This window comes from Lamprobacter sp., assembly GCF_034860625.1.
Classification (GTDB): domain Bacteria; phylum Pseudomonadota; class Gammaproteobacteria; order Chromatiales; family Chromatiaceae; genus Lamprobacter.
Window position 1 is genome coordinate 1 of sequence record NZ_JAYESN010000008.1, and the last position, 85,674, is coordinate 85,674.

At 62.3% G+C, this 85,674-nt stretch carries 82 protein-coding genes and 1 pseudogene; 37 read left to right on the plus strand and 46 right to left on the minus strand.

Annotated elements, in window-relative coordinates; all coding sequences use genetic code 11:
• The coding region (locus VBE63_RS03520; RefSeq protein ID WP_323681610.1) for a Txe/YoeB family addiction module toxin at positions 1-255 on the plus strand (255 nt) is incomplete at its 5' end.
• A gap of 294 nt (positions 256-549) precedes the next feature.
• On the opposite strand, the gene VBE63_RS03525 is transcribed toward VBE63_RS03520, so the two are convergent.
• The 3 genes and pseudogenes from VBE63_RS03525 to VBE63_RS03535 all read right to left on the minus strand — a co-directional run bounded on the left by VBE63_RS03525 (position 550) and on the right by VBE63_RS03535 (position 2,834).
• On the minus strand, positions 550-1,305 hold the full coding sequence (locus tag VBE63_RS03525) for an RES family NAD+ phosphorylase (RefSeq protein WP_323681611.1): 756 nt from the start codon (positions 1,303-1,305) through the stop codon (positions 550-552).
• Between the two features lie 36 nt (positions 1,306-1,341).
• Positions 1,342-1,698 (minus strand): MbcA/ParS/Xre antitoxin family protein, encoded by a 357-nt coding sequence (locus VBE63_RS03530; protein ID WP_323681612.1) that lies wholly within the window; start codon positions 1,696-1,698, stop codon positions 1,342-1,344.
• Between the two features lie 236 nt (positions 1,699-1,934).
• A pseudogene (locus tag VBE63_RS03535) lies at positions 1,935-2,834 on the minus strand (MnmA/TRMU family protein).
• A gap of 172 nt (positions 2,835-3,006) precedes the next feature.
• Here VBE63_RS03535 and VBE63_RS03540 point away from each other — a divergent pair.
• From VBE63_RS03540 to VBE63_RS03555, 4 genes are all read left to right on the plus strand, one after another.
• Entirely contained in the window at positions 3,007-3,306 is a 300-nt protein-coding gene (locus VBE63_RS03540; protein WP_323681613.1) for a nucleotidyltransferase domain-containing protein, read from the plus strand.
• A complete protein-coding gene (locus VBE63_RS03545; protein ID WP_323681614.1) occupies positions 3,303-3,815 on the plus strand; it encodes a hypothetical protein in 513 nt (170 codons plus the stop codon). Before VBE63_RS03540 ends, VBE63_RS03545 begins: the two co-directional genes overlap by 4 nt.
• Positions 3,816-3,828: 13 nt before the next feature.
• Positions 3,829-6,666: a DEAD/DEAH box helicase gene (locus tag VBE63_RS03550; protein WP_323681686.1), complete on the plus strand. Its 2,838-nt coding sequence runs from the start codon at positions 3,829-3,831 to the stop codon at positions 6,664-6,666.
• 79 nt (positions 6,667-6,745) lie between these two features.
• Positions 6,746-8,095 (plus strand): ribonuclease H-like domain-containing protein, encoded by a 1,350-nt coding sequence (locus VBE63_RS03555; RefSeq protein ID WP_323681615.1) that lies wholly within the window; start codon positions 6,746-6,748, stop codon positions 8,093-8,095.
• Here VBE63_RS03555 and VBE63_RS03560 read toward each other — a convergent pair.
• Together VBE63_RS03560 and lipA are read right to left on the minus strand one after the other, a co-directional pair.
• Positions 8,080-8,736, minus strand: a complete 657-nt coding sequence (locus VBE63_RS03560) for a riboflavin synthase (protein WP_323681616.1) — start codon at positions 8,734-8,736, stop codon at positions 8,080-8,082. The two genes, VBE63_RS03555 and VBE63_RS03560, sit on opposite strands and share 16 nt — an antisense overlap.
• 436 nt (positions 8,737-9,172) lie before the next feature.
• Entirely contained in the window at positions 9,173-10,168 is a 996-nt protein-coding gene (lipA, locus tag VBE63_RS03565) for a lipoyl synthase (protein ID WP_323681617.1), read from the minus strand.
• Between the two features lie 148 nt (positions 10,169-10,316).
• Between lipA and ribBA the strand changes: the two genes are divergently transcribed.
• The 6 genes from ribBA (at position 10,317) to parC (ending at position 16,566) form a co-directional block, all read left to right on the plus strand.
• On the plus strand, positions 10,317-11,462 hold the full coding sequence (ribBA, locus tag VBE63_RS03570; RefSeq protein ID WP_323681618.1) for a bifunctional 3,4-dihydroxy-2-butanone-4-phosphate synthase/GTP cyclohydrolase II: 1,146 nt from the start codon (positions 10,317-10,319) through the stop codon (positions 11,460-11,462).
• Between the two features lie 15 nt (positions 11,463-11,477).
• The gene (ribE, locus tag VBE63_RS03575) at positions 11,478-11,948 is read left to right on the plus strand and encodes a 6,7-dimethyl-8-ribityllumazine synthase (RefSeq protein ID WP_323681619.1); all 471 of its coding nucleotides are present in this window, start codon (positions 11,478-11,480) and stop codon (positions 11,946-11,948) included.
• Between the two features lies 1 nt (position 11,949).
• On the plus strand, positions 11,950-12,486 hold the full coding sequence (nusB, locus tag VBE63_RS03580; protein ID WP_323681620.1) for a transcription antitermination factor NusB: 537 nt from the start codon (positions 11,950-11,952) through the stop codon (positions 12,484-12,486).
• Between the two features lie 116 nt (positions 12,487-12,602).
• Positions 12,603-13,556, plus strand: coding sequence for a thiamine-phosphate kinase (thiL, locus tag VBE63_RS03585; RefSeq protein ID WP_323681621.1), 954 nt, complete (start codon positions 12,603-12,605; stop codon positions 13,554-13,556).
• Positions 13,557-13,661: 105 nt separating this feature from the next.
• Positions 13,662-14,201 (plus strand): phosphatidylglycerophosphatase A, encoded by a 540-nt coding sequence (locus tag VBE63_RS03590; protein ID WP_323681622.1) that lies wholly within the window; start codon positions 13,662-13,664, stop codon positions 14,199-14,201.
• Between the two features lie 115 nt (positions 14,202-14,316).
• Positions 14,317-16,566 (plus strand): DNA topoisomerase IV subunit A, encoded by a 2,250-nt coding sequence (gene parC / locus VBE63_RS03595; protein ID WP_323681623.1) that lies wholly within the window; start codon positions 14,317-14,319, stop codon positions 16,564-16,566.
• Between the two features lie 84 nt (positions 16,567-16,650).
• Here parC and VBE63_RS03600 read toward each other — a convergent pair whose 3' ends face one another.
• The gene (locus tag VBE63_RS03600; RefSeq protein WP_323681624.1) at positions 16,651-17,049 is read right to left on the minus strand and encodes a VanZ family protein; all 399 of its coding nucleotides are present in this window, start codon (positions 17,047-17,049) and stop codon (positions 16,651-16,653) included.
• Between VBE63_RS03600 and VBE63_RS03605 the strand changes: the two genes are divergently transcribed.
• On the plus strand, positions 17,048-18,508 hold the full coding sequence (locus tag VBE63_RS03605; protein WP_323681625.1) for a carotenoid oxygenase family protein: 1,461 nt from the start codon (positions 17,048-17,050) through the stop codon (positions 18,506-18,508). The genes VBE63_RS03600 and VBE63_RS03605 overlap by 2 nt on opposite strands.
• On the opposite strand, the gene VBE63_RS03610 is transcribed toward VBE63_RS03605, so the two are convergent.
• From VBE63_RS03610 to gatC, 5 genes are all read right to left on the minus strand, one after another.
• Positions 18,497-19,573, minus strand: coding sequence for a hypothetical protein (locus VBE63_RS03610; RefSeq protein WP_323681626.1), 1,077 nt, complete (start codon positions 19,571-19,573; stop codon positions 18,497-18,499). The genes VBE63_RS03605 and VBE63_RS03610 overlap by 12 nt on opposite strands.
• A gap of 1 nt (position 19,574) precedes the next feature.
• A complete protein-coding gene (locus VBE63_RS03615) occupies positions 19,575-19,928 on the minus strand; it encodes a cupin domain-containing protein (protein ID WP_323681687.1) in 354 nt (117 codons plus the stop codon).
• Positions 19,925-20,191, minus strand: coding sequence for a 30S ribosomal protein S20 (rpsT, locus tag VBE63_RS03620; RefSeq protein WP_323681627.1), 267 nt, complete (start codon positions 20,189-20,191; stop codon positions 19,925-19,927). The genes VBE63_RS03615 and rpsT overlap by 4 nt, the downstream gene beginning before the upstream one ends.
• Before the next feature lie 109 nt (positions 20,192-20,300).
• Positions 20,301-21,761, minus strand: coding sequence for an Asp-tRNA(Asn)/Glu-tRNA(Gln) amidotransferase subunit GatA (gene gatA / locus VBE63_RS03625; protein WP_323681628.1), 1,461 nt, complete (start codon positions 21,759-21,761; stop codon positions 20,301-20,303).
• Positions 21,762-21,766: 5 nt separating this feature from the next.
• Positions 21,767-22,054: an Asp-tRNA(Asn)/Glu-tRNA(Gln) amidotransferase subunit GatC gene (gatC, locus tag VBE63_RS03630; RefSeq protein WP_323681629.1), complete on the minus strand. Its 288-nt coding sequence runs from the start codon at positions 22,052-22,054 to the stop codon at positions 21,767-21,769.
• A gap of 507 nt (positions 22,055-22,561) precedes the next feature.
• On the opposite strand from gatC, the gene VBE63_RS03635 reads away from it, so the two are divergent.
• The 11 genes from VBE63_RS03635 (at position 22,562) to lipB (ending at position 33,512) form a co-directional block, all read left to right on the plus strand.
• Positions 22,562-23,608: a rod shape-determining protein gene (locus VBE63_RS03635; RefSeq protein ID WP_323681630.1), complete on the plus strand. Its 1,047-nt coding sequence runs from the start codon at positions 22,562-22,564 to the stop codon at positions 23,606-23,608.
• A 57-nt stretch (positions 23,609-23,665) separates the two neighbouring features.
• Positions 23,666-24,574 carry a rod shape-determining protein MreC gene (gene mreC / locus VBE63_RS03640; RefSeq protein WP_323681688.1) on the plus strand — a complete coding sequence of 303 codons (909 nt, stop codon included), beginning with the start codon at positions 23,666-23,668 and terminating at the stop codon, positions 24,572-24,574.
• Positions 24,571-25,062: a rod shape-determining protein MreD gene (gene mreD, locus VBE63_RS03645; RefSeq protein WP_323681631.1), complete on the plus strand. Its 492-nt coding sequence runs from the start codon at positions 24,571-24,573 to the stop codon at positions 25,060-25,062. Before mreC ends, mreD begins: the two co-directional genes overlap by 4 nt.
• A 105-nt stretch (positions 25,063-25,167) precedes the next feature.
• Positions 25,168-27,045, plus strand: coding sequence for a penicillin-binding protein 2 (gene mrdA / locus VBE63_RS03650; protein WP_323681632.1), 1,878 nt, complete (start codon positions 25,168-25,170; stop codon positions 27,043-27,045).
• Positions 27,046-27,060: 15 nt separating this feature from the next.
• Positions 27,061-28,197 carry a rod shape-determining protein RodA gene (gene rodA / locus VBE63_RS03655; RefSeq protein ID WP_323681633.1) on the plus strand — a complete coding sequence of 379 codons (1,137 nt, stop codon included), beginning with the start codon at positions 27,061-27,063 and terminating at the stop codon, positions 28,195-28,197.
• Positions 28,198-28,230: 33 nt separating this feature from the next.
• Positions 28,231-29,268: a lytic murein transglycosylase B gene (gene mltB / locus VBE63_RS03660; RefSeq protein ID WP_323681634.1), complete on the plus strand. Its 1,038-nt coding sequence runs from the start codon at positions 28,231-28,233 to the stop codon at positions 29,266-29,268.
• Between the two features lies 1 nt (position 29,269).
• Positions 29,270-30,271 (plus strand): septal ring lytic transglycosylase RlpA family protein, encoded by a 1,002-nt coding sequence (locus tag VBE63_RS03665; protein WP_323681635.1) that lies wholly within the window; start codon positions 29,270-29,272, stop codon positions 30,269-30,271.
• Positions 30,272-30,333: 62 nt separating this feature from the next.
• A complete protein-coding gene (locus VBE63_RS03670; RefSeq protein WP_323681636.1) occupies positions 30,334-31,455 on the plus strand; it encodes a D-alanyl-D-alanine carboxypeptidase family protein in 1,122 nt (373 codons plus the stop codon).
• Positions 31,455-32,315, plus strand: coding sequence for an aminotransferase class IV (locus VBE63_RS03675; RefSeq protein ID WP_323681637.1), 861 nt, complete (start codon positions 31,455-31,457; stop codon positions 32,313-32,315). Before VBE63_RS03670 ends, VBE63_RS03675 begins: the two co-directional genes overlap by 1 nt.
• A 22-nt stretch (positions 32,316-32,337) precedes the next feature.
• The gene (locus VBE63_RS03680; protein WP_323681638.1) at positions 32,338-32,619 is read left to right on the plus strand and encodes a DUF493 domain-containing protein; all 282 of its coding nucleotides are present in this window, start codon (positions 32,338-32,340) and stop codon (positions 32,617-32,619) included.
• A 245-nt stretch (positions 32,620-32,864) separates the two neighbouring features.
• A complete protein-coding gene (lipB, locus tag VBE63_RS03685) occupies positions 32,865-33,512 on the plus strand; it encodes a lipoyl(octanoyl) transferase LipB (protein ID WP_323681639.1) in 648 nt (215 codons plus the stop codon).
• Between the two features lie 69 nt (positions 33,513-33,581).
• On the opposite strand, the gene VBE63_RS03690 is transcribed toward lipB, so the two are convergent.
• Positions 33,582-34,169 carry a chorismate--pyruvate lyase family protein gene (locus VBE63_RS03690; protein WP_323681640.1) on the minus strand — a complete coding sequence of 196 codons (588 nt, stop codon included), beginning with the start codon at positions 34,167-34,169 and terminating at the stop codon, positions 33,582-33,584.
• A gap of 271 nt (positions 34,170-34,440) precedes the next feature.
• Here VBE63_RS03690 and VBE63_RS03695 point away from each other — a divergent pair, with 271 nt between their 5' ends.
• A complete protein-coding gene (locus tag VBE63_RS03695; protein ID WP_323681641.1) occupies positions 34,441-34,638 on the plus strand; it encodes an alanine-zipper protein in 198 nt (65 codons plus the stop codon).
• Here VBE63_RS03695 and VBE63_RS03700 read toward each other — a convergent pair.
• A complete protein-coding gene (locus tag VBE63_RS03700; protein ID WP_323681642.1) occupies positions 34,617-35,615 on the minus strand; it encodes a L,D-transpeptidase family protein in 999 nt (332 codons plus the stop codon). The two genes, VBE63_RS03695 and VBE63_RS03700, sit on opposite strands and share 22 nt — an antisense overlap.
• Before the next feature lie 96 nt (positions 35,616-35,711).
• Between VBE63_RS03700 and VBE63_RS03705 the strand changes: the two genes are divergently transcribed.
• Complete coding sequence (locus VBE63_RS03705) at positions 35,712-37,814, plus strand: elongation factor G (protein WP_323681643.1); 2,103 nt, start codon at positions 35,712-35,714, stop codon at positions 37,812-37,814.
• 172 nt (positions 37,815-37,986) lie between these two features.
• On the opposite strand, the gene VBE63_RS03710 is transcribed toward VBE63_RS03705, so the two are convergent.
• The 4 genes from VBE63_RS03710 to VBE63_RS03725 form a co-directional block, all read right to left on the minus strand.
• On the minus strand, positions 37,987-38,721 hold the full coding sequence (locus VBE63_RS03710; RefSeq protein WP_323681644.1) for a YceI family protein: 735 nt from the start codon (positions 38,719-38,721) through the stop codon (positions 37,987-37,989).
• A 183-nt stretch (positions 38,722-38,904) separates the two neighbouring features.
• Positions 38,905-40,452, minus strand: a complete 1,548-nt coding sequence (locus VBE63_RS03715; RefSeq protein WP_323681645.1) for a HAMP domain-containing sensor histidine kinase — start codon at positions 40,450-40,452, stop codon at positions 38,905-38,907.
• Between the two features lie 83 nt (positions 40,453-40,535).
• Entirely contained in the window at positions 40,536-41,213 is a 678-nt protein-coding gene (locus VBE63_RS03720; protein ID WP_323681646.1) for a response regulator transcription factor, read from the minus strand.
• A gap of 9 nt (positions 41,214-41,222) precedes the next feature.
• A complete protein-coding gene (locus VBE63_RS03725; RefSeq protein ID WP_323681647.1) occupies positions 41,223-42,791 on the minus strand; it encodes a Do family serine endopeptidase in 1,569 nt (522 codons plus the stop codon).
• A gap of 210 nt (positions 42,792-43,001) precedes the next feature.
• Here VBE63_RS03725 and VBE63_RS03730 point away from each other — a divergent pair, with 210 nt between their 5' ends.
• Positions 43,002-43,190, plus strand: coding sequence for a hypothetical protein (locus VBE63_RS03730; RefSeq protein ID WP_323681648.1), 189 nt, complete (start codon positions 43,002-43,004; stop codon positions 43,188-43,190).
• A gap of 32 nt (positions 43,191-43,222) precedes the next feature.
• Here VBE63_RS03730 and VBE63_RS03735 read toward each other — a convergent pair whose 3' ends face one another.
• Genes VBE63_RS03735 through VBE63_RS03750 form a run of 4 tightly spaced genes read right to left on the minus strand, consistent with a single transcriptional unit; the run spans position 43,223 to position 47,150 of the window.
• Positions 43,223-44,251, minus strand: coding sequence for an MlaD family protein (locus VBE63_RS03735; protein ID WP_323681649.1), 1,029 nt, complete (start codon positions 44,249-44,251; stop codon positions 43,223-43,225).
• A complete protein-coding gene (locus VBE63_RS03740) occupies positions 44,248-45,144 on the minus strand; it encodes an ABC transporter ATP-binding protein (protein ID WP_323681650.1) in 897 nt (298 codons plus the stop codon). The genes VBE63_RS03735 and VBE63_RS03740 overlap by 4 nt, the downstream gene beginning before the upstream one ends.
• Positions 45,141-46,328 (minus strand): ABC transporter permease, encoded by a 1,188-nt coding sequence (locus VBE63_RS03745; protein ID WP_323681651.1) that lies wholly within the window; start codon positions 46,326-46,328, stop codon positions 45,141-45,143. The genes VBE63_RS03740 and VBE63_RS03745 overlap by 4 nt, the downstream gene beginning before the upstream one ends.
• 3 nt (positions 46,329-46,331) lie before the next feature.
• Positions 46,332-47,150, minus strand: coding sequence for an alpha/beta fold hydrolase (locus VBE63_RS03750; RefSeq protein WP_323681652.1), 819 nt, complete (start codon positions 47,148-47,150; stop codon positions 46,332-46,334).
• Positions 47,151-47,482: 332 nt separating this feature from the next.
• Between VBE63_RS03750 and VBE63_RS03755 the strand changes: the two genes are divergently transcribed.
• The 4 genes from VBE63_RS03755 to VBE63_RS03770 all read left to right on the plus strand — a co-directional run bounded on the left by VBE63_RS03755 (position 47,483) and on the right by VBE63_RS03770 (position 51,178).
• Positions 47,483-48,379, plus strand: coding sequence for an ATPase (locus tag VBE63_RS03755; RefSeq protein WP_323681653.1), 897 nt, complete (start codon positions 47,483-47,485; stop codon positions 48,377-48,379).
• A gap of 10 nt (positions 48,380-48,389) precedes the next feature.
• Entirely contained in the window at positions 48,390-49,466 is a 1,077-nt protein-coding gene (metA, locus tag VBE63_RS03760) for a homoserine O-succinyltransferase MetA (protein WP_323681654.1), read from the plus strand.
• Positions 49,467-49,762: 296 nt separating this feature from the next.
• Positions 49,763-50,017, plus strand: a complete 255-nt coding sequence (locus tag VBE63_RS03765) for a hypothetical protein (RefSeq protein WP_323681655.1) — start codon at positions 49,763-49,765, stop codon at positions 50,015-50,017.
• 288 nt (positions 50,018-50,305) lie between these two features.
• Positions 50,306-51,178: an HDOD domain-containing protein gene (locus VBE63_RS03770; protein WP_323681656.1), complete on the plus strand. Its 873-nt coding sequence runs from the start codon at positions 50,306-50,308 to the stop codon at positions 51,176-51,178.
• An 8-nt stretch (positions 51,179-51,186) separates the two neighbouring features.
• On the opposite strand, the gene serB is transcribed toward VBE63_RS03770, so the two are convergent.
• From serB to hslO, 9 genes are all read right to left on the minus strand, one after another.
• Positions 51,187-52,416 carry a phosphoserine phosphatase SerB gene (gene serB / locus VBE63_RS03775; RefSeq protein WP_323681657.1) on the minus strand — a complete coding sequence of 410 codons (1,230 nt, stop codon included), beginning with the start codon at positions 52,414-52,416 and terminating at the stop codon, positions 51,187-51,189.
• 131 nt (positions 52,417-52,547) lie between these two features.
• Positions 52,548-53,099, minus strand: a complete 552-nt coding sequence (locus VBE63_RS03780) for a hydrogenase maturation protease (RefSeq protein ID WP_323681689.1) — start codon at positions 53,097-53,099, stop codon at positions 52,548-52,550.
• Positions 53,100-53,101: 2 nt separating this feature from the next.
• Positions 53,102-54,535 carry a Ni/Fe hydrogenase subunit alpha gene (locus VBE63_RS03785; protein WP_323681658.1) on the minus strand — a complete coding sequence of 478 codons (1,434 nt, stop codon included), beginning with the start codon at positions 54,533-54,535 and terminating at the stop codon, positions 53,102-53,104.
• Between the two features lie 106 nt (positions 54,536-54,641).
• Complete coding sequence (locus VBE63_RS03790; protein ID WP_323681659.1) at positions 54,642-55,280, minus strand: NADP oxidoreductase; 639 nt, start codon at positions 55,278-55,280, stop codon at positions 54,642-54,644.
• Entirely contained in the window at positions 55,277-56,008 is a 732-nt protein-coding gene (hoxU, locus tag VBE63_RS03795; protein WP_323681660.1) for a bidirectional hydrogenase complex protein HoxU, read from the minus strand. Before hoxU ends, VBE63_RS03790 begins: the two co-directional genes overlap by 4 nt.
• Positions 56,009-56,231: 223 nt before the next feature.
• Entirely contained in the window at positions 56,232-56,666 is a 435-nt protein-coding gene (locus VBE63_RS03800; RefSeq protein ID WP_323681661.1) for a zinc ribbon domain-containing protein, read from the minus strand.
• Positions 56,667-56,913: 247 nt separating this feature from the next.
• Positions 56,914-57,711 carry a DnaA regulatory inactivator Hda gene (gene hda, locus VBE63_RS03805; protein WP_323681662.1) on the minus strand — a complete coding sequence of 266 codons (798 nt, stop codon included), beginning with the start codon at positions 57,709-57,711 and terminating at the stop codon, positions 56,914-56,916.
• 7 nt (positions 57,712-57,718) lie between these two features.
• Positions 57,719-58,309, minus strand: a complete 591-nt coding sequence (wrbA, locus tag VBE63_RS03810; protein ID WP_323681663.1) for an NAD(P)H:quinone oxidoreductase — start codon at positions 58,307-58,309, stop codon at positions 57,719-57,721.
• Between the two features lie 98 nt (positions 58,310-58,407).
• Positions 58,408-59,277 (minus strand): Hsp33 family molecular chaperone HslO, encoded by an 870-nt coding sequence (gene hslO / locus VBE63_RS03815; RefSeq protein WP_323681690.1) that lies wholly within the window; start codon positions 59,275-59,277, stop codon positions 58,408-58,410.
• Between the two features lie 397 nt (positions 59,278-59,674).
• Between hslO and VBE63_RS03820 the strand changes: the two genes are divergently transcribed.
• A complete protein-coding gene (locus tag VBE63_RS03820; protein ID WP_323681664.1) occupies positions 59,675-59,857 on the plus strand; it encodes a hypothetical protein in 183 nt (60 codons plus the stop codon).
• Between the two features lie 128 nt (positions 59,858-59,985).
• Here VBE63_RS03820 and VBE63_RS03825 read toward each other — a convergent pair whose 3' ends face one another.
• The 4 genes from VBE63_RS03825 to VBE63_RS03840 all read right to left on the minus strand — a co-directional run bounded on the left by VBE63_RS03825 (position 59,986) and on the right by VBE63_RS03840 (position 65,233).
• The gene (locus tag VBE63_RS03825) at positions 59,986-60,150 is read right to left on the minus strand and encodes a hypothetical protein (protein ID WP_323681665.1); all 165 of its coding nucleotides are present in this window, start codon (positions 60,148-60,150) and stop codon (positions 59,986-59,988) included.
• Positions 60,151-60,252: 102 nt separating this feature from the next.
• Positions 60,253-63,705 (minus strand): AAA family ATPase, encoded by a 3,453-nt coding sequence (locus VBE63_RS03830; protein WP_323681666.1) that lies wholly within the window; start codon positions 63,703-63,705, stop codon positions 60,253-60,255.
• Positions 63,706-63,713: 8 nt separating this feature from the next.
• Complete coding sequence (locus VBE63_RS03835; protein ID WP_323681667.1) at positions 63,714-64,967, minus strand: DNA repair exonuclease; 1,254 nt, start codon at positions 64,965-64,967, stop codon at positions 63,714-63,716.
• Entirely contained in the window at positions 64,964-65,233 is a 270-nt protein-coding gene (locus tag VBE63_RS03840) for a putative transposase (protein WP_323681668.1), read from the minus strand. Before VBE63_RS03840 ends, VBE63_RS03835 begins: the two co-directional genes overlap by 4 nt.
• Before the next feature lie 77 nt (positions 65,234-65,310).
• Between VBE63_RS03840 and VBE63_RS03845 the strand changes: the two genes are divergently transcribed.
• On the plus strand, positions 65,311-65,826 hold the full coding sequence (locus VBE63_RS03845; protein ID WP_323681669.1) for a hypothetical protein: 516 nt from the start codon (positions 65,311-65,313) through the stop codon (positions 65,824-65,826).
• Here VBE63_RS03845 and VBE63_RS31300 read toward each other — a convergent pair.
• The 4 genes from VBE63_RS31300 to VBE63_RS03865 form a co-directional block, all read right to left on the minus strand.
• Positions 65,823-66,176: an MGH1-like glycoside hydrolase domain-containing protein gene (locus tag VBE63_RS31300; protein ID WP_416274501.1), complete on the minus strand. Its 354-nt coding sequence runs from the start codon at positions 66,174-66,176 to the stop codon at positions 65,823-65,825. The two genes, VBE63_RS03845 and VBE63_RS31300, sit on opposite strands and share 4 nt — an antisense overlap.
• 66 nt (positions 66,177-66,242) lie before the next feature.
• Complete coding sequence (locus VBE63_RS03855; RefSeq protein ID WP_323681671.1) at positions 66,243-66,398, minus strand: MBL fold metallo-hydrolase; 156 nt, start codon at positions 66,396-66,398, stop codon at positions 66,243-66,245.
• A 92-nt stretch (positions 66,399-66,490) separates the two neighbouring features.
• The gene (locus VBE63_RS03860) at positions 66,491-66,802 is read right to left on the minus strand and encodes a TraR/DksA C4-type zinc finger protein (RefSeq protein WP_323681672.1); all 312 of its coding nucleotides are present in this window, start codon (positions 66,800-66,802) and stop codon (positions 66,491-66,493) included.
• A 108-nt stretch (positions 66,803-66,910) separates the two neighbouring features.
• Positions 66,911-68,461 carry a hypothetical protein gene (locus VBE63_RS03865; RefSeq protein ID WP_323681673.1) on the minus strand — a complete coding sequence of 517 codons (1,551 nt, stop codon included), beginning with the start codon at positions 68,459-68,461 and terminating at the stop codon, positions 66,911-66,913.
• A 243-nt stretch (positions 68,462-68,704) separates the two neighbouring features.
• On the opposite strand from VBE63_RS03865, the gene VBE63_RS03870 reads away from it, so the two are divergent.
• Positions 68,705-70,540 carry an EAL domain-containing protein gene (locus VBE63_RS03870; protein ID WP_323681674.1) on the plus strand — a complete coding sequence of 612 codons (1,836 nt, stop codon included), beginning with the start codon at positions 68,705-68,707 and terminating at the stop codon, positions 70,538-70,540.
• A gap of 30 nt (positions 70,541-70,570) precedes the next feature.
• On the opposite strand, the gene VBE63_RS03875 is transcribed toward VBE63_RS03870, so the two are convergent.
• The gene (locus tag VBE63_RS03875; RefSeq protein WP_323681675.1) at positions 70,571-71,296 is read right to left on the minus strand and encodes an esterase family protein; all 726 of its coding nucleotides are present in this window, start codon (positions 71,294-71,296) and stop codon (positions 70,571-70,573) included.
• Positions 71,268-72,239 (minus strand): acetylxylan esterase, encoded by a 972-nt coding sequence (locus VBE63_RS03880; RefSeq protein ID WP_323681676.1) that lies wholly within the window; start codon positions 72,237-72,239, stop codon positions 71,268-71,270. Before VBE63_RS03880 ends, VBE63_RS03875 begins: the two co-directional genes overlap by 29 nt.
• 179 nt (positions 72,240-72,418) lie before the next feature.
• On the opposite strand from VBE63_RS03880, the gene pgi reads away from it, so the two are divergent.
• Positions 72,419-74,059, plus strand: coding sequence for a glucose-6-phosphate isomerase (pgi, locus tag VBE63_RS03885; protein ID WP_323681677.1), 1,641 nt, complete (start codon positions 72,419-72,421; stop codon positions 74,057-74,059).
• 50 nt (positions 74,060-74,109) lie between these two features.
• Positions 74,110-74,595 carry a cyclic nucleotide-binding domain-containing protein gene (locus VBE63_RS03890; protein ID WP_323681678.1) on the plus strand — a complete coding sequence of 162 codons (486 nt, stop codon included), beginning with the start codon at positions 74,110-74,112 and terminating at the stop codon, positions 74,593-74,595.
• 164 nt (positions 74,596-74,759) lie between these two features.
• Here VBE63_RS03890 and VBE63_RS03895 read toward each other — a convergent pair whose 3' ends face one another.
• Complete coding sequence (locus tag VBE63_RS03895) at positions 74,760-76,310, minus strand: formylglycine-generating enzyme family protein (RefSeq protein WP_323681679.1); 1,551 nt, start codon at positions 76,308-76,310, stop codon at positions 74,760-74,762.
• A 28-nt stretch (positions 76,311-76,338) separates the two neighbouring features.
• On the minus strand, positions 76,339-77,700 hold the full coding sequence (locus tag VBE63_RS03900; protein ID WP_323681680.1) for an MFS transporter: 1,362 nt from the start codon (positions 77,698-77,700) through the stop codon (positions 76,339-76,341).
• Positions 77,701-77,878: 178 nt separating this feature from the next.
• On the opposite strand from VBE63_RS03900, the gene VBE63_RS03905 reads away from it, so the two are divergent.
• Entirely contained in the window at positions 77,879-78,337 is a 459-nt protein-coding gene (locus VBE63_RS03905) for an SRPBCC family protein (RefSeq protein WP_323681681.1), read from the plus strand.
• Positions 78,338-78,409: 72 nt separating this feature from the next.
• Here the strand turns inward: VBE63_RS03905 and VBE63_RS03910 are convergent, their stop codons facing one another.
• The 3 genes from VBE63_RS03910 to VBE63_RS03920 all read right to left on the minus strand — a co-directional run bounded on the left by VBE63_RS03910 (position 78,410) and on the right by VBE63_RS03920 (position 83,048).
• On the minus strand, positions 78,410-80,365 hold the full coding sequence (locus VBE63_RS03910; RefSeq protein WP_323681682.1) for a diguanylate cyclase: 1,956 nt from the start codon (positions 80,363-80,365) through the stop codon (positions 78,410-78,412).
• 152 nt (positions 80,366-80,517) lie between these two features.
• The gene (locus VBE63_RS03915) at positions 80,518-81,705 is read right to left on the minus strand and encodes a BatD family protein (RefSeq protein WP_323681683.1); all 1,188 of its coding nucleotides are present in this window, start codon (positions 81,703-81,705) and stop codon (positions 80,518-80,520) included.
• 8 nt (positions 81,706-81,713) lie between these two features.
• Positions 81,714-83,048: a Coenzyme F420 hydrogenase/dehydrogenase, beta subunit C-terminal domain gene (locus tag VBE63_RS03920; RefSeq protein WP_323681684.1), complete on the minus strand. Its 1,335-nt coding sequence runs from the start codon at positions 83,046-83,048 to the stop codon at positions 81,714-81,716.
• 259 nt (positions 83,049-83,307) lie between these two features.
• Between VBE63_RS03920 and VBE63_RS03925 the strand changes: the two genes are divergently transcribed.
• Positions 83,308-83,715, plus strand: coding sequence for a phosphate-starvation-inducible PsiE family protein (locus VBE63_RS03925; RefSeq protein ID WP_323681691.1), 408 nt, complete (start codon positions 83,308-83,310; stop codon positions 83,713-83,715).
• Positions 83,716-83,734: 19 nt separating this feature from the next.
• On the opposite strand, the gene recJ is transcribed toward VBE63_RS03925, so the two are convergent.
• Positions 83,735-85,543 carry a single-stranded-DNA-specific exonuclease RecJ gene (gene recJ, locus VBE63_RS03930; protein ID WP_416274500.1) on the minus strand — a complete coding sequence of 603 codons (1,809 nt, stop codon included), beginning with the start codon at positions 85,541-85,543 and terminating at the stop codon, positions 83,735-83,737.
• Positions 85,544-85,674 lie beyond the last annotated feature (131 nt).

Sequence of the window (85,674 nt, forward strand, 5' to 3'; positions counted from 1 at the left end):
CAGCGCGACAAACGAATGCACAAGAATCTTTGCGCAATCTTGAAAGAAATGTTGCGCGGCGATCCCGGCGCGGGGTTGGGAAAACCCGAAGCCCTTCGACACAATCTTTCCGGCTTTTGGTCGAGGCGACTTAGCCGGAAGGATCGGCTTGTGTATAAATTTGACGACACGCATATCTATATCTTTGCCATAGGCGGCCACTATGACTCTTTTGAGACCAAACAATTAGCTAATATGTTGATGCGATTGCCCTGACCAACCTCATTGCAATTGGACGCCAGCGCTTCGCAAGACCTGAAGTCCTCTTGAGCTCTCTTCTCGTGAGCCGCCTAGTACGGACCCGCATACTGGGTGTTGCGGGGAGGGCGGGCTAAACACACGCCCTAAGAGGCCGACGATGACACGCTGCGCGTCGGGATCAGACATGCCATCCCTCACTGGCCAAGATGCTCGCCAAGACTTAGCCCGTCTCAAGAGCAGTTGCTCGGGTCCGTCGGCTGACTCCATCCGTCAGGTTGCGCGCATCACCGATCAGCACAAACAGCGTCATCATGTCGCTGCCCTCGGCAACGAGCCATCGACGAGAAACTGCTGCAACGGGAATCGATGCAGCTCGAGCGCGGCTTCGGGCGCAAAGACGACTTCGCCGGTCGTGGTTTCGCACAACCAGTGGGTCAGGCCGACTGGTGCCCGACTGACCAGCGCATCAGGCCGGAACAGCGCCACATTGATTCCCTGTTCTGAATCGCGTGCCGAGATGAACTCGAACAAGTCGATACCGGCAGCTCGCAACGCACTGCCCAACGCCTGGGTCGCACGGTAATCGCGAGGATCGCGCAGCAGGGATCGATGTTCATCGCAAGGCGCGCTCTGGAGACGTAGGCCTCGCTGACCATGGAAGCGAGCCCGGAAGACGCTATGCTGAGTCAGGAGTTGGCCGGACGGTGGCGGTGTGGTCATCCCGGTCCAGAACAGGAAGCGATAATAAGCAGCCTCAGCAAGCAAGGTCGGCAACCCTCGAGCACCATAAAAGAGACTTGGCTCGGCGCGGCTGCCGAAGCGTGAGCCATGGCGCAGCGGTGGGTAGCGAAACGGCGTCGACAGCAGATAATGGAGCCCTTTGCATCCTGCTGGCAAGCGAGGCTTGGAACGCTCCAGCAGCCCTTCAAGTAGGTTTTGCTCGGCCAGATCGTCGACCAAGGACAGCGTGGCAATCTGCTGTTGACTCTCGACGATACGCCACAGCGCTCCACCCAGAGGCGCGATCTGAAGCCGCTGCTCGCAGGCGGACCAAAGATCGCTCATGGCCCCAAGCGCAGCAGCGTCGGCAGGTGCACCCGCTCAGCCGTGACCGCGCAACGCGTCAAGGTACTCGACGACCTGAACCAGCCCCTGCACCGAACGCATCTGCTCCGCCGGAACGCCGCCCGTATCCAGGTTCGGCGTGTGCACCCAATGCTGCATCGCCGCCTGCTCGCCACCGACCAGCGCATAGAGGCTGCGGTAGCAGCGGATCAACAGCAGAGCAAGCTCGCCGGCTTTGCTGGCTGGATCAAGTCCGCGGCTGAAAGCGGTGCGATCCCGCCCGATGATCTCACCGAGCCGTTCTTGGGACAGCCCGAGGGCCTTGCCGGCATTGACGACAGCCTTGGCCAGCACAGCTCGGGCATCGGGAACGCTCTGCTGAGCGGCCTGCATGACGAAGAACCCTCCTGTCTCATCTGTTGCATGCGCAACGTATAGAAGAAAAAACCGCCGTTTGCAACATGACCCAGTGTGCACCCTCTTGGAGGCGCGGCCTCGCCGCACGCCCCCTGCTACTCGCACTTGGTTTCCAATGACAAACTTTTCTGAGCAGCAAGCCGCAGAACCTGCAGTTCATTGACCCTGAGGACCTCATCAGTTAAAGCTATGAGCCATACCAGCTCAAAGTGTCATGAGCCTGCGTGCTTCACGACACAGCCTCCAAGACAGTCATTGTCGAGGTAAAACACCGCCGACTGCCCCGGCGTGATCGCGCGCTGTGGCGCGTCGAATCGAACCTGGCAGGTCTGGCTATCGTAACCGACGATGGTACAGCGTTGCAGCGGCTGCCGGTGCCGCAGTCGGCATAAACACGGGCGCCTCCGAGGGTGGCTGGCCGCTGATCCAATGCAGCTGCTCACCGGTCAGCCGCGAGGCATGGAGCAGTAGATGATCACCGCCCTGCACAACGATCAGCGCGTTGCGCTCAATATCCTTGCAGGCGACGAACCAGGGCGCCTCCGCATGCGCGGCGACCCCGCCGATAGCGAGCCCCTGACGCTGCCTGATGGTGTACCAAGCGAGCCCGCGATGCTCGCCGATGACCTCGCCCTCCGGGGTCATGATCGGCCCCGGATTGCGCGGCAGGTAGCGATCGAGAAAATCGGTGAAGCGGCGCTCGCCGAGCGTCATGCTCGACGCGCGCATAATGGCCGGTTGCGATCGCATCGGCGCCAAGCGTCAAGGCATGGTCCAGAAACGCCTTGAACTTGACCTCCTTGTTGCAGAGCACGTCCGGGTTCGGTGTCCGTAGCGCACGGTACTCGGCCAGGAAGTGCTCGAAGACGCGATCCCAATACTCGGTCGCGAAGTTGACCCGATGCAGTCGGATGCCGAGCCGCTCGGCGACCCGCCTCGGCATCGGCCAGATCCTTGGCCGCCGCGCAGTAACCGGGCTCGTCCTCCTCCCAGTTCTTCATGAACAGGGCCTCGACCTGGTAGCCCTGCTCCAACAGGATCTGCGCAGCGACCGCCGAGTCGACGCCGCCGGAGAGGCCGACGATGATGCGTTCAGCATTGGTTTTAGTCATGACCTCAGCGTAACTCACGACCTAGCCTCTCTGGTCACTGACGCTCACTGACGGGCACCGCCACCGCCGCGCTGCAAGCCATCCTTGCCTGCGTATCAAGCCGGCACTGGCTCGATCTGCGATGGCAAGATAAGCTCAGCATCTGTTTCACCGGAGGATCGGCGCTTTGCGCTTGAACGACCAGCAACGTCAGGCGATCAAGAAGACGGCGCAGCGCTGCTTTGGCTCCGACGCGCAGGTCAGCCTGTTTGGATCGCGGACCGATGATCGCAAGCGCGGCGGCGATATCGACCTGCTCATCCGCACATCGCTCGCCGAGCCCGATGCGATCGCGCGCGCCGAGATCGCCTTTCAGGTCGAGGTGCAGCAGGCGCTCGGCGAGCAACGCATCGATGTGCTGGTGGACTCTCCTCATCGGCGAGTCCACCCCCCGATCTTTTCCATCGCTAAGCAAACCAGTATCCCGTTATGACTGTCGACATCCCCTGTTTGCGCCTACAACAGGCCTGGCGGGAATGCCAGCAGCATGCCCACTACATGGACTACGCGCTGACCGCCCTCGCGCCAAAGCGACCGTTGACAGGGGCGAGTCTGGAATCGATTGACGCCGAAACCGTGCAGGATCTGGATCAATTCGTACTGCGCTTTGGCAAGCTGCAGGATGCCATTGGCAGCCGCCTACTCCCGGCCGTGCTGAGCTGTTTGCAAGAACCTTACGAGCACCGGCCCATGCTGGACAAGCTCAACCGCTTGGAGCAACTGGGCTATCTGGAGCACGCCGAGGACTGGCCACGGTTACGCGCCATCCGCAATCAGTTCGCACACGAGTACCCTGACGAGCCAGAACGCAATGCCAGTCTGCTCAACCTGGCGATTGAGGCCGCCGACAACTTGCGGGCAATCCTGAATCACCTTGAGCAGCGCTTGCCCGTTGAACTGATCGATCAGCAGCAGCAAGACGCTGTTGAAGGTCAGGGATAAGCCCATCGAAGCAATGACGCCGATCGTCACAGAGGCTGAGAATGCCAACGTCCAGCGACTGCTGGGGCGACTGCAACGCAAGTACAGTACGCGCATCACCGGCGAGCTGTGCATGCCAGCGATGGCGGCGCGCCTAGCGCCGATCCCGGAGTCCATGCATCCCGCGCTACGCGAGGCCTTGGCGGCGCGAGGCTTAACCAATCTCTACAGCCATCAGCGCGCGGCCTGGGATCTGGCGCAACAAGGCCAGCATCTGGTGGTCGCGACGCCAACCGCCTCCGGCAAGACGCTCTGCTACAACCTGCCAGTGCTGGATGCAGTGCTGAGCCGCGGCGCCAAGGCGCTGTATCTGTTCCCGACCAAGGCGCTGGCGCAGGATCAGGTTGCGGAGCTGATGGAGCTGAACCGGGCGGCCGGCGCGACAGCCGACGCTGCGCATGAGCCCGCCGACGCCTTCCGCACCGAAGCGGTGCCCAGTGTCGATAGAGCCGGCATCGACGGGCAGCGCATCGCGGATCAGGTCGCGAAAAGCGCGTCCTCAAGCACCGTCCAAGCCAGGACTTCTGCTAGGGTGGAGGGCTCTACAGGCACCCTCGGCATCAAGGCCTTCACCTTCGACGGCGACACCCCCGGCGATGCGCGCAAGGCAGTGCGCACGCGCGGCGACATCGTCGTCTCCAACCCAGACATGCTGCATCAGGCGATCCTGCCGCATCACACCAAATGGGCGCAGTTCTTCGAGTCGCTGGCGTTCATCGTTGTCGATGAGCTACACAGCTACCGTGGGGTATTCGGCTCCCATGTCGCCAACGTCTTCCGCCGATTGCAGCGGATCTGCCAATTCTATGGGGTCAGGCCACAGTTCATCTTCGCCTCGGCGACCATCGCCAATCCGGCCGAGCTGGCCGAGCGCTTGATCGGCGCGCCGGTGGTGCCGATCACCGACAGCGGGGCGCCGCAAGGTGAGCGCCATCTGCTGCTGTGGAATCCGCCAGTGATCAATCCGGACCTCGGCATCCGCGCCTCGGCGCGCTCGCAAACCACGCGTATCGCGCGCATGGCGACCAAGACCGGGCTGAAGAACATCGTCTTTGCGCGCTCGCGGCTGATGGTCGAGGTGATCACCAAGTACCTCAAAGACGTGTTCGATCGCGACCCGCGCCGGCCGCCGCGGGTTCTGGCCTATCGCGGCGGCTATCTGCCGAGCGAGCGACGCGCGGCCGAGCAGGCTTTGCGTGCCGGGCGGGTCGATACCGTGGTCAGCACCTCGGCGCTGGAGCTCGGCGTCGATATCGGCGCGCTCGATGTGGCGGTGCTGAACGGCTATCCGGGCACTATCGCCGCGACCTGGCAGCGCCTTGGACGGGCCGGCCGGCGCAACCGTCCTTGCCTCGGCGTGCTGGTGGCGACCAGCGATCCGCTCGATCAGTACATGGTGCAGCATCCGGAGTTCTTCCTCGGCGCCTCGCCCGAGCACGCCCGCATCCATCCGAACCAGCTGCTGATCCTGATGGACCATGTGCGCTGCGCCGCCTTTGAGCTGCCGTTTCAGGACGGCGATCATTTCGGCGGCCCCGGCTGCGACGAGGATCTCAATGAGATGCTCAGCTATCTGCGCGACGAGGGCGTGTTGCAGCGCCAAGCCGGCCCCAACGGCGGGCGCTGGTACTGGATTGCCGATAGCTATCCGGCCAATGCCGTCTCCCTGCGCTCGGTGGCCGAGGGCAACTTCGTCGTCATCGATATCACTGACGGCAAGCAGACCATCATCGCCGAGGTCGATTACAGCAGCGCGCACGGCACCGTTTATGAGGGTGCGATCTACATGGTGCAGTCGCAGCCCTATCAGGTCGAGCGGCTCGACTGGGTCGGGCGCAAGGCCTTCGTGCGCCAGACCCGCGCCGACTACTACACCGATGCGATCGACTACACGCGGCTGAAGATCCTCGATCGGTTCGATAGCCGCGTGCTGGGTCGGCCAACCGCAGCAACGCCGACCACTGCGGGCACAACGGACAGGGCCGCAACCGCTGCGACCTTAGCACCCTCGGTACCAGGCGCCGCACCTGGCGCATCGACCGAGCTCGCCGCACCAAGAGCCGCACCCCCGCCCAAGATCCTGGCACAGCCTGCTGCTGCGACAGCCAAGTTTTCACAGACCGTCGCGCCGATGTCAACGTCAGCCTTCACCAGTACGGCCGCTGAACGCCCTAGCGCAGCGGCCTCTCACGGCGAGGTCCACATCGTCCGCCGCTATCCCGGCTACAAGAAGATCCGCTATTACAGCCACGACAATATCGGCTACGGCCATATCGATCTGCCCGACCAAGAGATGCACACTACCGCGGTCTGGTGGCAGGCCGAGCCCGCGGCGCTCGAGCAGGCGCTACCGGCACGCGAGCAGGCGATCGAGGGCTTCCTCGGCGCCGCCTATGCGCTGCATCACGTCGCCGCGCTGCGGGCAATGGCGGAGGTGAGGGATCTCGGGCGCGCGGTTGGCGACGGCCAAGGCAGCTGGTCCGCAGTGCTCAGTAGCGACGGCCGCGGACAGTTGCGCGGACCGAGCAACGAACCGCTAGAGCAGCCGCCCGGCGACCGCTTTGAACCGACCCTGTTCCTCTATGACAACTTTCCCGGCGGGGTTGGGCTCTCGGCACCGCTGTTCGATGACGCCGCGGTACTGGTGCAGGATGCGCTCGGCCTCGTGAGCGGCTGCGCCTGTCTCGCCGGCTGCCCAGGCTGCGTGGGGCCGGTCCTAGCCGGCGACGAAGCGCGCAGCCTGACGCCGAAGCGGGCTGCGCTTGCCGTGCTAGCCTTGCTTCGCGGCAACATCACTTGGCTACACCCATGACAGCCTGATGCCGAGTCTCCAAGAACGCCTTCGCCGCCTCCGCGCAGGAACTGGCTCACAGCAGCCTCCCGCTCCGCCCATGAGGTCAGCGGCAACGCAGACGCTCGACAGCAGCGTCCTGTCGGCGGAATCCGATACAGATTCCGCGACAGACTCCAATTCAGCCCGGCAAGTTCAGTCCGCAGCCGACACGGCCGTAACGGGGCAGCTCGGCGCCGAACCGTCCGGGCCTTGCACGCCTAGGCGCAGCCTCGCTGAACGCATCCGCCGTCTTTCGGTTGCTGGTCCAACCCGCAGTCAGCCGCGCCCCACGCCGGAGGCGCTCGCAGATAGCCTCGGCGCCGAGCTCATCGCGCCCGGTCTGCTGCAGCTCGAGCGCCAGCGGCCGCTCAGCCAACGGCACGGTCGCTTTCAGTTGGCCAAGGGGCTCAGCTGCTGCACCCGCGGTGAGCCCGACCTCAGCAGGCTCTCACTGCCCGACGCCGAGGGCTGGCGTTTTCTGGATACCGAGACCAGCGGCCTCGCCGGCGGCACCGGCACCTGGGCATTCGTGGTCGGCATCGGGCGCATCCAAGGCGCCGAACTCTGCCTGCGCCAATATCTGCTGCTCGAGCTGGACGCGGAGGCCGCCATGATGGCACGGGTCCAATCGGAGCTCGCTGCAGCCAATCTGCTGATCAGCTACAACGGCAAGCGCTTTGACCTACCGCTGCTCGAGACACGCCTGCGGCTCAATGGCCTGAGCGGGCTGTCGGATACGCTCGACCATCTCGACCTGCTCTATCCAGTGCGACGCGCCTTCGCACGTCGCTGGCCAGACTGCTGCCTGGCCCGCTGCGAGCAGCGCTTGCTCAACGTCGAGCGTGACGATGATCTGCCTGGCGCCGAGGCACCAGCCGCCTGGCTGGATTGGCTGCGCGCGGGCAGTCCGGCGCGGCTCGGCGCGGTTCTGCGGCATAACCGGCTCGATCTGCTCTCGCTCGCGGTCCTGCTCCCAGCGCTGGCCGAGGTCCAGAGTCAGCCGCAGGCCTTCGGCGCTGATCTCTTGTCTTTGGCTCGCCATTTACTGCGCAGCGGCCAGGCGCAAGAGGCTGAGCGGCTGCTAGAGAGCCATCTGCTCAGCCTAGAGCCTGCGGCGGCCTTGGTGCTCGCGCAGCTACAGCGGCGACGCGGTGCCTGGTCTGAGGCCGTCAGCATTTGGCAGCGACTCGCCGCCGATGCGATGGCCGATGCGGCCGTCGCCGCCCTGGTCGAGTTGGCGAAATACCAAGAGCACGTCAAGGGTGATCTTGCGCAGGCCTTGGCCTATGCCGAACAGTTGCCAGACGGAGAGGCGCATCGGCATCGTCGAGCCCGGCTGAGGCGTCGCCTCATGCAGCGCAATCTTCAGCCGCGCGGTGCCGAAGCGACCCCTCAAGCGAACCCGTGACGACGCAAAAACTCTTCGGTCAAACCCGACTCACTGTGCTCTGCGGCCTGCTCACCGAGCAGTAGTCGCTCAAGATAGCGTGCAATCAGATCGACCTCCAGATTCACGAGACTGCCGACGCGATACTCGTCGATGATGGTGGTTGCGAGGGTATGCGGGACGATATTCAGCTCAAAGACTGCGCCCTTGACCTTGTTGATGGTCAAACTGGTGCCGTCGATGCAGATCGAGCCCTTGACGGCGACGTAGCGCGCGAGTTCGCCAGGCGCGTGGATCTGCAGGCGCCAAGAGCGGGCATCCTCGCGGACCTCGAGCAGGGTGCCGACACCGTCGACATGGCCGCTGACCAGGTGCCCGCCGAGTGGGGTCGATAAACGCAGCGCTTGCTCCAAGTTCACGCGGGCACCGACTTTGAGCTTGCCCAGGGTGGTGAGCGACAGGCTCTCGCGCGAGATATCGGCGGCGAATCCGCGTGGCGTCAGCTCGACCGCGGTCAGGCAGACGCCGTTGACGGCGACGCTATCGCCAATCGAGACCTGACTCAGGTCGAGTGCACCGGCGTCGATCCGGATGCGCTGGTCACCCCCGCGATCCTCGAGCGCCTCGACACGACCAACCGCTTCAATGATACCGGTAAACATGCGCTCCTCCATACCGAGCGTCTGACAGCAAGACAGCGGGTGTAATCATCACAGGGGTGCAGATCAGACTTGCATCGCAAAGCTCGCAGCGGACGTCGGAATCAAGTCCAAGTCGTTCCTTTGCAACCTGTTTCAGCAGTGATCCACAGCGGCTGTGGATAAGTTAGTGGATAAATTGACTGACCCCCTGCTAAGTGTCTGACTTGTTAACACCCAGGTTAAGATGAGCAGAGATTGCCCATCAATGGATTTATTTATTAAACAATCATTTAGACGACGCCGGGCGGGTGTGAGCGCAACCGTAGTGACTGCCACTGGAGCCTGAGAGCGCAGCACGCGGGCTGTGGGCAACTCTTCGCTGGTGGGGTGGACATCACCTCGTGGGTCTGCTGGATACCCGTGATAGGCACTGAAAAAAGACAGCTCACAAGGCGGCTCAGCCTTGACGGATTGCCGCCACCGCCTGCTGATCCGCGTGATACGAGGAGCGCACCATCGGACCACTGGCGACATTGGTAAAACCCATCCTCTCGCCAGCATCGCGCAGCATGTCGAATTCGGCCGGCTCCCAGTAACGGCGCACTGGCAGATGATCCCTGCTCGGCTGCAAGTACTGACCCAGCGTTAGCATGTCGCAGCCCTGCGCACGCAGATCGGCCATCACCGCCAATACCTGCTCTGAGGTCTCGCCGAGGCCGAGCATCAGTCCGGACTTGGTCGGGATCTGCGGATGCAGCGTCTTGAAGCGCTGCAGCAGCGCGAGCGAACCGGCATAATCAGCGCCCGGTCGCGCTTCCCGATAGAGCGCTGGCACGGTCTCGAGATTGTGGTTGAACACATCTGGCGTCGCATTGCCGGTGAACGCGGCCAAGGCCCGCTCCTCGCGACCCCGAAAGTCTGGCACCAAGACCTCGAGCTTGATTTGCGGACAGCGCCCACGCACGGCGCGCAGACAAGTGGCAAAGTGCTCTGCTCCGCCATCGCGCAGATCGTCGCGATCCACCGAAGTGATCACCACATAGCCAAGGCCCATCCGCTCGATCGACTCGGCCAACAGCTCAGGCTCAGCCTCGTCGATCGGCTGCGGGCGGCCGTGAGCCACATCGCAGAACGGACAGCGCCGGGTGCAGACATCACCAAGGATCATGAAGGTTGCGGTGCCATGATTGAAGCATTCGCCCAGATTCGGGCATTGCGCCTCCTCGCAGACGGTCGCGAGTCGGTTCTCACGCAGCAGTCGCTTGATGCGGGCAACCCCAGGGCCGGTCGGTGCCTTGGCGCGAATCCAGGCCGGCTTGCGGGGGACCTCGTTGAGCCGCTCGACCTTGACCGGGATACGCGAGACCTTATCGAGTCCGCGCTGATGACTGTGCGGACTCAGCCGAGAGGGGGCGGTGAGGGGAGCATGGGCGAAGGGAGTATGATCGGACATGAGTGAAAAGCGCTGTGATGGAAACCGAATGCGGTCCAGTCTAACATCCAGGTAACGGCCAACACGGGCCGCGCAGAGTGACGCTTAGCGGAGCCTGCGTTATGCTAGTCGGCTTGACCTCGCGCCGCTCGCCCTGACGTTTCTTAACATGACCCTCAACTCGACCGAAGAGATCATCGACGAGCTCCGTGCGGGGCGTATGGTCGTCATCATGGATGACGAGGATCGCGAGAACGAGGGCGATCTGCTGCTTGCCGCCGATAGCGTGACGCCGGAGGCCATCAATTTCATGGCCAAATATGGCCGCGGACTGATCTGCCTCACCCTCACCAAGGAGCGCTGCGAGCGGCTGCGGCTGCCATTGATGGTCAACGCCAACAATGCCCCGCATTCTACGGCCTTCACTGTCTCGATCGAGGCGGCGCGCGGGGTGACCACCGGTATCTCGGCGGCCGATCGCGCCCGCACTGTTGCCGCCGCGGTCGCCGCTGACGCCAAGCCGAGCGATCTGGTCCAACCTGGGCATGTTTTCCCGCTGATGGCACAGCCCGGCGGGGTCTTGGTGCGCGCAGGACATACTGAGGCCGGCTGTGATCTGGCCCGGCTCGCCGGTTTTGAGCCCGCTGCGGTCATTGTTGAGATTCTGAACGAAGACGGCACCATGGCGCGTCGACCAGACCTCGAGACCTTCGCCGCGACCCATGGTTTGAAGATCGGTACCATCGCAGACCTGATCCACTATCGGGTCGCGAACGAGAAGGCGGTTATTCGCGAAGCGCGCGGCAGCCTGCCAACGGCGTTCGGTACCTTTGAGGTCACCGCCTACCGCGATACCATCGATAACGATATCCATCTGGCGCTGGTGATGGGTGAGATCAATGCCGAGCGACCAACCTTGGTGCGCGTGCATCTGCAGAATAGCCTCTGCGATCTATTCGGCACCCAACACCCCGCCTGTGGCTGGCCGCTTGATGATGTGATGCGTCAGATCGCCGAGGCGGGCGAGGGGGTGATCGTCGTGCTGCGCAACCGAGATCAGGGGGATGACGTCCTGGCCAAGCTGGTCGCCATCACCGAGAACCCAACCCCTTTAACGGCAAAAGAAGCGGCACGGCAGACAGCCATGCCCGCGACAGCAACCCAGAGTGCGCGCAACGAGCTGCGCACCTATGGCATCGGCGCCCAGATCCTGGCTGATGCCGGCGTGCACAAGATGCGCGTCATGAGCGCCCCCAAGGCCATGCACGGCATCTCCGGATTCGACCTTGAGGTCGTCGAGTACCTCGGTGGCTAGCGTTTTAGAGAACTGATGATGATCAAGACCTACGAAGGCGTGCTCCACGCCGGCAACGCCCGTTATTGCCTAGTCGTCTCGCGTTGGAACAGCTTTGTCGTCGAGAGCCTTGAGAAAGGGGCTATCGATACCCTCAAACGCCATGGCGCCGAGGAGGCTGACCTGAGCATCGTGCGGGTACCAGGCGCCTTTGAGATGCCGGTCGTCATCGAGCACATCGCGGCCAAGGGCGATGTCGACGCGATAATTGCCCTTGGCGCCGTGATCCGTGGCGGCACACCGCACTTTGAGTATGTCGCTGGCGAATGTGTCAAGGGCATGGCCCAGGTCAGCCTGAAACATGGGCTCCCGGTCACCTTTGGCGTGCTCACTGTGGATACCATCGAGCAGGCCATCGAGCGCGCCGGCACCAAGGCGGGCAACAAGGGCGCTGAGGCCGCGCTCTCGGCCATCGAGATGGTCAACCTGCTGCGCGGACTCGCCTGAGATGGCTGGACGCCGCAGCGAGGCGCGTCGCTATGCCGTGCTCGCGCTCTACCAATGGCAAGTGAGCGGGCAGTCACCCGCCGAGATCGCCAGCCATTTCTTCGATGATCCCTCCTGGATGGAGGCGATTGCTGAGGGCATGGCCGAAGCGCGCGCCGAGGCTCAGGCAGCCGCCTCCAGCGGACAGGCCGGCAAGGCCAGCCAGCAAGCGTTGAAGCCGCGCCCTTACGACCATCAGCTGTTTAGCAACCTGCTACGCGAGATTCCAGAGCAGGCCGATGAGATCGACGACGCCTTACGCGGCAACCTCGACCGCTCGCTGCAAAGCCTCGACCCGGTCGAGCGCAGCATCTTGCGCATCGGCACCTACGAACTGCTGTTCAGTGTTGAGCTGCCGGTGCGTGTGGTGATCAACGAGGCCGTGGAGCTCGCCAAGGCCTTTGGCGCCGAGCAAGGCCATCGCTACGTCAATGCAGTGCTGGACCGGGTCGCGCGCTCGGCCCGTGCCGATGAGTTCGCCCGTAAGACCACCGCTTAGAACCCTGTATCCACAACGACTTGCCCACTTGAACGCCACTGCCCGGCAACCATCGGCGCGTCCATCATGGGCGGTGACTGAGCCGATAACAGCCGCACCCGTTGAGAGCCATCGCGATGTCTGAATTCGATCTGATCCAGCGACACCTCACCGGCCTTGGGAGCAAGCGCGATGACGTGTTGCTCGATCTCGGCGATGACTGCGCCCTGCTCCAGATTCCGATCGATCGCGAGCTTGCCGTCAGTATCGACACCCTGGTCTCCGGCGTCCACTTCCTGCCGGATACCAACCCCGAAGGTCTGGGACATAAGTCGCTCGCGGTGGGCCTCAGTGACCTGGCGGCGGTCGGCGCCGAGCCGGCTTGGGCGACCCTGGCGCTGACCTTGCCCGAGCCGGACGAGCCTTGGCTACAGGCCTTCGCGCGCGGCTTTGCGGAGCTGGCACGCCATGAGGATCTGCGCCTCGTTGGCGGCGATCTGACTCGAGGCCCGCTGTGCATCTCGGTGCAGGTGCATGGCCTTGTGCCCAAGGGCCATGCATTGCGCCGTTCCGGCGCGCGCACCGGCGATCTCGTCTGCGTCAGCGGCGCGCTCGGCGATGCTGGGCTCGCCCTGCAGCATCTGCAGCGCGGTGAGCCGCTTGGCGAGTATCTGCGCCAGCGCCTAGAGCGGCCGACGCCGCGGGTGGCCCTGGGCGAGGTGCTGCGCGGGGTTGCGACCGCAGCGATTGACCTATCAGACGGCCTCGCCTCAGACCTGGGTCATCTCCTCAGCGCCTCCGCCTGCGGCGCCCGTATCGAGCTCGACCGCCTGCCGCTCGCCGATCAGGTCGCGGGCGAGGTTGCAGCCAGTGGCGACTGGTCGCTACCGCTGATGGCCGGCGATGACTATGAGCTCTGCTTTACCATACCCAAGTCGCATCTTGCTGAACTGAAGGTCCTTGCGGCCGCTGCCGGCTGTCCGCTGACGCAGATCGGCGAGATCGAAACCCGACCAGGCCTGCGCTGGATGACTGCCGATGGCCATCAATGGCACAGCGAGCGCAGTGGCTACGATCATTTTGCCGTTTGATCGGCGACGATCAGGGCAACAACGCCCCGTTAAGGATGGGCTTCCCCAACATCTTCACCCTCTCAATCTAACCGCCTCGATATCTTAAGCCTAAGGAGACCACTGATGAGCACGACCCCAACTTCCAACGCTGTCGTCAGTCCGACGTTCCAACCCAGCCGTCCCGACCACCTCATCGCCTATGGCTTTGGTGCCGGCCTCTCGCCGATAGCGCCTGGCACCATGGGCACCCTAGTCGCGATCCCGATCTATCTGGTACTCGCCCATCTGCCAGGCTTATCCTACTTGGTCGCCCTTGCGGTGCTGATCGGCGTCGGACTCTGGGCCTGTGACAAGGTCGCCGCCGAGATGGGCGAAGATGATCCAGCGTCCATCGTCTGGGACGAGGTCGTCGGCTTCCTGGTCGCAATGGCTGCCGCCCCCGTGGTCAGTCTGGCCTGGATTCTCATGGGCTTTCTGCTGTTCCGCCTGTTTGACATCTATAAGCCTTGGCCGGTGAGCTGGGCCGAGGAGCGCTTTAAGGGTGGGCTCGGCATCATTGCCGATGATCTGATCGCCGGCGCCATGACCTGGGTCGTCTTGACCTTCATGGCGATGATCGTCAGCGCCTCGCTCGGCCATGGTGTCGCGACCATTGCGCACTGAGATAGCGACCCTTTACTGAAAGTAAACGACCATCCTGCACCAGTCGGTACGAGATGGTCGGCCAATCGCCTGACAGGCTCTAACCGCAGACTCGCCCCGCGCCGACCGGCCTTGCATGACCGAAACTACCATCTATAGCCCCGAAGGCCTCGAGCGCCTGCCGCTACACCTGTTCAGTGAGAAGGCCTACCTGGATTACTCAATGTACGTGATCCTGGACCGGGCCTTGCCGCATATCGGCGATGGGCTCAAGCCCGTGCAGCGTCGCATCCTCTATGCGATGTCCGATCTCGGTCTAACGGCCACGGCCAAGTTCAAGAAGTCGGCGCGTACCGTTGGCGACGTGCTTGGCAAGTTCCATCCGCATGGCGACAGCGCCTGCTACGAGGCGATGGTGCTGATGGCCCAATCGTTCAGCTATCGCTATCCGCTGATCGATGGCCAGGGCAACTGGGGCTCGCCGGATGACCCCAAGTCGTTCGCGGCAATGCGCTACACCGAGTCGCGTCTCACGCCCTATGCCGATGTGCTGCTCGCCGAGGTCGCCCAGGGCACGGTCGACTGGCAACCGAACTTCGATGGCACCCTAGAAGAGCCAAAGACGCTGCCGGCCCGGCTGCCGAACCTGTTGCTGAATGGCGCCAGCGGCATCGCCGTCGGCATGGCCACCGACATCCCATCGCACAATCTGCGCGAGGTCGCCAAGGCCTGCATCCACCTGCTCAAGCATCCGGATGCCGAGCTGGATGCCTTGATGCGCTATATCCCCGGGCCGGACTTTCCCACCGCGGCCGAGATCATCACGCCGCCGGCGGAGCTGCGGCGGATGTACGAGACCGGGCATGGCTCGATCAAGCAGCGCGCCTGCTACGAGCTGGAGCAGGGCGACATCATCATCACGGCGCTGCCCTATCAGGTCTCCGGCAGTCGCATCATGGAGCAGATCGCCGCGCAGATGCAGGCGAAAAAGCTGCCGATGCTCGAGGATCTGCGCGACGAGTCGGACCACGAATGCCCGACCCGGCTGGTGCTGGTGCCGCGCTCGAATCGCATCGATGTCGACCGGTTGATGTCGCACCTGTTCGCGACGACTGATCTCGAGCGCGGCTATCGGGTCAACATGAACCTGATCGCGCTCAATGGCCGACCACGGGTGATGAGCCTGCGCAGGATCCTGACCGAATGGCTGAGCTATCGGCGCAGCACGGTGCGCCGCCGGCTGCAGTATCGGCTCGACAAGGTGCTCGAGCGGCTGCACCTGTTGGACGGCCTGCTGATTGCCTTTCTGAATATCGACGAGGTGATTCGCATCATTCGTACCGAGGACGAGCCCAAGCCGGTGCTGATGGCGCGCTTCGCACTCACCGAGGTACAGGCCGACTATGTGCTCAACACCCGGCTGCGCCAGCTCGCACGGCTCGAGGAGATGAAGATCCGCGGCGAGCAGGATGCACTGGCCAAGGAGCGCGATGGCATCCAGGCCATCCTTGGCGAAGAGACCCAACTGCGCGACCTGATCATCGACGAGATCAAGCAAGATGCCAAGCAGTTCGGCGATGAGCGCCGCTCGCCGCTGGCCGAGCGACCGCTAGCGGCAGCGCTGAACGAGACCGAGCTGGCGCCGAGCGAGCCGGTGACCCTGGTGCTGTCGGAGAAGGGCTGGGTGCGCCAAGGCAAAGGCCACGAGATCGATGGCGCCAGCCTATCGTACAAGGCCGGCGACCGCTTCTTGTCTTCGGCGCGGCTGCGCAGCAATCAGCTTGCGGTCTTTCTGGACAGCACCGGACGAAGTTATTCGCTGCCGGCGCACTCGCTGCCCTCGGCGCGGGGTCAGGGTGAACCGCTGACGGGGCGGCTCGATCCGCCCAAGGGCGCGAGTTTCATCAGGGTGCTCGGCGGCGATCCGACCCAGCGCCTCGTGCTGGCCTCGGACGCAGGCTATGGCTTTATCTGCGCGCTCGAGGCCTTGATCGCCAAGCCGCGAGGAGGCAAGGCGGTATTGATGTTGCCCGAGGGTGCTCGAGTCCTGCCGCCGGCGCTGTTGGTGAGCGAACCGGATGCGCTGGTCGCGATCGCGACGACGGCGGGCCATCTGCTGGTCTTCCCTGCAGCGGAGCTGCCAGAGCTGACGCGCGGCAAGGGCAATAAGCTGATCGGCATCCCAAGCGCCCGCTTGAAGGCGCGCGAGGAGGTGGTCGCGGCGATCTGCACCTTGCCGACAGGAGCCAGTCTGAGCGTCTTCAGCGGCAAGCGTCAACTGACGCTGAAGCCGGCTGATATCGCGCGTTATCAGGCTGAGCGTGGGCGACGAGGCGCCTTATTGCCGCGCGGATTCCAGCGGGTCGAGGGAATCGAGGCTGGATAGTAAAGGCTGGACAGCAAGGACCGGATAGGACGCAGCGAGGAAGGCCAGCTCGATCGGCTGACGGAGCCTGCTAACCCGAGCTGTTCAGTGTTTCAATGCGCTCGAACGCTGGTAACCTTGCCAACGGGCCTTTAGGCCAAGGTAGATCAGGATCCCTATTCCGTCAGCAACCCAGTCAAGCAGCGAGAAGTGTCGCAGCGGGATGAAGTGCTGTACCGTCTCGATCAGTAAACCATAGCCAAGCAGCAGCCCCCAGCGGAGACTGGCTTGCCGCCTCGCTGGCCAGCCGAGATCGGCCAGCCAAGCCATCACCGCGAAGGCCAGCAGGTGATTGGCCTTATCCCAGGAGGCGCCGATCGGGTCCGCGCTTGGCAGAAAGGCCAAGTAGGCAACGACCAAGACGCAGCTCCAGAGTGCCGCCTGTGATAGCCGCTGGATGACCTCTTGTGCTCGCGCTGTTTTCAAGAACTCGAGATCCCTCATGACCATCCATCGCGCTGAGATGTTGAAGATACTGGCGGAAGCAATGACGCCGGTGGAGCGCGAGTATACCGATCTCGAGCTGAGCGTCTCGGGTCAGCTGCCCCCTGCATTGAATGGCGTGCTCTATCGCAATGGACCGGGACGCTTCGAGCGCGGCGGAGTGCCCTATGGTCATAACTTCGATGGCGATGGTCACCTCTGTCGCTTCGAGTTCACGCCAGGTCGGGTACGCTATACCAATCGCTTCGTTCGCACCCGGGCTTTTTGCGCGGAAGAGGCTGCTGGGCGCATGCTCTGGCGTGGCTTCGGCACGCAGAAACCGGGTGGTCTCTTGGCCAATGGTTTCCGGCTGCGTTTCAAGAATGCTGCCAATACCAATGTGGTCTGGCATGGCAAGCGGCTGCTGGCACTCTGGGAAGGTGGCGCCCCGCATCGCTTGGACCCAGTGACGCTAGCGACCCAGGGCGAAGAGGAGTTTGCCGGCCAACTCTGCAATCGGTTCGATCCACTGTCCCGTTGGAGCACGCCGCTGCTGCCATTCTCCGCGCATCCGCAGCAAGATGCGGAAACGGGCGAGCTGATCAATTTCGGATTGGTGCTCGGGCGTCCGAGCCGGTTGCTACTGTATCGGGTCGATGCCCAGGGAGTGATGACAACCCCCGAGGTTCATCAGCTTGATCGCTTCAGCTTCGTGCACGATATCGCCGTGACCGCGCACTGGATCTGCGTCTTGCTGCCTTTCGCCGATTTCGATATCCCGCGCGCATTGCTCGGGCTCAAGAGCCCGGCGGCCTCGCTGAAGCTGAAGACAGAGCGGCCGATGCAGGCCTTGCTGGTACCGCGTGAAGGCGGACCGACGCAACTGATCGATGCGGTGCCGGGCTTCGTCTTCCACATCGCCGCGGCCTGTGACCGCGACGACGGCGGCCTCGATCTGCGCGTGATCCGTTATCCTCGGTTTCCGGCCTTGGGTGATGTCGAGGGCTTTTTTCGCGAGGTCGAGCAGAGCGATGGGCTGCCTCGGCTGGAACGGCTTCAGATCGATCCCGCAGCCAATCGTTGCTCGCTCAGTCCTTGCAGCGAGGAGGTCGGCTTCGAGCTGCCAACTGTCAGCCCGGGCCGACTCGGCGCCGAGCGGCAGCAGATCTATGGCATCGGCACGCCAGTCGGTCGCAGGCTTCCGTTCTTCAGCGCGGTACAGCGTTTCGATACCCAGACCGGCGAGTTGACCCAGCAAGATCTTGGCGCCGACCTACCGGGAGAGCCCATTCCAACCGCAACGCAACCGGATCAGGAGGACTGGCTACTGAGCCTGGTCTATCGCGGTGCCGAGCGACGCTCGGATCTGCTGGTGCTGCGCGCGGCGGATCTGGCGATCCAAGCGACGATTGAGCTGCCGCACGCCATCCCGCCCGGGTTTCATGGCTGTTGGGTTTCGGCAGACTCTCTAGCTCAGTAGGTCGATAAGCAGATCGGCAGCCTCGGCGACCCCCGTCGGCGCAACTGGCTCAGCGATGCCCTCAGCGAGCAATTCACCCAGCGGCTCGCGAATCTGGCCGGCAGCAAAGTCGCTTGCGCTGATCTCGCGCAGTGGCACCTGATCGGCGAGCCAGTCGACTAGCCAGCGGCTTTCCGGCCAATCCTGACGTTCGACTGACAGTACCGGGATGCCGTTGCAGGCAGCCTCGGCAAAGGTGCCGTAGCCAGGCTTGGTGATCAGGGCATCGCAGCTTGCGAGCACCTTGAGGACGTTGTTGCCATCGGCGCCGATCAGGGTCAGGTCATCACGTCCAAGCCCCGCGTCTGCATCGGGACTCAGCAGGCGCACGCCCTCGATCAATGTCGGGCCGCCGCCGAGCTGTAAGCGTCCGGTCCCACCGAACTGCATCAGCACCAGTTGTTCAATGGCGGGTCGCCCGAGACGCTGACGTAAACCAACCGGATCGCGCCGGTATGGCTGCGCGATCGGCCCGATATCGCGCCCGTTCGGCAGCCAGCCCATCGGCATCGAGGGTGCGGGCCGCAGGAAGAGGTCGGCACCACCATAGGCGCCTTGCATCCGCTGCGCCAATGCTGCAGGCAGTTGCGAGCCAACCGGGCTTTCGATAAGGATGTCGTACCAGCTCAGCGAGCAGAGTCCAGCGCAGGGAATGCCCATCGAACGGGCGACATCCAGCGGTAGCCAGGGGATGTCCGCAAGCACCAGATCGGGGCGCGCCTGCTCGAACAATTGGCGCTGTCGCGCCTGATGCGCTGGGTAGTCCAGGTCGAACGCCACATAGTCCGCCAGTCCCTCGACCCACCGCGTCGTCAAGGGGCCCTGCATCGGCAGCGGCACGTCGGCCGCGGATGGGATGTGATGATAGCCCGCTGGCAGCCGAGCGTTAGCGAAGGCCGGGGCAATGTTGCCCTGCAGACTGATCTCGAGATTCGGGAGGCGGCGCTTTAGCTCGCTGACGACCGGCGCGACCTGTGCAAGATGGCCATAGCCATGCGCAGTGACGGCGACGAAGAGGTGCGGCACCTTAGGCCTCGAGGTGGATCGCCAGCCAGGTACAGCCTGGATCAGCCGAGGTCGGCTCGACAGAGGTCTGTGCGGTCTGCAAGACGCGGTGCGGGGTGTGAGCCGGGATGAAGATGTAATCACCGCGGCTCAGCGTGATCGCCTCACCCGCGATCTCAAGCCGTGCTTCACCGCTCAGCAGCAGGACCCATTCGTCGTGGGCCTGATCGTAGAGGACAGGCTCAGGCTTGCCGCTACTGGTGATACGCTCGATGCGCAGGTTGCGACACCGCAGCAGCTCTTCGAAGACCTCGCCGGTCGCTGGCGATGGCAGCCCAGCGAACAGGTGACCGCGTTGAATCAGGCCAGGAATCAGGAAGCCAGCGCCTTGACGCGGGCATTCAGCCTGGACTTATGACGCGCGGCCTTATGGGCATGGATCAGACCCTTGCCGGCAGCACGATCGATCACCGGAACGGCCTTTTGGTAGGCAGCAGTCGCAGTGGCGTGATCGCCAGCAGCAGCAGCCTTCAAGACCTTCTTCATCGCGGTACGCAAGGTACTGCGCTGCGCGGCATTGCGTTGGCGATGGTTTTCCGCCTGACGGGCGCGCTTGCGAGCTTGTGCGGTATTGGCCAAGAGTGATCTCCTAAGCTTGGCGGATCAAATGTTCGGTGGCGCTCAAACGCCTAGCCGCTCAGTATGTCGCGTATGGCCTGTAGTGTCAATCTTAAGAAGCCCGCAGGCTTTAGCGGTTGGCCGCGAGGCCGGGCGTTAGCCGATGCCAGTCGGTGGCCTGCTGCAACCGATGGGCGATGTTGAGCAGACGCCCTTCCTGAAAGACGTCTCCAATCAGCTGCAGGCCGACTGGCATGCCATCAACGGGCGCAACTGGGATTGACAAACCTGGCAGGCCGGCTAGGTTAGTGGCGATGGTGTAGATGTCGTTCAGGTACATCGCGACTGGGTCATTGGACTTAGCGCCCAACGCGAACGCGGTGCTCGGCGTGGTTGGCCCCATGATCACGTCGACCTGCTCGAAGGCGCGGCGGAAATCGTCACTGATCAGGTGCCGGAGCTGCTGGGCCTTGAGGTAGTAGGCGTCGTAGTAGCCAGCGGAGAGGACATAGGTGCCGATCATGATGCGGCGCTTGACCTCGGGGCCGAAGCCTTCGGCGCGGCTGCGCTTATACAGGTCTTCGAGATCCTCTGGGGCATCGCAGCGGTGGCCATAGCGTACGCCGTCGAAGCGGGCGAGGTTGGATGAGCATTCGGCTGGAGCAACGACGTAGTAGACCGGCACCGACAGGGGCACATTCGGTAGGCTGATCTCGCGGACGCTAGCGCCGAGGGCCTCGTATTCCTTGATCGCAGCCTCGACCGAGGCGGCGACGTCGGGATCGAGCCCCTCGCCGAAGTATTCTTTTGGCAGGCCAATCTTGAGCCCATCGATGCGCTCTTCGAGCTGCGCAGCATAGTCTGGCACTGGCGCATGGGCGCTGGTCGAGTCGTGTTCGTCGAAGCCGGCCATCGCCTGCAGCACCAGCGCGGCGTCGGCGGCGCTGCGGGCAAAGACCCCGGCCTGATCCAGGCTCGAGGCGAAGGCGATCATGCCCCAGCGCGAGCAACGGCCATAGGTCGGTTTGATGCCGGTGACGCCGCAGAAGGCTGCGGGCTGACGGATCGAGCCACCGGTATCTGTGCCGGTGGCGGCAACACAGAGTCCAGCGGCAACTGCCGCTGCCGAGCCGCCGGAAGAACCACCCGGAACCCGCTCGTGGCTCCAAGGGTTACGCACCGGACCATAGAAGCTGGTCTCGTTCGATGAGCCCATCGCGAATTCGTCCATGTTGGTCTTGCCCAGCATGGGCATGCCTGCGGCCTGCAGACGTTGGACGACGGTGGCATCGTAGGGCGCGATGAAGCTGTCGAGCATGCGCGAGCCGCAGCTCGTCTTGACCCCATGGGTGCAGAAGATGTCTTTGTGGGCGATCGGGATGCCGGTCAGCGGCCCTGCGGCGCCTGCAGCAAGTTGTTGATCGGCCTGCTCGGCTGCGGCGAGCGCCTGCTCCGCGGTGACCGTGATGTAGGCGTTGATCTGATCGTCGAGCCGCTCGATGCGCGCGAGATACTCCTCGGTTAGTTCACGCGCCGAGAACTCGCGAGCGCGAAGGGCGGCACTGAGCGCTGGAATCGATGGTTCAGTCATCAGGCTCACTCGATCACCTTTGGGACCAGGTAGAGACCATCCTCGGTCTGGGGTGCAATCTGTTGGAATGAGTCGCGGTTGTTCGCCTCGGTGACCCGATCTGGCCGCAATCGTTGCGCCATGCGCAGCGGATGGGCCATTGGCTCGACGCCAGTGGTGTCGATAGCGCTCATCTGCTCGACCAGGTCGAGGATGCTGCTGAGCTCGGTACTGAAGTGATCGAGCTCGCCGTCGCTGACGGCGAGCCGGGCGAGGTGCGCGATCTTGGCAACGTCGCTGGTGTCAAGGGCCATGGTAAAAAGGTGCTGGGTTGAGGTCTGCAGGGATGCTTAGGGCTGCTGTCCGACCTGGGTGGAAGTCGGTGGTCAACATCAAATTACCACAAGCAGCCGGGGCCGGGCAGGCGAGAGCAGCCGAATCCGCTGGCCCTGGTCGGTTGGTTTAGGCTTGCTCGCTCGAGGTCGCTCGACCGAGCGGCCGATGATCTGCTTGCTCGGCGAAAGCTCCGTTGCTAGATTAGGCAGTGTTTCATTCGGGAGATCATCGACGAGAAGCGACGTTGTCTATCCCGACCATCGCGCTGCTTCGGCTAGGCTGTGCTGTTCAGCGTCGCCGAGCTAACTGACGCCGCCTGCGCCGAGTCCGAACCCTGCGGCTCGATCAGCGTACCGTCGGCGCTGAGATATCCCTTATTTACGGCATAATGCTTAAAGATTCGGCGCCGCCTTTTCCAGCGGCGCCTCAGTTTCACGCGTCATCGTCGGGCGCGATGCGGCTGATAACGCTGGAGTGAGCTATCGATGTTCCTGAGACGTATTCGAGGGCTGTTCTCGAACGATCTATCGATCGACCTCGGAACCGCTAACACGCTGATCTACACGCGCGGACAGGGTATCGTGCTGGATGAGCCGTCAGTGGTTGCGATTCGCCAAGATCAGGACGGGGGCCGTAAGTCGGTTGCCGCGGTTGGCGAAGAGGCCAAGCAGATGCGGGGGCGGACGCCGCAGAACATCGTTGCCATTCGGCCCCTGAAAGACGGCGTCATCGCTGACTTCACTGTCACCGAGAAGATGCTGCAGTATTTTATTCATAAGGTCCATGAATCTCGGTTGATCCGACCGAGCCCGCGTGTCCTGATCTGTGTGCCTTGCGGATCGACCCAGGTCGAGCGGCGCGCGATCAAGGAGTCGGCCTATGGCGCCGGTGCGCGCGAGGTCTATCTGATCGAAGAGCCCATGGCGGCCGCGATTGGCGCCGGGCTGCCCGTCGATGAGCCACAGGGCTCGATGGTGCTCGATATCGGTGGCGGGACCTCGGAGGTGGCGGTGATCTCTCTGAACGGCATCGTGTTTTCGAGTTCGGCGCGGATCGGCGGCGATACCTTCGATGACAGCATCATCAACTACGTCCGGCGCAATTACGGAACCTTTATTGGTGAGGCGACAGCCGAGCGCATCAAACACTCGATTGGCACGGCCTTTCCTGGCGAGGAGGTGCTCGAGATCGAGGTGCGGGGCCGCAATCTCGCAGAAGGGATGCCTCGCAGCTTTAGCCTGAACAGCAACGAGATCCTCGAGGCCCTACAAGAGCCGTTGCATAGTATCGTCAGCGCGGTGAAAAACGCGCTTGAGCAAACGCCACCAGAGCTAGGGGCGGATGTCGCTGAGCGAGGCATCGTCCTGACCGGCGGGGGCGCCTTGCTGCGCGATCTGGATCGGCTGATCTCAGAGGAGACCGGGCTGCCGGTGGTGGTGGCTGAAAACCCGCTGACCTGCGTGGCGCGCGGAGGCGGCAAGGCGCTGGAGATGATGGATCGGCGCGGGCTAGAGGTCTTTTCGGTCGAGTAATGATGCTCCATTGCCGGTGAGTCTTGAGTCAACGCGGAGAGACGTCCTATCAACGCGCTGTTCCATCATGGCCCCTCACCGCTATGGCGGTTATTGATCGCGGTGTTGTTTGCGCTCGCCCTAATGATCGTTGACGCCCAAGAGCGCTACCTGGGATGGCTGCGTTCGACGCTCGCCGTGGCGGTCTACCCCGTGCAATGGCTTGCAGCGCAGCCTAGCCGGCTTGCGCGCGACTTCGATTCCCAATTCGCCACAGGGGCCGATCTGCGCGAGCGCAACAGTTTGTTGGAGAGCGAAAACCTCGTGTTGCGAGGCCAGATGCAGCGGTTTATGGCGCTGCAGGCGGAAAATAGCCGACTACGGGATCTGCTCGGCTCCTCCTTCAAGGTCAGCGATCGGGTGTTGGTTGCTGAACTGCTGCAAGTCGAGCTTGATCCCTATCGACAGCAGGTCTTGGTCGACAAGGGCACGGTCTCTGGCGTCTATGTGGGCCAGCCAGTGCTCGATGCGAATGCGGTGATGGGGCAGGTGGTGGTCGCCAATCCGCTGACGGCGACGGTCCTGCTCATCACCGATGCCGACCATGCGCTACCGGTGCAGATTAACCGCAACGGGCTGCGCACCATCGCCACCGGCACCGGCCGGGTCAACCGGCTACGCTTGCACCACTTGCCGAAGAACGCTGACGTTCGCGTGGGTGATCTTCTGGTGACGTCGGGCATGGGTGGGGTTTTTCCGCCTGGCTATCCGGTCGCGCGCATCGTCGAGGTGGCTGATGATCCAAATAGCTCCTTCGCGACCGTCCATGCCGTGCCCACGGCACGTTTGGATCGCAGCCACGAGGTGCTGCTGGTCTGGACCCTCGATCCCGTTTTTGGCCCGGATGAGCCTGTCCAAGGGTTTGGGCGCAATCACCAGCCAGCCGACGCCGCGGATGCCGCTGAGCCCTCGGATAACCGCTCATGAGCGGTTTGTCACGGGGTTCACTGGTCGTCTTTTTGACGCTGGTTGCGGCATTGACGCTCACCATTCTTCCCATGCCGAGCTGGACGAGCGATTTCCGTCCTCAGTGGGTTGTCCTGATCTTGATCTACTGGTGCCTGGTGTTATCGCCCCGGTTTGGTGTCTTTTCTGGCTTCACACTCGGCATCGTGCAAGATGTGGTCTCCGGTGCGCTGCTTGGCGAGCATGCGCTGTCACTCTCGGTGGTGGCCTATTTGGCTGGCGAGCTGCATCGACGTATTCGCGCCTTTCCGCTTTCGCAGCAAGCGGTCGCGGTCTGGCTGTTGCTGTTGATCGAACGCTTGCTCTCACTCTGGATCTTGGGCGCGATGGGGCAGCCGACGCCGACCCTGGCCTATTGGCTGCCGACATTTGTCGGTCTGCTGATGTGGCCCTGGTTAAGCCTTTTGCTTGACCGGCTGCGCCTCGCAGCTGGATTGCCTGAAGTCTAGTGAGCCTGAAACAAGCGCGTGCCCGATCGCTGCGACCCGATCAGAGCGACCCGGTCAGAGCGACAACGCGCGCTGAATAGCACCCTTACCTGCTGAGTCGAGACGATGCTGGGAACCCTATTTGAAGACCGTCGCGGGGAAAAACGCCTGTTCCGGGCGCGCGCTATCCTGCTGGCCGTCTTGGTGGCGCTCAGTTTGTCGCTGATCGCGGCACGGCTGTTTCAGCTGCAGGTGGTTCAGCATGACCACTTTACGACGCTTTCTAACGATAATCGCATCAAGATTCAACCGATGCCACCGACGCGGGGCCTAATCTACGATCGCAATGGTGTGTTGTTGGCAGATAATGTGCCATCTTACTCGCTCACGATCGAGCCAGAGAAGGTGGGGGATGTCGAGGCAACCATTGCCGCCCTATCGAGACTGGTGCCGATCTCGGACGTCGACCTTGAGCGTTTCGAGCGACTTCTGCCGCAGCGCCGGCGATTCGAGGGCGTCCCCATCAGACTCGACCTCAACCAAACCGAGCGTGCCAGGTTTGCAGTGCAGGGGCATCGCTTTCCTGGCGTCGAGATTACAGCTGAGCTGTCGCGCTATTATCCGGCTGGCCCGTATACCGGTCATCTCGTCGGCTATGTCGGGCGCATCAACGAGCAGGAACTTGAAGAGATCGACCGCTCGGACTACGCCGGCAGCACCCATATCGGCAAGGTGGGAGTGGAGAAGTATCATGAGCAATGGCTGCATGGCCACGTCGGTTATCAACAGGCCGTGGTCAATGCGCGGGGGCGCGTGCTCGAGCAACGCGAGCAGAAGACGCCAGTGCCAGGGCGTGACCTGCACCTGTTCCTGGACATGGATCTGCAACGGGATGCCGCGGCTGCACTGGGTGACTACCGGGGGGCCGTCGTTGCGATCGAGCCAGAGACCGGTGGCGTGTTAGCGATGGTCAGTTCGCCGCGCTACGATCCCAATCCGTTTGTCGGTGGCATTGGGTATCAGGCCTATGCGACCTTGCGCGACGACATCGATCGTCCGCTCTACGATCGCGCCGTTCGTGGTCAGTATCCGCCGGGGTCGACCGTTAAGCCCTTCATCGCGCTCGCCGGGCTCGCGACGGGCGTTACGACGGCTAACCAAGGCAAGTACTGCGGTGGCTACTTTCAATTGCCCGGACATACCCACCGCTACCGCTGCTGGCGGCGTGGTGGCCATGGCACCCTGGCGATGGAGGATGCGATCGTTCAGTCCTGCGATGTGTATTTCTATCGGCTTGCGCATGACATGGGGATCGATCGGCTTGATGATCTTTTGGCCGAATTCAACTTCGGCCGTCCAACCGGGGCCGATATTGCTGGTGAACTGGGTGGATTGCTGCCTTCTCCAGAGTGGAAGAGGCGCGTGCGCAATCGGCCCTGGTTTCCCGGTGAGACGCTCATCGTCGGCATTGGCCAAGGCGCCTTTCTGGCGACGCCCTTGCAGCTTGCGGCAGCGACGGCAACCCTTGCCAACGGCGGCACCTTTATCCAACCACGCTTGGTGCGCGCGACGCGTGCTAGCCTCGGGGCTCCCTTGGAGACCACCGAGATCAAGCGTAGGCCCATCTCGGATCAGGACCCCTCGCATTGGCAAACCATCATGGACGCGATGGCTAATGTGGTCGAGGGGCGGCGCGGTACGGCAGGCCGCATTCGCACGGATGCCTATCGCATCGCTGGCAAAACCGGGACCTCGCAGGTCTTTACGGTTGGTCAGAACGAGACCTATAACGAGGCCGAGGTCGCGGAGCGCATGCGCGATCATGCCTTGTTCGTTGGTTTTGCGCCAATTGAGGAGCCGCGTATTGCGGTTGCGGTCATTGTCGAGAATGGCGGGCATGGCGGAGCAACGGCGGCGCCGATCGCCCGTGCGGTGATGGATAGCTGGCTGCTCGATCAACGTGTGACGGTTCCGGCGGATGCGGATGATGGCAGTGGCCGTTGACGACGACCTTCACCGATGGCTAAACATCGCAATGTTGATCTCGATGTCGGTCATGATTCGCTCGACCGAGGCTGGATGAGCAGGCTGCATATCGACCTGCCGTTGCTGTTGCTGGTGTTGCTGCTCTCAGCCTTCGGTTTGCTGATGCTCTTCAGCGCGACCGGTCAGTCAGCGGGGCAGGTTGAGCGACAAGCCCTCCGGCTCGGTCTCGCCCTGCTGCTGATGCTCGGCGTCGCGCAGCTGTCGCCCGCCTTGCTACGCCAGTGGTCGGCGCCCCTGTATCTCTTCGGCTTAGGCTTGCTGATGCTGGTGTTGCTAATTGGAGAACAGAGCAAAGGGGCTCAGCGCTGGCTCGATCTGGGGGTGTTCAGATTTCAGCCGTCCGAGATCCTCAAGCTTGCCCTACCGATGATGGTGGCCTGGTATCTGTCTTTGCGCCCGCTCCCGCCGCGGCTGCTGGATATCCTGGTGGTGGCCTTATTGATTGGGTTGCCTGTGCTGCTGATCGCCAAGCAGCCAGACCTAGGCACGGCCTTGCTAGTCGCAAGCAGCGGGGTGGCAACCTTGTTCCTATCCGGTTTGCGCTGGCGGCTCATCATCAGCTTTGCCGTGCTTGCGGCCGTGGCGGCGCCGGTGTTTTGGTCTTTGATGCAAGACTACCAGCGTCGGCGCGTGCTGAACTTTCTCGACCCTGGCTCCGACCCCTTGGGAGCGGGCTATCACATCATTCAATCGCAGATTGCGATTGGCTCTGGCGGGATTTACGGCAAGGGTTGGCTGCAAGGCACCCAGTCACAGCTGGAGTTCTTGCCGGAGCGCTCGACCGATTTCATTTTTGCCGTGATCGGCGAGGAGCTCGGCCTCTCTGGCATCTTGATCCTGATGTTTCTCTACCTCGCCGTGATCCTGCGCGGACTGACCATCGCGGCCCAGGCGCAGGATGCCTTTAGCCGGCTCTTGGCCGGTTCCATCACCATGGTGTTTTTTGTTTATCTCTTTGTGAACATGGGGATGGTAACCGGGTTACTGCCGGTGGTTGGGGTGCCATTGCCGTTGATCAGCTATGGTGGCACCTCATTGGTCACCCTGATGCTGGGGTTCGGCGTCTTGATGGCGGTGCATACAAGGCGGAAACTGATTCAAACAGAGTGAGTTCCGGCCTATACTCAAGTGCGTTTCGATCTTATGAAGACTGTTCCTCAGATGCCGATTCACCCGCGCACCCGATGGCCTTGGGCCAGGCCAGTCATCCTGATGGCCTTGCTGCTCACCTCTGTCGCCGCGGCTGCCGAGCCGGAGAGTTTTGGCAGCGAGCGCGACCGCTTCGTTGCAGAGATGGTCGAGAAGCATGGCTTCGACCGGGCTGAGCTGTCGGCATTGATGGCCGAGGCGCGCTATCAGCAGGCGATCATCGATGCGATGAATCGGCCCTACGAGGCTAAGCCCTGGGGGGAGTACCGGGCCTTGTTCGTCACTCCCGAGCGCATTGCGGGTGGGCGGCGTTTCCTTGCTGAGCATCAGACCCTGCTGGCTCAGGCCGAGGCAGCCTATGGTGTGCCGCCGGAGGTCGTGGCAGCGATCATCGGCATCGAGACCAATTATGGCGGCACCCTTGGCAGCCATCGCGTGCTCGATGCCTTGAGTACCCTTGGTTTCGCCTATCCGCGACGGGCCGCATTCTTTCGCAAAGAGCTGGAGGCCTTTCTGCTGCTCGCCGGTGAGGAGGCCATTGATCCAGTCAGTGTCCGTGGCTCCTATGCCGGCGCGGTTGGCAAACCGCAATTCATCCCCTCCAGCTACCGGGCCTATGCGGTTGATTTCGATGGCGACGGCCAACGCAATCTTTGGGAAAGCGATGCCGACGTGATTGGCAGCGTCGGCGCCTATCTCGCCCAGCATGGCTGGCAACGAGGACAGCCGATCGCCTCAGCCGCTACCTTGCCGAGCGCGCTCAAGTCCGGGATTGAGGTTGGCGGCAAGCGGCCATTGGTGCCGGGCCTGAGCGTCGCGCAGCTTGAAGCCGCTGGGGTTGAGCCGTTGGAAAGGCTCGATCCAAGCGCCCGAGCCGCACTGATCGAGCTCGATCGCGATGGACCGGAGTACTGGGTCACGCTTGACAATTTCTATGCCATCACCCGCTATAACCACAGCAATCTCTATGCGCTTGCCGTCGTGGAACTGAGTCGGGCGATTGCGTCAGCGGAGACATCAGCGGAGGACTAAGATGTCGATGATCGCCCTTCTGAACGGACTTGGCCCATCGCCGGCGCTACCGAGGCTGGTACTGGTGACTGGGCTGATGATCGCCTTGGCTGGCTGCAGCAGTGCGCCGAATACTCTGGAGACCTCTGGATCGGCATGGACGGATCTAGCGCCAGACGCCTTGCCGAAGGTGGAGCCTAAATCACGCTACGGAAACATGCGCACCTATGTGGTCTTGGGTAAGCGTTACTACACCAAAGATAGCAGTCGCAACCATCTCGAGCGCGGGCAGGCCTCCTGGTATGGCAAGAAGTTTCATGGCCGCAAGACCTCAAGCGGTGAGCGCTACGACATGCACCAAATGACCGCGGCGCATAAAAGCCTGCCACTGCCAACCTATGCCTTGGTCACCAATCTCGAGAATGGCCGCAGCGCGGTGGTCAAGGTGAATGATCGCGGTCCATTCGTCGGCAATCGCATCATCGACCTCTCCTATGCGGCAGCAAAGCGTCTCGATATGGTCAATGCGGGCACCGCGCAGGTGGAGGTGCGCTCGATTGATCCGCGCGATCATGGCAAGGATGCAAAAGAGCTTTTGCGGCTCGCCTCTGCCGAGGCTGGCAGGAGAGGCTCGCCAACCCCAGCAACGCCGGCTGGGGGTTTGTCGAGGTCACAGCAAGCGACCGTCTCCACGCGCTCGTCGACGACAGCGGTGAGCCCTTTTTTGGAGAGCGATCGGACGAGGGTTTCCGTCGGCCGCGAGGCGGCTTCGGCGACGGATGGAGCCCCGATCTTTCTGCAGGTCGGTGCCTTTGGCAGTCGCGGCAATGCCGAACAGTTGAAGCGACAATTAGCCCGCAGCGTCAAAGAGCCCATCTTGGTGCGCGCTGCAGCCTCGGGTTATGCGCCGACGCCGCTCTATAAAGTGCAGGTCGGCCCGGTGCGCTCGCGAAGGGACGCTGATGCGCTTGGCCGGCGACTGGCCAGGCTGGGGGTCGAAAAACCCCTGGTCGTCGTTCCCTAGGCCGCAACCAAGGCTGCCGTTGCGCGTGAGCAGGTACACTCAGCACCATTAAACTCAGCATCATGCATTACTTCATCTCTATTTTTTTTGCCAGCCTGTTTGCCACTGCAGTGCAGGCCGAGACTCCGCCTGCCCCTGAGGTTGGTGCCCAAGGCTATCTGCTGCTCGATTACGACAGCGGGGCTCTGTTGGCGGCAGCGAATGCCGAGAGCCGACTTGAGCCTGCGAGCTTGACCAAGATTATGACGGCTTACGCTGTCTTCTCGGAATTGGCGGCAGGCAATATTGCGCTGGATGACCAGGTGTTGATCAGCGAGAAGGCCTGGCGAACCGGCGGCTCGAAGATGTTCATCGAGGTTGGCAATCTGATCTCGGTTGAGGATCTGCTCAAGGGCATGATCATCCAGTCCGGCAACGACGCCAGTGTCGCCTTGGCCGAGCATGTTGCTGGCAGTGAGGAGAGCTTTGCCGGTCTGATGAACCAACACGCGGAGCGTCTCGGGATGAGCCAGAGCAACTTTACCAATGCCACCGGCTTACCCGACCCGGACCATTACACGACGCCGAGCGATATTGCCCGCGTGACCGCGGCCATGATCCGCGAATTTCCAGCGTATTATCGCTGGTACTCGCAACCCGAGTTCAGTTGGCACGGCATCAATCAGTTCAATCGCAACAAGCTGCTCGGCAGAGGTGTTGGCGTTGATGGCGTGAAGACCGGCCACACCCAGGCGGCAGGTTACTGCCTCGTCTCGTCTGCTAAACGCGATGGTCAGCGGTTGATCGCGGTGGTGATGGGCACCAAGAGTGATGCGGCCCGGGTGGCCGATAGCTTGGCGCTCCTGAACTATGGTTTCCGATTCTTCGAGACTCATCACCTCTATCCTGGAGGAGAGCCTCTTGAATGGCTGCGGGTCTGGTCTGGCGATCCGCCGACGGTTGCGGTTGGACCGGCAACCAATGTGGCAGCCACCATCCCGCGCGGTGATTTTGATCAGCTTTCAGCCCAACTTGAGCCGATTACCGAGTTGAGTGCGCCCATTGTCGCGGGTCAGCAGGTTGGTGAGATCGTGCTCATGCTTCACGGCAAGGAGATCAATCGCCAGCCCGCGGTTGCGCTGGCTGCGGTGGATCGCGGTGGCTTGCTGCGCCAGGCGGTTGATTCAGTGCTGAAGCTTTTTTGATGAACGAGCTCTATCTCAACGGGGCCTTTGTAGCGCCAGAACAGGCTAGGATCTCCGTGATGGACCGCGGTTTCCTCTTCGGTGACGGGGTCTATGAGGTGATTCCTGCCTATGCGGGAAGGCCCCTACGTGAGCGCGAGCATCTTCAGCGATTAGACAACAGCCTCAAGGGTATTGGGCTGGCGCCGCCACTCTCCCCCCCGGAATGGTCCCTCATCTTCCAACGGCTGTTGTCGTCAACACCCAAGGCAGATCAAGCGCTCTATCTACAGGTCACGCGTGGCGTGGCACCGAACCGTGATCATCGTTTTCCGAGTCAGCCGGTTCCGACGGTGTTGGCGATGACGAAGCCGATGAAGCCGCGTGATCTGGCGGTCGCTGAGCGCGGTGTGGAGGCAGTGACCCGGGACGATATTCGTTGGCTACGCTGCGATATCAAAGCGACGGCGCTGTTGGCAGCGGTTCTACTCCGGCAGTCGGCCGAGGAGGCCGGTGCCGAGGAGGCGATCCTGGTGCGCGACGGCTTAGCCCTGGAGGGCTCGACCAGCAACCTGTTCATCGTGCGCGAGGGGCGTCTGGTCACGCCGCCCAAAGGACCGCTGCTGTTGGCCGGGATTACCCGCGATCTGGTGCTCGAACTGGCCGATGTCGCTGGAATTCCGCACGTGGAGCGCAACATTGAGATCCAGGAGTTGCGTAGGGCGGACGAGGTTTGGATCAGCAGCTCCACCCGCGAGGTGATGCCGGTGACGCGCCTTGATGGTGCGCTGGTAGGCTCCGGCCAGCCCGGCCCGCTCTGGCAACGGATTGATCGCTGTTACCAAGACTTCAAGGCGGATCTCCGACGCGCCGCTGCCTGAGCCGCCGCAACCCGAGGCATCGATGACAGAGACTCACGCGAATCAAGACGAAACGCTGTTGCGCTTTCCCTGCCGCTTCCCGATTAAGGCAATGGGGCGGACTGAAGCGGGTATTGAGGCCATCGTCATCGAGATCATCGAGCGTCATGCCCCTGAGACCAGCAAGGATGCGCTGCGCTCGAGACCGAGCCGCAACGGCAACTGGGTGTCCGTCACGGTCGAGATCGAGGCTCGAAGCAAGGGCCAGCTCGATGCCATCTATCGCGAGCTCTCCGAGCACGCCCAGATCACCTGTGCGTTTTGATCTGAGCGCTCATCCAGTGCTTCTTTTTGTGCTTTCTTCAGCGCTTCCTATAAGGCTTCCCATCGCGCCTCCCTTCGCACATGGGCTCACCGATCTCACCGGATCTTCTGCCGCTCGAGCCTGTTCGGATGCCTAAGCCTGGCTTGGGGGCCACAACTGCTCCAGCGCGAGGGGCGGCATCCGAGCCACCTGCATCCAGGTATCCGTCGCGCCCGAGCCGGACGGAGCACTGGTCGGCGCACCAGATGGCTCAGGGGGCGCCTCCAGCCGGTCCGCTGCGGATACGCTGGCTGGGGCCGGACTGCGATTATTTCACCGTCTGGACCAAGATGCGCGCGTTCACCGATGCACGCGGCACGGACACGGATGATGAGCTTTGGCTGCTAGAGCATGCGCCGGTGTTCACGCTAGGGCAGGCGGGGCTTGCTGAGCATCTGCTTGATCCAGGTCCGATCCCGGTGGTGAAGTGCGACCGCGGTGGCCAGGTGACCTACCATGGTCCGGGTCAGTTAGTTGCCTACCTGCTGCTCGATTTAAAGCGTGCGCGCATCGGGATCAAACAGTTGGTCCATCTGCTTGAGCAGGCCGTGATGGATCTCTTGGCAGAGCATCGGGTCGTTGCCGCACTCCGTCCGGACGCACCCGGCGTCTATGTGGCTGAGTCCAAGATTGCTTCCGTTGGCCTGCGTGTGCGCCAGGGTTGCAGCTATCACGGCTTGGCATTGAATATCGACCTTGATCCAGCGCCCTTCGCGCGCATCAACCCCTGCGGCTATCCTGGGTTGGCGATGACCCGAACCCGGGATCTGGGGTTGTCGCTCGGCGTTGAGGCTGCTGGTCAACAGTTGGCGTCCCACCTGAGCCGGTTATTGGGCAAAGCGCGAGCAGATTGACGCCAAGAGCGGTTAAACAGCCGGGCTGACGTCCTGCCTTATCGATGCGCGTAATAGAGGCGGGTACCGCTAGAGATAGAGGCTGAGCGGGAAAGTTTCGCTGATCAGGATGACCGGTTGCCCGTCGATGATGATGCGATAGGTCCGAAAGAGCGCCCGCTCCCCGTCAAGCGGTGCTGGCTCGACTCCGACCTCCATCACCTCGCGGAAGCTCTCGAGTCCGCTGTCGCGGATCAATACCCCAATGCCGATCTCGCGATTGATCAGCTGCTCCCGGAAGGAGGCGGGGATCAGCTCGAAGCGGATCACGGACAAGGCGCGGGCATACTGATGATGGCTATCGGTGCCTCGCAGCAGGGCCTCGCGCACCATGACCTGATCGCCGGGGTCGACCTCGATCCAGGGAATATCGGCAGCGGCCTGGATGAATTCTTGGCGCAGTGTATCGACGACCACGGGTTCCCAAAAATAGGCCTCAAGTGCCTTGGTGACGGTGCCATCAGTCACCAACAGTGCGCGAAGGAAGGGCGGTAAGGTCTCGATCGGCAATGGCGCGCCATCTTGGCAGGCGATGGTGCCGTTGCGAACGAAGCCTTGGCAACGAAAAGGGTTCGGGCCGCTGTTTGGCAATGGGCGGCGATAGTAGCGGTCGACCAAGGCTGATCCCTCTGTTGAGTGCTGATCGGGTGGCATTTAGGGTGAACGGGCTAGGTGGAGCGCCGAAGCAAATCTGCTGTGTTGACAAGGCCCTCCCGAGCGTCTTGATGAGGGCTCAGGGTTCCCCCTATGCTGAGTTCGAGCACTGCAAGTGGCAATAACAAGACGTTGTCTTTTTCTGCTAACATCCATGTACGAGGGTGCGGAAATAGCCCTCGGTCTGTGCTATAAACCAGTTGCCGTTCGGCAAATCATTAACGGAGAATGACCGATGACCAAGAACATTAAACTCGCCTCCCTGTCTGCCGCCGCTCTGCTGAGTGCCTCTCTGCTCGGTGGCTGCGCGACCGACCAGGAAGCTCGTGACATGGCCCAAGCGGCGATGGACGCTGCCAACTCAGCTCAGGCTTGCTGCGAGGCCAATGAGGACCGCATCAATCGCATGTATCAGAAGATCATGTCGAAATGATGCCAGCTCTTTGAGCCTTGCCGGCCTCCGACGATCTGTGGGAGGCCGGTATTCTCCCGCAGAACCCGACTCACCGCCTCCCAATCGATCACCACGCCCTCTGCATTCGCGATTGATGCCGGGATGATCTCCTTGGCTGAGCTTGGTGCCGTGCCCTCTGCTCGGCTGACTTCCAGAAAGAGCTGGTCTCCCAGCCACCCTACCTTATAGGGCTGATCAACAATGGTCACAGGGGTGCCAACCTCCACTTGACCGAACAGGTACTCGATGTCCTCCGGGAACATCCGAGTACAGCCTGAACTGACCGGCATGCCAACGCCCCAGGGCTTGTTGGTGCCATGAATCAGATAGCTCGGATTGCTCAGCCGCAGCCGGTGTGAGCCAAGCGGATTATCCGGTCCAGGGGGCACCACCGCTGGCAGTATTTTGCCGTTTTTTGCGTACTCAGCCCGAATCGACGCTGGTGGTGTCCAACTTGGATTCTCGGTCTTTTCGATAATCGAATAGCTGCCGACAGGCGTCTCCCAGCCGTCGCGGCCGATGCCGATCGAGAAGGTCTCGATCTCGGTTGCGGAGCGATAGTAGTACATGCGCCGTTCGGCGAGGTTCAAGACGATCCCCTTGCGCGGAGAGTCGGGCAAGATGTGCCGATCGGGCACTAGCACAGCAGTGCCATCGCCCGGTATCCACATGTCAACATCAGGGTTGGCCTGTTTCATTTCGTCGACGCCGAGTCCATGGTGTCGGCCAATATCGAGCATCGTATGCTCGCCCTTCGCCTTTACGTAGAATGGGGTGCCGATGACGCTATCGCTGGGTTCAATCAGTCGATACACCTTGGCCAGGGCGGGCGCTGGAGGCAACGCACTCAGGCCGATGACGGCCATCAGCCAGGCGACAAGCTGGATGCGACGTCTTGCGCCCGTATGCCGACCTGGACTTGGCGGGCTCTTGGGGTGGGGGGAATGGATCGTCATCTGCTGGACTCCGAAACGGATTACCTGTTCCAGGGATTGGACCAGGAAGTCTGCCAAGTATTCTGCAAGGTCTTCAATTCAGGTCGATGGTCGCTCATGAATCAAACCAGTCAGCACTCCCGTAGCCAGAAACAGGGGCAGGCGGCGACAGCGCTTGATCGGGTGCGCAACATCGGTATTGCCGCGCATGTCGACGCCGGCAAGACCACCCTGACGGAACGAATTCTGTTCTACACCGGTGCTTCGCATAAGATCGGTGAGGTGCATGATGGCGCAGCGCACATGGACTGGATGGCCGAGGAGCAGGACCACGGTATCACGATCACCGCGGCGGTCACTAAGGCGCCTTGGCGAGATCATCTACTGCAGGTCGTCGATACGCCTGGCCATGTGGATTTTACCATCGAGGTCGAGCGTTCGATGCGCGTACTTGATGGGGTTGTCTTGGTGCTGGATGCTGTGCGTGGCATCGAGTCACAGACTGAGACCGTTTGGCGACAACGCTGTCGCTTTGGGCTGCCGGTCCTGTTCTTCATCAACAAGATCGATCGGCCAGGGGCGGATTTTTTGCGTGTGCTCGATGCTATCCGCGAGCGGTTGGATGTGGAGCCGGTGGCGATGACGGTCCCGCTTGCTGAGCAACAGGCCTGTATTGATCTGTTGCACCGGCGCCTACTGCGGTTCAACGGTGAGCAGGGCGAACGGGTTGATACCGAGCCCTGCCCGGATGCGCTCTGGGAGTCGGTTGCGGAGTTGCATGAGGCCTTGTTGCTGGCCGCGGCCGATGCTGACGATACGCTGGCCGATCTGGTGCTCAATGGCGGCGAGCCCGAGCCTGAGGCCCTGCTAGCGGCGCTGCGGCGCGGCACCTTGGCAGGGCGGATCTTTCCCTGCTTTGGTGGTAGCGCCCTCCGCAACCTTGGTGTGCAACCCCTGATGGATGCGGCCGTGGACCTGTTGCCAGCGCCGCTCGACCGGCCAGCGGCAATCGCGCGGCGTCCCGGTGGTGAGCCCGAGACGGTCGCCATTGGCGCCAAGGGGCCCTTGGTCGCCTTGGTCTTCAAGGTGCAGCTGTGGGACGGGCGACGGCATTGCTTCACCCGCGTCTACCGCAATCGGCTCAAGGTGGGCGATACCGTCGCCTTCCAAACGGCCGATGGCGCTGTGCGCAAGGAGCATGTTGCGCGCATCTTCGATATCGACGCCGGTCGCAAGCTCAAGCTCGACCAGGCCGAGCCAGGGCAGATCGTCTTGATTGCCGGTCTGCGCCATGCCGCGACCGGCGATACCCTCTGCGATCCCGAGCATCTGTTGGCCCTGGAGCGTATTGAAGCGCGTCAGCCGGTGCTGAGCCTGGCGATCGAGCCAGCCGCTGGTACTGACGAAGAGAAACTGCTCGAGGTCTTGGACAAGGTCGAACAGGAAGATCCGACGCTGAAGGTGGAGGAGGACCCGGAGACGGGTCAGCGCTTGCTGCGGGGCATGGGTGAACTGCATCTGCAGATCGTGCTCGAGCGCCTTGAGCGCGAGTTTGGCCAGAAGGTGCGCAGTGGACGTCCCGCAGTTGCGGTGCGCGAGACCATCAGGCGCCGTGCGCGCGCCGAGCAGTTGCACTGTCGTCCAGCGAGCCCGGATGGCAAGCAGCCCGAGATCAGTGCCTGGGCCCTGGTGGAGGTGGCTCCGCGGGGCCGCGGCGAAGGCAATCAGCTGAGCTGTCGTCCGCGGCTGCGCCCGGAAACGGCGATGCTGTCATCCGAGCAGCAGCAAGCGTTGGAGGAGGGGCTGAAGGCCGGTCTTGCGACTGGTCCACTGCAGGGGGCTCCGGTTGATGATGTGGTCGTGACGCTGGTTGAGGTCGAGCTGTTTGGCCAGCAGAGCACGCTGGACGCCCTGCAGGCCGCTGCGACGCGCGCCCTTGGCACGGCCTTGGCAGCCGCTGCTCCAGTGGCCTTGCATCCGGTGATGCAGGTCAATGTGGTGGTTCCAGAGTCGAATCTTGGCTCGGTGCTGGGCGACCTGCAACAACGCCGCGCTGCCATCCATGCCACGACAACCGCGCAGGCAAGTGGCGACGATGCCGTAACCATCAGCTGTGAGGTCGCGCTTGAGGCCCTGCTTGGCTATACCACGGAGTTGCGCAGTCTGACGCAGGGCCGCGGTCAGTACAGCATGCAATTTGAGCGCTTCGATGTCGTCTGAGTCTTGGTTTCCAGTCCTGCCGCCGTCAGATCAAGCTGGCCTGGAGGCATCTCCGGCGGTGCTTTTTGCCGACCAGGCATGGGTACGAGCCTTGCTGACCAGGTATGCGTGCGGACCTTGCTGGCAGCTTCAGAGTCAGGCGCTCAGACCGAGCGCCTGATCGCGCTTGCGCCTAGCGCGCTGGGGTAAAGAGTGCGGCGACCGCCTCTTTTTGCTCGTCACTCATCGCCTCAACGATCTCGCGATAAGCCTCGTACTTGGCCAGCATCTCTGGGCTCGGCGGGGTGCTGGCGGTCGTGCTGTCGCTGCCGCCTGCCGCCGGTGTGTCGAAGGTCATCACGAAGGTCACCGGCACGGCATTGCTGATGCGATCGAGACCAGCGATCTCACGCAGCTTTTCAACCCCTTCGCCCATCCCGAAGTTGGCGGCGTCGAGCACGACCGGCTCGGTACTGGCGACCATCAGGGTTCCCGCATCGAGCTTCGCGGCCTGCATCTTCAGCACCAGCGGTTGGGTCTTGCCATGCAGGCTGAGGCTGCTTTCGGCGACGACATCCAGCTGTTCGCCGGGCTGCATGGCGTTGATCGTGGCCGGATCAATCTTCGCGCTCAGACGGGCGGCGCTGTATTGCGCGGTCTTGAACAGCATCTCGCGCATGCGCTCGTTGCGAATCGGGATCAGGGTCTCGACGCTGTCTAGTTTGGTGTCGATAATGACTTGGCCTTGGTCGTCAATGGTGCCCGAGAGTTCAGTGAAGTGATGTACCTCACCGATATGGTCGGCCTTGATGGAGACGAAGGCAAGATGTGAGCGCTCGGGGTTGAGCGTCCACTCGGCGGCGACGGCAGTCGCCATGCCAACGCTGACGAGACTGGTTGCAAGCAGGGCAGTGATGAGACGATGCATGGATGAACTCCTCTGGATCATGGGTAGGGGTGGTCGATCTGATCGGGATGCCCTTCGGCGCGGCTGGTCGAGCTGAAAGGTCTGCCCCTGTAATGCGACCAGTTCTCTCCGATCCCAATGTCTTTAGGTGAGGAAACCATCGCTGCTGGCGCCTAGGCCAGCTGTGGGCCAGGCCTGCCGCGCTCAAGCCGGTGTGGCCTTCTTCGGCAGACGCAGGCGCACTCGTAGGCCGGGGCTGGCGTCTTCTAAGCGGAGTTCAGCGCCGTGGAGCTGGGCGACGGCCTGTACCAGGCTGAGCCCGAGGCCGTGACCTGGGGCTGCGCGGCTTTCGTCGATACGAAAGAAGCGCTGTAGCACCTTGTCGCGCAGCTCGGGTGGGATGCCTGGGCCGCGATCGGTGACGCTCAGCTCGACGGCGGCATCGGTGCATTCGGCGCGGAGCTGGATCTGACCTTGGCCTGAATGATGTTTGATCGCGTTGTCGACCAGGTTTGCGATCGCTTGGAAGAGCAGATCACGGTCCGCATTCAGCCTGCAGCCTTTGCCGTCCCCTGGGGAGCCGATGCGCGGTAAACCGGCGGTCATCTCCCGACCCTGGCTTGTATCGCCTTCGGCCTCAGTGCCGTTTTCCTGGTCGCTTTCGACGCTGATCGTCTGCAGCGATTCGGCGGCGAGTGGCTCGTAGAGTTCAGCGACGTCTTGCAGCAGGGTGACCGGGTCGATGTCGGCAAAGGCCGCGCGGCGGCTGCCGGCCTCGATCCGGGCGATGCGCAATAGGGCATTAAAAGCACTGAGCAGTTCGTCAGCATCGGCGATCGCGACCTCGACCTCGGCGCGGGCCTCATCGCTGAGGTCGGCGCCCTGCAGAAGCTCGAGCCGGTTGCGCAGACGGGTCAGTGGTGTGCGCAGGTCATGGGCGATGTTATCGGAGACCTGACGGATGCTGAGCATCAGGGCCTCGATGCGCTCGAGCATCCGGTTCAGGTTCTCGGCCAGCTGATCGAAGTCATCGCCAGCGCCTGAGGTGGGGACGCGGCGGCTGAGATCGCCCTGCATGATCTCACGGCTGACCTGATTGACGATATCCAGTCGGCGCACGATGCCGGCGCCCATCAGCCAGCCGCCTAGCAGTGCCAGGCCCACGGTAATCGCAAGTCCCCAGGTCATCGCGTCCAGGATCAATTGGCGGATCGCGGTGAGTTCGCGTACATCGCGCCCGACCAGGAGTCGCAGATCGCCGCGCAACCGAAACACCTGGGCTCGAGTCTCGTGTTCGATGCCGAGACCCTCGCCCTGAGGTTCGCGAGTACGAAAGCTGATCCAGCCGCCCGCGTCCGGCGTCACCGGCGGCCAGCTGTGGAGGTTGCCGATGATCGGATTGCCACTCGGGTTGGCAAGGAGGTAGATCGATGCGCCTTGCGGATTTCGCGCAATCCGCTCGGCAATCACTGTTGACAGCCCGGCCAGGCCGCGGCGTCGATACTGCTCCGCCAGACCTTGAATCTCGGCGCCGATGGTGGCGTCGGTCTGCCGCGCCATGTAGCCGGCCGTCGACCAATAGATGAAGCCCAGCAGAATGGCGACGGAAATGCCGACCAGCAGCATGTAGAGCAGCGCGAGCCGGAAGGTCGAGCTGGTGAGGATGAAACGCGACGACAGCCGCAGCCGCTTCAGGGTCGGTCCGATTGCCCGCGCCATGCGCGCGTTCAGCCGCTCGCCTGTTATCGCCATCAAGGCTGTCCTCCGGCCAGCCTGCAGCCGCGCGGCTCGCGCCTGGTCGCATCGATCGCGATCCTGAATCGAATCGGCACGGTCTAGTCGGCGCGAAGCATATAACCAGCGCCGCGGACCGTTTGCAGCAGTTGCTGATCGAAATCCTTGTCAATCTTTGCCCGTAACCGGCTGATGTGGACATCGATCACATTGGTCTGCGGGTCGAAGTGATAGTCCCAAACATTTTCCAGCAGCATGGTCCGGGTAACCACCTGGCCGGCATGTCGCATCAGGTACTCAAGCAGCTTGAACTCACGCGGCTGCAGGGCGATCGGCTGCCCGGCACGATGCACCTGGCGTTTCAGCAGATCCAGCTCAAGGTCGGCGACGCTGAGGCTGGTTACCGGGGTATCACCGGGCGCGGAGCGCCGCATTAAGGCTTCGATCCGCGCATGCAGTTCGGAAAAGGCGAACGGCTTGACCAAGTAGTCGTCGCCGCCAGCACGCAGGCCTTCGACGCGATGGTCGACCTCACCCAGTGCGCTGAGGATGAGGACTGGGGTTGGATTGCCAGCTGCGCGGAGGGTACGAATGATGGCCAGTCCGTCGAGTTGCGGCAGCATGCGGTCGACGACCATCACGTCATAGGCATTGCCAGCGGCTAGGAACAGACCGTCGCGGCCATTGTCGGCCAGGTCGAGGCTTGCACCCATCTCGCCAAAGGCCTTGGCGAGATAGCTGGACAGCTGGGGATCATCCTCAATCACCAGAACACGCATGGTCGCGAATCACTCGATGGGAACAGCAATGAAGCGCTGCTCGCCAGCTTGCTCGACGCGCAGCAGTACCGAGGGCCGTTGTGCCGCAGCGGCCTGCTTGACCGCTTCCATCACCTGGCTTGGCTGGGTGACGGGCTGCTGGCCGACCATCGAGATAAGGCTGCCAGCCTTGATGCCAGCTGCCTGTGCTTGGCTTCCGGGCGCGACCTTGGCCACCAGCACGCCGCTGGCATCCGCGCCCAAGCCGCGCTCGGCGCGCAGCTCCGGTGTCAGCGGTGCCAAAGTGAGGCCGATGCGCGGCTCGTCGCCGGCTGGCTCGTTGCCGCGAGCGGCTTGGGTCATCTCTTCGCTGGGCATTTCGCCAATGGTGACGGGGATCGTCAGGCTCTGGCCGGCGCGATAGAGGACGATGTCGATCTCAGTACCGGCATCAATGGCCGCGATCAGCTTGGTCAGATCGCGGTATTCTTCCATGCGCTCGCCGTTCGCCTGCAGGATTACGTCGCCACTGATGATCCCAGCCGCCTCCGCCGGGGTGCCGGCGATCACATCGGCGACCAGCACACCGCGTGTTTCGGTTAAGCCAAGGCTGGCAGCGATCTCCTCGGTGACGGGCTGGATCTGGACGCCTAGCCAGCCGCGATCGACGCGGCCCTTAGTCTTCAGGTCAGCGACGATCTCAGCTGCGGTCTCGGCCGGGATCGCGAAGCCAATGCCGATGTTGCCGCCGCTGGGAGAGAAGATCGCGGTGTTGACCCCAATCACCACCCCGCGGGCATCGAACAGCGGGCCGCCTGAGTTACCGCGGTTGATCGGTGCATCGATCTGGATGTAGTCGTCATAGGGACCCGAGTTGATGTCGCGTCCGCGTGCCGAGATGATGCCAGCGTTGACTGAGCCGCCAAGGCCGAAGGGGTTGCCGACCGCCAGCACCCAGTCGCCGACGCGGGCGCCGCCGCTATCACCGAAGTTGACGTAAGGCAGCACATCTTGGGTATCGATCTTGAGCAGGGCGAGGTCGGTCTTGGCATCGCGGCCGATCACCTTGGCCTCGTACTTGTCGCCGCCATTCAGCGTCACCTCGATCCTTGAAGCGCCGTCCACCACATGATGGTTGGTGACGATGTGGCCCTCGGCGTCGATGATGAAGCCAGAGCCCTCGCCTTCGCGCTGACGTGGCATCGGCATCTGCTCGAGGCCGCCGAAGCGCTTGAAGAACTCGTACAGCGGAGAGCCCTCGTCAGGCATCTGGCCACCGGGCATTGACAGCCTCTGCTGTGCTTCTTGCGCAACCGTGACATTGACGACTGCCGGTATTACGCGCTCGACCACATCAGCGAAGCTGGTTGGCCCGGCTGGCTCATTCAAGGGCGAGGGAACCGTGTCGGCATAGGGGATGCGGGGCGCGAGGAGGGCAACCAACAGCAGCAGTGCCAGGCTGAACCTGGCCATAGGGATCTTGTTGAAAGGGGTGGGCACATGGATCGAGCGGGCGTTGCTACTAGGCTCGCCGCAGGTGGCCGCGGCTGCGAGGGTTGGTCGAGGGCGCGGCGATCTCAGCGAATGGAGTGCAGGCATTCGAAAGCTCCTGGATAGATTATCTGGATGGACTGTCTTGATAGACCATAGGATAGAAGTCCGCAGGGAACGCCTGCGTGACTCGCTGCGGTTGAGGTGAGTGTTGGGTTCTGGGCTTTACCCTGCGGTTGCCGATGGGTTACTGATTGTTAATCTGCTCGCGGTTGGGCCAGATCAACCGCAAAGACCAACTGCAAAGGCGGAGATGAGATGACAAGCCTCGAACAGGTGGAGATCAGCAAGTATCACAACGAGCTGGTGCAGGATATCCGGCATTTGGTCCAGAAATATGGCCGCATCATGGGCTGGGAGGTGCCGGAGCTTGACGAAGCGGAGGCGAGCAAGCTGATCTTGCGGGCCCTTCAGGACGCACTCGCTGACGTCGAGTCTGAGCAATAGCTTCGGGCAGCGGTTGGCTGCTGCTGGTTAGATTAACGCTTGCCCTGCAGTAGTGCTTCGGGATGACGCTCCAGGTAATCCGCCAGTGATCGAATCGAGCTTGCCGCGCGGGTGGCGGTGGCGAGCAGCTGATCCAGCTCGTACCGGGTTGATGAGCCCTCGCCAGTGAGCTGGCGAATGGAGCCCATCGCGCCGGCCGCCTCATCTAGGGCGGCCTGTGCAGAGCCGGCAAGCGGATCGATCTTGGCCTCGACACGAGAGGCAACCGAGGTCACCGCTTGGGTCGCCTGCGAGAGTTCGCGGAGCAGGGGGGCGGCCTCGCCGCGCAGGATCTCGGCGAGCTGCTGATACTCGCTGAGGGTGGCGTTGGCGCGCTGACTCAGCGGAGCGATTTGCTGGTCGAGGGTCTCGACGAAGGAGGCGATGCCGCTGAGTGCCTGATGCAGGCTGTTCAAGGAGGCCTGGGTCTCATGACTACTAACCAGCCTGTTGATGGCGTCCAGGGTCTCGGCCGCGGTGTCGACGAGCTCATTGAGCTGCAGGTTCTCGAGCATTTGCTGAACCCGGTCGCGCGTGGCTGCGATGGCCGGCACCCGAATCGTCCCATCAGGGCTCGGCGGATAATCGCGTTTCGGCAGGCCCGGATTCAGGCTCAGGGAGACGAGATATTGCCCGGTGACGAAGCTGACCGATTCGAGCTGCGCGCGCAGGCCGCGCTCGTCGACCAAGCGTTGCAACAGCTCGCTCGGCTCGGTGCCTTCGAGATCGCCGAGTACATGGATGCTGTTGGGCCAGACCTCGTAGTGCACCGGGATGCGGAAACTATCACGATCGGCAATGTAGTCGAGGCCGATCTCGACCACCTGGCCAATGGGCACCCCCTGAAACTGAACCTGAGCGCCGACGCTGAGTCCTTGTACCGAGCCTGGGAAGTAGGTGACCAGATACAGGCGATCGCGCAGCCAGGCACCGCTGCTGAAAACCAGGATGCCGATCACTACCAACGCGACTGCGCCAAGCACGAAGCCGCCGATGATGGTTGGGTTGGCCTCGCGGCTCATGGCTCGCCTCGGCGCAGGAAGGCGCGGACCTCGGCGATCTCGCTCTGGTCGCGCAGCTGTTTCGGATTGCCGGTGGTGAGCATGCTGTGGGTCTCGGCGTCGAGGAAAACGGCGTCGTCGCCGATCAGGAGGAGGCTGTCAAGGTCGTGGGTGATCACCACCATGGTCGTTCCCAGGCTGTCGCGCAACTCAAGGATGAGGTCATCGAGCCGCCGTGCCGAGAGCGGGTCGAGACCGGCCGAGGGCTCGTCAAAGAAGAGGATATCCGGGTCCAGCGCCATAGCGCGGGCAACGCCGACGCGCTTGCGCATGCCGCCGCTGATCTGGCCAGGATAATAACCGCCAAAGCCCGCCAAGCCGACTAGCGCCAGCTTGTACTCAGCCAGCTCGCCGATCTGTTGTCGCGAGAGCCGCGAATATTGCTCCAGTGGTAGTGCAATGTTCTCTTCGAGCGTCATCGCACTCCAGAGTGCGCCGCTCTGATACATGACCCCGACTCCGCGCAGCAGTTCGGTTCGGGCCTGCTCCGAGATTTCCCAGAGGCTCTGATCCTGCAGCAGTACGCGACCCTGCCGCGGCACCAACAGGCCGGTGAGCGCACGCATCAGGGTACTCTTGCCGCAGCCGCTGCCACCCATGATGATGAAGATATCGCTGCGATGGATCTGAAAGTTGAGTCCCTGCTGGACAGTGGTCGCGCCATAACCGAGTGCGACATCCTCGAGTTGAATGGCGACGGGACGCGCCTCGACCTCATTCGGGCCTTGCGGTTGGCTGTTGGTCTGCGCCTGGAGCTGAGACTCAACTGAATGCGGGTTTAAGGGCGGGTCCGAATGTGGGCTCAAAGGCGGGCCTAGCAGCGAGCGAGCATCTGAATCAGCCGAGGTGCTCATCCGGAGAGTCCTATGGCATCAAAGATCACGGTTAGCACGGCGGCGGCGATAACGATGAAGACAATGGCAGTGACCACTGCTGAGGTGGTGGCCTCGCCAACCGCGGCTGCGCTCCGCCCGCACTGCAGACCGCGCAGGCAGCCGGAGGCGGCGACGATGGCGCCATAGACGGTGCCACTGATCAGGCCCTGGATAATGTGATTCCAGCCGATCGCCCCCTGGGTTTGGACCAGATAAGCGGTCAGGGTGAGGCCGCCGGCAACGGTGCCGACGAAGGCGCCGCCGAGGATGCCGAGCAGGTCGGCATAGAGGGTGAGTAATGGTGTCATCAGGATCAATGCGAGCATACGCGGCAGCACCAGGAACTCCATCGGCGGGATGCCGAAGGTGCGTAGGGCGTCGATCTCCTCATTGACCTGCATGGTGCCGATGCGCGCGGCAAAGGCCGCCCCCGTGCGACCGGCTAGTACGATGCCGGTGATCAGCGCGCCCATCTGGATCACTGTCGCCAGGCCGACCAGGTCGGCTACATAGACGCGGGCGCCGAACTGTGCCAGCTGTTGATCGCCAATGTAGCCAAGGATCATGCCAACCAGGAAGCTGACCAGGCTGACGATGGGCAGCGCGTCGGCGCCCGCCTCCTGGATGATGACCCAGAACTCGGAGCGGCGATAGCGCGCGCGGCCAGCGAGGAAGTGGCGCACGGCGATGGCGCCCTCGCCGAAGAAGGCCATGATCTCGCCGGTGGAGCGCACCAGATCGACGATATCGAGACCGATGCGCGTGATAAAGCTGGGGCCGCGGTCATGCGGGTTCTGCTCTGGCGCGGCGGTCAGGCGCGCCATCTCGAGCAGGCTGCGCAGCCCCTCTGGCAGCGCACTCGGATCGCAGCGGAGATGGCGCTCTGCGCAGAGTCGTTCAACACCGGCGACATAGGTCACCATGGCCGAATCCCAGTCGCTGAGCGCGCTGGTCTCGAACTGGAGCTCGGGCGCTTGGCTTGCGGTGTTGGCGCTCTTGTTACCGTCGTTGCCCTCAGTGCTGGCGCGATCGATTAGTACCGCGATCTCGCTGACTTGAGGGATTGCCTGATCCAGTCGCCACCGACCCGCTAGGCGCAAACGAATGCGACCCTCAACGCGCTCGACATGCGCGGTTGGCGGGGGCGGTACAGGGTCGATCATCGCTCAGTTGGGCCGGTCGAGAAAGTCGAGGACCTCGCCGGTAAACTCCGTAGGCGCTTCGAGCGGCAGCGAATGGGCCTGCCGCGGTATCTCAAGCCGTTCGGCGCTCGGCAAGCGGCCCAGTCCTGCAGCATCATCCCTTGGCGGGAAGAGCAGATCCTCGGCACTGGTCAGGATGAGAGTCTGTGTCTCGATTGTCGACAGCCAGTCGCGGGCGTCGAAGCCGCGCATCGCGTTGACCTGTGCTCGGAATCCTGTGCTGGTCTGCGCATAGGGATCATGCTGCACCAGATCGAGCAAGCCATTGACGGTGTCGGGTTTGTCGAAGAAGCGCTCGCTGAAGATCCAGAAGAAGAAGCTTCGGAACCAGCGCTCGGGCGACTTACCAGCATCGAGGTCGTCGGCCCAGTCGTCAAACAGTTGCTGGTTGCGGGCGCTCAGGGTCGCGCTGCTGTTGCTCAGCACCAAGTGGATCAGGCGCCGCTGGGCCTGGCGAGCGATCTCGAGCGCGATAAAGCCGCCCATCGAGTGGCCTAGTAGGTCGAAGCGCTCAAACCCGAGGTGATCAGCCAGCGCCAAGCAGTCGTCCGCCATCAGGCCAATGCTATTCGGAGCATCCTGAGGCTGGCTGCGACCACAGCCGCGATTGTCGAAGACCAGCACCTGACGTTCGGCGGCCAAGGCAGGCAGCGCCAGGACCCAAGAGCGGCAATCGCTAGCGAGACCGGCGACCAGCACCAAGGGTGGCGGCTGCTCGTCCGCGGCGGCTGGTCCATGAAGCTCGTAGTAGAGCCTGGTATCGTCACGCTGCAGGCTCGGCATGGGCTGAGTGCTCCTTGGTTGAACGATGGATTGCTCCTCATTGCTCCTGATTGTTCCAGGGCATCAGCTCCAGTATAGGCGAGAGGTTGGGGACTTCAGAAGAGCCAATCCTGAGGTCAGGCATGTCAAGCCCATGTCCGAGAAGAGACCAAGACAGATCCTCTCTCCACTTTACCTACTCGCTAAACTCGCGCGCATCTCTGGCAGCGAGTAGTCCGCTGGGTTCGTCTCTGGTGACCAAGCAGGCGGATCGCGTATAGTTTCAGATTTTCCGCGAGTCGGCTTTGGACCAATGGCTCGCGTTGGGCTCGCGCTCTATCGAGGATCTCGTTGTGAGGCTGACCATCGACGAATTTCGCCACTGGCAGCACCGCTGCGTCACGCTGCTCGGGATGTCGGGAGTCGGCAAGACCTATCTTTCGGGCCTGCTGCGGCGCAACGATTGGTTCCACTATTCCGGCGACTATCGGATCGGGACTCGGTACCTGGATGAGCCGATCCTCGACCTGATCAAACTGCAGGCGATGCAGGTGCCTTTTCTGCGTGATCTGCTGCGTCGGGACTGGGTCGCGTTTCAGAACAAGATCCAGGTCGATGACCTCGGCCCGGTGCTGAGTTTCGTCGGCCAGCTTGGTGATCCGGACAAAGGCGGTCTGTCGCTGCCAGAGTTCAATCGTCGCCAGGCCTTGTACCGCGATGCCGAGATCCGGGCCATGCAGGATGTACCCGAGTTCATCCGCAAGGCGCGCGAGATCTATGGCTACAGCCACTTCGTCAACGACGTCGGCGGCAGCCTTTGTGAGCTGGAAGAACCTTCGGTGATTGACCTGCTGGCCCAGCACAGCCTGATCCTCTATATCCGCGTCCCCCAAGCCGATGAGATCAAGCTGATTCGGCGCGCCCAGGCTGATCCGAAGCCGCTCTATTTCCGACCCGCCTTCATCAAGGCCGCGGTCAAGGACTATCTGGTCGAGCAGGGGCTTGAGTATGTGGCCGATATCGATCCGAACGACTTCACCCGCTGGGTCTTCCCGCGGCTGTTCCATTCGCGCGTGCCACGCTACGAGGCGATCGCGCGGCCCTTCGGCTACACCGTTGAGTCGACCGAGGTGGCCGCGGTGCGCGACGAGCAGGATTTCCTAACCCTGATCGAGACCGCGATCACGCGCACGCCGTCGCTGGCGCCGGACGAAGAGGCCAAGGCCTTGACGGGCTTGAACGAGGTCTAGGGCTGAACCGATGCCAATTGTTGCCCACAATGATCTGCCGACCTTCGACCGGCTGCGCGCCGAGGGTCAAAACATCCTCGAGTCCGACTGGGCCATCCATCAGGACATCCGCGAGCTCCATGTCGGTCTGCTCAACATGATGCCGGATGCCGCTCTCGCTGCTACCGAGCGGCAGTTCTTCCGGTTGGTCGGGCAGAGCAACCAGATCGCTCAGTTCTATGTGCATCCGTTCTCGTTGCCGGGCCTACCACGCGGCGACAAGGCGCGGGCGCACATCGAACGCTACTATCAGCCCTTCGAAGCGGTGCGCGAGCAGGGGCTAGACGCGCTGATCATTACTGGCGCCAATGTCAGCGGATCGGATCTGACGCAACAGCCATTCTGGTCGCCGTTGATCGAGGTGGTGGATTGGGCCTTCGAACATGTCACCTCAACCCTCTGCTCCTGTCTGGCGACCCATGCGGTGATGCAGTTTCGCTACGGCCAACGGCGCCAGCCGCTGCCAGCGAAGCGCTGGGGCGTGTTCACGCATCGCGTCGTTGATCATTCGCATCCGCTGATCGATAGCACTAACACCCTCTTCGATGTGCCGCATTCCCGCTTCAACGAGGTCGGTCGCGAGCAGTTCGAGGCGGTGGGCGCTAAGGTCCTGGTCGTGAGCGAGGAGGCTGGTGTGCATCTCGCGACCAGTCCAGATGGCCTGCGGATTGTGATGTTCCAAGGCCACCCCGAGTACGACACCATCTCATTGCTCAAAGAGTACAAACGTGAGGTGGACCGCTTTGCGGCGGGTGCTCGTGAGCAGTATCCACCCTTCCCAGAGAAGGTGTTCTCGCGCAAGGCAGCGGCGGTGCTCGATGAGCATCGCCACATGCTGCAGCGGGCGCTCGACCGGGGCCGCGAGCCGCCACCATTCCCCGAGTCGCGCATTGCGGAGGGTCTCGATAATACCTGGCGCGACACCGCCGAGGGCGTGGTCGGGAATTGGCTGGGACTGATCTATCGCGTGACCCACAACGATCGACGTGTGCCTTTTATGGACTGGGTTGACCCCGATGATCCGTTGCGCATGCTGACCCGCTCCTGAGCCCGACTGACTTCAGTTGTTGGTTGCAAATGTGCAAAAATGTTGATTTTTACCACAAATGGGCGTGACGTCAACGCAATCTGAAAAATGCTAGTGACTGCTCACTTTTTTTGTCAAACACGGGTTAGACTTTCCCTTGTCAAGTGGCTTTCCCGCTCCTAGACTATGGGATAAGAGATCGCCGGACGCACTTTTGCGACATGCGCGGTTTTGACGTTCGGGAAATCCCGAACGCAGCGCCTCTTAGGTCGCCGCGCGATTTTCCGGATGGCTCATCAAATACAGAAGGTTGAGAGATGTTTGACGAAAATGAACAAGTGATCCGCTACAAGTGGGATTCTTGGACCGGATCTGGCTATCGCCTGCGTTATGACGCGGCGGACCCGGCCCACAGCTACCATGTCGAGGACTGCAGCAACCATGTTGTGATGGACGACTACGGCTGCTCCGATCTCGACGAGGCCCTGTTGGTGCTGAACCGCTTCTTCAGCATTGACGAGTCGGCCGAGCGCAACCGGATTGCCAACTGGTTACCGCAGCGTCTGCAATGAAGCCTCTGCTGAAGCGCCCGCCATCAGTGGTGAGATAATCTTCGCGCAGCGCCGCAAACATCAGTCGCGCCAAGCAGGCGCGCTGATCGGGCATGCCGATCAGGTACGACCCGCGCCCTAAGCCGACTGACTGCGGCCGCTGCTTCCTAAGCTCTTGATCCCCGGCGACGGGGTCGCTGAGCATTGCCGACAGGCAGATCTGCTTGCACTGATTTACCCGATCAGCGCTGTTTCGATTTAGAATAGGATTACCCGCTGCAAGTCGCTATTTCGCGGAGTAATCCGATCATGACCCTCGAGTCTCTCGTCCAGGAAGTCGAACACCTCTATTCCCTGCCGGATGTCGCATTACGCGTCAATCAGCTGATCGATGATCCCGCGTCACAGCCATCCGACTTGGCAGAGATCATCCTCTGTGATCCAGCGTTGTCGGCGCGCTTGCTGCGCCTCATCAACAGCGCCTTTTATGCCCGCGCGCAGGCCGTCGAAACCGTCACCCAAGCGATCAATATGATCGGTTATGGGGCCTTGCGCGATCTGGTCTTTGCCACCTGTGCAGTCGAGGTCTTTAAGGGGTTGCCGCCCGGGCGAGTGGATATGGAGCGTTTTTGGCTCAATGGCGTCGCCTGTGGGATCGCGGCAAAAACCCTGGCATTTCATTTGTCGTTGCCCGAGAACGAGCGGCTCTTTATCACCGGGCTGTTACATGCGCTCGGCAAGCTGGTGCTCCTCAGTCAACGCCCAGAGTCCTATGTGGAGGTGTTGAAGCGCATCGACCAAGAAGGGCTTGACATGATTGTCGCCGAGGAGCAGGTCTTCGGCTTCAATCAGGCCGAACTGAGTGCTGCCTTGCTTAAGAACTGGCAGCTCCCCGAATCGCTTTGGCAGCCGATCGCCTTCCACCTCAATCCTGACGCCGCGGAGCGCTACCGCACCGAAACCCAGATTCTGTATGTCGCGCGCGCGATCGCTGATCTCTTTCAGGCATCGATGTTCGAGCGGGCAAATATGCAGTCGGACGAGGCGAGCCAGCGCCTCCGGGCGCTCGCCGAACGCTTAGATCTGGCGCCAGAGAGGTTGATCGCCTTGCCGGGCGAGATCAATCTGCAGGTCACCGAAATGTACGAGATCATGTTGCCAGGCTGGATGCTGGTGTATTGAGCGCCCGCCTAGCCTGACTCGATATCCCGATCGCGCATGCCGATCAGATAGAGGATGCCGTCGAGTCCGACGGTGGCGATCGAGTGGCGGGCTTGCTCTTTAACCAGCGGCTTGGCGTGAAAGGCGATACCGAGGCCGGCGATGGACAGCATCGGCAGGTCGTTGGCGCCGTCGCCAACCGCAATCACCTGCTCCAAGCGAATGCCTTCGCGAGCGGCGATCTCCCGCAGCAGCTCGGCTTTGCGCTGGCCGTCGACGATACGGCCAGTGACGCGTCCGGTGAGTCGCCCGTTCTCGAATTCGAGCTGATTGGCGTGCACGTCGTCGATCCCGAGCCGGCGTTGCAGGTGCTCGGCGAAGTAGGTGAAGCCGCCGGAGAGGATCGCGACCCGATAGCCGAGCTGCTTGAGCGCGCCGATCAGCCGCTCGGCGCCGTCGGTAATGGGCAGCCGTTCGGCGATCTCGCTCAGGACGGATGCTTCCAGTCCCTCCAGCAGTGCCATACGCCGGCGGAAGCTCTCGCTGAAGTCGAGCTCGCCCTGCATCGCGCGCTCGGTGATCTCGGCGACCTGAGGGCCGACACCGGCGGCTGCCGCTAGCTCATCAATCACCTCGGTCTGGATCAGGGTCGAGTCCATGTCGAAGCAGACCAGGCGCCGGTTGCGACGGAAGATGTCGTCTTCTTGGATGGCGATATCGACATCGAGCCGACTGCCGAGTTCAAGGAAGCTGGCGTGCAGCGCGCCAACATCGGCGACCGGGCCTTTGAGCCAGAGCTGCACGCAGGCTGGGCGGTTGGGTCTGTTGGCGTGAGCGCTGGCGCGGCGTGAGATGCGCCCGGAGAGACGGGCGATCTGCTCGATGTTGAGCTGATGTTGGGTGACGACAGCGGCGACCTGTGCGATCTGCGCCGCGCTGATCTCGCGCCCGAGTAGCGTCAGGATATGGCGCGCCTGCCCCTGTTCGGCGACCCAGTGTTCGTAGGCGTCTGCGGCGACTGGGGTGAAGCGGACATCGAGCCCGAGCTCGTGGGCGCGAAACAAGAGTTCTTTGAAGACTGGGCATCCAGCAGGCTCTTCCGGTAGCTCCACTAGGAGGCCGAGGGCCAGCGTGTTATGGATCACCGACTGGCCGATGTCGAGCACGGCCACGTCGTAGCCTGCCAGCACCTGGGTTAGGGCCTTGGTGATGCCCGGCTTGTCGCTGCCGGAGATGTCGATTTGAACGATTTCGCGCATTAGGGTTGGTGTCTCCCTGTCTCGCTGTGGCATCGCACTACTGGATGCGGTCTACCTTTCGGGACGATGCTGGGGGGCTGCCTGCGCTTAGAGGCTTGCTCCCGAGGGCTGCTGAGCTTAGGCGCAATCAATCAGTGTGATCGATCGGCGTCATCAATCAGCGCCATCACCTCGGCGATCATCGGCTCTAAAGCCTGCTGCGCCGTCTCGCTCAGGGCGTAGCAGGCGTAGCCCCATTCGGCGCCACCGCCGGAGACCAGCCAAGCCTCTGGGACCCGCTGATACAGGGCCTCGCACCAGGCGAGCAACTCGCGAGGGTCATGGAAGTGAGCCATGGTCGAGAGGGCGCTTCGGTCTGGCGATAGACGCCGCCGTCTGACCTGCCCTGGGGGCGTGTCGATAGCGGCGTCGACGAAGATGACGCGCTGGGTGCGGGCCAGATCGTCGACGAGCTCGGCGGTCAGAATGTGGCGTGCCTGGACCTCGACCACCCCGGAGGCGGTCTCGGGCTGCGTTGCGGGTTGCGAGTTGAAGCGCTCCTGAAGCCGGTCGGCGACCAACGGCCCAAGCGCATCATCGCCGCGAATGGGGCTGCCATAGCCGATCACCAGCGCCCGCAGCGGTTGTGCTGTGGGCTGCTGCTCCTGCTGTCCTTGGACGCGCTCGACAGCGGTTCGACCCATATTCACGCGTCGCGCACCAGCCGGTCGATGACGGTGCCAGCGGCGTCTTTTAGCTCGATGCTCAGCGGCATCTGACCAAAGGCATGCGAGGCACAGGAGAGGCAAGGGTCATAGCAGCGGATGACGGCCTCGACTCGATTCAACATGCCTTCGCTCAGCTTATTGCCGTCGACATAGGCATCGGCGACCTGCTTGATGCTCTGGTTCATGGCCAGATTGTTATGGCCAGTGGCGATGATCAGGTCGACCCAGGTGATCAGGCCAGCATCGTCGATCTTGTAGTGATGCATGAGGATCCCGCGCGGCGCCTCGGAGACGCCGATGCCCTCGTCGCGGTTACCGCGCGCGTGAGCACGCACCCGCGTGTCGAGGATGCTCGGGTCCTTGAGCAGCCGCTGCATCATCTCGATGGCGAAGATGATCTCGACCAGGCGCGCGTAATGGTAGTGGAAACTGGAGCGGACTGGCCCTGAGTCCTCCTGCAGCATGTGGAACTCGGCCAGGGCGACATCGGCGAACGGCGTGCCGCAGCTCTCGGCATTGTTCAGCCGCGCCAGCGGGCCAACCCGATAGATGCCGTTTGGATAGCCCATCGGCTTGTAGTAAGGAAACTTCATATAACTGAAGTCCTCGACGGCCTCGCCGATGATGCGCGGGTAGTCGGACGGCGGCACCCTGTCTTCGACGATGTGGCCTTGCGCGTCTTTGATGCGGATTAAGCCATCGTAATGCTCGAGTTGGCCCTTGTTCGAGACCAGCGACAGGAACAGGGTCTGCATGGTGCCGAAGTGCTCGACCTCGTCCTGGAACTTGGGCACCATGGTCTTGAACAGGCCATAGGTGTCCTTGGCGATGGTCAGCGCTTCGGGCAGCATCCTCAGCATCGCCTCGCGTTTCTCGCTATCGAGTGGCTCACTGACGCCGCCTGGCACCACCCAGGTCGGATGGATCTTCTTGCCGCCGAGGATCTCGATGATGGTCTGGCCGATCTGGCGCAGCTTGATGCCTTGCTTGGCCAACTCGGGGTCTTTGGCCATGACGCCAAAGATGTTGCGCTTGGCCGGATCAGAATCCCAGCCGAGCAGCAGATCCGGCGATGACAGATGGAAGAACGAGAGCGCGTGCGACTGCAGTAGCTGCGCGAGGTTCATGATCCGGCGTAGCTTCTCGGACGTCGGCGGGATGGTCACCGCGAGCAGGTCGTCGCAGGCCTTGTTCGAGGCCAGCAAGTGGCTGACTGGGCAGATGCCGCAGGTGCGAGCGGTCAGCGCCGGCATCTCACGGTAGGGGCGGCCCTCGCAGAACTTTTCGAAGCCGCGGAATTGGGTCAGATGGAACTTGGCGTCTTCGACCTCGCCGCTGTCGGCGAGCTGCAGCGAGATGCGGGCATGGCCCTCAATGCGGGTGACCGGGTCGATGCTGATGGTTCGGCTCATGGTCGCTTAGTCCAGGGCGTCAGGCATTATAGGGGTTGCGCGATGCGCTTCGCTGGGCGTCAGCGCGCATCGTGATCGCGGATGCTGAAGCAGGCTCGGCCTGTGCTCAAGCGCCGAATCGGGTCATGCGCAGCGGTTCGGGCGTGCGGCCTTCGAGCAACTCGCTCAGCACGTAATGGATGGTGTCGGCGTGCGGCGGGCAGCCTGGGATGAAAACATCGACATCAACCACGCCATGCACGGGCTTGACGATCTGCAATAGGGCTGGAACGCCTTGAGTCGGGATCTGTTGATTCAGGTTCACGTTCTCGAGATAGGCACGCTCGTAGACGCTATCGAGCTTGAACGGATTGCGCATCGCTGGGATGTTGCCATTGACTGCGCAGTCGCCAAGGCTGATCAGGAGCCTGCAGTGCTCGCGAAACAGCTTGGCCTTGTGCAGGTCTTCCTCGTTGCTGATCGAGCCTTCGATGATGCCGACATCGACCTGCTCGGGCAATGTCTTGGCATCGACCAAGGGGCTATAGACGATGTCGATCCTCTGTGCCAGCTCGACCAGGCGCTCGTCCATGTCGAGGAACGACATGTGGCACCCAGAACAGCCGTCCAGCCAGATGGTGGCGACGGTGATCTTCTTTCCGCCGCTGCTGGCGGAGATCCCGAGCGGTGCTTGAGCATCGGCTGTTGGCTGGCCAGCCTCTAAGGTGGCTGCGGTGGCTGCGGTGGCTGCGGGCTGAGCGCTCATCGTGCGGTCCTCCGTCGAGCAAGAATCGGCAGGAAGTGCTGATCTTTGACCATCTCACCGACGGAAGTGCCCTGTTTGACCAGGGCGCCGGTCGGACAGACCTGCACGCACTTGCCGCAGCTGGTGCAGGTGTCGCTTTCACCCCAGGGTTTGGCGAGATCGGTGATCACTTGGCAGTCGCTGCCGCGACCCATGACATCCCAGGTGTGGGCGCCTTCGATCTCGTCGCAGACGCGCACGCAGCGGGTGCAGAGCACGCAACGGTTGTGATCGAGGCGGAACATCTCATGGGTGCTATCGAGTGCGTAGCCCTGATTACGGTAGGGCATACGCACATGGTCGACGCCGCAAGTCGTGGCCAGCCATTGCAGCTCGCAGTGGCCGTTGGAGACGCACACCGAGCAGATGTGATTGCGCTCGGCAAACAGCAGCTCGACCAGGATGCGCCGATAGCGCTGGAGCTTCTCGGAGTTAGTGGTGATTTCCATGCCTTCGGTGACACGGGTGGCGCAGGCCGCGAACAGGCGATTCTGGCCGGCGACCTCAACCATGCAGAGGCGACAGGCGCCGACCACGGACAGCCCTTCCATCCAGCAGAGGCTGGGAATGGGGATCTTGTTCTCTCGGCAGACTTCGATGATGGTCTCGTCTTCGCGCGCCGACAGATCTTGACCGTCGATCCGGAGCGTGACGACGCGGACACTGGGTTGTGTAGCGATGATTGGCATCGGTCTTCCCGTATTAGGCGAGGAGAGGGAGTGCTGCGTTGGACCTCAGGCCCGACGATACACGACCGATGCGACGGACGCATGTCCATCAGCGACTCGTTAAGCCCTGACGTTCTCGGTGTTAAGGACTGTGTGTGCGTAGCTGTTCGCCAGGGGGGCTACGCTCTGTCGCTGGGCCGAGCCGCGCAGTATCGCGCTGGCCCAGCCCTAAGACCACGGAAGATCAGCGTTTCTTGAGCTTGTTCTTGATCAAGGCGCCGAACTCGGTAACCGCAAACCAGAGCACGCCGAGCCAGATCATCGCCCAAGGCAGTCGTCGCCAGAGCTCGGGCTCTGCGTCTGCGGCTGGGGGCAATGCGTATTTGACGATCACGCCGAACACCATGCCACCCCAGAACAGGAGGGCGGCGATCGGGATCGGGCGACCGGCAATACGCAGCTTAAACGGCTCGACGGTCTCGTAATCGTTCAGATCGGCGCGGGTATAGGTCGCGCTCTGGGGATCTGTAAGGGACCCTTGCGCAGGGGCGAGCTGCGGGTCGGCCTGTGGTGCGGCATATGCCGTGCTGGCGGCAACGATGGGAACGCCGCAGTGTGGACAAGTAGGAGCGCGGTCTGAGACCTGGCCGCCGCATTCCGGACAATCGATCAAGGCCATGCTGTGATCTCTATGGTATGGCCCGCTAGGCGGGCTTGGGGTCGCAGTCGATCGGTGCAGTCGATCAGGGCCTGAGCCTTTGCTGGTGCATGGGCAATCTGATGCAGAAGCCCTGACATTGGTCTGGTATCAAAGCAAGTCGCCGGCATGGGTTCAAGGTTCCGGGCGGGGTTCTATTGCGCAGGCTCAATGTTCGGCGTGATATTGGCCCGGATCAGGCCGATCATTATTGATTGGCGCTGCTGCCTTAGGTGCGATTGGGGTTGGCTGTGTGGTCCCTGGACTGGTCTAAGGGCTGTTCTGATGACGCGGTGACCGTCGCGGAATGGGTCTCTGGGTGCTCGAGTCGCTCGAGGAGTCGGCCGATCGAGCGGATTGTGGGCTGACGTTGCTCAGCCAACGCGGCGCGGTCGATGTCGTCGAGGAGTGTGGAAAGTGCGCCCGGATCGCGTGGGCAGCGGCTCAGGATGTAGCTGATCATCGCCTCGCCAAAGCGCAGCCCACGCTGCTCGGCGCCAATGCGCAACAGTTCAGCGCGGCCGGCGTCGCTGAGTGGCCGCAGGTGATAGCTGGCGCCGGCGGTGAGTCGAGAGGCGAGATCGGGCAGCCCAATGCCGAGTCGGCCGGCCGGCTGGCGCGCAGCCGCGAGCAAACGTCGGCCGGCATCGCGTGCCCGGTTGTACAGATTGAATACCGCCTGCTCCCAGACCGCATTGCCCGCGATCGCCTGCAAGGCGTCGAGCAGGATGGCATCGCGCTGCTCGAGGTCATCGAGCACGGCGGGTGTCAGTCGCGGCGTGTCCAAGGGCAGGTACACGACACCGAGCCCACGCTGGCGGACCTCGCCTGCAGCGCAGACTAGGAGTTGCGACTTCCCACTTGCAGCGCCGCCGTGGAGGTAGATGTAAGGCTCGCCGCTGCCATCGGCCCATTGCCGAACCGCGGCTACGGCAGCACCGTTGCCGTGCGCGATGAAGCCATCGAGACCGCGTGGCTCGGGCTGGCGCAGTGCGAGCGGGAGCTGCGGTGGATACCGCTGGTGCACCGCGATCTCAGCGCTTGAGTGCCGCGGCTGTGGTGGCCAAGCGGCGACCGAGCGCCTGACAGAGATCGCGCTCGATCTCGCTCAGCGGTTGATCGTTATTGATGCCGGCGACGTGGGAAGGTCCGTAAGGTGTTCCTCCGGCTTGGGTATGGATCAGTCCGGTTTCGCTGTAGGGGAGTCCCATCAGCAGCATCCCGTGGTGCATCAACGGCAGCATCATCGAGAGCAGCGTGGTTTCTTGGCCTCCATGCAGGCTGGAGGTGGAGGTGAAGACGCCAGCCGGTTTGCCGCCGAGAGCGCCAGAGAGCCAAAGCGATGAGCTGCCGTCAAGGAAATATTTCAGCGCGGCGGCCATATTGCCAAAGCGCGTCGGGCTGCCAAGCGCGAGCGCACTGCAATCGCGTAGATCGTCGAGCGCGGCATAGGGTGCGCCAGACTCAGGGATCGAGTCCGCGGTTGCCTCGCAGAGGGTCGAGACTGGTGGCACGGTGCGCAAGCGCGCCTCGAGACCAGCCTCCTCTGAACCGCGCGCGATCTGTCGCGCCATCTCGGCAGTGGCTCCGTAGCGGCTGTAGTAGAGGACCAGCAGGTAGGACATGGATTGTATCTCGCGCAGACAGCAGGTTAAAACGGCAGTGCCGACGAAAACAGCGTACCGAGCAGCATACCATGCGGCTAGCTGTCGCCTTTGCGACCCTACTGCTGTGCCGGAGGCGCGCTTGCGTTAACCACGCCGGTAAATAGGCTTCTGGCATCGACAGCGTCGAACTGATAGCCGCGGTTGCAGAATTCGCAGGTGACCTCGATTAGACCTTGCTCGGCGATGATGTTGTCGATTTCGTGACGCCCCAAGGCGCGGAGGTTGTCGGCGACCCGCGTGCGCGAGCAGCCGCAGCGGAACGCAACAGGCTCGGGCTCGAATAGGCGCAGGTCTTCTTCGTGAAACAGGCGCCGCAGTAGATCCGGGGTTGATTGTTGCAGCAGTTCACGGGGCCGCAGGGTGTCAGCGAGGATGACGGCGCGGTTCCAGTCATCTTCATCGTCAGTTGGGCCTGGCAGACGCTGCAGCATCATGCCGACCGCGCGCTTGTCGTTGACCGCGAGCCAGAAGCGGGATGGCAGTTGTTCGGAGGAGGCAAAGTAGCCCTCAAGTGCAGCGCCGATGCCCGCGCCCGCAAGCGGCACAATACCCTGGTAGCGGTCGCGATGCTTGGCGTTGATGGTCAGGACCAGCTGCCCTTTCCCAAACAGCGCCTGTAAATCACCGCCTTTGATATCACCCTCCCAGCGTGCGAGTCCTCGCACCGTTCCCTCATGCGTGGCTTGGGCGACCAGGGTGCGGATCGGGCCTTCTCCCTGAGCCTGTAAGATCAGCGAGCCCTCAAGCTTCAGTGTTGCGGTGAGCAGCAGGACGGAGACCAAGGCTTCGCCGAGCGGCTGCTTGACGGCCTCTGGATAGTTGTGCCGCTCGAGCACCGCTTGCCAGGCTGCATCAAGTCGGACGAGTTCGCCGCGCACACGCGAATGCTCGAACACGAAGCGGTGCAAGGAATCGGTTTCGGACAGCATGCTGGCTCCACTATCGGTTGAACGCAGGCCCGGTTCGCGTTGGCTAGGCGGGCGCCCATCAGTCGGTTGATATCCATTATGGGTGCTGAGTCCCTCAGCGGGTACATCCAGTGCTGTCTTGACTTCTTAGGCTGGCGCCTGCGACACCTGTTTTGAACGATGTCGGCGATCTAATTCCAGCTACGGAAGTCGCAAAAAAGCGACTTCTGACGTTTCTGTTGCGTACATGCATCAGCTGTCGGCGGCCTAGGTTTTCAGTTGTAGCCGCCTGTAACAATCCATGCTTGTTCGCAAAAAATTGTGACAATCGCTGAAATAGGGGGCTTTATCGCTTGCTTAATATTTAAGCAGATACTAATGTTGAGTCAACACTTGTTGTATGAAGGGTACAGATATGCTGCCTCTCTTGATTGGTATCGCGATTGCTGCCGGCTTCGCGGCATTGGCCGGCTCGACCTACGGATTCGATGAGCTCCTCAGCGGTAGCTGGCTATTCTTGGTGATCTGGGGCCTGATTGCCGGGCCGGCCCTGATGTTCGTTGCGGGCAGCGGAGATCGCAACGACACTAGGATCTGAAGACTCATCCTGAAGCAGGCTGTTCGGCGCGTCCTCATTCAGGCCAATGCGGTTCAGCAGTTCGCGTGAGGACAGGGAGCGGTCTTGACGGGACATGGGCAATGCCTCGGTGTGGTTGACGAGGGGCATTAGAGCGATCGCTCAAGAACGACGAGGACCACCTGCGCTTCTATGCGTTGCATCGTTTCATCCGTGCCGAGCCGAAGATCCCAGCCCGCGCTGCTGAGAACTTCGATCTGGACCAGGCCTTGGTCGAGGGCAAGGTCGACTTCGGTTTGATCATCGGATGTCATTGGGCGTTGGGCTCTCATGAAACCATGCTAATCCCAGCTGCCCGCTTCCGAGGTTAGCGCCGTCGTTGTTCCAAATTTACCCTGATCACCGCCTTGGCCGCATTACGCGAGGTTAATGACATTCAAACGCCCATCGATGACGCGTTGAGCAAGCGGCACCAGATGGTCGTGGTGCGTGAGAAAGAAGACCTGGGTGCGCCTCGATAAGTCCTCCAAGGCGGCGAAGCCAGCACTAGCGCGATTTTCGTCCCAGTTGATGAATAGATCATCGGCGATGAAAGGCATGGGCTGGGACTGCTCCAGGTGTAGCTCCAGGGCCGCAAGGCGTAGGGCTAGGTATAGCTGATCGCGTGTCCCGTCGCTCATGCCTTCGATGGCGACTCGCTCTCTGCTCCGACGTTGTCCATAGAGGACCGGCGTATCCCCCTCGTAGTCCACGACGAGCCGGTCGAAAGAGCCTAGCGTGAACCCGGCGAAGATCTCACCGGCGCGAGCGAGCATCGGGCCCTGGCGTTCTTCCCGGTAGCGCTCGATGGCCCACCGCAGCAAACGGGCGGCGGTATAGGTGCGTAGATACCGCTCGACGGCATTTCCCATCCGTGCAAGTGCCTCCTGACGCTGTGCCTCGGCACGCGCGGCATCATCCTGGCCGGCGATAAGCCGAAATTCAGCCTCAGCGGTGGTCAATGCCGCGGCGTTCTCGCGTTGCTTCTCGACGAGTTTCTCTTGATCCTGACGCAGGACCTCCAGCTCGCCAGGAATCGCACCGATCTCCAGCTCCGCCAGTTCCGTCTCCAGCGTTTCCCGCGTCAGTCCGTCGGACCCTTCGCTCAAGCTGCGCTTTAGCTTGGCAATATCGTTTTCGAGGGTTCGCGCCTGATCGGAGCGGGTGATCGCCTTGCGCAGGGCGTCGTTGTCCGCGGCATTCGCCTCGGCGAGCAACGGTTCGATGGCGGCCTGCGCCTCCATTTGCTTTCTGGTCTCGCGCTCCGCATCTCGACGCGCGGTCTCGATTTCTTTGGTCAGACGTTCATGGTCTTTCGCGTCATGCCGCGCCTGTGCGAGACGCTCTGAAAGGATGCGAGCGATATCCTCGGGTGCCCGCTCCCTGAGCGCAGGGTCCAGTTCCCGAGCCAATCCTTTCGCGGCCTCGGAAAAGCGCTGCAGATCGCGCTCCATGGGCCTGATCCGGGCATCGCGCAGTTCACGCCTTTTGCTCAGATGGTCGTTCATGTCGGCGAGGATCGAAAGCGCTCGCTCGGCAGCCTCCGTATCGGTTTCGGTAGGCAGGTTAAGCCTGTCCAGGCAACTCGCCCATCCGTCGCGCCAGCGTTCGAGTTTCTCCATGGCCTGCGTGAGGCGCTGGTCTAAAGATTCGAGGGCTGCCTCGGCCGCCGTGCGCTGATCTTCCAGCGCCTTGCGTCGTGTCTGCGCCTGTTTTGCCCTGTCCACTTGGGTGGAGGCCAGATGCACCAGCGAGGCGAGGGACTCGCCGGGATCGGGGGCTGGCGTTAGAGCGCCGGCGAGCGCCTTGCGTGCGGCGTCAACCTGGTGGCGGAGACTCTCCACCTGTTCCCTCGACTCCATCAGGTGCTCGTCGGCGGAAAGAAACTTGTCACGCGCGATGCACCAGGGTCCCATCTGCTCCAGGGTCATTTCCTTTAAGCCAAGTGCCTCGGTGCGCGCCGCCCATTCCTTCTGGGTCGCCTGCTGCTGCTTACGGATTCCTGCAACGTCGCTCAGGTCGCGTTCGAGCTGCTGCTGGATGCGCGCTCGCTCATCCTGCTTGGACTGCAGTGTGGCGGCTTCTTCGGCCTTATCGTGGCGGCGATCCGCGAGGCTGTCGGCCTCAGCCACGAAACCCTCGTAGCGGTCTGCAGTGACCAGCAAAGATTCAGTGCCATCGCGTATCTCACGCCACAGCCTGTCACGCCGATCCCGTGCGCCTTGGAGCTCACTCAGGGTGACCGGCTTGTGAGTCGCCTCATACTGGTCGATCTCCAGGTCCAAACCTGACAGGCGTGATTGGTATCCATGGATGTCGCGCTCAAGGCGCTGGAGATCACCCTTGAGCCTGTTGCGGTCCTCTCTGAGGGCTTCGATTTCGTTGCTCCCCGGTAGCGAAAGGTTGCGAAGGCGCCTCGGCTCTGACTGCCAGGGGCTTAGCGCTGGGAGTGTCTTGTCAAGTGCTCTTTCCGCCCGTTTCACGGCATCGGCAAGGCGCTGTTCCTGCGTCGCCACGTCGCCCAATCCTTGGGCATGCGCCAGGGCAGTAACCAGCTTAGCCGGCAGCACTGTGGACGGAAGCCTGGCCAGCTCCAAGTCGATTCTCTTGATCTCTTCCGCTTTGTCGTCCCGATGATGGCGGGCACTTTTCACGCCCTGTTCAAGGGTGTGGTGGTCGCGGATCAGAGCCTCTGCGTTTTCACGCGAAATTTGCGATGGGAGTCTTGCCAGCAGGTTGTCTTCATCCATGCTTGGCCATCCCAGGCGCTGCAGAAGCGTCTCCACTGTTTTCCAGTGAGCCCGAGCCTCCTCCCTGCGCTTATCCACGTCACCAGGGTGGTTGCGGACCTGTTCACGCTGAGCAGCGAGGGACTCGATGTCCTGGCCAAGGACCATAACCGCCTTGTCCGGTCGGAGACTTTCACGGGCATCCTCTTTCTCAGTCGCCTGTTTCTCATGGAGTTTCCGGGCACTAGCGGCGATCGCCTTGTGCCGCTCCGCCTCGGCGAGCCGGTTGGCGGCATCTTCTGGCAGAATCCTGACCGGACCAAGAGCCTGGAGATCCGTCTCCCGCTCGCGCAGAGCATTGATGATCGGAGCCGTCCGTCGCGCGCGCTGCAGGCGTGCGCTCTGCCGCGCCAGCTGCTCATGGCGCTTTCGCAAGTCTGCGGCCTCCTGCTCCAAGCGCTCTTTGTCGTTGCGGGCCGATACCCATTCCCGGGTCTGCATGGTCGCTTCCTTGAGCGCATCCTTGGCCCGGGATAGTTCATCGGCGGCGATGTAGTACTCGCGTTCGCCAGAGTAGCGCTTGGCCCACAACGAGTTCATCTCGGACTCGAATGCGTCGCGCACATCGCCGAACTGGGCGATCCCGGCCGCGGACTGGAACAGAATCTGGCCCACGTCACTGCGGGCGCTGAGGATGTTCTGTCCGCCGGCGACCAGTCGTTCGTGATCAAGCCCGAACATCTGCTCGAAGAATCCACGCTCGACGCCACCGAGGAAGGGGGTGAGTGAGGTGTCTGGGAGCGCAGCGTCGTCCGCGTCCCGAAGAGTACGGCTACGCCGCTTGGTTCGCCGGAAGTCGAGCGCCTCTTCGCCTTGCTGCACCAGGGCGCCGAGACGCATGTCTGTGTAGGCGTGGAGAAAGTTGTATGGAGAGCGCATCTCGATCCCGAACAGCAGATCGAGGATGGCGCTTCGCAGGGTCGACTTGCCGGTCTCGTTGGCGCCCACCAGAAGGTGGAAGTCCGCCTCGGACCGAGGCAGTTCGAGCTGTTTGTCGGTGAAATGCCCATAACGGGTTAGATCGATTCGGGCGATGCGCATCGCAGGCTTCAGCTGTTTGTCATGATGTGGGCGACGAGGCCTGGGGTGACCTCACGAATAAGATTCTCCAGTTCGCCGGACCGGATGCTGTCGAGCTCGGGCATCAATTGCCTGAGCTCCGGGGGCGCCCGATCCACGAGGATGCGCAGTTCCTTGGCCATAGCCTCCAGCAGCTCCGAGTCGTTCGGTGCCGAATCAAGGAGGACGGCAAGGTCGGCGACGGCGTCGGCGCGGGCACGCAGCCTCTCTCCGGCGAACGGCGAAGTGGTCTCGACCCGAATCTTTTCTATCCAGAGGCGATCCTCGCCTACTGCCGCTGCCTGGGCTAACACTTCGGCGCGTAGCTGGGTCTCGCGGCCAAACAGCTCCCCGTGGGCCGGAGTTTGGCCTGTGAGACGTATTCGCAGCGCGATGGGATACCCTTCGTGATTGTCGAGCACGTCCTCCAATGCCTCACCGACGGCTCGCACGACCTCGTCCATGGTGCGGGCCATGCTAGCGTCTACCTCGACAACCTCCCAGCGCAGCACGTCCACTAGAAGGCGCTCGACGCGTCTCACCCCTCCTTCGTCTGCCGTCACCATAACGGCGCCACGGGGACCGCACTCGCGGACATGGCGACCCTGCAGGTTTCCCGGAAAGACGACCCAGGGGTTCTCGCGCAAGATGGCGTACTCATGCACATGACCCAGTGCCCAGTAATCGTAGTCGCGCGCGGCCAAGTCCGACATTGAGCAAGGTGCGTAGTTGGCATGGGCGGCGTTGCCTTCCAGCGCCGTGTGCAGCACCCCGATGTTGAGGACGCCTGCGATCGGGTCCGGATAGCCGGCGGCGAGATTCTCGGTGATGGATGCTGTGCGGAAGCTGTGCCCGTGCAGGGCGACACCTAAGTCCTCGAGATGGAACGTGGTCGCTTGTCGACTCCCGAAAACCTGGACGTTGTCGGGAAGTAGGAGCTTCTTCGTCATCTCGCTTTCGGCATCATGATTGCCGTGAAGCAGGTACAGGGGGATGCCAGCCCGATGAAGCCGCCCCATCTCGCCGCAAAAGAAGATGCCGGTGTTGAAATCCTTCCAAGCTCCGTCATAGAGGTCGCCGGCGATGATCACGAATGACACGGCTTCCTCAATGGCCTCGTCGACAAGGCGCGAGAATGCGCGCCGGGTTGCCGTGCGCAGAAGGTCAACGGGCGCATTCGGGTAGGCCGTGAGGCCCGAGAGCGGACTGTCGAGATGGATGTCGGCGGCGTGAATGAACTTCATAGCGTGAATTCTGGGAAAATGTCGAGCCAGAAGCTAGCCTCAAAAACAAGCCGTAGCTCGCTGCCGGGGTAGGCCACCTGCTGGGTATTCAGGCAGTCGCAAAGCGCGATGAGCGCTTGTTGCGATCGGTGGTTCGCCAATCCGTCGAGGCGCATCCGCAGTTCCTGACGGTGGTGATCCGGGAGGATGCCCCCCGGTAACTGGAAGACAGCTTTGAGGAAGGCGTGCGCGTCCTCGTCATGCTGGGCGAAGAAGGTGGTCTTCAAGGGCACGCGCTTGTCCAGCGTCTTGAGTTGAATTCGGCCTGCATGGTCTCGAAGACGGTCTCCTGGGTATCCAATGGATGCTGTGCAGCTTCGGCGACAGTCATGGCGCGCTCCTCGCCGTGCAGGCACGGCGTCCAGACTATATCGAATTCGGCCGCAGCCAGATCGACCTCCTGCGATCACCGGTGCCCAATCTTGATTTCGCGCGCGCCACCGAGGCGCTCGGTATCCCGCTTCTGCAGGGCAACTCTATCGGCGCGCTCGATCCTGCGCCGAAGAAGCGGCTGCGCAAAAAACGCTTTTGCGGCGCTGCAGACTCCGATCTCGGGCTTGTAGAGGCGCAGACGGCGACGGTCGCCGGACTGGCCACCGAGATCCCACCCGTATACGCGGACTATAGCGTCGAGGAGGTCGGCGAGGTCTTTCATGCTGCACGCCAACTGCAAACCCTGCCAGTGGTGGAAGGCAACAGACCGCGAGAACGGCGGCCTCTGGGTGGGGATCGCCAAGGTCATTGGGTGTTCTTTCCCCTTCAACGACCTTGGGGTAAGACGCCTCGGCACGACTCTTTTTCTGGGATCGGTTGGCTCTAGAGCCGCTGACCTCCTCGACGCCATCGACCAGGATGTGGCGCAAGGGCGCGCAGGACGGCCGCCTTGGCCTCGAAGGCGGTGGCCTCGGCGGCCTGGTCCAGACGCGGCGCCATCTGCGCGAGGGCGTCGAGCTGCAGCAGGACGTAGCTGCTGAAATCGGTGGCGGCGAACGCGCGGGTGTCGCGCAGGGAGCTCTCGTCGGTGTTGCTGAAGCGCGGTGCGTTCTCGACCCCGGACTCGTAGGGATGGGCCCAGAAGTAGATGCCTTGGGTGAGCTGGTGGTTGGCGTCGAGCCAGGCTTGATAGCGTCGCAGGGCCTCGTGGGCGTGCTCAAGCAGCGACTGGGCCAGTGCTCGATCGGCCTTGTCTCAGGAGCGGCGCATTTAGCTGATGAGATCAGTCACTGACTGGATCAGTCAACATTCTCGATAATAGAGCCCTTCAAGACTGCCGATGTGATCGAAGTGTGCGTGAGTGATAAACAGCGCCGAAGGCGGCGCAGAATAGGTCTCGAGATGCGTCTCGAGCCTGGCATTAACCCCCGTGTTTTCCTGATACCCAGGCGGGAGCATTGCAGGACCCTCCTGGGTCTGGCCGTTGAAAGAGCCTGAGCCAAAGTGCGGATTCATTGGCTCTGGACTCGATTCGCAGGCTGAGTTCGGAATCAATGCTGACTCGACCGGCGTTCATGGCGCTCCTGGCAGAGCCTGCATCGATGCGCCCCAGGGACGTGCAGGAGCCGAGCTGGCGGAATCGGTGCGCCGCAGTCGCGGCAGTCTTTGCGACCAGCATCGGCCTCGAACTGTCGCCGAATGGCAGTAATCGCCGACATCGTCATCAGATCTGTCTGATATTGGGCAAGGTCTAGCTCGTCTGCAAAGCGTTCCATCTCCTGGTACCCTCGTCTGCGATGAGATTGACTGGAGAGTTTGACAGTGATCCGTGACAGTTGCGTGAACTGGCGATTAATCTTCATCCTCTTGTCACCGATGACGCTTGACCGATAAGGCCGAGTGCATCCGTCTGCAGATCATCAGCCTCATCGATTGCACGGTTTTTAGGCTGAACCCTCGGTATGGAATTGTTAAGCAGCGCTGTGGCGCTTTCGGTCAAACTGCGCGCGCTGACGCGTGATGCCGATTCCGGCGAGGCCGATGGCAAACAAGTCGAACGTTAGGCGCACTCGGCTGGCCCAAATACCGGCAAGCCCAAGGACGAAAAGGGGCAATATCGCTGGTGTTGGCACCGGAGTCATCGGAGTCATAAACCGACTTGCGAGTTCTTGGGTGGAGAAGGAGCCATCATTTGAAAAGGACCATGTGTCGAAATTTCTGAATTGTCCTGAGAGCACCCCATTATTCATGATTCCAAAAGAAAGATTGATGAGATCATCGCTGATCTTAAAGGACAGGAGGTCGGATAGAACGTAGTCGTTGAAGAAAACGCTATTGTTGCCTGCGCCGCCGTCGAAGAGGCTGTTGATCAGCAGGCCCGAGGTCAGCCCTTCCACAGTCAACAGGTCATCGCCGCCGCCAAAGATCACATCGCCAAAGATCTCGCTGTTGCCGGTCAGCAATAGGCTGCTATTGCCCTGATCGGGTGCAAGTTCGATGGCGGTGCCGGACCGGCCTCGCAGGGTACCGCTGTTCTCGATTGTGATTTCAGAGGTGCTGGCTTCATCCGTGCCGATGGCGCGGACGCCTTCGATATAACCTTCGTTGATGATGGTCAGCGGGCCTGCGGTGCGGATATCACCGAGCGTGGGCTCGAATAAGGCATCCACGTCGATGCCGCTGCCACCAGCCATTGGGTCACTTGCGGACCCGGTGGAGACGATCACCCCGGTCGCATGGTTGTGCACCCGTCCCTCATCGATGTCGATCCCGTCATCGGTGCCGAGGATTACGCCGTGGTTATCCGCCGTGCCGCTGGCGAACTGCACGCCATCCTCATCATCGGTTGCGATCGAGCCGTCTATGGACCAGCTGCGGGTCGTTGCGTCCCATTCCAGCCCGCGGATGGCGATCGTGCCATGGTTCTCGATGGTGAAATCCTCGCGCGCTTCGACCACTTCCTCGCCGCCCCGTAGCGTGCCGTGGTTGAGCACAGTGCCGCCCGGTCCGCGGCTCTGGATGGCACGACCATCGATGCTTTCGATCAGGCCATAATTGGTGATGTCGGCATTTTCGAGTGCGTCGCCATTGTCCAGCCGAACGGCCTGACGGCGCGCGAAGATCTCACCGCTTTCCTGGTTAATCAGAGTGAAATTGTCAGCATTGTCCTGCAGGCGAATACCCCGGTCACCACCGCGAATGGTACCGGAATTGTCGATCATCAAGTTCGCGCCCGTCCCGCGGATCGCGTCATCGTCGCCACTTTCGATCAGCCCTTGATTGTCGACCGACTGATCCGATCCGCCGAGTTGCACCGGGCGTCCTGTTGTGCGGACGATCTGCGCATCGCTTTCGACGGTCACCGACAGATTGTTTCGGTTGTCTGCGATGTTGCCGCTGGCTGTTGAGGTGCAGGTCAGCGTCGGTGAATCCTCAGTTCCGCCTTCAGTGCATTGTGCTGAACTGTCGACGGAAGCAAGTGTGAGGAGGGCAAAGATTGCAATGTGATGAGATCGGCTCATGGGGAAACTCTATTGTCGAGTTATTTGATATGGATTTTAAGAGGGCGCTAGCCTACACAAGCCGAATGACGAACAGATAAAGGGTATATGAAGGAAAGATGACAATAGGGCGCGCCAGCTGATCTTAACAATGGATGCCCGCGTTTAATGACGATGACAGTGTTTTTGCATACGGAATTTGAGCGCAGCCATGCAGCTCTGCTATCGTAGCGACTCGTCGTCCTCGTGCTGGAACACCCTGACTTGAGCCTCCCAGACGACATCAATACAGGGACTAGCCCTGCGCACTACGATGATCCGAGCACGAGCGATTCAATCGATAACGCCTCGGTGCAGGATCTGGATCGAATCTTGGCGCGGCAATCGCTGACGCCCGCCTTCGCGCCGATTGCCGAGCTGCGACTGCGCGACCCACATGGCTACCGTGGCCAGGTCAGCGGACCCACTGACAGCCCGCTCCGCCTACCCTTGACCCTGTTCGGCGTGGCCGAGCACTGTGGGCGCTCGGCGCAGCTGACGCTGGCGGCCCTGAACAGTCTTGCCACGCAATTCCAGGCGCAAGGACTCGGCGGCAAACTGTTCTATCGGCTCAGGCGAGTGGCGCTTTCCGACCCCGGCTTTTGCGCTGATCGGCTGCAGGACACCTTGACACAAGCGGGGTTGGAGCCGGACAGGCTTGTACTGGGGCTCTCCGAGCACCGCGCCCACCAGTCCAGTTTGAAAGCATGGAGTCGATTGTTTGCCGATCTGCGGGCGCTCGGCATCCAGATGATGCTGTGCGGCTTCGGCGATACGCATGGCGGGCTCCTCGCCGTGCAGGCACTGCGCCCAGGCTATATCGAATTGGGCCGCGGCCAGATCGACCTCCTGCGATCACCGGTGCCTAACCTTGATTTCGCCCGCGCCACTCTGGATGTGGCGCGGCGTTTCAATGCGTTGGTCATCGCCACCGGGATCGACACCGAGCAGACGCTGCGCACCGCCGAGGCGCTCGGTATCCCGCTCCTGCAGGGCGCCACAATCGGCGCGTTCGATCCAGCGCCGAAGAAGCGGCTGCGCAAAAAGCTGTTTTGCGGCGCGGCCGACTCCGATGACGGCCTGAGCGACGCGCAGACGGCGGCGGTCGCCGGACTGGCCACCGAGATCCCACCTGTGAGCGCGGACTATAGCGTCGAGGAGGTCGGCGAGGTCTTTCATGCTGCGCGCCAACTGCAGACCCTACCGGTCGTGGAAAAGGGCAAACCCCTTGGCCTGGTGCGGCGAATGGACTTTATGAATCTCTTCCTCAGCCGCTACGGACGCGATCTGCATGGCCGCAAACCGATCCGGCTCTTCATGGATGCCAGGCCGGTGATGGTCGAGCACGACACGCCGATCAGTGAGGTCAGTCAGAAGCTCACCGATGACAACCAAAGCCATGCCCAGACCGACTTCCTGATCACGCGCAACGGCCGCTACCTGGGAGTCGGCTACATGGTCGATCTGCTGCGCGAGATCACCGCCTTGCAACTGCAAACGGCGCGGCATGCGAATCCGTTGAGCGGCCTGCCGGGCAACGTCCCGATCAATCAGCAGATCAACGCTAGGCTGCGCAAAGGGCGTGCGTTTGTGGTCGTCTACGTCGATCTGGACCACTTCAAGCCGTTCAACGATGCCTATGGCTACAGCAAGGGGGATGAAGTGATCCTCGCGGTGGCAACGCTCTTGTTGAGCGAATGTGGCACCTTGGGCGATTTCGTCGGCCATGTGGGCGGCGATGATTTCGTGATCCTGTTCGAGGATGACGATTGGGAGACGCGCTGTCGGCGCATCCTCGCGACCTTCGAGGCGCAGGCACCGGGCTTCTACAACGCAACCGACCGCGAGAACGGCGGCCTCTGGGGTGAGGATCGCCAAGGCACTCGGGTGTTCTTCCCCTTTCTCAGCCTCTCGCTGGGAGCGGTGCGGCCCGATCCAGACTGCTGTGACTCCTTCCACGATGTCGCCACCATGGCCGCGGATGCAAAGCACATGGCCAAGCAACAAGCAGGCAACAGTCTGTTCATCGAGCGCCGTTGCGGGCCGCATCGGGTCGCTTGATCCTCAAGGGTGCGCCGGATGGAGCACGACTCAGAGATAGAGCGGTGCCATCCGCCGCCAGTAGTAGCCGCTATGGGCGCGCTCATCCCACTCGTGCAAGGCATGCCAGACGCCCTTTTCCCAGAGGATGCGGCTGATGTGACGATTGTTGTCGAGGAAGGGGTCATCGCGGCCAATGACCAGCACGATATCCATCCGCCGCAAGGCCTCCAGCCGCCAGCCATCAAGTCCAGGCAAGTATTGCGCTGGCGAGTGATAGTAGATTAGCTCGTTGCGATAGCCGTCGAGCAGATCGCGGAAGCTCTCGACATTGAGCGTGGGATCGTACCGCCCAGAAAAGGCGCTGAGCTTCTGGAACAGGTGCGGGTGGCGAAAGGCGATATTGGCCGCATGGAAGGCGCCAAAACTCAGACCATGGGCGATGGTGCAGGGATGGCCGTTCTTGCTCGCCATCAGCGGCAGCACCTCGTTGAGGATGTACTCCTCAAAGGCCTGATGACGCTGAATGCGGCCCTCTGGATGCGCCCAGTGACAGTAGAAACTCTCCCAATCGAGGCTGTCGACGCAGTAAAGCTGCAACTGCCCGGCCTCAAGCTTGTGCCCGAGCGCTTCGGTCATGCGCAGGTCTTCGTACTCATGAAAGCGTCCGTCGCGGGTCGGAAAGACCAGCACCTTGGCGCCGGCATGGCCGAACACCAGCAGTTCCATGTCACGACCGAGATGGGGACTATGCCAGCGGTGGTACTCGCGATTCATTGCCGCAAAAGAACCTCGTTAAGGCGTCGAGCAGGTTGTACTCTTGAGCGATTCGCGCCGGATTCTCGGCATGACCGGTGGCCAACACGAACAACTGCTTGGGACCTGCGAGCGCGTTGTAGATGGCAAACTGGGTCGGCGGCGCCACGGACGGATCAGAGAGCGCTGCCGCAACATGCATCGGCTGCCGGATGAAGCGTGCCGCCGAGCCTGCATCGTAGTACGCCAAGGTTTCCAACAGGTGACCATGCTCACGGGCGAAACGCTGCTGCGAGGCGGCCGAGCCGGTGGTCGGCAATTGCAGGCGCAGAGGCTGATGACCAAAGGTCGGCACATTCAGGTGCCCGCAGCTAATGCGCTGATCCCAAGGCAGCGCCAGCGCGCCGATGCCACCGCCGAAGCTGATCCCCATGTAACCGATCTGTCCAGCGAGTCCAGGGAAGTGCGTCAGCAGCGCGGTCACGCCAATCCACAGATCCTGAGCACAGCCACCGATGATGTAGCGGTCCGGCTTATCGATGTCGTGCAGGACATGCCAGATCGGGTTGTCGGAGATCGGGGGGTGGCGACTGCGCCCGATGCCGCGGAAACAGGGCACCAGGTAAGCCGCATCGGCGCAGGGTAGGGCGAAGTCCGGTTGCGCAATGCCGCCATAACCGTGGCCGACGATAAAGCCCTGGCGCGGCGCACCCTGCTCGGGCTCAAGCAGCCAGCCGCCGATGGTGATCCCGTCCGTTGAGTGATAATGAGCATCCCAAACGCGCATGGCCGGGCGCTGAAAGGCCGAGGGGCTCAGCTGCAGGGCCGGGTCAACCTCAAGCGCCGCTTGGTAGCGTCGTTGCCAGACCTCGGCGAAGTCGTTAGGTGCCTGCGGCGGCAGGATGCACAAGAGTCCGTCGAGGTCATAGCCGTAAGTCGGATCGAAGGGGTCAGTGTGCGCCATGCGCGGATGCTCCTCGGGTCAGCGGCAACCTGGCCATCCTCGCTGAAGTTAGGCTGGATGTGGTAGCCCGAGTTGTCGAGGATGGTGGTTAGAAAGGCGCAGACGCACCGGCATCCCGGACGCTGCCAGCGTACAATCGCGATCCATCGACCATCCACTCAGCCGAGGGAGTCCGAAAGATGGCACTCGTGAGCTCAACCCCCGCATGGCAGGCCCTGCAACAGCACTGGCAACAGATGCGCTTGCTGCACATGCGCGATCTGTTCGCCGATGATCCAGCCCGCGCCGAGCGGATGACTGCGGATGCGGCTGGCCTGCATCTGGATTTCTCCAAGCACATTGCCACCGAGGAGACGCTACGGCTGCTGTTCGAGCTGGCCCGCGCTGTTGACCTCGAGCAGTGGCGCGAGCGGATGTTCACCGGCGAGCCGATCAATCTGAGCGAAGACCGCGCGGTGCTGCACACGGCGTTGCGCAATCGCACCCAGGTGCGCACGCTGGTCGACGGCGAGGATGTGATGCCCGCGGTCGATCAGGTGCTCGCGCGCATGCAGGATTTCAGCGAGCGGGTGCGCACTGGCGAGTGGAAGGGACATACCGGCCAGGCGATCACCGATGTGGTCAATATTGGTATCGGCGGCTCCAACCTGGGGCCGAAGATGGTCTGTGAGGCATTACGTCCTTATCAGTCCGATCAACTGCGCCCGCACTTCGTCTCCAATGTCGATGGCACCCATCTGGCTGAAACCTTGCGCGGTCTGAATCCCGAGACCACGCTCTTCATCATCGCCTCCAAGACCTTCACCACCCAAGAGACCATGACCAACGCGCAAAGCGCGCGGCGCTGGCTGGTCGATGGGCTCGGTGACGACACCGCCGTGCGCAACCACTTTGTCGCCGTCTCGACCAATACCGAGCAGGTCGCCGAGTTCGGCATCGATACCGATCAGATGTTTGAGTTCTGGGATTGGGTCGGTGGGCGTTACTCGCTGTGGTCGGCGATCGGGCTACCGATTGCGATTGCGGTGGGTTTTGAGCGTTTTGCTGAATTGCTCGCCGGTGCGCACGAGATGGATGTGCACTTTCGCTCGGCGCCGCTGGAGCGGAACCTACCGGTCATCCTGGCCTTGCTGGGGGTCTGGTATGTCAATTTCGCCGCTGCCAAGACCCAAGCGATCCTGCCTTACGATCAGTCTTTGCAATACTTTCCGGCCTACTTTCAGCAAGGCGATATGGAAAGCAATGGCAAGCATGTCACCCGCGAAGGTGAGCGCGTCGACTACAATACCGGCCCGGTCGTTTGGGGCCAGCCCGGCACTGATGGCCAGCATGCGTTCTATCAACTGATCCATCAGGGTACCGAGCTGATCCCCTGCGATTTCATTGCGCCGATCAAGAGCCATCACCCGCTTGGCCGGCATCACGAGCTGCTGATCGCGAATTGTATCGCGCAGACCGAGGCCCTGATGCGGGGGCGAACGCTGCAAGAGGCGAAAGAGGAGATGATCGCGTCCGGGCTTTCCGAGGCCGAGGCGGATCGGCTGGCGCCGCAGCGTCAATTTGACGGCAATCGGCCAACCAGTACGATCCTCATGGATCAGGTCAGTCCGCGGACCCTGGGTGCGCTGATCGCTCTCTATGAGCACAAGATCTTCACCCAAGGCATCATCTGGGGGATCAATTCATTTGATCAATGGGGCGTTGAGCTGGGCAAGAAGCTCGCCAACGTGATTATCGGTGAGCTCGAGGCGGGTGAGGTCAGCGAGCCGCACGATGCCTCTACCAAGGCCTTGCTGCGATACTTCTTGGCGCACCGCTAGTTGGCGCATCGCTAGACTTGTTGGATTTGACTGAATCGAGGATAGGAACGATGACTGAAGAGAGTGACTTTGCATACCTTCGCCACTCGCCGCTGACGAATGGGCTGACAGATGCTCAGGTGCAAGCGCTGGCTGGCATCGCCTTTTGCCGGCGTCTCGCCGATCAAGAGGTGCTGATCGCCGAGGGCAATATCGAGAACAGCTTGCACATCATTGCCGAGGGCGCCATTGCGGTGACCCGCGACATGGGCAAAGGTGAATTCACCACGATTCATGTGTTGCGCACCGGTGACCTGGCCGGCGAGATGGGGTTCATCAGCGGGCAGCCGCACACCGCAACCCTGCGTTCGCTCGGACGCACCCAGGTTTGCAGCCTTGAGCGTGAGGCCTTCGAGAGCTTGATCGACAAAGACCCTTGGCTGGTCTATCGCGTCATGTGCAACATCATCCAGGTCAGTCAAGACATCCTGCGCCGCATGAATGCGCAGTACGTCGAGCTGACCAAATATGTGCATCGCACGCACGCGGTGTTCTAGTCGTTTATAGCGAGTCGTTTGCAAGCATTGCCGGCTCGGTCGGGTTTGCGAGACCGAGCCGCCTTTGTGCGTAGCATCTGGCCTTCATGGTCGAAAATGTCCGCCGTGGTCCCAAGGCTTGAGCAGCGGATTAGCAGGGCCGGAGTGAAACAGGGGCCAGCGATCTAGTCCGCGGCCAAACGAAACCCGAGCCCCGCGTACCGCCGGTCGGGCAAGACCCCGTTGCGCGCCGCGGCGCTGATGCGTCGGGGGCCATTGTGCCAGCCACCCCCTCGAATGACTCGAAATCCAGAATTGCTGGCTTGCACGCAGCGTTGCTCGGTTGCGGTTTCGTTTCCAGCATAGGCTGAGCAAGTCCATTCCCACACATTGCCCAGCATGTCATAGAGTCCCCAGGCATTCGGCTCGAATTGCCCGACCGGCGCCGTGTTGGCGTAGCCGTCGTCGCAGGCATGGTGGGACGCGGACAGGTTATTTTCGCGCATGGAGGTCAGGTCATGAACATTGGCGAAGCGACAGGCCGCATCCGCTGTGTCGCCCCAAAAACGCGTCGTCTGCGTACCCGCGCGCGCGGCATATTCCCATTCGGCCTCGGTCGGTAAGCGGTAGCGGCGTCCGGTTTGCTCACTCAGCCAGGCGGCATAGGCCGTCGCCTCTTCCCAACTGACATTGATCACCGGCCGATGGCCTCGGCCCTGTCCTTCGTCATCGGCTTGACCGCGCCCGGTGGCCTGCGTGAAATGGTCGTATTGCGCAAAGGTCGTCTCATGTTTGGCAATCTTAAAGGCGTCCACGCAGACCTTCTGCAGGCGATTCGCTCGATGCTGGTCCCTGTTGGTTGGCAAGCCCATCTGGAAGCAACCCTTTCTAAGCTCGGCCATCTCAGGCTCTTGGGCGAAGCGATGCGCGCGGTCGGTCAATTGCGCCAGGCGCGCCTCGGCTTGGGCGCGGTTCCAGCAGCCGGTCTCGGCGCAGGTTTTGAGGTAGGCCTGATAGGCCGCCTCAGTATTTGCCTCATCAGCTTGGGCAAAGGCAGCCAGGTCCAGCTTGGCCATCAGTTGCTCAATCTGCTGCTCGAGCTCAGTTGCGCGCGCGGCCTGCTCGGTCGCTTTCAATGTCAGCGCCGACTGGCGTTCTGAGCGATCGGCTTCCGCCTGTAAGGTATCGAGGCGTTGCTGAGCCTGTGCGCGATACAGGCAGCTATGCCCAGCACAGTCGTCGAGATAGGTCTGGAAGGCGGCTTGGGTATCGGTCTGGAGCGCTTGATGAAAGGCCTTCAGGTCGGCCGTCCTACGCTGCAGCCGCGCCTCACGCACGGCTAATTCAGCGGACAGGCGTAACTTGCTGAGCTGTGCTTCGGCCTGAACACGATAGGCGCAGCCCTGCGTATTGCAGCGATCGAGATAAGCCTGGAAAGCGGCCTCGGTACCGGCGCGTTGCGCACGCGTGAAGGCGGACTGATCAAGCGCGGCCTTGAGTGGCGCGGGCTCGATCTGATCCAGCCCTGTTTCCAGCCAGGTTTCCAGCCAGCGCCAGCCCGCTTCTGGCCAGGGCTCCCCGGTCAGCCACCAGTTGCTCGCCATGAGTCCAGCGGCCGACAGCCCGAGGATGCTGACGCCGAGACCTAGACGACGCATCCATCGCTGGTGCCAAGACCCTCGGCGCGGACGGTCGGCATAGAGGTGCCGGCGTGCGGCCAGGTTGGGCTGAGGCATCTGTCTCTGCCGTCCTCTTGGGTTGCGCTCAGTCAGGCTCTGAAACCTCGCGCAAGCGCAGGGCATAGACGGCAGCGGCGATCGAAGCGATGCCGAGCACCAGGATCACGAAGGCGGTGCCATAGAGATCGCCGAGCAGACCGATCAGACCACCGGCCAGCATGGCGACACCGATGACCGTGTTGCTCACGGCGACCATCGAAGCGCGGGTCTCGTTGTTGGCCATGTCGACCAGATAGACCTTGCGCCCGAGACGGACCCCGGCATGCGCGATGCCCAGCAAGAGGAAGAGCAGGCTGAAGCCAAACCCGGTGAGCAGGGAAGGGGCGAACTGCACCAGCGCCCAGGTGAGCAGGCCGAGCAGACCGGCCAGGGCCGCCGAGGTCACCATCACCAGGCGTGCCGAGCGGTCGCTAAAGCGGCCCCAAATCGGTGCGCTGATGCTGTTCGCCAAGCCACTGGCGATGATCAGTAGGCCGAGCGCGCCGAGATCGCCGCCGCTGTCCTGCTGCGCCAGGAGCACATAAAAGGGTGGGGCGAGGGCGACGCTCAGCAACGCCGTGCGCACCAGCACGAAATGCCGGAAGTCTCGATCGGTGCGCAAGAGTCCGATGCTCTCGAGCGCGGCGGTGATCGCGTTGCCACCCCCCTCGGTGGCGCCTGGTTGCTCGCGGATGAGCACAAAGACGGCTGCCGCAAGCGCGAACAATAGCGCCGCCCCGCCGAGCAAAACGATGAACAGCAGACCGCTGGTCTCATCCTTGTTGATGAACTGCAGGGCAAGGCCAAGTGCCAGCGTCAGCACGCCGGCAATGCCCGCTGCGAGGCCCATCAGGTGGCCGCGCCGCGCCTTGGAGACCGTCTTGCCAAGCACATCCTTGGCCGAGACCGAGCAGAGTCCGCGCATCAGGCTGAACAGTACCAGTAAGCCGAGGATGACCCAGCCGGCGATTGCGCCAGAGAAGCTGGCAGCGGCGAACGCCATCAAGGTGAGCGCTAGGGCCGAGGCCAATGAGCCGATGATCCAGACCCATTTGCGCAGCGCGAGGCGACGAATATAAGCGGCAACGGCGAGCTGTGGAACCAGCACGCCGGCCTCGCGGATCGGGACGAGCAGGCCGACGATCAGCGCTGGTGCGCCGAGCCAGCCCATCAGCCAGGGCAGCACCAGCTTGGCGCTGGCTAGCTCATCGGCGACCTTGGTGAAGAGATTGGCAACTAAGTAGGCGAAGAAGTTGCGCGGTTGATCACGGCAGGATTCGCTCGGGATATCCTTGCAGACGCGGGCGTCCTCATCCCCCGTGATCAGATCATAGAGGCTGTCAAGGGGGGACTGATGCTGCCGGGAGCCGGCTAATGTTGGTGTCGAGTCGATGGTCTGTTGCTTCATGTGCTTCAATATCGGCCTCACGGCAATAGACGCCCCAGGCTCAGCACGGAGCTTATCCGTAGGAACTCAGTCAGGAAAAAGGGGGTCGCAGTGCCTATCATCCGAGACTGGTCCTGGTGAAACAAGCGCGGCATCCTCTGGTAGCCTGCGCGATGAACGTCAGCGGAGGTGTGCAACCGTGGTCAAGGTAAAAGCGAGCATCGAGATCGAACGCCCCGCGGAGTCGGTCTACCGTTTCATCGCCGAGGACTTTGCGCAGAATTACCCTCGCTGGTCGCCCGAGGTCAAGGAGCTGCAGATCGCCACCGAGGGGCCACTCCGGGTTGGCAGTGTTGGACGTCAGGTTCGTGTTGATCAAGGCCGACGCACTGAGTCTGTGTTCTATATCACGCAGATGGAACCGGCGCAGCGATTGACTTTCGAAAGCGACTCGCCAAGTTTTCTCGTCGATTATCGCTTCGCGCCAGACACCGATGCGCGGACCCAGCTCACGTTTACCTTCGAGCTGCGGCGCTTGGACCTGATGATGCGCCCGTTCGAGAAGTTGATCCGACGCGCGGTCCAGGATGGCGCCCGCCGCACCGTGCGGAATCTGAAACGGCTCATCGAGTCTGAGCGAGAGCCGGCAGCGGCCTGAGGCGATGACCTGCTGAGGCGATGATTTGCGATGGGCCCTGATCAATGAGCCTGTAGAGGACGTTGAAGGAGCCTACCCACCAGGTCGAGGCAAGGCAACAATCTGCTGATTGCGGTAGACGTTAATACAGTTACGGCCAACGGTTTTCGCCGCGTATAGCGCCTGATCGGCATGCACAAGCAGCATATCAAAGCGTGCATGCTCCTCCGAGCGTTGTGCGACGCCTAGACTGATGGTCACTGGCATGGGCTGGTTTTGAAAGCGGATGTCTAAGGCGGCAACCCGGCGCCGCAGCCGTTCGGCGTTCAGGATTAGCTGCTTAAAGCTACTGCTGTTACTCAGGTACAGGAACTCCTCGCCACCGACGCGATAAACCCTTTCCTGCTGACCAAGATCCTGTTTCAGGATTGCTGCTACCTCCACCAAGACCTTGTCACCCGCCGCGTGGCCAAAGGTATCGTTGATGCGTTTGAAGTGGTCGATATCGATCATGATCACCGACATGGGGCGCTCGAGATGCGTCTCTTTTTGCCAAGCCTGCGCCATGTCTTCGAGGGCTGAGCGGCGGTTGGGTAATTCGGTGAGCTCATCGGTGAGCGAGAGGACCTCGGCACGGCGCTGGCTCAAGGCCAACTGGTTGGCGATGCGACGCAGCTCGACACGGTCCTTTTGGTAGATGAAATGCTGGTCCGCGGCCCGTCGCACGGCTTCGAGTCGCGCGTCGAGCGCTTGCGATGAGAGCTCGCTCAGCAGGTAGGCGGCGTCGATACCCGAGCGAAAGGCCTCGGATATCCGGTGATGCTCGTTGTCGCCGAACAGCGCCATGATGTAGATCGACCGTCCCCACTCGGTTGAGCGGATCAGTCGACAAAGCTTGTCGCGTTTGGCGTGCAGATCATCGCGACCATAGTCGTCCATGATGATCAAATGAGGCCGCAGCTCCAGCACCCGCCGCAGCATCTCTTTTTGATCCTCAAACACCCAGGCGACCACATTCAGCTCGCTCAGGGTGTCATTCAGCGGATGTGCCTCTCCAGCACTGCTGATCAGCACGACGTTGAGTGCCGAGTCGAGCAGCGCTTGAGTGGCCGTTGACCGGTCAGGCTGTGGTTCACGGAGCTCGACCGGATTGGGTGTAGACTCGGTCGCACTGGGTGGTGGGCGGCCTTCGGGTGCTGGTAGCCTGAGTAGTTGCGACCAGTCTTCCCACTCGGTCGCACTCTCTTCGAGCACCTCGGCGATCTGATCTGCCGTCAGCCCGAAGCGGCGCACCTGTGGCCAGGTCGTCATGCGTTTCTGGGTGATCTGCAGGCCCACCCGCAGCACCGAGTCAGACAAGCGGTAACCCAGGTGGAAGAGCTGGGCAAGCTTGTAGTCGTGCGACTTCTCGGCTAGGCCAGACACATCGGGGCGTTCATGAAACCGCGCCGGTCCTGCGATGTCCTCGGCAACACCAAAATCCAAGAGCATCTCAAGCGAGAGCTCATTGTGGTCGAACCCGAACTGATCGCGCTCCGCGACGGTCAGGTCCTCGGGCTCGCTGTCGAGCAAACTGGAATACTCATCGGGATAGATGGTGGCGAAGGCGAGCAGACCGATGCGCATCATGAGCGCGCAGGAAAACAGATTATCCGGGGGTGCGAGCGCGGTCTGTTGGCCGAGCCCCCGGCAGATCAGGGCCATGAGGACGCATTGCAACCAAAATCGGTTGTAGTCAAATGACTGACAATGATCGTCAAGATATTGATCAATCAGTGAAAAGGCTACGGCTAGCTGACCGACTGTCTTCATGCCAACCTTGACGATGGCGGCTGAGATAGAGCTCACTTTGGTCAGTGTGCCCGTGGCGGCCGAGTTGGCGAGTCTCAACAGCCGCCCAGAGAGTGCGGGGTCGGACTTCACCAATTGAGAAAGCTGCTCGATACTGACCTCTTCATCGTCCCACAATTCCATGATTGCGAGCGCGACCCCATTGGGGCTCGGCAGTTTCTGAGCGGCATTGTCGAGGAGTGTTCTCGGCGTACTCAACGCAAAATGTCCTAAAGCAGCATCTGAAGAACCTGCGCGGTGACCACCGGAGTCGGTTGGCGCGCCAGCAAGGGAGTATAGAGCGCTGCGCCTCCGTCTTGGTGAGAACTTGACGAGAAATTGACACCTATCCCCAAGTCCTCCATTCGCCCCTAGCGGGCGCTAGGGTGGCCCCTGCGGCTGCGCTGGTAGCGTTGCACGACTGGCCAGGCGACTGTCCAGGCCAATAGAAGCAGCCCGAAGCCCCCGAGCACCCAGGGCCAATGGGTCAGCCCCCAGGGTTGCTTGGGCGCTGAGGCTGTTGGCGATCGAGCAGTATCTGCGCTCGGCGCGCCAGCGTCCCCATCGCGACGCCAGTCTGGGGCTGGCCGACGCGAGGCGGAATCGAACGCCGCCACCTCAAGCTGCCATTCAGGGGTGCTCGCTTGCTCCCAACGCCTGGCCTCGACATTCCACCAGTCGAGGCTGATCGCCGGCAGTTGATAGAGGCCAGGCTCGGAGGTGCTCAGGGTGATGCGCTCGGTTCGATAGCCGGTTAGGCCCTTGGGTCCGTGCAGGTTCCAGAGCCGCGGTGGGTCCGCTCGCACCTGCAGGGGAAACGGGATCGAGGGTTGGATCGGCGGCAGATCTTCAGCCCGCAGCCCGACGGCCTTGAGGGTCAGCATGCGCTCGATGACCTGTCCTGGTGCTAACCGGACCGAGGTTGCTCCGGCCTCACTGAGACTCAGCGCCTTGGCTGGCAGCCAGCCCCTGTCAGCGGCCCTGTCGGCATTGGTCTCGGAGGGTGGCGGTTGTGCCGGCAAGACCTCAATCGCTAGGGGCTCGGAGCGCAACGTCTTGGGGGCACTCCTGCCAGGGCGCCAGACGGAATAGACCAAGGGCGGGATTAGGAGGCGTCCGGCGCTGCGAGGAAACAGTGCATAGCGATACTCGAAGACCCAGCGCTCGCGCTTGGAGTCGCGGGCGTCGTTGGCATCCTGGCCAGGGGTCGCCTCGGCGTTGCGCGCGACCCAGCGATCTTCCCCCAAGAGCAGAACGTCGACAGCCTCGATGCTGGGCGGGATCAGTCGGCCCGGCGGCTGTGGACCCTCGCCGGTGGCGAGAACGCGGAGGACGATCTGTTGACCGACAAGGGCCTGCTTGAGGTCGGTGCTTGCCTCGACCTGGATCTGCCCGGCCAGCGGACGCGCTTGGGCAATGGCGTCAAGGTTGGCGGCGGTAAAGTCGGCGGCAGCAAAGTCGGTGGCCGTTGGTAGCGGCGGCGCTTGTGCGTCTGGGCTGGTGGACCAGCAGATCAAGAGCGCAATCGATGCCGAGATCGCCGGGCGCCACTGGGTCAATCGCGGCCTCATGCGCCCGATTCAGGGCCACTGCTGGAGCGCTCGGCTACGGCCGTTGGCGCCAAGGGTCGGCCAAAGGTCTCCGCGTAGTCGTCTGCATAAGACGCCAGTGCCCGATAGACATGTGCCGGCACGATGCGCTGCTCAAAACGTCCGAAGCGCTCACGCACATGCTGTAGGTTGCGGAACAGCTTCATCTCGATGATGGCGCGGGCGAACTCAAGCCCGCGAGGCCCACGGTTGCGCTGCAGCCAGGCGATCAGCATCCGGATCGGCTTCGGTGGCTTGCCGGGTGGGTTGGCCAGCATCTGCAGATAGCGCGGCATGCCACGATGGCGATCGCCGGCGCTGCTCGCAGGCTGAAACTCCAGCTCCGAGCGGATCAGCTCGAGTAAGGCCTCACCGCGCTCGGTTCGTGCCAACACCCACTGCCAGCCGAGCGGCGCGCCCATGTAGCCGATCGTGATGTCGGCCAAGCTGTTCGGATAGTCGAAGCAGGACAGGCAGGCCGAGGGGAAGACCCCATTGAGCTTGTCCATCGGGAAGTCGATGAAATTGAGCTGCTCGATCTGGCCGTCCTCATGGCGCATCTTCAGGCTATAGTCCTGCATGAACTCGTAGTGGACGATGGTCTGCGGCGACTTGGAGACTTGCTCCAAGAAATAGACCAGATCCGGATAGGCGACATTGTCGCTGCAGGGGATGCCGATCACGTCCAGCCGTTCCAAGCCAAGCTCGGCCTCGAGCTGTGGCTGGGCCGCGCGCAGCATGTGTACCTGGCAGCTGGTGCCGATGAAGGCAAGGCGCTTGATGCCGCTCGCGCGCACCTCGTCGAGCAACGCGAGGTTGGGCGAGAGGGCTGGTTTGTTGCCAGCGCTGGCGCGCACCTCATCCGGCGTGCGGGCGAGGATGGGGCGCGGGGCAAAGCGGGTGCCAGGCATGGTGGCGGCGGTGATCACAGCCTCGACCTCGCCGCGCTCGAGCAATTGGGCGCCCAGTGTGGTGACGATGCCGGACCATTGCGCTCCCGGCACGGGCGGTTTCATCCGCGCGATCTGCATCTTGCGATAGACGCCGAAGCGCAGCTCATCGCCGTCGCGGCGGTTGCGCCCGAACAGCTGCTGCTCGATGGCCTCGGTCTGATTGCGCACGAAGACGCAGGTGCGGGCCATCTCAGGCTTCAGGAAGCTGTCGCAGAGCCCGCAATCGCTGCAGAGCTTGGGGCGCCCGGCGAGGCGGGCATCGCGACTGAGCAAAGTCGTCTCGCGCAGGCCTTTCGATGGGCCATCGCCCAAGAGTTCAGGATCGAGGTCTTTGAAGGCGGCGGCAGGCTGTTCAGGCATGGCAAAGCGGGCTGTTGAGCAGTGATTTGATGGGATTGGGTCCTGTTGTACCGCCGAGACGCTGGGTTTGCGTATGCGTTAAATCAGCCGGAGCCCGCATCCGCTGTTGGCTGAGTCAGGATGGCTTTGTGGCTAATGCTTGATGAGGGGGTGCCATCCGAGCCAAGGTTCGGCTAGTATCGGCGAGATGTCAGCTGATCCCCAAACCTCGCACGATCCAGCCCGCGCCGGTGCCCGTGGCCTGCTGCTGCGTGCTGGCATGGGTACCCTCGGTCTCTTTGAGATCCTTGGGCTGGTGCTGATCACCATCGCGACCCTGGTTGCTGGCGGTCAGGAGGTCTGGCAGATGGTTCAGGCGCGCGAGGTGACCCTGGCCGATCTGTTGCTGCTGTTCATCTATCTCGAGGTGCTGACGATGGTCGGCATCTATCTGGAGTCTGGCGCACTGCCGGTGCGGATGCCGCTCTATATCGCCATTGTTGCGCTCGCCCGCCACATGATCATCGGTATGAAGACGATGAGCGAGATACAGCTGATCGCCACCAGCGCCGCCGTGCTCATCCTGGCCCTTGCGGTCTTGGTCACCCGTTATGGTCATGCCCATTTTCCCTATGAGGGTGCAAACCAGCAGGGCACAAAATCGTCAAAAGACAGCGAATCTGAATAAGGCGAGCCCAGACCGCGTCTCATCCCGCGAGTGGCACCAACTGTTCGATCAGCAACTGCGGACTGCGAAGGCCGCGATAGTCGTTGACCTCGAGGCGGTAAGCAATCCGGGCTTGGGTCGCCCCGCGGGGGTGTTGGTCGGCGAGGTTGAAGCCGATGGCTTCGATCGGCGGGCCTTGGGCCGGGCGCACGCGCAGCTTGAGATGACGATCTTTGAGCAGGCGCGGGGCGCTGATCGCAAACTCGCCATCGAACAGCGGCTCGCTGAATCCTTTGCCCCAGGGGGCGGCAAGGCGCAGCGCCTCGGCGGTGGGCAGGCTCAGGAGTGCCGGGCCGAGGGCGCCATCGGAGTGCAGTACCGGGGTCGCTGGATCGGGTCCAAGTGCTGCGCTGACGGCCCCGGCGAAGGCCTGCTTAAAGGGCTCAAGCGCTTCCCGCGGGAGGCTCAGGCCAGCAGCCATGGCATGCCCGCCGAAGCGGGTGATCAGGCCGGGATGGGCATGATCGACAGCCGCCAGGCAGTCGCGCAGATGCAGTCCCTCGATCGAGCGCGCGGAGCCCTTGAGCAGACCGTCGCCGCCGACAGCGAAGGCGATCACCGGACGCTGACAGCGCTCACGCACGCGCGCAGCGAGGATGCCGATCACGCCCTCGTGCCAGTCCTCGGCAAAGAGGCAGAGACCCGCTTGAAGCCCGCCTGAGGGCGCATCTCGCGCCTGCTCGGCGAGGATCTCGGCGAGCAGACGCTCGGCATCGAGTCCCATGCTGTGGGTGAGGGCGCGACGTTCTTGGTTCAGGGCCTGCAGGCGTTGCGCAAGGTGCATCGCTTCGATGGGCTTGTCAGTCACCAGGCAGGCGATGCCGGCACTCATGTCTTCAAGGCGCCCAGCGGCATTCAATCTTGGGGCCGCGGCAAAGGCGAGGTCGCGCGCGCTGGTGCGCGTTAAGTCAACACCAGCGATCTCGAGCAGCGCCCGCAGCCCAGGCCGACAGTGTCCGGCGCGAATGCGGCGCAGGCCCTGCTCGACCAGAATGCGGTTGTTGGCATCGAGCGTCACCACATCGGCGACGGTGCCGAGCGCGACCAGATCGAGCAGTTCGGCGAGGTTGGGCTCTTGGCGATGCCCTTGGAACCAGCCTCGGCGGCGCAGCTCAGCGCGCGTGGCGATGAGCAGGTAGAACATCACCCCAACACCGGCTAGATGCTTGCTGGGGAACGGGCAGCCGGGCTGGTTGGGATTCACCAGTGCCGCGGCCTCGGGCAGCTCCGCGCCGGGCAGGTGGTGGTCGGTGATCAACACCGGCAGACCAAGCGCGCGAGCGCGCTCTAGCCCGGCGTGGCTGGCGATGCCATTGTCGACGGTAATGATCAGGTCTGGGCGACGTTCGGCTGCAAGATCCACGACGGCGGGACTGAGGCCATAACCTTGGGCGAAACGGCTCGGAACCAAAGAATCGAGCGGACCGGCGCCGAGCGCCCTCAGACCCAGCAGGGCCACGGCAGTGCCAGTGGCGCCATCGGCATCGTAGTCACCAACGATGATCAGTTGGCGCTGGGCCTGGATGTCGTCGGCCAGCAAGGCGGCAGCGGCATCGATACCCAGCAGCTGGTTGACCGGATGGAGAGCGCTGAGGCGATGATCCAGTTCTCCATCAAGCCCGCGATGGCGATAGAGCCGCTGTAACAGATGGTCAAGCCGATGCAAGGGTTGCTCGGCTCCAGGCGGGCGTTGAATGGGCCTCAATGGGGTCTGAGGCGATGCTGGCCTAGAGCCTGTGCCTTGGCTAGGGCTGCGAACGGAACGGGGCGGCGGGTTAGAAGCTGACATTGGAAGGAAAGACTAGCATGAAGCGCTCAGGGACTGGAGGCTGTGGAGAACCACTGGCGAGATCCACTGGCGCGATCCACTGGCGAGATCCACTGGCGTGCTTGCACCTGGTGAATCGCGTAGCCATCTCT

Excerpts from the sequence above, each read along its gene's own strand:
- VBE63_RS03705 (WP_323681643.1), top strand. The coding sequence starts at position 35,712 with ATGAATCAAACCAGTCAGCACTCCCGTAGCCAGAAACAGGGGCAGGCG.
- VBE63_RS03675 (WP_323681637.1), top strand. The coding sequence starts at position 31,455 with ATGAACGAGCTCTATCTCAACGGGGCCTTTGTAGCGCCAGAACAGGCT.
- VBE63_RS03605 (WP_323681625.1), top strand. The coding sequence starts at position 17,048 with ATGACCATCCATCGCGCTGAGATGTTGAAGATACTGGCGGAAGCAATG.
- VBE63_RS03590 (WP_323681622.1), top strand. The coding sequence starts at position 13,662 with ATGAGCACGACCCCAACTTCCAACGCTGTCGTCAGTCCGACGTTCCAA.
- VBE63_RS03860 (WP_323681672.1), bottom strand. The coding sequence starts at position 66,802 with ATGAAGATTAATCGCCAGTTCACGCAACTGTCACGGATCACTGTCAAA.
- VBE63_RS03825 (WP_323681665.1), bottom strand. The coding sequence starts at position 60,150 with ATGACATCCGATGATCAAACCGAAGTCGACCTTGCCCTCGACCAAGGC.
- VBE63_RS03735 (WP_323681649.1), bottom strand. The coding sequence starts at position 44,251 with ATGAGCCGCGAGGCCAACCCAACCATCATCGGCGGCTTCGTGCTTGGC.
- VBE63_RS03710 (WP_323681644.1), bottom strand. The coding sequence starts at position 38,721 with ATGCATCGTCTCATCACTGCCCTGCTTGCAACCAGTCTCGTCAGCGTT.
- VBE63_RS03715 (WP_323681645.1), bottom strand. The coding sequence starts at position 40,452 with ATGGCGATAACAGGCGAGCGGCTGAACGCGCGCATGGCGCGGGCAATC.
- parC (WP_323681623.1), top strand. The coding sequence starts at position 14,317 with ATGACCGAAACTACCATCTATAGCCCCGAAGGCCTCGAGCGCCTGCCG.
- VBE63_RS03770 (WP_323681656.1), top strand. The coding sequence starts at position 50,306 with ATGACCCTCGAGTCTCTCGTCCAGGAAGTCGAACACCTCTATTCCCTG.
- VBE63_RS03740 (WP_323681650.1), bottom strand. The coding sequence starts at position 45,144 with ATGAGCACCTCGGCTGATTCAGATGCTCGCTCGCTGCTAGGCCCGCCT.
- lipB (WP_323681639.1), top strand. The coding sequence starts at position 32,865 with ATGGCTCAGGGGGCGCCTCCAGCCGGTCCGCTGCGGATACGCTGGCTG.
- VBE63_RS03880 (WP_323681676.1), bottom strand. The coding sequence starts at position 72,239 with ATGGCGCACACTGACCCCTTCGATCCGACTTACGGCTATGACCTCGAC.
- VBE63_RS03820 (WP_323681664.1), top strand. The coding sequence starts at position 59,675 with ATGCTGCCTCTCTTGATTGGTATCGCGATTGCTGCCGGCTTCGCGGCA.
- VBE63_RS03835 (WP_323681667.1), bottom strand. The coding sequence starts at position 64,967 with ATGAAGTTCATTCACGCCGCCGACATCCATCTCGACAGTCCGCTCTCG.
- VBE63_RS03725 (WP_323681647.1), bottom strand. The coding sequence starts at position 42,791 with ATGCCTGCACTCCATTCGCTGAGATCGCCGCGCCCTCGACCAACCCTC.
- mreD (WP_323681631.1), top strand. The coding sequence starts at position 24,571 with ATGAGCGGTTTGTCACGGGGTTCACTGGTCGTCTTTTTGACGCTGGTT.
- VBE63_RS03525 (WP_323681611.1), bottom strand. The coding sequence starts at position 1,305 with ATGAGCGATCTTTGGTCCGCCTGCGAGCAGCGGCTTCAGATCGCGCCT.
- VBE63_RS03790 (WP_323681659.1), bottom strand. The coding sequence starts at position 55,280 with ATGAGCGCTCAGCCCGCAGCCACCGCAGCCACCGCAGCCACCTTAGAG.
- VBE63_RS03550 (WP_323681686.1), top strand. The coding sequence starts at position 3,829 with ATGACGCCGATCGTCACAGAGGCTGAGAATGCCAACGTCCAGCGACTG.
- VBE63_RS03560 (WP_323681616.1), bottom strand. The coding sequence starts at position 8,736 with ATGTTTACCGGTATCATTGAAGCGGTTGGTCGTGTCGAGGCGCTCGAG.
- VBE63_RS03680 (WP_323681638.1), top strand. The coding sequence starts at position 32,338 with ATGACAGAGACTCACGCGAATCAAGACGAAACGCTGTTGCGCTTTCCC.
- VBE63_RS03720 (WP_323681646.1), bottom strand. The coding sequence starts at position 41,213 with ATGCGTGTTCTGGTGATTGAGGATGATCCCCAGCTGTCCAGCTATCTC.
- VBE63_RS03900 (WP_323681680.1), bottom strand. The coding sequence starts at position 77,700 with ATGAAGCAACAGACCATCGACTCGACACCAACATTAGCCGGCTCCCGG.
- VBE63_RS03785 (WP_323681658.1), bottom strand. The coding sequence starts at position 54,535 with ATGAGCCGAACCATCAGCATCGACCCGGTCACCCGCATTGAGGGCCAT.
- recJ (WP_416274500.1), bottom strand. The coding sequence starts at position 85,543 with ATGTCAGCTTCTAACCCGCCGCCCCGTTCCGTTCGCAGCCCTAGCCAA.
- ribBA (WP_323681618.1), top strand. The coding sequence starts at position 10,317 with ATGACCCTCAACTCGACCGAAGAGATCATCGACGAGCTCCGTGCGGGG.
- VBE63_RS03730 (WP_323681648.1), top strand. The coding sequence starts at position 43,002 with ATGACAAGCCTCGAACAGGTGGAGATCAGCAAGTATCACAACGAGCTG.
- VBE63_RS03745 (WP_323681651.1), bottom strand. The coding sequence starts at position 46,328 with ATGATCGACCCTGTACCGCCCCCGCCAACCGCGCATGTCGAGCGCGTT.
- nusB (WP_323681620.1), top strand. The coding sequence starts at position 11,950 with ATGGCTGGACGCCGCAGCGAGGCGCGTCGCTATGCCGTGCTCGCGCTC.
- gatA (WP_323681628.1), bottom strand. The coding sequence starts at position 21,761 with ATGACTGAACCATCGATTCCAGCGCTCAGTGCCGCCCTTCGCGCTCGC.
- mltB (WP_323681634.1), top strand. The coding sequence starts at position 28,231 with ATGAAGACTGTTCCTCAGATGCCGATTCACCCGCGCACCCGATGGCCT.
- ribE (WP_323681619.1), top strand. The coding sequence starts at position 11,478 with ATGATGATCAAGACCTACGAAGGCGTGCTCCACGCCGGCAACGCCCGT.
- gatC (WP_323681629.1), bottom strand. The coding sequence starts at position 22,054 with ATGGCCCTTGACACCAGCGACGTTGCCAAGATCGCGCACCTCGCCCGG.
- pgi (WP_323681677.1), top strand. The coding sequence starts at position 72,419 with ATGGCACTCGTGAGCTCAACCCCCGCATGGCAGGCCCTGCAACAGCAC.
- rodA (WP_323681633.1), top strand. The coding sequence starts at position 27,061 with ATGGCTAAACATCGCAATGTTGATCTCGATGTCGGTCATGATTCGCTC.
- VBE63_RS03855 (WP_323681671.1), bottom strand. The coding sequence starts at position 66,398 with ATGCTCCCGCCTGGGTATCAGGAAAACACGGGGGTTAATGCCAGGCTC.
- VBE63_RS03665 (WP_323681635.1), top strand. The coding sequence starts at position 29,270 with ATGTCGATGATCGCCCTTCTGAACGGACTTGGCCCATCGCCGGCGCTA.
- VBE63_RS03695 (WP_323681641.1), top strand. The coding sequence starts at position 34,441 with ATGACCAAGAACATTAAACTCGCCTCCCTGTCTGCCGCCGCTCTGCTG.
- VBE63_RS03700 (WP_323681642.1), bottom strand. The coding sequence starts at position 35,615 with ATGACGATCCATTCCCCCCACCCCAAGAGCCCGCCAAGTCCAGGTCGG.
- VBE63_RS03765 (WP_323681655.1), top strand. The coding sequence starts at position 49,763 with ATGTTTGACGAAAATGAACAAGTGATCCGCTACAAGTGGGATTCTTGG.
- VBE63_RS03670 (WP_323681636.1), top strand. The coding sequence starts at position 30,334 with ATGCATTACTTCATCTCTATTTTTTTTGCCAGCCTGTTTGCCACTGCA.
- VBE63_RS03635 (WP_323681630.1), top strand. The coding sequence starts at position 22,562 with ATGTTCCTGAGACGTATTCGAGGGCTGTTCTCGAACGATCTATCGATC.
- VBE63_RS03530 (WP_323681612.1), bottom strand. The coding sequence starts at position 1,698 with ATGCAGGCCGCTCAGCAGAGCGTTCCCGATGCCCGAGCTGTGCTGGCC.
- VBE63_RS03865 (WP_323681673.1), bottom strand. The coding sequence starts at position 68,461 with ATGAGCCGATCTCATCACATTGCAATCTTTGCCCTCCTCACACTTGCT.
- mrdA (WP_323681632.1), top strand. The coding sequence starts at position 25,168 with ATGCTGGGAACCCTATTTGAAGACCGTCGCGGGGAAAAACGCCTGTTC.
- VBE63_RS03925 (WP_323681691.1), top strand. The coding sequence starts at position 83,308 with ATGGGTACCCTCGGTCTCTTTGAGATCCTTGGGCTGGTGCTGATCACC.
- VBE63_RS03600 (WP_323681624.1), bottom strand. The coding sequence starts at position 17,049 with ATGAGGGATCTCGAGTTCTTGAAAACAGCGCGAGCACAAGAGGTCATC.
- VBE63_RS03555 (WP_323681615.1), top strand. The coding sequence starts at position 6,746 with ATGAGGTCAGCGGCAACGCAGACGCTCGACAGCAGCGTCCTGTCGGCG.
- thiL (WP_323681621.1), top strand. The coding sequence starts at position 12,603 with ATGTCTGAATTCGATCTGATCCAGCGACACCTCACCGGCCTTGGGAGC.
- VBE63_RS03895 (WP_323681679.1), bottom strand. The coding sequence starts at position 76,310 with ATGCCTCAGCCCAACCTGGCCGCACGCCGGCACCTCTATGCCGACCGT.
- VBE63_RS03875 (WP_323681675.1), bottom strand. The coding sequence starts at position 71,296 with ATGAATCGCGAGTACCACCGCTGGCATAGTCCCCATCTCGGTCGTGAC.
- metA (WP_323681654.1), top strand. The coding sequence starts at position 48,390 with ATGCCAATTGTTGCCCACAATGATCTGCCGACCTTCGACCGGCTGCGC.
- wrbA (WP_323681663.1), bottom strand. The coding sequence starts at position 58,309 with ATGTCCTACCTGCTGGTCCTCTACTACAGCCGCTACGGAGCCACTGCC.
- serB (WP_323681657.1), bottom strand. The coding sequence starts at position 52,416 with ATGCGCGAAATCGTTCAAATCGACATCTCCGGCAGCGACAAGCCGGGC.
- hoxU (WP_323681660.1), bottom strand. The coding sequence starts at position 56,008 with ATGCCAATCATCGCTACACAACCCAGTGTCCGCGTCGTCACGCTCCGG.
- VBE63_RS03750 (WP_323681652.1), bottom strand. The coding sequence starts at position 47,150 with ATGCCGAGCCTGCAGCGTGACGATACCAGGCTCTACTACGAGCTTCAT.
- VBE63_RS03845 (WP_323681669.1), top strand. The coding sequence starts at position 65,311 with ATGCTGTGCAGCTTCGGCGACAGTCATGGCGCGCTCCTCGCCGTGCAG.
- VBE63_RS03800 (WP_323681661.1), bottom strand. The coding sequence starts at position 56,666 with ATGGCCTTGATCGATTGTCCGGAATGCGGCGGCCAGGTCTCAGACCGC.
- VBE63_RS03830 (WP_323681666.1), bottom strand. The coding sequence starts at position 63,705 with ATGCGCATCGCCCGAATCGATCTAACCCGTTATGGGCATTTCACCGAC.
- VBE63_RS03890 (WP_323681678.1), top strand. The coding sequence starts at position 74,110 with ATGACTGAAGAGAGTGACTTTGCATACCTTCGCCACTCGCCGCTGACG.
- VBE63_RS03780 (WP_323681689.1), bottom strand. The coding sequence starts at position 53,099 with ATGGGTCGAACCGCTGTCGAGCGCGTCCAAGGACAGCAGGAGCAGCAG.
- VBE63_RS03545 (WP_323681614.1), top strand. The coding sequence starts at position 3,303 with ATGACTGTCGACATCCCCTGTTTGCGCCTACAACAGGCCTGGCGGGAA.
- lipA (WP_323681617.1), bottom strand. The coding sequence starts at position 10,168 with ATGTCCGATCATACTCCCTTCGCCCATGCTCCCCTCACCGCCCCCTCT.
- VBE63_RS03920 (WP_323681684.1), bottom strand. The coding sequence starts at position 83,048 with ATGCCTGAACAGCCTGCCGCCGCCTTCAAAGACCTCGATCCTGAACTC.